The organism is Solimonas soli DSM 21787 (assembly GCF_000474945.1).
GTDB classification, from domain to species: domain Bacteria; phylum Pseudomonadota; class Gammaproteobacteria; order Nevskiales; family Nevskiaceae; genus Solimonas; species Solimonas soli.
The window spans coordinates 57,672-152,233 of record NZ_AXDW01000015.1 but is presented as its reverse complement, the minus strand read 5'-3'; the positions used below and the strand labels follow the sequence as shown (position 1 = coordinate 152,233).

The 94,562-nt window shown below is 68.0% G+C and carries 93 protein-coding genes (1 of these 93 only partly in view); 51 read left to right on the top strand and 42 right to left on the bottom strand.

The annotated features are described in order from the left end of the window. The first annotated feature begins 405 nt into the window (after positions 1 to 405). The 5 genes from K344_RS23985 to K344_RS24425 all read left to right on the top strand — a co-directional run bounded on the left by K344_RS23985 (position 406) and on the right by K344_RS24425 (position 3,622). The gene (locus K344_RS23985) at positions 406 to 867 is read left to right on the top strand and encodes a hypothetical protein (protein ID WP_157622847.1); all 462 of its coding nucleotides are present in this window, start codon (positions 406 to 408) and stop codon (positions 865 to 867) included. Further along, positions 864 to 1,625 carry a hypothetical protein gene (locus K344_RS23980; RefSeq protein ID WP_157622846.1) on the top strand — a complete coding sequence of 254 codons (762 nt, stop codon included), beginning with the start codon at positions 864 to 866 and terminating at the stop codon, positions 1,623 to 1,625. Before K344_RS23985 ends, K344_RS23980 begins: the two co-directional genes overlap by 4 nt. A 96-nt stretch (positions 1,626 to 1,721) precedes the next feature. Then, a complete protein-coding gene (locus tag K344_RS23975; RefSeq protein ID WP_157622845.1) occupies positions 1,722 to 2,039 on the top strand; it encodes a hypothetical protein in 318 nt (105 codons plus the stop codon). A gap of 418 nt (positions 2,040 to 2,457) precedes the next feature. After that, positions 2,458 to 2,850 carry a hypothetical protein gene (locus K344_RS23970; protein ID WP_157622844.1) on the top strand — a complete coding sequence of 131 codons (393 nt, stop codon included), beginning with the start codon at positions 2,458 to 2,460 and terminating at the stop codon, positions 2,848 to 2,850. A gap of 97 nt (positions 2,851 to 2,947) precedes the next feature. Continuing rightward, a complete protein-coding gene (locus K344_RS24425) occupies positions 2,948 to 3,622 on the top strand; it encodes a hypothetical protein (RefSeq protein ID WP_211234502.1) in 675 nt (224 codons plus the stop codon). A 105-nt stretch (positions 3,623 to 3,727) separates the two neighbouring features. On the opposite strand, the gene K344_RS0108810 is transcribed toward K344_RS24425, so the two are convergent. Next, complete coding sequence (locus K344_RS0108810) at positions 3,728 to 4,204, bottom strand: Mpo1 family 2-hydroxy fatty acid dioxygenase (RefSeq protein WP_028080360.1); 477 nt, start codon at positions 4,202 to 4,204, stop codon at positions 3,728 to 3,730. A 158-nt stretch (positions 4,205 to 4,362) separates the two neighbouring features. Between K344_RS0108810 and K344_RS0108805 the strand changes: the two genes are divergently transcribed. The 3 genes from K344_RS0108805 to K344_RS0108795 are packed head-to-tail and all read left to right on the top strand — an operon-like array spanning position 4,363 to position 6,705. Then, positions 4,363 to 5,343 carry a helix-turn-helix transcriptional regulator gene (locus tag K344_RS0108805; RefSeq protein ID WP_028080359.1) on the top strand — a complete coding sequence of 327 codons (981 nt, stop codon included), beginning with the start codon at positions 4,363 to 4,365 and terminating at the stop codon, positions 5,341 to 5,343. Then, the gene (locus tag K344_RS0108800) at positions 5,340 to 6,350 is read left to right on the top strand and encodes a DUF5924 family protein (RefSeq protein ID WP_028080358.1); all 1,011 of its coding nucleotides are present in this window, start codon (positions 5,340 to 5,342) and stop codon (positions 6,348 to 6,350) included. Before K344_RS0108805 ends, K344_RS0108800 begins: the two co-directional genes overlap by 4 nt. Before the next feature lie 40 nt (positions 6,351 to 6,390). Continuing rightward, positions 6,391 to 6,705 carry a rhodanese-like domain-containing protein gene (locus tag K344_RS0108795; RefSeq protein WP_028080357.1) on the top strand — a complete coding sequence of 105 codons (315 nt, stop codon included), beginning with the start codon at positions 6,391 to 6,393 and terminating at the stop codon, positions 6,703 to 6,705. A 72-nt stretch (positions 6,706 to 6,777) separates the two neighbouring features. On the opposite strand, the gene K344_RS0108790 is transcribed toward K344_RS0108795, so the two are convergent. After that, entirely contained in the window at positions 6,778 to 7,275 is a 498-nt protein-coding gene (locus tag K344_RS0108790; RefSeq protein ID WP_028080356.1) for an Lrp/AsnC family transcriptional regulator, read from the bottom strand. Positions 7,276 to 7,403: 128 nt separating this feature from the next. Between K344_RS0108790 and K344_RS0108785 the strand changes: the two genes are divergently transcribed. The 12 genes from K344_RS0108785 (at position 7,404) to K344_RS0108730 (ending at position 18,742) form a co-directional block, all read left to right on the top strand. Further along, entirely contained in the window at positions 7,404 to 8,657 is a 1,254-nt protein-coding gene (locus K344_RS0108785) for a thiamine pyrophosphate-dependent enzyme (protein WP_051362049.1), read from the top strand. An 11-nt stretch (positions 8,658 to 8,668) separates the two neighbouring features. Next, positions 8,669 to 9,676 carry an alpha-ketoacid dehydrogenase subunit beta gene (locus tag K344_RS0108780; RefSeq protein WP_043114158.1) on the top strand — a complete coding sequence of 336 codons (1,008 nt, stop codon included), beginning with the start codon at positions 8,669 to 8,671 and terminating at the stop codon, positions 9,674 to 9,676. After that, a complete protein-coding gene (locus K344_RS0108775; protein WP_028080353.1) occupies positions 9,676 to 10,905 on the top strand; it encodes a dihydrolipoamide acetyltransferase family protein in 1,230 nt (409 codons plus the stop codon). The genes K344_RS0108780 and K344_RS0108775 overlap by 1 nt, the downstream gene beginning before the upstream one ends. 169 nt (positions 10,906 to 11,074) lie before the next feature. Further along, positions 11,075 to 12,436, top strand: coding sequence for an OprO/OprP family phosphate-selective porin (locus K344_RS20920; RefSeq protein ID WP_169729274.1), 1,362 nt, complete (start codon positions 11,075 to 11,077; stop codon positions 12,434 to 12,436). Positions 12,437 to 12,462: 26 nt separating this feature from the next. Next, positions 12,463 to 13,464, top strand: a complete 1,002-nt coding sequence (locus K344_RS0108765) for a sulfate ABC transporter substrate-binding protein (RefSeq protein WP_169729273.1) — start codon at positions 12,463 to 12,465, stop codon at positions 13,462 to 13,464. A gap of 85 nt (positions 13,465 to 13,549) precedes the next feature. Continuing rightward, on the top strand, positions 13,550 to 13,780 hold the full coding sequence (locus tag K344_RS0108760; protein WP_028080351.1) for a TOBE domain-containing protein: 231 nt from the start codon (positions 13,550 to 13,552) through the stop codon (positions 13,778 to 13,780). A 53-nt stretch (positions 13,781 to 13,833) separates the two neighbouring features. Beyond that, a complete protein-coding gene (locus K344_RS0108755) occupies positions 13,834 to 14,052 on the top strand; it encodes a TOBE domain-containing protein (RefSeq protein ID WP_028080350.1) in 219 nt (72 codons plus the stop codon). A gap of 14 nt (positions 14,053 to 14,066) precedes the next feature. Continuing rightward, positions 14,067 to 14,690, top strand: a complete 624-nt coding sequence (locus K344_RS0108750; RefSeq protein ID WP_028080349.1) for a class II glutamine amidotransferase — start codon at positions 14,067 to 14,069, stop codon at positions 14,688 to 14,690. A gap of 19 nt (positions 14,691 to 14,709) precedes the next feature. Next, a complete protein-coding gene (locus K344_RS0108745; RefSeq protein ID WP_245586162.1) occupies positions 14,710 to 15,720 on the top strand; it encodes a sulfate ABC transporter substrate-binding protein in 1,011 nt (336 codons plus the stop codon). Between the two features lie 10 nt (positions 15,721 to 15,730). After that, positions 15,731 to 16,597: a sulfate ABC transporter permease subunit CysT gene (cysT, locus tag K344_RS0108740; RefSeq protein ID WP_043114118.1), complete on the top strand. Its 867-nt coding sequence runs from the start codon at positions 15,731 to 15,733 to the stop codon at positions 16,595 to 16,597. A 169-nt stretch (positions 16,598 to 16,766) separates the two neighbouring features. After that, positions 16,767 to 17,612, top strand: a complete 846-nt coding sequence (gene cysW, locus K344_RS0108735) for a sulfate ABC transporter permease subunit CysW (protein ID WP_043114156.1) — start codon at positions 16,767 to 16,769, stop codon at positions 17,610 to 17,612. Beyond that, positions 17,612 to 18,742: a sulfate/molybdate ABC transporter ATP-binding protein gene (locus tag K344_RS0108730; protein WP_028080345.1), complete on the top strand. Its 1,131-nt coding sequence runs from the start codon at positions 17,612 to 17,614 to the stop codon at positions 18,740 to 18,742. The genes cysW and K344_RS0108730 overlap by 1 nt, the downstream gene beginning before the upstream one ends. A 4-nt stretch (positions 18,743 to 18,746) precedes the next feature. Here K344_RS0108730 and K344_RS0108725 read toward each other — a convergent pair whose 3' ends face one another. The 3 genes from K344_RS0108725 to prfB form a co-directional block, all read right to left on the bottom strand. Then, positions 18,747 to 19,994, bottom strand: coding sequence for a Bcr/CflA family multidrug efflux MFS transporter (locus tag K344_RS0108725; protein WP_051362047.1), 1,248 nt, complete (start codon positions 19,992 to 19,994; stop codon positions 18,747 to 18,749). A gap of 93 nt (positions 19,995 to 20,087) precedes the next feature. Next, positions 20,088 to 21,671, bottom strand: coding sequence for a lysine--tRNA ligase (gene lysS, locus K344_RS0108720; RefSeq protein ID WP_211234500.1), 1,584 nt, complete (start codon positions 21,669 to 21,671; stop codon positions 20,088 to 20,090). Then, positions 21,671 to 22,766, bottom strand: a protein-coding gene (gene prfB, locus K344_RS0108715) for a peptide chain release factor 2 (protein ID WP_157622843.1) whose coding sequence is annotated in 2 segments (ribosomal slippage) — positions 21,671 to 22,693 and positions 22,695 to 22,766 — 1,095 coding nt in all. Because the reading frame shifts where the segments join, the coding sequence is not laid out codon by codon here. The genes lysS and prfB overlap by 1 nt, the downstream gene beginning before the upstream one ends. Positions 22,767 to 22,919: 153 nt before the next feature. On the opposite strand from prfB, the gene K344_RS22970 reads away from it, so the two are divergent. Next, on the top strand, positions 22,920 to 24,218 hold the full coding sequence (locus K344_RS22970; RefSeq protein ID WP_157622842.1) for an OmpA family protein: 1,299 nt from the start codon (positions 22,920 to 22,922) through the stop codon (positions 24,216 to 24,218). Between the two features lie 233 nt (positions 24,219 to 24,451). Continuing rightward, on the top strand, positions 24,452 to 25,483 hold the full coding sequence (locus K344_RS0108695) for an AraC family transcriptional regulator (protein WP_028080341.1): 1,032 nt from the start codon (positions 24,452 to 24,454) through the stop codon (positions 25,481 to 25,483). A 9-nt stretch (positions 25,484 to 25,492) separates the two neighbouring features. On the opposite strand, the gene thpR is transcribed toward K344_RS0108695, so the two are convergent. The 3 genes from thpR to K344_RS0108680 all read right to left on the bottom strand — a co-directional run bounded on the left by thpR (position 25,493) and on the right by K344_RS0108680 (position 27,756). Continuing rightward, complete coding sequence (gene thpR, locus K344_RS0108690; protein WP_028080340.1) at positions 25,493 to 26,080, bottom strand: RNA 2',3'-cyclic phosphodiesterase; 588 nt, start codon at positions 26,078 to 26,080, stop codon at positions 25,493 to 25,495. 88 nt (positions 26,081 to 26,168) lie between these two features. After that, on the bottom strand, positions 26,169 to 26,654 hold the full coding sequence (locus K344_RS0108685) for a CinA family protein (RefSeq protein ID WP_028080339.1): 486 nt from the start codon (positions 26,652 to 26,654) through the stop codon (positions 26,169 to 26,171). A gap of 46 nt (positions 26,655 to 26,700) precedes the next feature. After that, positions 26,701 to 27,756, bottom strand: a complete 1,056-nt coding sequence (locus K344_RS0108680; protein ID WP_028080338.1) for a Glu/Leu/Phe/Val dehydrogenase dimerization domain-containing protein — start codon at positions 27,754 to 27,756, stop codon at positions 26,701 to 26,703. 180 nt (positions 27,757 to 27,936) lie between these two features. On the opposite strand from K344_RS0108680, the gene K344_RS0108675 reads away from it, so the two are divergent. Together K344_RS0108675 and K344_RS0108670 are read left to right on the top strand one after the other, a co-directional pair. Then, positions 27,937 to 29,127, top strand: a complete 1,191-nt coding sequence (locus K344_RS0108675) for an acetyl-CoA C-acyltransferase (RefSeq protein ID WP_028080337.1) — start codon at positions 27,937 to 27,939, stop codon at positions 29,125 to 29,127. Between the two features lie 63 nt (positions 29,128 to 29,190). After that, on the top strand, positions 29,191 to 29,439 hold the full coding sequence (locus tag K344_RS0108670) for a hypothetical protein (protein WP_157622841.1): 249 nt from the start codon (positions 29,191 to 29,193) through the stop codon (positions 29,437 to 29,439). Positions 29,440 to 29,678: 239 nt separating this feature from the next. Here K344_RS0108670 and K344_RS0108665 read toward each other — a convergent pair whose 3' ends face one another. From K344_RS0108665 to K344_RS0108655, 3 genes are all read right to left on the bottom strand, one after another. Continuing rightward, positions 29,679 to 31,085, bottom strand: a complete 1,407-nt coding sequence (locus K344_RS0108665) for a glycerophosphodiester phosphodiesterase family protein (RefSeq protein WP_028080335.1) — start codon at positions 31,083 to 31,085, stop codon at positions 29,679 to 29,681. Between the two features lie 124 nt (positions 31,086 to 31,209). After that, positions 31,210 to 32,568: a chromate efflux transporter gene (chrA, locus tag K344_RS0108660; protein WP_028080334.1), complete on the bottom strand. Its 1,359-nt coding sequence runs from the start codon at positions 32,566 to 32,568 to the stop codon at positions 31,210 to 31,212. Positions 32,569 to 32,686: 118 nt separating this feature from the next. Continuing rightward, positions 32,687 to 34,729, bottom strand: coding sequence for a S46 family peptidase (locus K344_RS0108655; RefSeq protein WP_028080333.1), 2,043 nt, complete (start codon positions 34,727 to 34,729; stop codon positions 32,687 to 32,689). A gap of 72 nt (positions 34,730 to 34,801) precedes the next feature. Here K344_RS0108655 and K344_RS0108650 point away from each other — a divergent pair, with 72 nt between their 5' ends. The 5 genes from K344_RS0108650 (at position 34,802) to K344_RS0108630 (ending at position 37,242) form a co-directional block, all read left to right on the top strand. Further along, positions 34,802 to 35,425: a hypothetical protein gene (locus tag K344_RS0108650; protein ID WP_028080332.1), complete on the top strand. Its 624-nt coding sequence runs from the start codon at positions 34,802 to 34,804 to the stop codon at positions 35,423 to 35,425. An 85-nt stretch (positions 35,426 to 35,510) separates the two neighbouring features. Further along, the gene (locus K344_RS0108645) at positions 35,511 to 35,978 is read left to right on the top strand and encodes a DUF4442 domain-containing protein (RefSeq protein ID WP_028080331.1); all 468 of its coding nucleotides are present in this window, start codon (positions 35,511 to 35,513) and stop codon (positions 35,976 to 35,978) included. Then, on the top strand, positions 35,975 to 36,304 hold the full coding sequence (locus tag K344_RS0108640; protein WP_028080330.1) for a YnfA family protein: 330 nt from the start codon (positions 35,975 to 35,977) through the stop codon (positions 36,302 to 36,304). Before K344_RS0108645 ends, K344_RS0108640 begins: the two co-directional genes overlap by 4 nt. A 98-nt stretch (positions 36,305 to 36,402) precedes the next feature. Further along, positions 36,403 to 36,750, top strand: coding sequence for a DUF4256 domain-containing protein (locus tag K344_RS22965; RefSeq protein ID WP_051362045.1), 348 nt, complete (start codon positions 36,403 to 36,405; stop codon positions 36,748 to 36,750). A 48-nt stretch (positions 36,751 to 36,798) separates the two neighbouring features. Next, positions 36,799 to 37,242, top strand: coding sequence for a thioesterase family protein (locus K344_RS0108630; RefSeq protein WP_028080329.1), 444 nt, complete (start codon positions 36,799 to 36,801; stop codon positions 37,240 to 37,242). Between the two features lie 21 nt (positions 37,243 to 37,263). Here the strand turns inward: K344_RS0108630 and K344_RS0108625 are convergent, their stop codons facing one another. The 3 genes from K344_RS0108625 to K344_RS0108615 all read right to left on the bottom strand — a co-directional run bounded on the left by K344_RS0108625 (position 37,264) and on the right by K344_RS0108615 (position 39,997). Further along, positions 37,264 to 37,578, bottom strand: a complete 315-nt coding sequence (locus K344_RS0108625; RefSeq protein ID WP_157622840.1) for a hypothetical protein — start codon at positions 37,576 to 37,578, stop codon at positions 37,264 to 37,266. 46 nt (positions 37,579 to 37,624) lie between these two features. Beyond that, on the bottom strand, positions 37,625 to 38,650 hold the full coding sequence (locus tag K344_RS20905; protein WP_051362044.1) for an alpha/beta fold hydrolase: 1,026 nt from the start codon (positions 38,648 to 38,650) through the stop codon (positions 37,625 to 37,627). A gap of 99 nt (positions 38,651 to 38,749) precedes the next feature. Then, on the bottom strand, positions 38,750 to 39,997 hold the full coding sequence (locus tag K344_RS0108615; protein ID WP_028080327.1) for a TCR/Tet family MFS transporter: 1,248 nt from the start codon (positions 39,995 to 39,997) through the stop codon (positions 38,750 to 38,752). A gap of 144 nt (positions 39,998 to 40,141) precedes the next feature. Here K344_RS0108615 and K344_RS0108610 point away from each other — a divergent pair, with 144 nt between their 5' ends. The 3 genes from K344_RS0108610 to K344_RS20900 all read left to right on the top strand — a co-directional run bounded on the left by K344_RS0108610 (position 40,142) and on the right by K344_RS20900 (position 43,842). Next, positions 40,142 to 40,711, top strand: a complete 570-nt coding sequence (locus K344_RS0108610) for a thioesterase family protein (protein WP_028080326.1) — start codon at positions 40,142 to 40,144, stop codon at positions 40,709 to 40,711. 71 nt (positions 40,712 to 40,782) lie between these two features. Next, positions 40,783 to 42,828: an NADPH-dependent 2,4-dienoyl-CoA reductase gene (locus K344_RS0108605; RefSeq protein WP_028080325.1), complete on the top strand. Its 2,046-nt coding sequence runs from the start codon at positions 40,783 to 40,785 to the stop codon at positions 42,826 to 42,828. Positions 42,829 to 43,008: 180 nt separating this feature from the next. Next, positions 43,009 to 43,842, top strand: a complete 834-nt coding sequence (locus K344_RS20900; RefSeq protein ID WP_043114117.1) for a class I SAM-dependent methyltransferase — start codon at positions 43,009 to 43,011, stop codon at positions 43,840 to 43,842. Here K344_RS20900 and K344_RS20895 read toward each other — a convergent pair. From K344_RS20895 to K344_RS0108590, 3 genes are read right to left on the bottom strand one after another with little or no spacing between them, the layout of a single operon-like run. Continuing rightward, positions 43,839 to 44,501 (bottom strand): LysR substrate-binding domain-containing protein, encoded by a 663-nt coding sequence (locus K344_RS20895; RefSeq protein WP_051362043.1) that lies wholly within the window; start codon positions 44,499 to 44,501, stop codon positions 43,839 to 43,841. The two genes, K344_RS20900 and K344_RS20895, sit on opposite strands and share 4 nt — an antisense overlap. Before the next feature lie 21 nt (positions 44,502 to 44,522). Further along, complete coding sequence (locus K344_RS24810) at positions 44,523 to 44,648, bottom strand: hypothetical protein (protein ID WP_281169447.1); 126 nt, start codon at positions 44,646 to 44,648, stop codon at positions 44,523 to 44,525. A gap of 38 nt (positions 44,649 to 44,686) precedes the next feature. Further along, complete coding sequence (locus K344_RS0108590) at positions 44,687 to 45,310, bottom strand: outer membrane protein (protein ID WP_028080324.1); 624 nt, start codon at positions 45,308 to 45,310, stop codon at positions 44,687 to 44,689. A gap of 147 nt (positions 45,311 to 45,457) precedes the next feature. Between K344_RS0108590 and K344_RS0108585 the strand changes: the two genes are divergently transcribed. Then, positions 45,458 to 45,709, top strand: a complete 252-nt coding sequence (locus K344_RS0108585; protein ID WP_028080323.1) for a helix-turn-helix domain-containing protein — start codon at positions 45,458 to 45,460, stop codon at positions 45,707 to 45,709. 84 nt (positions 45,710 to 45,793) lie between these two features. On the opposite strand, the gene K344_RS0108580 is transcribed toward K344_RS0108585, so the two are convergent. Next, positions 45,794 to 47,611, bottom strand: coding sequence for an acyl-CoA dehydrogenase C-terminal domain-containing protein (locus tag K344_RS0108580; protein ID WP_028080322.1), 1,818 nt, complete (start codon positions 47,609 to 47,611; stop codon positions 45,794 to 45,796). A 194-nt stretch (positions 47,612 to 47,805) separates the two neighbouring features. Here K344_RS0108580 and K344_RS0108575 point away from each other — a divergent pair, with 194 nt between their 5' ends. The 3 genes from K344_RS0108575 to K344_RS0108565 are packed head-to-tail and all read left to right on the top strand — an operon-like array spanning position 47,806 to position 49,656. Further along, positions 47,806 to 48,192, top strand: coding sequence for a DUF488 domain-containing protein (locus K344_RS0108575; RefSeq protein ID WP_028080321.1), 387 nt, complete (start codon positions 47,806 to 47,808; stop codon positions 48,190 to 48,192). Between the two features lie 13 nt (positions 48,193 to 48,205). Then, positions 48,206 to 49,051 (top strand): D-hexose-6-phosphate mutarotase, encoded by an 846-nt coding sequence (locus tag K344_RS0108570; protein ID WP_028080320.1) that lies wholly within the window; start codon positions 48,206 to 48,208, stop codon positions 49,049 to 49,051. Further along, positions 49,048 to 49,656, top strand: a complete 609-nt coding sequence (locus K344_RS0108565) for a 2-hydroxychromene-2-carboxylate isomerase (protein ID WP_028080319.1) — start codon at positions 49,048 to 49,050, stop codon at positions 49,654 to 49,656. Before K344_RS0108570 ends, K344_RS0108565 begins: the two co-directional genes overlap by 4 nt. Positions 49,657 to 49,661: 5 nt before the next feature. On the opposite strand, the gene K344_RS0108560 is transcribed toward K344_RS0108565, so the two are convergent. The 3 genes from K344_RS0108560 to K344_RS0108550 all read right to left on the bottom strand — a co-directional run bounded on the left by K344_RS0108560 (position 49,662) and on the right by K344_RS0108550 (position 53,847). Beyond that, entirely contained in the window at positions 49,662 to 50,468 is an 807-nt protein-coding gene (locus tag K344_RS0108560) for a sterol desaturase family protein (protein WP_028080318.1), read from the bottom strand. Positions 50,469 to 50,567: 99 nt separating this feature from the next. Then, positions 50,568 to 52,094, bottom strand: a complete 1,527-nt coding sequence (locus K344_RS0108555; protein ID WP_028080317.1) for a zinc-binding metallopeptidase family protein — start codon at positions 52,092 to 52,094, stop codon at positions 50,568 to 50,570. A 97-nt stretch (positions 52,095 to 52,191) separates the two neighbouring features. Further along, positions 52,192 to 53,847: a 3-(methylthio)propionyl-CoA ligase gene (locus tag K344_RS0108550; RefSeq protein ID WP_245586160.1), complete on the bottom strand. Its 1,656-nt coding sequence runs from the start codon at positions 53,845 to 53,847 to the stop codon at positions 52,192 to 52,194. A 127-nt stretch (positions 53,848 to 53,974) separates the two neighbouring features. Between K344_RS0108550 and K344_RS20890 the strand changes: the two genes are divergently transcribed. Both K344_RS20890 and K344_RS0108540 read left to right on the top strand, forming a co-directional pair. Continuing rightward, positions 53,975 to 54,448 (top strand): acyl-CoA thioesterase, encoded by a 474-nt coding sequence (locus K344_RS20890; protein WP_051362042.1) that lies wholly within the window; start codon positions 53,975 to 53,977, stop codon positions 54,446 to 54,448. Then, positions 54,445 to 55,581, top strand: a complete 1,137-nt coding sequence (locus K344_RS0108540; protein ID WP_028080315.1) for a zinc-dependent alcohol dehydrogenase family protein — start codon at positions 54,445 to 54,447, stop codon at positions 55,579 to 55,581. Before K344_RS20890 ends, K344_RS0108540 begins: the two co-directional genes overlap by 4 nt. 7 nt (positions 55,582 to 55,588) lie before the next feature. Here the strand turns inward: K344_RS0108540 and K344_RS24310 are convergent, their stop codons facing one another. Genes K344_RS24310 through K344_RS0108525 form a run of 3 tightly spaced genes read right to left on the bottom strand, consistent with a single transcriptional unit; the run spans position 55,589 to position 57,790 of the window. After that, complete coding sequence (locus tag K344_RS24310; protein ID WP_043114114.1) at positions 55,589 to 55,882, bottom strand: hypothetical protein; 294 nt, start codon at positions 55,880 to 55,882, stop codon at positions 55,589 to 55,591. Further along, the gene (locus tag K344_RS20880) at positions 55,879 to 57,477 is read right to left on the bottom strand and encodes a PepSY-associated TM helix domain-containing protein (protein ID WP_051362041.1); all 1,599 of its coding nucleotides are present in this window, start codon (positions 57,475 to 57,477) and stop codon (positions 55,879 to 55,881) included. Before K344_RS20880 ends, K344_RS24310 begins: the two co-directional genes overlap by 4 nt. Before the next feature lie 4 nt (positions 57,478 to 57,481). Next, a complete protein-coding gene (locus tag K344_RS0108525) occupies positions 57,482 to 57,790 on the bottom strand; it encodes a hypothetical protein (RefSeq protein ID WP_211234498.1) in 309 nt (102 codons plus the stop codon). Between the two features lie 497 nt (positions 57,791 to 58,287). Here K344_RS0108525 and K344_RS0108520 point away from each other — a divergent pair, with 497 nt between their 5' ends. Further along, a complete protein-coding gene (locus tag K344_RS0108520; RefSeq protein WP_028080313.1) occupies positions 58,288 to 58,794 on the top strand; it encodes a nuclear transport factor 2 family protein in 507 nt (168 codons plus the stop codon). Positions 58,795 to 58,800: 6 nt separating this feature from the next. Here K344_RS0108520 and K344_RS0108515 read toward each other — a convergent pair whose 3' ends face one another. Beyond that, positions 58,801 to 62,133 carry a transglutaminase family protein gene (locus tag K344_RS0108515; RefSeq protein ID WP_028080312.1) on the bottom strand — a complete coding sequence of 1,111 codons (3,333 nt, stop codon included), beginning with the start codon at positions 62,131 to 62,133 and terminating at the stop codon, positions 58,801 to 58,803. A 106-nt stretch (positions 62,134 to 62,239) separates the two neighbouring features. On the opposite strand from K344_RS0108515, the gene K344_RS0108510 reads away from it, so the two are divergent. Continuing rightward, positions 62,240 to 63,103: an alpha/beta fold hydrolase gene (locus K344_RS0108510; protein ID WP_028080311.1), complete on the top strand. Its 864-nt coding sequence runs from the start codon at positions 62,240 to 62,242 to the stop codon at positions 63,101 to 63,103. A 12-nt stretch (positions 63,104 to 63,115) separates the two neighbouring features. Here the strand turns inward: K344_RS0108510 and K344_RS0108505 are convergent, their stop codons facing one another. Continuing rightward, the gene (locus tag K344_RS0108505) at positions 63,116 to 63,739 is read right to left on the bottom strand and encodes a phosphoadenosine phosphosulfate reductase family protein (RefSeq protein ID WP_028080310.1); all 624 of its coding nucleotides are present in this window, start codon (positions 63,737 to 63,739) and stop codon (positions 63,116 to 63,118) included. A gap of 121 nt (positions 63,740 to 63,860) precedes the next feature. On the opposite strand from K344_RS0108505, the gene K344_RS20875 reads away from it, so the two are divergent. The 6 genes from K344_RS20875 (at position 63,861) to K344_RS0108475 (ending at position 71,984) form a co-directional block, all read left to right on the top strand. After that, entirely contained in the window at positions 63,861 to 64,772 is a 912-nt protein-coding gene (locus K344_RS20875) for an alpha/beta fold hydrolase (protein ID WP_051362040.1), read from the top strand. Positions 64,773 to 64,927: 155 nt separating this feature from the next. Next, positions 64,928 to 67,504 carry a DUF1302 domain-containing protein gene (locus tag K344_RS0108495; protein WP_028080309.1) on the top strand — a complete coding sequence of 859 codons (2,577 nt, stop codon included), beginning with the start codon at positions 64,928 to 64,930 and terminating at the stop codon, positions 67,502 to 67,504. A gap of 667 nt (positions 67,505 to 68,171) precedes the next feature. Further along, complete coding sequence (locus K344_RS20870; protein WP_051362039.1) at positions 68,172 to 69,176, top strand: OmpA family protein; 1,005 nt, start codon at positions 68,172 to 68,174, stop codon at positions 69,174 to 69,176. A gap of 15 nt (positions 69,177 to 69,191) precedes the next feature. Beyond that, a complete protein-coding gene (locus K344_RS0108485; protein WP_028080308.1) occupies positions 69,192 to 70,016 on the top strand; it encodes a hypothetical protein in 825 nt (274 codons plus the stop codon). A 118-nt stretch (positions 70,017 to 70,134) separates the two neighbouring features. After that, positions 70,135 to 70,989: a UDP-2,3-diacylglucosamine diphosphatase gene (locus K344_RS20865; RefSeq protein ID WP_043114112.1), complete on the top strand. Its 855-nt coding sequence runs from the start codon at positions 70,135 to 70,137 to the stop codon at positions 70,987 to 70,989. Between the two features lie 188 nt (positions 70,990 to 71,177). Further along, positions 71,178 to 71,984 (top strand): UDP-2,3-diacylglucosamine diphosphatase, encoded by an 807-nt coding sequence (locus K344_RS0108475; protein ID WP_028080307.1) that lies wholly within the window; start codon positions 71,178 to 71,180, stop codon positions 71,982 to 71,984. Between the two features lie 102 nt (positions 71,985 to 72,086). Here the strand turns inward: K344_RS0108475 and pmbA are convergent, their stop codons facing one another. The 3 genes from pmbA to K344_RS0108460 are packed head-to-tail and all read right to left on the bottom strand — an operon-like array spanning position 72,087 to position 75,137. Further along, positions 72,087 to 73,466: a metalloprotease PmbA gene (gene pmbA / locus K344_RS0108470; RefSeq protein WP_211234505.1), complete on the bottom strand. Its 1,380-nt coding sequence runs from the start codon at positions 73,464 to 73,466 to the stop codon at positions 72,087 to 72,089. Between the two features lie 2 nt (positions 73,467 to 73,468). Next, on the bottom strand, positions 73,469 to 74,191 hold the full coding sequence (gene murU, locus K344_RS0108465; RefSeq protein WP_028080305.1) for an N-acetylmuramate alpha-1-phosphate uridylyltransferase MurU: 723 nt from the start codon (positions 74,189 to 74,191) through the stop codon (positions 73,469 to 73,471). Between the two features lie 4 nt (positions 74,192 to 74,195). Next, a complete protein-coding gene (locus K344_RS0108460; protein ID WP_245586164.1) occupies positions 74,196 to 75,137 on the bottom strand; it encodes an aminoglycoside phosphotransferase family protein in 942 nt (313 codons plus the stop codon). Between the two features lie 202 nt (positions 75,138 to 75,339). On the opposite strand from K344_RS0108460, the gene K344_RS0108455 reads away from it, so the two are divergent. The 5 genes from K344_RS0108455 to K344_RS0108435 all read left to right on the top strand — a co-directional run bounded on the left by K344_RS0108455 (position 75,340) and on the right by K344_RS0108435 (position 81,448). Then, complete coding sequence (locus K344_RS0108455; protein WP_245586158.1) at positions 75,340 to 77,562, top strand: LPS-assembly protein LptD; 2,223 nt, start codon at positions 75,340 to 75,342, stop codon at positions 77,560 to 77,562. Positions 77,563 to 77,662: 100 nt separating this feature from the next. Beyond that, positions 77,663 to 79,012 carry a peptidylprolyl isomerase gene (locus tag K344_RS0108450; RefSeq protein WP_028080302.1) on the top strand — a complete coding sequence of 450 codons (1,350 nt, stop codon included), beginning with the start codon at positions 77,663 to 77,665 and terminating at the stop codon, positions 79,010 to 79,012. Between the two features lie 36 nt (positions 79,013 to 79,048). Continuing rightward, the gene (gene pdxA / locus K344_RS0108445) at positions 79,049 to 80,080 is read left to right on the top strand and encodes a 4-hydroxythreonine-4-phosphate dehydrogenase PdxA (RefSeq protein WP_028080301.1); all 1,032 of its coding nucleotides are present in this window, start codon (positions 79,049 to 79,051) and stop codon (positions 80,078 to 80,080) included. Between the two features lie 73 nt (positions 80,081 to 80,153). Then, the gene (gene rsmA, locus K344_RS0108440) at positions 80,154 to 80,945 is read left to right on the top strand and encodes a 16S rRNA (adenine(1518)-N(6)/adenine(1519)-N(6))-dimethyltransferase RsmA (protein ID WP_245586157.1); all 792 of its coding nucleotides are present in this window, start codon (positions 80,154 to 80,156) and stop codon (positions 80,943 to 80,945) included. Between the two features lie 74 nt (positions 80,946 to 81,019). Continuing rightward, on the top strand, positions 81,020 to 81,448 hold the full coding sequence (locus K344_RS0108435) for a universal stress protein (protein WP_028080299.1): 429 nt from the start codon (positions 81,020 to 81,022) through the stop codon (positions 81,446 to 81,448). Positions 81,449 to 81,475: 27 nt separating this feature from the next. Here the strand turns inward: K344_RS0108435 and K344_RS0108430 are convergent, their stop codons facing one another. The 13 genes from K344_RS0108430 to K344_RS20845 form a co-directional block, all read right to left on the bottom strand. Further along, on the bottom strand, positions 81,476 to 84,520 hold the full coding sequence (locus tag K344_RS0108430; protein ID WP_028080298.1) for a sensor domain-containing protein: 3,045 nt from the start codon (positions 84,518 to 84,520) through the stop codon (positions 81,476 to 81,478). A 71-nt stretch (positions 84,521 to 84,591) separates the two neighbouring features. Continuing rightward, on the bottom strand, positions 84,592 to 84,879 hold the full coding sequence (locus K344_RS0108425; RefSeq protein ID WP_028080297.1) for a DUF3613 domain-containing protein: 288 nt from the start codon (positions 84,877 to 84,879) through the stop codon (positions 84,592 to 84,594). Continuing rightward, positions 84,876 to 85,577 (bottom strand): tetratricopeptide repeat protein, encoded by a 702-nt coding sequence (locus K344_RS20860; protein ID WP_157622839.1) that lies wholly within the window; start codon positions 85,575 to 85,577, stop codon positions 84,876 to 84,878. The genes K344_RS0108425 and K344_RS20860 overlap by 4 nt, the downstream gene beginning before the upstream one ends. Continuing rightward, positions 85,564 to 86,502: a type II secretion system F family protein gene (locus K344_RS0108415; RefSeq protein WP_028080296.1), complete on the bottom strand. Its 939-nt coding sequence runs from the start codon at positions 86,500 to 86,502 to the stop codon at positions 85,564 to 85,566. Before K344_RS0108415 ends, K344_RS20860 begins: the two co-directional genes overlap by 14 nt. Continuing rightward, a complete protein-coding gene (locus tag K344_RS0108410) occupies positions 86,503 to 87,429 on the bottom strand; it encodes a type II secretion system F family protein (RefSeq protein ID WP_028080295.1) in 927 nt (308 codons plus the stop codon). Continuing rightward, positions 87,429 to 88,652 carry a TadA family conjugal transfer-associated ATPase gene (locus K344_RS0108405; protein WP_028080294.1) on the bottom strand — a complete coding sequence of 408 codons (1,224 nt, stop codon included), beginning with the start codon at positions 88,650 to 88,652 and terminating at the stop codon, positions 87,429 to 87,431. The genes K344_RS0108410 and K344_RS0108405 overlap by 1 nt, the downstream gene beginning before the upstream one ends. Positions 88,653 to 88,682: 30 nt before the next feature. Next, positions 88,683 to 89,870 carry a CpaE/TadZ family protein gene (locus K344_RS0108400; protein ID WP_028080293.1) on the bottom strand — a complete coding sequence of 396 codons (1,188 nt, stop codon included), beginning with the start codon at positions 89,868 to 89,870 and terminating at the stop codon, positions 88,683 to 88,685. A 63-nt stretch (positions 89,871 to 89,933) separates the two neighbouring features. After that, on the bottom strand, positions 89,934 to 91,328 hold the full coding sequence (locus K344_RS0108395) for a type II and III secretion system protein family protein (RefSeq protein WP_245586156.1): 1,395 nt from the start codon (positions 91,326 to 91,328) through the stop codon (positions 89,934 to 89,936). Between the two features lie 13 nt (positions 91,329 to 91,341). Continuing rightward, positions 91,342 to 92,295, bottom strand: coding sequence for a Flp pilus assembly protein CpaB (cpaB, locus tag K344_RS22960; RefSeq protein WP_028080291.1), 954 nt, complete (start codon positions 92,293 to 92,295; stop codon positions 91,342 to 91,344). A 220-nt stretch (positions 92,296 to 92,515) separates the two neighbouring features. After that, complete coding sequence (locus K344_RS20850) at positions 92,516 to 92,956, bottom strand: prepilin peptidase (RefSeq protein ID WP_084197173.1); 441 nt, start codon at positions 92,954 to 92,956, stop codon at positions 92,516 to 92,518. Between the two features lie 48 nt (positions 92,957 to 93,004). Continuing rightward, the gene (locus K344_RS23480; protein WP_084197171.1) at positions 93,005 to 93,175 is read right to left on the bottom strand and encodes a Flp family type IVb pilin; all 171 of its coding nucleotides are present in this window, start codon (positions 93,173 to 93,175) and stop codon (positions 93,005 to 93,007) included. 104 nt (positions 93,176 to 93,279) lie between these two features. Continuing rightward, positions 93,280 to 93,444: a Flp family type IVb pilin gene (locus K344_RS23475; protein ID WP_084197169.1), complete on the bottom strand. Its 165-nt coding sequence runs from the start codon at positions 93,442 to 93,444 to the stop codon at positions 93,280 to 93,282. 323 nt (positions 93,445 to 93,767) lie between these two features. Beyond that, positions 93,768 to 94,562 carry the final stretch of a hypothetical protein gene (locus K344_RS20845; protein ID WP_051362036.1) on the bottom strand. It continues 939 nt past the right edge of the window, so 795 of the gene's 1,734 nt are visible here — the last part of the coding sequence; its start codon lies beyond the right edge, outside the window — the gene reads right to left on this strand; its stop codon occupies positions 93,768 to 93,770.

The window sequence follows — 94,562 nt, the reverse complement described above, 5'->3', positions numbered from 1 at the left end:
GGCGTTATAGCCGTGAAAGGCCCAAGGCATAGCGTGGTCAACCTCGGAAACATCGTGCTTCTTTCAGGCTTGCAGCGAGCCGGGTTGCAGTTCGGCTTTGAGAGCGGCCTGAGTTCGTCGCTGGGTTCGTCGAGTTCAGCTGCGTCTCGGGCGGTGCTGTTCCACTCGGCCAGCTGGTTTGGTCCTGCGAGTTCGTTCCTGCTGTCGTGGTCGCGCCGCGTAGCAGCGCTTGGGTTGGGCCATAACTGTCGCTTCAAGCCGACGTCCACGCCTTCCGCCTTTTGCTCTTCCGGAAAGCTCGCTCGGCGGCGTGGCCGCGGCTTAAGCTGGCGTTAGACGCCCGACTTGACTGGTGGCTAGCTCCAGCTATCCTATACACTAGCTACAGCTAGATAGGAGTGGCAGATGTCCGGCACCAAAATCGAAGTGAACCTTGGCCCTGTTTCCTTCAGTGGGGAGGGCGACCAGACTTGGCTGGCAGAACAACTCGAAAAGGTTTTGTCGGCGGCTCCCGCCGTTCTGGGCGCGCAGGCTCCCGTCACGCCTCCTACGCCTGCGGCCGCACCGGGCGCTGGTGCCGCCGCGGATGCCACTTTCACTACTAGCCTCTCTAGCTATATCAAGGAGAAAGGGGGCGAAAGCAATCAGGTTGATCGATTCCTCATCACCGCTGACTGGCTTCGCCGACGCGGCGTCAACAAACTCACGACTGCGGCAGTGAGCAAGGCTCTCACCGACAACCACCAGAAGCGGCTTGCGAATCCCGCGGACTGTCTCAACAAGAACGTCAGCAAGGGACTTTGCGAGAAGGCTGACGGCGGGTTCTACATCTCACCTGAGGGCTTAAAGAAGCTCGGCCACGCATGATTCCGGCTGGCTCGCTTTTCGGCTCGCTTCCGGCGGGGCTCCGAGATCCTCTTCTGGAAGAGTACAGGAGCATCCTGCAGAATTTTCTGGAGCGTCGCTGGAATCCCGCCGAGCTTAGTGGGGGACGCTTCTGCGAGATCGTGTATTCCATCTTGCATGGTCATGCGTCCAACGCATACCCGCCGTCCCCGTTTAAACCACCAAACTTTCTGGCCGCTTGCCGTGCACTGGAATCGAACGGCCATGTCCCCAGAAGCTTTCAAATCCTAATACCGCGTCTTCTTCCGGGTTTATACGAGATAAGGAACAACCGAGGCGTGGGGCATGTAGGCGGTGACGTAGATTCCAATCCCATGGATGCGGCCGCGGTAGTTAATCTGGCGACGTGGATTCTTTCGGAGCTCATTCGCGTCTTCCACAACGTGCCCATCGGTGCGGCACAGGCCACGGTAAACGCGCTCGCAGAACTACGTATCCCTCTCGTATGGGATGACGGAAACGTAAAGAGGATTCTTCACGTTGGTCTTCCCTTAAAGGATCAGGTGCTGATTCTCGCCGCAACCAGCGCAGTCGGCGTACAGGTAAGTGATCTGCTTAGTTGGACTGAATACGAGAACAGAGGATATTTCCTGCGGCTACTGCGGAAGATGCACAAGGAACGTCTGATCGAACTTTCTTCGGATGAGAAGTCCGTGCGCGTGCTGCCCCCAGGAGCAAAGGCACTTGCAAAGATCATCACAGAGCGCGAGGGCGTCTAACAAGAGGTTGCAGCCGACGGCCTCGCCTCCGGGCCTTCGGCCCTCCGGCTCGGCCGCGGCTGAACCTCAGCGTTGGGGAGCAAAAGCGAGGACTGTATGAGAGGAAGACGTTTTCAGCTCGTCAAGCATTTCGTCAGCTTGATGCTCGCAGCCGGCCTCCTATTCTTCATGGCAGCAGCTCTTACAGAGCCGTTCAAAAAGATTGTGCTCGTAATGAATGACGGCCATGTAGGCAAAACACCAAAAGACTGGGCGCTTTTTGTCCTGCTGTCGGCTTGGGTTGGAAGTATGTGGGCGGGCCTTTGGTTATGGTTCAAGGGCAGCGAGAAGAAGTTTCTTGAAGTTTGGTTTGCCAAAGCTCCCCAACAGGCGGTTCAACCCGACGTACTGGCCTCCGGCCGGTCCGCGGGTTAACCGCGGCGTTGGGCCGCATGAAAGCGCAGGCTAAACCTTGGCTTATTCGGTCGCTATTTGTTCTCGTTGCGCTGGGCTCCGTCATCCAGTCGGTTGCATCATTGCAATCACGTTCTTGGTCCGGGCTTGCGTGGGCGCTGGCCACCATATGCGGGGCACTCGTGTTCATCGGCCATCCTCAGCTTCTGTTTCGGCCCTTCCCGTTTCCAGCCGCTGAGGTCAGAGCACTGCCACCATGGTCAAAACTCATAGGTGCGGTGGGTTTCATGTTGCTTGCAACATCCCTCATTCTTCGGGCGGCCACATGAGCGGAGTGCGGCCCAACAATAGCTTCCAGCCGACGTATTTTCCTCCGCTTCGCTACGGAAAATCCGCGGCTGAAGCTAGGCGTTGGGGCTCATACTAAGGAGGTCTTTCAGTGCTCCATCCAAATCAGTTCCAAATCAATGAAGCTTGGATCGTGTTCAAGTTAAACGATGCTCCGCTACAAACGGAGGCCGATGGCGACTTCAACGTCGTTGCGCTCATGGATGCCGCAAGCTGCTACATCTTGGGCTCAGAGTTTGTTCCAGTTCGCTCCAAGGAACTTTCAAAAACTTCGGCGAGGCGCCTTCTACAGGCGGGCCTGTCTCAGGCGCCCAATCCTCCAAAGAAACTTCTTATCCCAATTAAGCAGCCCGCCGGCCTTCTGAGCGAGGAGGCGGCGCGCCTTGGGCTAGGCGTACAGCGTGTAGAGGAGGACCATCTTTCGGTATTCACTGGCGAGGCGCGCGCGGGCTTCAAGGAACGTTTCGGCGGTCGTGTCCAGTAAGCCCCAACCATCGCTTCCAACCGACGTACCTGCCTTCGCTTCGCTGCGGCAGCTACGCGGCTGATGCTCGGCGTTGGGCGGCCTTGAAGGAGTAGCCGTGGCATCGAGCGGCATCATGTTGGATCTGGTTGATTTGAGTACGCGAAGCATCGACGTCTCGCTGAGCATTCCGAGCGCTTGCGCAGACGAACTGGCAGCGCGGTTCGATGTGCCGAGACCGCAGCGCGAATTCATACCGCTGGAGAGCGAGGAGTTGGCGTGGCTACGAGCGGCGATGGGCATCGACATTGAGAAGCCCGACATCGCGGGCGTACTCCGCGGGGCGAGCTGGCTGGACGATCTCCCATATGAGCTTCATACCGGACGCGAACTAAGATTAATGCTGAAAGGGAAAAAGCCACTTGCCGTCTTCTTCGGACAGGACGTCGAGAGCGATCCATGGATCTTTCCCGAAGACGTTTTCACGCCGTGGGTAGAGCGCGGCCGTCTTGTCCAACGGGTGCAGGTTCTGGCAGGCGTGAGACGGTTGCTTTACGCGCTACCAGCGGAAGGATGGCGGATCGACGCCTATCTCAAGATGTGGGATGACGGCGAGAAATGTGGGTGGAACGATGAATTTGAACGCCGGGAAGGCGAGCTACTCGGCTACGAGCAGTGGCAGATCGAATATTGGTTGAAGGCGCGGAAGGTGAGGTTCCATGCCGCCGAACAACACGCTGCAACCGACGTCCACGCCCCCGGGCCTTTGGCCCTCCGGCGTGGCCGCGGGTGAGCGCGAGCGTTAAGCTGTGCCTGGCCGGTCGTTCTGCCTTCGCTTCGCTCCCGCAAACGGCTTTGGTGTGACCCGACCGACGCCGCTTTGGCTTGCGACCGGACTTCAGTGCGCTGTCGCGCCCCGCCCTGTCGGGATCGACCAGCGCCGGTAGGCGGCGTCGAGCAGCCAGAGCGGGCCGATGAGCAGGAACTGCAGGTCCTTGAAGAAGGAAGGACGGGCTTTCTCGACGTGGTGGCCGTAGAACTGGCCGATCCAGGCGCCGACGAAGATCGCGACGGCGAGCCACAGCAGGCCAAGCCCCGGGAACGCGGCTTCGCAGGCCAGCACCAGCCAGTACGCCAGCGCGAAGACCGCCGTCATGCCGAGCGCAAGGCGCCAGGAGAGGCGGAAGTAGTAGAGCAGCACGAGTCCGCCGATCACGGTCGTCGCATTGAGGTTGCCATGGCCGACGGGAATCACCTTCAGGGCACAGGCGATCGAGAAGGCGATCAGCGGCACGCAGATCCAGTGGATCAGCTTGTTCGTGGGATTTCGATGACTGGCACTGTATTCGTCCAGCCATTGTTCGAGGGTTCTCATGGGGCAGCCTCCGTGCGGCACTCCGCGCTCATGCTGCTAGTATGTGGACAGCCATCGCGCAGCCCGATAGTAAATATGTAGGGGCTCGGGGGGCCCACCGCCGGGCCGCCCATCGTCGAAAGCGCCCGTCGCCAAAGGAGCCGACTGGTAGAACCGGCATGTTGACGTCTTCCCCCGCCGAAGCGATCGATCCGGTCGATCGCCTGATCGCACGCCTGTACCGCTCCGGCCTGCAGATTCCCGCCGGCCAGTTCCGCGAATGGGCGCTCGCCCAGCTGGCGCGTGTCGTGCCCTGCGACGGCGCGCTGTGGGGCACCGGCACGGCCTCGCAGCTGCGTTTCCATTCGGTGACCGTGCACGGCCTGCCGCCGGAATTCCCGCAGCAGCTGGTGACGACGACCGCGATCAATCCGATCATCCCGGCGCTGCTGCAGAACCTCGACACGCCGGTCGACATGCAGCAGGTGTTCCCGGACGCCGAATTCTTTTCGTCCGAGCTGTATCGCAGCACCTTCGCGCCGTATGGCATCCACCGCATCCTGTCGACCGGCCATCTCGATCGGCGCAGCGGCCTCTACTCGCTGCTGACCTTGTACCGCAAGGATCGCGCCGCGCCGTTCAGCGAGCAGGACAAGCTGCGTCAGAAGCGCGCGATCTATCATCTGTTCAACGCCGCCTCGCATTCCTTCTTCCTGCATCTGGCGCGCACCTATGCCGACCGGCCGGCCGACTCGGCGGGCGCGGTGGTCGATGCCACCGGCACGTTCCACGAGGCGCAGCCGCGCTTCCTCGATCTGCTCGACGACCGCCTGCCGAAGCGCGAGGCGCAGCGCCTGCCGTTCCCGATGCCGGCGCCCGGCGAAACGGTCGCGCATCTGGATCTGATGGTGCGCTGCGAACGGCTCAGCGATCTGTTCCTCATCATCATCTGGCCCGCCGGTCCGCTCGACCGCCTGACCGCACGCGAGCGCGAGATCGTGCACTGCGTGGCGCAAGGGCTGTCGTTCAAGCAGGCGGCGAAGAAGATCGGCGTGGCGCCGTCGACGGTCGCCAATCATCTGTACCGCGTGTATCGCAAGCTCGGCGTCTACAGCCGCACGGAACTGGCCAACCTCGTCCATCCGCAAGCCGGGCCATGATCGGGACGGCTTTCAGCCAGGCGCGTTTGCTCGCGCTGTGGGGGCGTTACAAGCATCTCGTCGCGCTCGGCAGCTTCCTGCTCGGCGTCGCCAGCCTCGTGCTGGTGCAGCGGCAGGAGAAAGTCGCGCAGACCCTGGTCGTGCTGCTGCCGCTGACCTGGCTGATCGCCGTGCTCGAACCGTACTGGCTGCGCCTCGCCGAGCGCAGCCGCTGGCTGCGCCATTCGCCGCTGCTGGTGCGCTATCTGCTGCAGGGCCTGCATCAGGAGTCGTTCTTCTTCACGCTGCCGTTCTTCCTGGCGGCGACGACGTGGCGCAGCGCGCAGGTGCTGTTCGTCGCGCTGGTCAGCGTGTTCGCACTGGTGTCGATGATCGATCCCTTGTACTTCGACCGCGTCGTGGCGCGGCGCAGCCTGCTGTGGAGCTTCCATGCCGCGGCGGCGTTCACGACCGTGCTCGCCGCGGCGCCGATGCTCTGGCAGATCACCACGGCCACCAGCCTGTGGCTGGCGATCGGCGCCGGTGCCGCGGTGTCAGTGCCGGCTTTCGCCGCCGCCCTGCCCGGCTCGCGCTGGTTGCGCTGGCCCGGCGCGCTGCTCGCCGCCGCCCTGCTCGCCGGCGCGCTGAGCCTGCTGCGTTTCGCGATTCCACCGGCGACGCTGCGCGTCCACGACGCGCACGCCGCCCGGAGCGTCGATACGGAGGCGCGTCGCTCCGGGCCGAGCGTCGAAACCATCAGCGCCGCCGATCTCGCCGCCAACGGTCTGTATGCCTGGACGCCGATCCACGCGCCGCGCGGCCTCTCCGAGCAGGTCGTCCACGAATGGCGGCACGACGGCCGCGTCGTCGAACGCATACCGATCACGATCAGCGGCAGCCGCGAGGCCGGCTACCGCACCTGGACGCACAAGACCGCTTTCGGCGAAGACCCGCGCGGCCACTGGCAGGTGCGCATGCTGACGCAGAGCGATCAGCTGATCGGCATCGTGCGCTTCACCGTCGAATAGCGGCTACCGCGCACCCGCCCCACCGCCTACACTGCCGCGCATGAAGACCATTTCCGTTGCCGAACTGAAGACCCTGCTCGACGCGAAGGCCGTGACGCTCGTCGACGTGCGCGGCGCCGACGAACTGGCGCTGGCGAGCATCGCCGGCGCCGTGCATATCCCCATGCACGAGCTGCCGCAGCGCGTCGGCGAACTGGACCGCCAGGCGCCGATCGCGGCGCTGTGCCATCACGGCGTGCGCTCGGAACTGGCGGCGCGCTTTCTCGAGAAGAATGGCTTCGGCGACGTCGCCAGCGTCGCCGGCGGCATCGACGCCTGGTCGATCGAAATCGATCCGGCGGTGCCGCGCTATTGAAAGCTGTCTGCCCCTTGCGCGTCGCGACGCGACGGAAGAGGGAATCATGCGGCCGGGCACCCGCGCCCTGAATCAGGCGCGCGGCTTGCTCGCGCGGATCGGCAGGCGCGTGGTGTTGATGCTCTGGCTCATCGAGATCGAGGAGCTGATTTCCTGCACGCCCTCGATCTGCGACAGCTTGTTCCAGACGAAGTACTCGTAGTCCTGCACGCTCGGCACGACGATCTTCAGCAGGAAGTCGACGTCGCCCATCAGCGTGTGGCATTCGATCACCGCCGGCAGCTTGCGCACGGCATCGAGGAAGGTCGGCAGCGCGTCGCGGTTGTGGCGCGTCATCTTCACGTGCGCGAACACCATGATGCCGAGTCCGACCTTGTGGTGATCGACGATCGCCACGCGCTCGCGGATCACGCCGCCCTCGATCAGGCGCTGCATGCGCCGCCACACCACCGTCTTCGACGAGGCCACGCGCTCGGCGATCTCGGCGACCGGCAGGGTGACGTCGTCCTGCAGCAGGTCGAGGATCCGGATATCGAGGGTGTCGAGCGTTTCGGGATGTTGTTCCGCCATTCTTCCAGGGCCTCCGGAATTATGTTCCGCAATTTACGCCGGAAGTGGCAATAAAAGAACTAAATTCCGCGCCGCCGCTTTTAGACTCTCCGGAAAGGCGATATTTCAGCCATCGAGGAGGGCTGACCATGCGTTCTGCGACCCCGCTGCGTCTGCACGTGCCGGAGCCGAAGCACCGGCCCGGCGATCCTGCCGACTTCGAAGGCATGACGATTCCGCCCGCCGGCGCCCTGCCGCGTCCGGACAGCGACACGCCGGAGAGCGAGCTGCGCGCCTTTCCCTACGGCATGATCCGCGTGCTCGACGACAGCGGCAGCGCGGTCGGCGCCTGGGCGCCGGACATCCCGACCCCGGTGCTCATCAAGGGCCTGCGCGCGATGGCGCTGACACGCGCCTTCGACGACCGCATGCAGCGCGCGCAGCGCCAGGGCAAGACCAGCTTCTACATCAAGTCCACCGGCGAGGAGGCGGTCGCCGTCGCGCAGGCGCTGGCGCTCGATCCGGGCGACATGCTGTTCCCCAGCTACCGCCAGCAGGGCCTGCTGATCGCGCGTGACTGGCCGATCGTCGACATGATGTGCCAGCTGTTCAGCAATGCCGCGGACCGCCTCAAGGGCCGCCAGCTGCCGGTGATGTACTCGGTGCGCGAGGTCAATTTCTTCTCGATCTCCGGCAATCTCGGCACGCAGTTCCCGCAGGCCGTCGGCTGGGCGATGGCCTCGGCGATCAAGGGCGACACGCGCATCGCCGCCAGCTGGATCGGCGACGGCACCACGGCCGAGGCCGACTTCCACCACGCGCTGACGTTTGCCGCGGTCTACCGCGCGCCGGTGCTGCTCAATGTCGTCAACAACCAGTGGGCGATCTCCAGCTTCCAGGGCATCGCCGGCGGCGAGTGCGCGACCTTCGCGGCGCGCGCGATCGGCTACGGCATTCCCGGCCTGCGCGTCGACGGCAACGACTTCCTCGCCGTCTACGCCGCCACGCAGTGGGCCGCCGAGCGTGCGCGCAGCAATCACGGCGCGACGCTGATCGAGCTGTACACCTACCGCGCCGCCGCGCATTCGACGAGCGACGATCCTTCCGCCTACCGGCCCGGCGACGAGGCCGCGCACTGGCCGCTCGGCGATCCGATCGCACGGCTCAAGCAGCATCTCATCGCCACCGGCGCCTGGTCCGAGGAGCGCCACAAGGCCATGCTCGAACAGGTCGACAACGAGGTGAAGGTCGCGTTGCGCGCCGCCGAGCGGATCGGCACGCTGGGCAGCAGCAAGCCGGATCCGGGCACGATGTTCGACGACGTGTTCAAGGAACTGCCGATCCACCTGCGCCGGCAGCGCGAGCAGCTGCTCGCCGAAAAACTTGACGGAAAGGGAGCCTGATCATGGCGACGATGAACATGATCCAGGCCATCAACTCGGCGATGGACGTGACGATGCAGCGCGACGACAACGTCGTGGTGTTCGGCGAGGACGTCGGCTACTTCGGCGGCGTGTTCCGCGCCACCGCCGGCCTGCAGAAGAAGTACGGCCGGACGCGCGTGTTCGACACGCCGATCGCCGAGGGCGGCATCCTCGGCACGGCGATCGGCATGGGCGCCTACGGTCTGCGCCCGGTCGTCGAAGTGCAGTTCGCCGACTACATCTATCCGGCCTTCGACCAGCTCGTCTCCGAGGCGGCGCGCCTGCGCCATCGCTCGGCCGGCCAGTACTGGGCGCCGCTGACGGTGCGCTCGCCCTGCGGCGGCGGCATCTTCGGCGGGCAGACGCACAGCCAGAGCCCGGAAGGCATCTTCACGCACGTCTGCGGCCTGAAGACGGTGATGCCGAGCAATCCCTACGATGCCAAGGGCCTGCTGATCGCGGCGATCGAGGACGACGATCCGGTGATCTTCTTCGAGCCCAAGCGCCTCTACAACGGGCCGTTCGACGGCCATCACGATCGCCCGCTGAAATCCTGGGCCGGCCACGCGCTGGCCGAGGTGCCGGAGGGCCATTACCGCATCGAGCTCGGCAAGGCCTCGATCGTGCGGCCCGGCAACGAGGTGACGGTGCTGTGCTACGGCACGATGGTGCACGTGTGCCTGGCCGCCGCCGAGGAATCCGGCGTCGATGCCGAGGTCATCGACCTGCGCTCGCTGCTGCCGGTCGACCTGGAAACAATCGAAGCCTCGGTCAAGCGCACCGGCCGCTGCGTGATCGTCCACGAGGCGACGCGCACCGGCGGCTACGGCGCCGAATTGTCGGCGATGGTGCAGGAGCAGTGCTTCTGGCATCTCGAGGCGCCGATCGAGCGCGTCACCGGCTGGGACACGCCCTACCCGCACGCGCTCGAATGGGATTATTTCCCCGGCCCGGCCCGCGTCGCCGCGGCGCTGAAGCGCACGATGGAGACCGCGTGATGGCCAAGACCTTCGTCTTCAAGCTGCCGGACATCGGCGAAGGCATCGCCGAATCGGAGATTGCGCAGCTGCACGTCGCGGTCGGCGACGTCATCGCCGAGGACCAGCAGCTGATCGACATGCTGACCGACAAGGCTGCCGTCGAACTGTCGTCGCCGGTCGCCGGTCGCGTGGTGCAGATCCATGGCGCACCGGGCGACAAGATTCCGGTCGGCGGCGCGCTGGTGACCCTGGAAGTGAGCGATGAAGCGGCGGACGACGACGCGCCGGTCGCGGCCGCGACACATGGCGCGGCGGTCTTCAACCCCGTCGCCGCCAAGGCCGCGTCAGCCGACGACAGCGCGCCGCCGCACGCCTCGGAACCGCGAGCCCGGGAGGGGCTGCCGGTCGCCGCTTCGCCGGCCACGCGCAAGCGCGCCCGCGAACTCGGCGTCGACATCGCCCAGGTCACGGCGAGCGGGCCGTCGGGCCGCGTCACGCGCGAAGACGTCGAACGCCACGCCGCGCCGCCGCGCGCCACGGCGGTCGACGACGACGCCGTCGAGTCGATCAAGATCATCGGCCTGCGCCGCAAGATCGCCGAGGCGATGCAGCGCGCCAAGCAACGCATTCCGCATTTCGCGTACGTCGAGGAAGTCGACGTCACCGAGCTCGAAGCGTTGCGCCAGCATCTCAACGAGACGCACAAGGACCGCGGCAAGCTGACGCTGCTGCCGCTGCTGATCCAGGCCCTGGTCAGGGCGGTGCCGGCCTTCCCGCAGGTCAACGCGACCTATGACGACGAAGCCGGCGTCGTCTCGCGGCATCGCGCGCTGCACGTCGGCATCGCCACGCAGACGCCGAACGGCCTGGTCGTGCCGGTGCTGCGCCATGCGCAGCGCCTCGATCTCTGGGCCCGCGCCGCCGAAATCCGCCGGCTGGCCGACGCGGCGCGCAGCGGCAAGGCCAAGCGCGAGGAGCTGTCCGGCTCGACGATCACCGTCACCAGCCTCGGCGCGCTCGGTGGCATCGTCACCACGCCGGTCATCAATGCGCCGGAAGTGGCGATCATCGGCGTCAACAAGCTCGTCGAGCGGCCCGTCGTGCGCCACGGCCAGATCGTGGTGCGCACGATGATGAATCTGTCCTCGTCCTTCGATCACCGCATGGTCGACGGCTACGATGCCGCGCAGTTCATCCAGCGCGTCAAAGCCCTGCTCGAGCATCCGGCGACTCTCTTCATCGACTGAGCGTCCGCGCGCCCCCGTCCCTCGGCCGCCGCCTGCCATCGGCGGCCTTTTTTTACACTCTTATATCGCTTACAGGAATATAAGAAGCCTTATTTATTCTTTTACGTCGAGGTTGTCGCTCGGCACCATGCGCGCACTTTCCAACACCGTGACGAGGGAGTCGCGTTTCATGTCGAAGCATCTCAAGAGGGGGTTCCAGGGTCTCGCACTGCTGCCGCTCGTCGCGGTTGCCGGTACGGCATACGCCCAGGAAGCGGCACCGTCGGTCGAAGACCTCGACCAGCGCATCAAGGTCCTCGAGCGCCAGCTCGAGATCCAGAAGGAAGAAAGCGACGCCAAGGCCAAGGACAGCGCGACCGTTTCGGCCAACGAAAAGGGTTTCAGCATCAAGTCGGCCAAGGGCGACTACGAATTCAAGTTCCGCGGCCTGCTGCAGGCCGACGGCCGCTGGTTCGTCGACGACAAGGCGCCGCGTACCGGCGACGGTTTCCTGATGCGCCGCGTCGAGCCGACCTTCGAACTGACGCTCGGCAAGGCACTGTTCTTCCGCATCCAGCCGAACTTCGGAAAGGACTCGCCGGAAGTCTCCGACGTGTACGGCGAATGGCGCATCGATCCGGCGTTCTACGCTCGTGCCGGTAAGTTCAAGGCGCCGGTCGTGCTCGAAAACCTGCAGGCCAGCTCGGCAACCGTGTTCAACGAACGCGGCTTCCCGACCGAACTCGGCCCGAACCGTGACATTGGTCTGCAGTTCGGTGGCGCGTTCCTGTCGAGCACCACCACCTATGCGCTGGGTGTGTTCAATGGCGCGCCTGACGGCCGCGACGGCACGCAACAGTCAGGCAGCACCAACAGCTCAGGCGACAATCGCAAGGAAGTGGCGGCGCGTCTGTTCACCGAACCGTTCAAGAACAGCCCGGGATTGTTCCAGGGACTTGGCCTCGGTGTCGGTGGCTCGTATGGCGAGAAGCTGGGCAACGGTGATTCCAGCCAGGTGAAGTACCGCACGCCGGGGCAGAACACCTTCTTCAATTACCAGACGGCGGTTACCTACGACGGCGCCGAAACGCGCATCAGCCCGCAGGCGTACTACTACCGCAACAGCTTCGGTCTGCTCGCCGAGTACATCGTCGCCAAGCAGGAAGTCGCGAATGCTGCCGCCCATGAAAAGCTCGACAACAAAGCATGGCAGGCGGTTGCGAACTATCTATTGACTGGTGAGGATGCGAGTTACACCGGCCTGACCAAGCCGAAGAATTCGATCACACAGGGTGGCGTAGGCGCTTGGGAACTGGTTGCGCGCTACGGCGTACTCGACGTCGACAACGATGCCTTCACGAACAAGACCTACGCTGACATCACCAAGTCGGCGAGCAAGGCGACGACCTGGGCGGCTGGCGCCAACTGGTATCCCATCAACAATCTGAAGATCGCGCTGACCTATTCGCAGACCAGCTTCGACGGTGGCGCCACGACCGGCGACCGCGAAGACGAAAAGCTGCTGTTCACCCGCTTCCAAGTCGCGTTCTGAACCCGGACGAACGCCAGGAGATCATCATGATCAAGAAATCATTGTTCCTCACGATTGCGGCTGCGCTGACGCTGCCGCTCTCGGCCCACGCCGCTTCATACGATCTGCTCAACGTTTCCTACGATCCGACGCGCGAGCTCTACAAGGCCGTCAACACCGCCTTCGCCGCCGACTACAAGGCCAAGACCGGCGACACGGTGACGATCCAGCAGTCGCATGGCGGCTCGGGCAAGCAGGCCCGCGCCGTCATCGACGGCCTCGACGCCGACGTAGTGACGCTGGCGCTGGCTGCCGACATCGATGCGATCGCCAAGAACGCCAAGTCGCTGCCGGACAACTGGCAGTCGCGTCTGCCGAACAACTCGGCGCCGTACACCTCGACCATCGTGTTCCTGGTGCGCAAGGGCAACCCGAAGAAGATCAAGGACTGGGATGACCTCGTGAAGCCGGGCATCAGCGTCGTCACGCCGAATCCGAAGACCTCGGGCGGCGCGCGCTGGAACTACCTCGCGGCGTATGCGTATGCGCTGAAGAAGAACAACGGCGACGACGCCAAGGCGCGCGAGTACATCAAGGCGCTGTTCAAGAACGCGCCGGTGCTCGACACCGGCGCTCGCGGCGCGACCACGACCTTCGTGCAGCGCGGCATCGGCGACGTGTTGCTGGCCTGGGAGAACGAGGCCTTCCTGTCGCTCGAGGAATTCGGCGCCGACAAGTTCGAGATCGTCGCGCCGTCGATCTCGATCCTCGCCGAGCCGCCGGTCGCGGTCGTCGACAAGAACGTCGACAAGAAAGGCACGCGCAAGGTGGCCGAGGCGTATCTGAAGTATCTCTACACCGACGAGGCGCAGGAGATCATCGCCAGGAACCACTACCGGCCGATCAATCCGGCCATCGCCGCGAAGTACGCCAACGTCTTCCCGAAGATTCCGCTCGTCACGATCGCCGACTTCGGCGGCTGGACCAAGGCGCAGCAGACGCACTTCGCCGACGGCGGCGTGTTCGACCAGATTTACCTGAAGAACTGAGCGCTCCCGGTGGCGGGCGGGGACTGCTGAAGCTTTTCAGCCGCCCCGCCGCCCCTTTTTTCACTCCCTAACCGGAACTTCCCCCATGTCCGTCACCGCGATCAACACCCGCAACCAGTTCAAGGGCAGCGTCGTCGCGATCAATCGCGGCCCGGTGGTCTCGGAAGTCGAGATCGAAACGCCGGCCGGCGTGATCAGCGCCGTGGTCACCACGAGCTCGATCGACCGCCTGAGCCTGCGCATCGGCGACAGCGCGCTGGCGCTGTTCAAGGCCACCGAAGTGCTGATCGCGAAGATCGGCGATCAGGCCGCCTGAAGCCGCTGCCGCCCGCTCTTTCCGCAAAAGGTCCCAGAAACGGAGGCATCGCCGTGAGCGTCACCGCCATCAATACCCGCAATCAGTTCAAGGGCAGCATCGTCGCGATCCATCGCAGCCCGGTGATGTCGGAGATCGAGGTCGAGACGCCCGCCGGCATCATCAGCGCCGTCGTCACGACGAGTTCGGTCGACCGCCTGCCGCTGCGCATCGGCAGCGACGTGCTGGCGATCTTCAAGGCGACCGAAGTGCTGGTCGCCAAGCTGAGCTAACGGAGGACGCCGCGATGTGCCTGATCATCCACAAGCCGGCCGGTGCCGAGATTCCCGCCGACCTGCTCGCCGCCGCCGCCGTGCACAACGCCGAGGGCTGGGGCCTGATGGGTTTCGACGAGGGCGGCCGCACCGTGATCGAGAAGCGCGCCATCGTCAACGTCGACGAACTGCTCGACGTCGAGCGCGTGCACCGCGGCGCCGAATACGTGCTGCACCTGCGCCGCCAGACCAAGGGCGGCAGCGGGCTCGACAACGTGCATCCGTTCAAGATCGTCGACGGCGTGTGGCTGATGCACAACGGCACGCTGCGGCTGGAAACGCGCGTGCCCGGCAAATCGGACACCTGGCATTTCGTCAGCGACGTGCTGCGCCCGCTCGCGCAGCGCCATCCCGGCCTGCTCAGCGACTACGCCTTCATCCAGATCCTCGAACACGGCCTCAAGCCGGAAAACAAGCTGGCGCTGCTCGATCAGCGCCTGCGCCGCATCGTGCTCGTCAACCGCGCGCACGGCGTCGAGATCGACGGCCTGTGGATCAGCAACACGCGCTGGCTCGACCGCAAGCTGTTTCCGCTCGCACAACCGCTGCAGCCGCAGGAGCAGCAATACGGCGCGCACGAACTGCGCTTCGTGTGATGCGCCACCACGACACCACATGACCGCCATGAATGCCCGCCGCTTGACGTTCATCCTCGCCGCCCTGCTCGGCGCCGCCGCGCCGCTGGCGCGGGCCGACACGCCGCTGCTGAACGTCTCCTACGACGTCGCGCGCAACTTCTACCGCGACTTCAATCCGGCCTTCGTCGCCGACTGGAAGACCAGGACCGGCGCGAGCGTCGACATCGACCAGTCGCACGGCGGCTCAAGCAAGCAGGCGCGCTCGGTGATCGACGGTCTCGAAGCCGACGTGGTGACGATGAACAACCCGCTCGACATCGACGCCATCGCCAGGGCCGGCATCCTCGGCAAGGACTGGGCGGCGAAGTATCCGCATGGCGCCAGCCCTTCGTGGTCGCCGATCCTGTTCCTGGTGCGCAAGGGCAATCCGAAACACATCCGCGACTGGAACGATCTGGTGAAGCCCGGCGTGCAGATCGTCATTCCCAATCCGAAGACGTCCGGCAACGGCCGCTACAGCTATCTCGCGGCCTGGCAGTACGCGCTGCAACAGCCCGGCGGCAGCGAGCAGAGCGCGCGCGCGTTCGTGACCCGGCTGTTCGGCAACGTGCCGGTGCTCGACACCGGCGGCCGCGGCGCGACCACCACCTTCGCGCAGCGCGGCATCGGCGATGCCCTGCTGACCTTCGAGAACGAGATCCGCCTGATCCAGAAGGAACTCGGTCCGGACAAGTTCGAGGTCGTGGTGCCGTCGGTCACGGTGCGTGCCGACAACCCGGTCGCCGTGGTCGACAAGTACGCAGCGAAGAAGGGCCACGAGAAACTGGCGAAGGCCTATCTCGCTTGGCACTTCAGCGAGGCCGGCCAGGAAATCATCGCCAGGAACGATCTGCGTCCGCTCGACGAGGCCGTGCTCAAGAAGTACGCCGAGCGGTTCCCGGCGGTGAACGCGTTCAGCGTCGACGCGGCCTTCGGCGGCTGGCCGCAGGCGCAGGCCACGCACTTCGCCGACGGCGGCGTGTTCGACCAGATCTACGCGAAACGCTGAGAGGCCTTCCATGAGCAGTCTCGTCCTTTCACCGCGCAGCAAGACCCACACTGTGCGCACCACGGCGATCCCCGGCTTCGGCCTGACGCTCGGCTACACGATCGTCTACCTGAGCCTGCTGGTGCTGATTCCCCTGGCCGGCGTGTTCTTCAAGGCCGCCGGCCTCGGTTTCGAAGGCTTCTGGCACGTCGTCAGCTCGCCGCGCGTGCTCGCCGCGCTGAAGCTCAGCTTCGGCGCGGCGCTGATCGGCGCCAGCATCAATGCCGTGTTCGGCACCCTGGTCGCCTGGGTCTTCGTGCGCTACGAATTCCCCGGCAAGCGCTTCTTCGACGCGATCATCGACCTGCCCTTCGCGCTGCCGACGGCGGTCGCCGGCATCGCCCTGACGGCGCTCTACGCCGGCAACGGCTGGATCGGCCAATACCTGGAGCCGCTCGGCATCAAGATCGCCTACACGCCGCTCGGCGTGATCGTCGCCTGCACCTTCATCGGCCTGCCCTTCGTCGTGCGCACGGTGCAGCCGGTGCTGCAGGATGCCGAGAAGGAGCTGGAGGAGGCCGCCGCCTCGCTCGGCGCCGACCGCTGGCAGACGATCACGCGGGTGATCCTGCCGACCGTATTGCCGGCCGTGCTGACCGGCTTCGCGCTCGCCTTCGCGCGCGCGGTCGGCGAGTACGGCTCGATCATCTTCATCGCCGGCAATCTGCCGATGGTGTCGGAAATCGCGCCGCTGCTCATCATCATCAAGCTCGAGGAATTCGACTACGCCGGCGCCACCGCGGTCGCCAGCGCGATGCTGATCCTGTCGTTCATCCTGCTGCTGCTGGTCAACGGCCTGCAGGTCTGGGCGCGCAAGCGCCATGGCGGCAGCCGGTGAGCGCCCGCACCGGGCGCGGCGCGCCTCGCGGGCCGGCCGCGCGCCGCGCATTGCCGTCGCGCCATGAACGGCGCCCCGACCCTTCGGACTCGACAACATGAGCACCGTCTTCGACACCACCCTGCAGGACCCGCCGGGCCTGCCGCCGGAGTTCGGTCAGGGCCCGCTGATGCGGCGCAACGCGGCGGTGACCGAGGTGCCGTGGGTGCGCTGGACGCTGATCCTCGCGGCCCTGCTGTTCCTGCTCGGTTTCCTGTTCCTGCCGCTGATCGCCGTCTTCGTCGAGGCGCTGCGCAATGGCTTCGCCGCGTACTTCGCGGCGATCACCGAGCCGGACGCGTGGTCGGCGATCCGGCTGACGCTGCTGACGGCGGCGATCGCCGTGCCGCTCAATCTCGTGTTCGGCGTATCGGCGGCCTGGGCGATCACCAAGTTCGATTTCCGCGGCAAGTCCTTCCTGATCACCCTGATCGATCTGCCGTTCTCGGTGTCGCCGGTGGTCGCCGGCCTGATCTACATCCTCATCTTCGGCGCCCACGGCTGGGCCGGGCCCTGGCTGATGGATCACGGCATCAAGGTTGCGTTCGCGGCGCCCGGCATCGTGCTGGCGACGATCTTCGTCACCTTCCCCTTCATCGCCCGCGAGCTGATCCCGCTGATGCAGGAGCAGGGCACCGAGTACGAGCAGGCGGCGCTGTCGCTCGGCGCCTCCGGCTGGCAGACCTTCTGGCGCGTGACGCTGCCGAACATCCGCTGGGGCCTGCTGTACGGCGTGCTGCTCTGCAACGCGCGCGCGATGGGCGAGTTCGGCGCGGTCAGCGTCATCTCCGGCCACATCCGCGGCCAGACCAACACGATGCCGCTGCACGTCGAGATCCTCTACAACGAGTACCAGTTCTCGGCCGCCTTCGCCGTCGCCTCGCTGCTCGCGCTGCTGGCCCTGCTGACGCTGGGCCTGAAGGCATGGCTCGAATGGCGGCACGGGGAAGAGCTGTCGGCTTCGAGGAAACACTGATGGACATCAAGGTTCGCGGCATCCAGAAAAACTTCGGCAGCTTTCCGGCGCTCGGCGGTGTCGATCTCGACATCGAGTCCGGCGAGCTGATCGCCCTGCTCGGCCCCTCCGGTTCCGGCAAGACGACGCTGTTGCGCGTGATCGCCGGCCTGGAGTTCCCCGACCGCGGCCAGATCCTGTTCGGCGAGGAGGACATGGCCGACCAGCCGATCCGCGAGCGCCGCGTCGGCTTCGTGTTCCAGCACTACGCGCTGTTCAAGCACATGACGGTGCTCGACAACGTCGCCTTCGGCCTGCGCGTGCGCTCCCGCGGCGAACGCCCGCCGGAAGCGATCATCCGCGAGCGGGCGCGCGAGCTGATCGAGCTGGTGCAGCTGGCGGGGCTCGAGAAGCGTTACCCGACGCAGCTGTCCGGTGGCCAGCGACAACGTGTCGCGCTGGCCCGCGCGCTGGCGATCGAGCCGCGCGTGCTGCTGCTCGACGAGCCGTTCGGCGCGCTCGACGCCAAGGTGCGCAAGGACCTGCGCCGCTGGCTGCGCCAGCTGCACGACAAGACCGGCGTGACCACGATCTTCGTCACGCACGACCAGGAAGAGGCGCTCGAACTCGCCGACCGCGTCGTGGTGATGAACAAGGGCCGCATCGAACAGGTCGGCAGCACCGACGAGGTCTACGAGAAGCCGGCGACGCCGTTCGTGTTCGACTTCCTCGGCAATACCAACGTGCTGCCCGGCGAGGTGCGTGGTCGCGAGGTCTACGTCGACGGCCAGACCAGCGCGATCGTCACCGATTCGATTCACGCCGCCGGCCCGGTCGACGTCTACGTGCGGCCGAGCGATCTGCGCGTGACCGATGCGCACGCCGCCGGCTTCGACGCGGTGATCCGCAGCATGCAGCGCACCGGCCCGATCGTGCGCTGCGAGGCGACGGCCGTGCACTCCGGGCAGGCGATCGAGATCGAGGTGCCGCATCTGCATCACGACACGCAGGCGCTGCGCGCCGGCCAGCAGGTGCGCCTGCGCCTCAATCAGTTCAGCGTCTTCCCGCGCCAGACGCGCAAGGGCGGCGGAGCGCTGCCGGACGTCGTGGCGAACGCGCCCGCCGAATATCGCGAGCGCGGGCGCAGCTGAGCTTTCAGGCCGTCGCCGCCGGCGGCGGCGCCAGCCAGCGCAGCAGCAGCAGCGCGCTGATGCCGCAGATGGCGATGATCGCCGCCATCGGCACCGCGGTGCCGTTGTAGAGATGGCCGGCGGCGAAGCTGGACACCGAGGCGATCGCGAACTGCAGGGTGCCGAGCAGGGCCGCGGCGCTGCCGGCACGATCACCGAACGGCGCCATCGCCGCCGCCGTCGAGTTGGGAAACGAGAAGCCCATCGCCGACATGCAGACGAACAGGCCGGCGAGCACGCTCCACATGCCGCCGACGCCGCTCAGCGTCGCCGCGACCATCAGCACGCCGGCCGCCACATACACGCGCAGCGCGCGGCGCAGCAGGCGTTGCACCGGCACGCGGTTCAGCGCCAGCGAATTGATCTGCGAGGCGCCGATCAGGCCGCAGGCGTTGACGCCGAAGATCCACGCGTAGTGCTCGGGCGCGATGCCGTAGTGGTCGATGAACACGAACGACGAGCTGGAGATGTACGCGAACAGGCCGGCCTGCGCCGTCGCGCCGGCCAGCGCATAGCCCATGAAGCGGCGATGGCTGATCAGCTTGGCGTAGGTGCGCGCCGCCCCGGCTAAGCTGAGCGGCTTGCGCTCGCCGCGCAGGGTTTCGGGCACGCCGAGCCCGACGACCGCCGCGCACAGCAGGCCGTAGACGACCAGCAGCGCGAAGATCGATTGCCAGCCGAACCAGCGGAACAGATAGCCGCCGGCCATCGGCGCGAGAATCGGCGCGACGCTCATGATCAGCAACAGCAGCGAGAGCACGCGCGCCATGGCCTGCGCCGGGAAGCAGTCGCGCACGATGGCGCGCGTGATGACCATGCCGGCGCAGCCGCCGAGCGCCTGCAGGAAGCGCAGCGCGACCAGATGTTCCATCTCGCGCGCGAACAGGCAGCCGAACGCGGCGATCACGTAGAGGATCAGGCCGAACAGCATCGGCTTGCGGCGGCCGAGCGAATCGGAGACCGGCCCGTAGAACAGCTGGCCGATCGACAGGCCGACGAAATAGCTCGCCAGCGTCTGCTGCGTGGTCGCCGCGTCGGAATGGAAATGCGCTTCGAGCGCCGGCAGGCTCGGCAGGTACATGTCGATCGACATCGGCCCGAGCGCGGTGGTCATCGCCAGGATCGGGATCAGCTTGCGCCGCGTCAGTCCCGGCGGCAGCGTGTCGTGCTCGGCGAGATGTCTGGCGGCTTCAGCGGTGGACAACGTGGACATGCGCTGCAGCTCCGTGCTGATGAATCCTCCCTCTCCACGCATGCGGAGAGGGTTGCGGCGAAGGACGTCCGGATTCGAGCGACGCGACCGGCCTCAAGCCTCCGGACGCATCTGCGGGAAAAGCAGCACGTCGCGAATGCTCGGCGAATCGGTGAGGAACATCACCAGGCGATCGATGCCGATGCCGACGCCGGCGGTCGGCGGCAGGCCGTATTCGAGCGCGCGGATGTAGTCGGCGTCGTAGACCATGGCCTCGTCGTCGCCGGCGTCCTTGGCCGCGACCTGCGCCTTGAAGCGCGCGGCCTGATCGTCGGCGTCGTTGAGCTCGGAGAAGCCGTTGGCGACTTCGCGGCCGCCGATGAAGAACTCGAAGCGGTCGGTGACGTCCGGGTTGTGATCGTTGCGGCGCGCCAGCGGCGAGACTTCGGTCGGATACTCGGTGATGAAGGTCGGGTCGAACAGGTTCGGCTCGACGGTCTTCTCGAAGATTTCAGTCAGCAGCTTGCCCGGCCCCATGCCCTTGGTCTTGACGCCCCAGGCGCCGAGCACCTGCTGCATGTAGACCTCGTTCATGTTGCGCAGCTCGCCGGCATTGAGCGGCTCGCAGCCGCTCAGCGTCTCGACCGCGCCCGGCGCCAGCGTCGCGTATTCGATCACGGCGTCGAGCATCGAGATGCGCCTGAACGGCTGTTCCAGATCGTATTCGCGATCCTGATAGCGCAGCTTGCCGCCGCCGTTCACCGTCAGCGTCAGATCGCGGATCAGCGTCTCGACCAGATCCATCGCGTCCCGGTAGTCGGCGTAGGCCTGGTAGAACTCCAGCATGGTGAACTCGGGATTGTGCCGCGTGCTCAAGCCCTCGTTGCGGAAGTTGCGGTTGATCTCGTAGACCTTCTCGAAACCGCCGACCACCAGGCGCTTGAGGAACAGCTCCGGCGCGATGCGCAGGTACAGATCGCGGTCGAGCGCGTTGTGATGCGTGATGAACGGCCGCGCCGTCGCGCCGCCGGGAATCGGCTGCAGCATCGGCGTCTCGACTTCGATGAAGCCGAGCGCGTCGAGGAAGTTGCGGATGAAGCGCACCGTCTGGCCGCGCTTCTCGAAGGTGCGCTTGACTTCCGGATTGACGATCAGATCGACGTAGCGCTGGCGGTAGCGGATTTCGGTATCGGTGAGGCCCGCCCACTTCTCCGGCAGCGGGCGGATGCCCTTGACCAGCAGTTCCACCGATTGCGCCTTGACCGACAGCTCGCCGGTCTTGGTCTTGAACACGGTGCCGCGCACGCCGACGATGTCGCCGACGTCGTAGTGCTTGAAGGCGTCGTAGGCCTCGGCGCCGATCGCGTTCTGCTGCACGAAGATCTGGATGCGGCCCGACATGTCCTGCAGCTGGCCGAAGCTGGCTTTGCCCATCACGCGCTTGGCGATCAGGCGGCCGGCGACGGCGAAGACCTGCGTCGCGCCTTCCAGCTCGGCGGCTTCGCGCTCGCCGTACATGCCATGCAGGAAGTCCGCCAGCGCATCGCGGCGGAAGGTGTTCGGATACGCGTTGCCAGCGGCGCGCAGCTTGTCGAGCTTTTCGCGACGCGCGGCGATCACGTAGTTTTCGTCCGCCTGGCCGAGGCCGGGCCTGGAAGCCTCGTCCTGCTGCGGCGCGCCCTTCTGTTCTTCGCTCATTAGAGTCCCTGCTTGAGGCTCGCCTCGATGAACGGATCGAGATGACCGTCCAGCACTTTCTGCGTGTCGGCGATTTCGACGCCGGTGCGCAGGTCCTTGATGCGTGACTGGTCGAGCACGTAAGAGCGGATCTGGCTGCCCCATTCGATGTCGCTCTTGGAGTCCTCGAGCGCCTGCTTCTGCGCATTGCGCTTCTGCATTTCCTGCTCGTAGAGGCGCGCCTTGAGCATCTTCATCGCGCGGTCGCGGTTGGCGTGCTGCGAACGTTCGGTCTGGCAGGCGACGACGATGCCGCTCGGCACGTGCTTGATGCGGATCGCCGACTCGGTCTTGTTGACGTGCTGGCCGCCGGCGCCGGACGAGCGATAGGTCGCCACTTCCAGGTCGGCCGGATTGATCTCGATGTCGATGTCGTCATCGACTTCCGGCGACACGAACACGCCGGAGAACGAGGTATGGCGGCGGTTGCCGGAGTCGAACGGCGACTTGCGCACCAGGCGGTGCACGCCGGTTTCGGTGCGCAGCCAGCCGTAGGCGTAAGGACCGGCGATGTACAGCGTCGCCGACTTGATGCCCGCGACTTCGCCGTCCGAGCGTTCCATCAGTTCGACCTTGAAGCCCTTGGCCTCGGCCCAGCGGATGTACATGCGCGCCAGCATTTCGGCCCAGTCCTGCGCTTCGGTGCCGCCGGAGCCGGCCTGCACGTCGAGATAGGCATTGGCGTTGTCGAGCTCGCCGCTGAACATGCGGCGGAACTCCATGTCGTCGGCCATCTTGACGAAGCGCTGGATGTCACGCTCGACCTCGTCGACCGTCGCCTGGTCATTCTCGGCTTCGGCGAGTTCGAGCAGATCGAGCGCGTCCTTGAGGCCGGTGGCCGCCGCCTCGAGCGGCTGGATCACGTCCTCGAGCTTGGCGCGCTCGCGGCCCAGGTTCTGGGCGTACTCGGGTTTGTTCCAGACCTCGCTGGTCTCGAGCTCGGCGTTGACTTCGACCAGGCGGTCCTTCTTGACGTCGTAGTCAAAGATAGCCCCGCAGGGCGTCGAAACGCGCCTGCAGAGCCGTCACCTCATTGCGTAGCTGATGCGCTTCCATTGCGGATGCGGTCTTCATTCAGGGGAAAAGGGCGGCGATTATACGTTGCCGGAGCGCCAGTCGCGTGGTCCGCTCATGCCGCTTCTCCGCCCCGATCGCGCTGCTATATTCGCCGCGGGCGGTTCTCCACAGAACAATTTTAGGGGAGAGGCAATGAAAGGATTGAGGGCGTTGGGCCTGGTCTGCGCGCTGGGTGTCGCCGGCCATGCGTGGGCGCAGGACGAGGACGGCGGCAATCAGCTGCAGGCCGCCGACGTGCAGCACGGCATGAGCGGCACGCCGTGGTACATCGCGCCGATGTTTTCGTACACCGACTCCGACAGCGATCGCGGCACCGACGGCGGTCTCGGCGGCATTCTCGCCATCGGCAAGAAGCTCACCTGGGGCCTGGCGCTCGAAGCCACCGGCTTCTACACCAAGGCGGACGCCAAGAACGGCGGCGGCAGCGCCGAGTTGAACGGTTACGGCGCCAGCGCCCTGTTCTTCCCCTCGAAGACGCTGCCCAACCTGTACGGCATCGTCTCGCTGATGGTCGGCCACACCAGCGACCTGCCGGGACCGCGCGCCAACTACGACTCCACGGTCTACGACGTCGGCCTCGGTTATCTGCAGCCGATCACGCCGCACATCCTGCTGCGTGCCGAAGCGCGCTATCGCACCGACGACAAGGGCAGCTTGCCGACCGGCGAGAAGGGCAAGAATTCGAACTTCGCCGAGGGCGTCTACAACATCGGCCTGCTGTTCCCCTTCGGCGGCACCAAGGAAGCGCCGGCCGCCGAGGAGCCGCCGGTCGAAGTCGCCTCCACGGCGTCGAGCGACGACGACAACGACGGCGTCGGCAACGACGTCGACCAGTGCCCGGGCACCGCGGCCGGCGCAGTCGTCGACGACAAGGGCTGCGAGAGCGCCGCGGCCGCCGCCGCGCCGGGTGACGGCGATGGCGATGGCGTGGCCGACGACGTCGACGAATGCCCGCGCACGCCGGCCGGCGCCAAGGTGCTCGCCAATGGCTGCGCGCTGGTCGGCGACTGCCGCACGCCGAAAGCCGGCGAGCAGGTCGACGAGAACGGGTGCGCGCCGGGCCAGCGCTTCGTGCTCAAGGGCGTGACGTTCGCGACCAATTCCGACGCGCTGAGCGACGAGGCGCAGGGCGCGCTGAACAACGTGGCGGAAGTCCTGCAGGCCTATCCGGACGTCAAGGTCGAGGTCGGCGGCCACACCGACAACGTCGGCTCGGCCGCCGCCAACAAGAGCCTGTCGCAGCGCCGCGCGCGCAGCGTCGTGCAATTCCTCGCCGGCCACGGCGTCGACGCCGGACGCATGCAGGCCGTCGGCCACGGTGCGACGCAGCCGATCGAGAGCAACGGCACCGAGGAAGGCCGCCAGGCCAACCGCCGCGTCGAACTGAAGATCTCGGACAGCGGCGCGGCCGAGCTGAAAGTCGTCGAGTAAGCTTCGCCTGCGCTGAAAAGGGTCGGCATCGCCGGCCCTTTTTGTTGGCACGCGCCGCGGCGTCCGTCCTGCCGCCGCGGCGCCGGACATTGCTGGGGCGGCAGTCGCGGCACATCCCCTGCCGGTCGGCGGCTTGCCGCTGCCGCCGGCCCCGCGCCGCGGCACGCGTGACCTCGCGCTGTCATTTCGGCAAACTATTGGCCTTTCCGACAACATCGTCAGGGTCCAAGGGCATGCGCGATTCGGGGTATTTCCTGGAGATTGTTCATGCCGGCATGGTCAAGGCCGGCCTCAACGTCAACGCCATCTATGAGCGTCTCGGCTACAACGCCGAAGACCTGCCGCTGCGCGAGATGCGCACGCCGCACCAGCTGCAGGCCTATTTCTGGGAGACCGTCGAGGCTGTCACCGGCGATGCCGAGATCGGCCTGCACCTGTGCAAGCACATGCCGGTGTTCCACGGCGAGGTGCTGGAATACCTGATCTTCAGCAGCGCGACGCTCGGCGAGGGACTCGACCGCGCCCTCAAGTACCTGCGCCTGCTGTCCGACGCGCTCAACGTGCGCATCGTCAAGGATGCGCAAGGCGCGCGCGCGCTGGTCAAGGGCACGGCGGCCGACGCGCCGCAGCTGCGCCACACCGAAATCTGCGTCGTCTACGAGCTCATCAACTTCCTCAAGAGCGTCACCGAGCAGAAGTTCGCGCCGCAGCGCGTCGCCCTGCACTGCAGCCAGCGCGCCAGCCAGGCGGACTACGACGACACCTTCGGCTGCCCCGTCAGCTTCGGCGCGCCGGAAAGCGAGATCTGGTTCGACCCGGCGATCCTCGAATACCGCTCGCCGCGCTGGGACCCGGACCTGCTGAAGCTGCACGAGGACCTCGCCGAGCGGCGCCTGTCGAAGCTGCGCCGCCATGACCTCATCGAGAAGATCCAGAAGCTGTTCGCGCAGCGCCTCGAACTCGACCAGCTGACGCTCGAGGACGTCGCCGAGGAACTCGGCGTGCCGACGCGGCGCCTGCGCTTCGAGCTGTCGCGCGCCGGCACCAGCTTCTCGGAGCTGCTGTCGGACTTCCGCTTCGCGCTGGCCAAGCGCCTGCTGGCGAGCACCGACGAGCCGATCGAGAACATCGTCTATCTCACCGGCTTTTCGGAACCGAGTACCTTCTACCGCGCCTTCAAGCGCTGGTCGAGCATGACGCCGGTGCAGTACCGCGAGCAGAAGCGCGCGCACCGCCGCCTCGCGCGCGCCTCGGCGACGCGCTGAGGCCGGGCCTCAGAACAGCGTCAGCTGCGGCGGCGCGGCGGGCGCCGGCGGTTCCCCGGCGGCGCCGAGCAGCGGCCAGCGGCCGAGCAGCTCGTAGCTGACCGGCTTGAGGTCGAGCCGGCTGCGGATCAGGGCGAACTCGGCGATCTCCCAGCGGATCGGCTCGATCGGCGTCGGCGGCAGGGCGATCTTGGCGTTGCGCGCGATGGTCAGGTGCGGTACGAAGCGCATGCGCTCCAGCGACACGTTGGCCTGCACCATGGCGTCGCGCAGGCGGCCGTGGAAATCGCCCAGCGCCGGCGGCGTCGTGCGGGCGCCGAGCCACCAGGGAATCTCGCGGTTGCGGAAGGAACCGGCCTGATCGAGCGTCAGCGTGAACGGCGCGGCGCGCACCAGTGCCGCCGCGCGCAGCGCCGCGTCCTCCTGCGGCTTCGGCACGCGGTCGCCGAGGAACAGCAAGGTGACGTGATAGCGCTCCGGCGCGCTCAGATAGCCGCCGGACGGCAGGCGGATGTTGAGCTGCTTCGCGGCGGCGTGACAGGCATTGCGTACCGCTTCGCCGGGCCAGAGCGCGAAGAAGAGACGGTTCGGTTCCATGCGGCGCGGATCGTGGGAGCGGTCGTGAAGGCCGCCGCAGTTTAGCCGCCCCGCGCGCTCCGCTGCGCGCACCGCGGTCCGGCCGCGCTCACTGCGCCTCGCGGATGCGGTACAGCAATCCTTCGAGCACGGCCTGCGTGCTCTGCCGGCGCACGCTGTCGCGGCCGCCTTCGAAGAAGAAGCGGTGCGCCTCGGGCGGGCAGCCGCGCCGGATCCACGACACCCACACGGTACCGACCGGCTTGTCGGCGCTGCCGCCGCCCGGACCGGCGATGCCGGTGACGGCGACGCCCCAGTCGACCGGCGCGGCGCGCAGCAGGCCGCGCGCCATCGCCAGCGCGCATTCGCCGCTGACCGCGCCGTGTTGCGCCAGCACCTCGTCGGGCACCGCCAGCAGCTCCATCTTCGCGGCATTGGAGTAGGTGACGAGGCCGCGCTCGAACCAGCCGGACGAGCCGGCGAGATCGGTCAGCTGCTGGGCGATCATGCCGCCCGTGCAGGACTCGGCGGTGGCCAGCCATTCGCCGCGCTCGAGCAGCACGGCGGCGATGCGTTCGACGAGACGGTCGCTCATGGTCGCGCGATCTTATGCAAACGCCGCGCGCGTGGCGACCGTCCGCTCAGCGCTTGCGGAAGATTTCCTCGGCCATGCGGTCGGCGATGCGGTGCGTCGGCTGCGCCTCGCGCTGCGCGCGCTCGAAGATCTCGGCCAGCGTCGTGCCGATCTTCTGCAGATGCGCTTCGACGATGGCCCAGTCGTAGCCGGGGCCTTCGTAGTAGATGTCGATGATGCCGCCGGCGTTGATGCAGTAGTCCGGCGCGTAGAGGATGCCGCGCTCGCGCAGCGCCTCGCCGTGGCGATCGGCGATCGCCAGCTGATTGTTGGCGGCGCCGGCGACGACCGGCGCCTTCAGCACCGGGATCGTCGTGTCGTTGAGCACGGCGCCGAGCGCGCAGGGCGCGAACACGTCGACCTCGAGCGCGTGGATCGCCTCCATCGGCACCGCCGTCGCGCCAAACTCGCGCACGCAGCGCTCGACGGCCGGCGCGTGCAGGTCGGTCACCCACAGCTCGGCGCCGGCCTCGTGCAGATGCCGGGCCAGCCGATGACCGACGTTGCCGACGCCCTGGATGGCGACCTTGAGGCCCCTGAGATCGTCGCGCTGCAGGCGATGGCGGACCGCGGCCTTGAGGCCGATGAAAGTGCCGTAGGCGGTCGCCGGCGACGGATCGCCGGTGCGGCCTTCGGCGATCGCCTTCTCGTCGGCGAGCCCGCCGACGTGCACGGTCTCCTGCGCCATCAGGCGCATGTCGGCGACGCTGGTGCCGGAATCCTCGGCGACCACGTAGGCGCCGTTGAGGCGGTTCACGGCGCGGCCCATCGCGCGCATCAGCTCCGGCGTCTTGTCGCGGCGCGGATCGCCGATGATCACGCTCTTGCCGCCGCCCTGCGGCAGGCCGGCGAGCGCGGCCTTGTAGGTCATGCCGCGCGACAGGCGCAGGACATCGGTCAGCGCCTCGGCCTCGCTGCGGTACGGCCACATGCGGCAGCCGCCGAGCCCCTTGCCGAGATGGGTGTTGTGCACGGCGATGAGCGCGCGCAGGCCGCTCGCGGCATCGTGGCACCAGCTGACGGTTTCGTGGTGATCGAACTCGGGATGCGAGAACACGGCCATGGCGGCACCCAGTGCAGGCTTCAAACGGACGGCGATTGTAGCCACAGCCCCCGGCCCGGCCACCCGGATGTTTCCTCAGCCGCGCCCGGCCGGAGCGCGCGCGGCGACCGCGCAGCGAATCCGCCGGCACAGTAAAATAGTGAACTTCCATTCACTTCAACGCACGCCCAGGAGCTCGCCATGTCGCAGTCATCCGATCCCATCGTCATCACCGGCATCGCCCGCACGCCGATGGGCGGACTGCAGGGCATGTTCGCCGGCCTCTCGGCGCCGGAGCTGGGCACGGTCGCCGTCAAGGCCGCGGTCGGGCGTTCGGGCATCGCGCCGGCCGATGTGCAGGAAGTCATCATGGGCTGCGTGCTGCCGGCCGGTCTCGGCCAGGCGCCGGCGCGCCAGGTGTCGCGCGGCGCCGGCCTGCCCGACGACGTGGTCTGCTCGACCGTCAACAAGGTCTGCGGCTCGGGCATGAAGACCATCATGTTCGCGCATGATGCGATCGCCGCCGGCAGTGCCGACATCGTCGTCGCCGGCGGCATGGAGAGCATGACCAATGCCCCGTATCTGCTCGCCAGGGCGCGCAGCGGCTATCGCTTCGGCCACGGCGAAGTGCTCGACCACATGGCGCTCGACGGCCTCGAGGACGCCTACGAGAAGCGCACGCCGATGGGCGCCTTCGCCGAGCGCGCCGTCGCCCGCTACGGCTTCAGCCGCCAGGACCAGGACCAGTACGCCATCGAATCGCTGGTGCGCGCCAAGCGCGCCAACGAGGACGGCAGCTTCGACTTCGAGATCGTGCCGGTCGAAGTCGCCGGCAAGAAGGGCGTCGAGAAGATCACGCGCGACGAGCAGCCGTTCAAGGCCGCGCCGGAAAAGATCCCGACGCTGAAGCCGGCCTTCAAGAAGGACGGCACCGTCACCGCCGCCAATGCCAGTTCGATCTCCGACGGCGCCGCCGCGGTCGTGCTGATGCGCCAGTCGGAAGCGGCCAGGCGCGGCCTCAAGCCGGTGGCGAAGATCGTCGCGCACGCCGGTGCGGCGCGCCTGCCGGAGGAGTTCACCATGGCGCCGGTGCCGGCGATCCAGAAGGTGCTGGCCAAGGCCGGCTGGAAGATCGAGGACGTCGACCTCTTCGAGATCAACGAAGCCTTCGCGGTGGTGGCGATGATCGCCATGAAGGAATTGAACATTCCGCACGCCAAGGTCAATGTCAACGGCGGCGCCTGCGCGCTCGGCCATCCGATCGGCGCCTCCGGCACGCGCATCGTCACTACGCTGATCGGCGCGCTCAGGCAGCGCGGCCTCAAGCGCGGCGTCGCCTCGCTGTGCATCGGCGGCGGCGAAGCGACGGCGCTGGCGATCGAGATGCTCTGATCGCCGGTGCGGCGACGCGATGCGATGATGTCGGCGCGGCATCCGGAAGTGGGGCTTCCGATCATGAAGCCCACTCAGGGGAACACGAATATCCGCATGCTTGCCGCATGCGGATTTCTTTTTGGCACCGCTGCTTCTCTGGCCGCCTGCGCCGGCAGCGGCGACGGCGGAGACGCAGACGACGCAGCGGTCGACCCGGCCGCGCCGTGCGTATCGAGCGACTGCGGCGAGAAGACCGTGCTGCTGACGATCCCGGAGGCCGAGAACATCCGCTTCAGCGATGACGGCCGTACCTCAGCACGACGGCGCTGACGAGCCTCGGCGAGATTCGTGCGATTCCGATCAACGCCGACGGCAGCGCCGGCACGATGCAGACTTAGGGCATATCAGGAAAAGACTTCCTCTCTGCGCGTCGGATGGAAGAGGTGCTTGGCGACCGGGAATTGAGGTCGAGTCGCTCCGCGCCTTGCGCGGCCTCGGGCGAGGGCCGTTCGAGCGAGTGCGCCCCTCGCCCGTCGTCACCCCATCGTCCTGCGACCGGCGCGGGACCCTCAGTCCCTCAGTTCCTGCACATACGCTTCGCGCGCGGCGACGCCGGTCGTCGCGAAATCGGTGAACACGCCGTCGATGCCGGCTTTGAAAAACTGCAGGAACTCGGCCTGCGGATCGCCGCCATAGACCCCGGGCAGATAGCGCGTCTCGTCGCGGAAAGTGTAGCTGTGCACGAACAGGCCGGCGGCGTGCGCGTCGGCGATCAGGGGCTTCGGTTCGACGACGTTGACGTCGGCGAGCGTGCCGGTGAACGGCGAGCCGTCAGCGTTCGTCGCCGGGAATGGCGAGATCTTCCAGGCCACCACCTGCGGCTTCCACGGACCGATGCCGTCGGCGTAGGTCTTGATCTCGGCGAGACCTTCCGGCGTCAGCATCACGTCGAAGTAGCGGTGATCGCCGGCGAGCGTCCAGCTGTACGGGCGGCCATCGACGAAGGTGTATTCATCGTTCGTCGCGTAGCCGAGATCGCCGGTCTTGTAGTCGACCGTGTTGCCGTCGATCAGCTGCACGAGCCGGGTCTTCAGGCCGAGCGAGCGCAGGTACTTGAGGCTCGCCGGATCGAAGCTCTGCACGATGATCGGCGCGTCGTAGCGGTTCATGCCGTTGTCGACGATGATCTTGAAGATGGCATCCTCGAACGGATGCGCGCTCTCGCCGTCGCCGCAACCGTTGGCGAGCGCCTGCGCATTGTTCCAGACCGGGTTCTTGGCTTCCGGGTAGACGGTGATCGTGCGCTTCTGCTTCGTCGACTGATCCCTGGCGATGTCGATGATCTGCTGGAAGGTCAGGATCGGATACTTGCCGTTGTCGACCGTCGGCCGTTCGCCGCGATCGTCGTAGGTCGTGCCGTTGATTTTCCAGTCATGCAGTTCGGCGACCGTGAAGTCGGTGATCGACCAGTCGCCGGTATGGTCCTCACCGTCGACGATCAGCGACTTGAGCACCGACTGCGGATCTTCCGGATCGGTAAGATCGCTCAGGTATTGCGACGGGCCGCCATAGGTCGCGGCGTCGTAGCCGACATCGACGAGCCGACCCGGCACCGTGCGTCTGCGTGCGGCAACGGTTTCGTTGCTCGCGGCGACCTGTGCAATGTTGGTGTTGTCCGACAGCCAGGGATTGTGCCGCGCGACGAGCACGCAGTCCTTCGAAAGATGCAGATCTTCTTCGAGCGAATCGGCGCCGGCCTCGGCGGCCTTCGTGTAGGCGATCTCGGTTTCTTCCGGGTAGAGGCCCGGCAAGCCGCGGTGGCCAATGATCAATGGCGCCTTGCCATCAAGCGTCGCATAGCCGACCGGCGTGTCGTCGTTGTCGTCATTGCAGGCCGACAGACCTGCGCCGCCCGCGAGCACGACCATGAGCAGCCACGAACGGCGCAGCGCAGTGCCGCCAACCTTGCGGTTCATATCCTCGTCCCTGATTCGAGAGTCCCCGCAATCTAGGTGTCGAGCTTGACCGGAATGTGACGCGCGCCGGTCAGCGATGACGTTCGGATGCCATCGCCGAACATCGTGCTGAAGTTTCGCGCGCTTATGCCCGGCCGACGAGATGCAGTGCGATACCCAGCGCCGCGCACAGCGCAAGCGTCAGCGGCACGTTCACGCGAAAACGCAGCAACGCGAGCATCGCACCGGCGCCGAGCACCAACGCCGAGAGATCGAGCGACGCCAGCTCGGGAACCGGCAGCCTGAGGCCGTGCGCCGTCCGGTTGTCGACGCGCGCGAACAGCACGTGCAGGGCGAACCAGATCGACAGATTGAGAATGACGCCGACCACGGCGGCGGTGATCGCGGTCAGCGCCGCGCCGGCCCAGACGTTGCCGCGCAGGCGTTCGACGTAGGGCGCGCCGAGGAAGATCCACAGAAAGCACGGCACGAATGTCACCCAGGTCGACAGCGTGCTGCCAAACAGGCCCGCGAGCAGCGGCGGCAGCGTGCCGGGTTCGCGATACGCGGCGAGGAAGCCGACGTAGCTCAGCACCAGGATCAGCGGGCCCGGCGTGGTCTCGGCGAGCGCGAGGCCCTGCACCATCTCGTGCGGCAGCAGCCAGCCGTAGCGCTCCACCGCCTGCTGCGCCATGTAGGCGAGCACGGCGTAGGCGCCGCCGAAGGTGACGACCGCCATCTTGCTGAAGAACACCGCTTCCTGCGTGAAGACGTGGCGCGCGCCGAGCACGAGGAACAGCAGCAGCACCGGCAAGCCCCACAGCAGCACGCCGGACAGCAGCACGCGCAAGGTCCATGAACGCGATGGCTGCGCGTGCGCGGGTATCGATTCGTCGTCGTCGAGCTCGCGCCTGTCTCGCGTGTCGAACACCTGCGGCGCGACACGCGCACCGATGACGCCGATCAGCGCGGCGGCGGCGATGATCAGCGGAAACGGCACGGCGAAGGCGAAGATCGCCACGAACGCCGCCGCGGCGAGCGCATACAGCGCGCGATGCTTGAGCGCCTTGCGGCCGACGCGCAGCACCGCCTCGACGACGATCGCCAGCGTCGCCGCCTGCAGGCCGAACAGCAGGCCCTTCATCCAGTCGAGATCGCCGAACGTGACGTAGGCAATCGCGATCAGCGTCATCAGCACCAGGCCCGGCAGAATGAACAGCAGGCCGGCCACGAGTCCGCCCCGCGTGCCGTGCAGCAGCCAGCCGACGTAGGTCGCCAGCTGCTGCGCCTCCGGCCCCGGCAGCAACATGCAGTAGTTCAAGGCATGCAGGAAGCGCGTCTCGGAAATCCAGCGCTTCTCCTCGACGAGGAGGCGGTGCATCAGCGCGATCTGTCCGGCCGGACCGCCGAAGTTGATGAAGCCGATCTTCAGCCAGACCCGGCAGGCCTCGCGAAACGGCACCGCCGGCCCCGGCACGCCCAGCCGATCATCCGCCGTCTCCATCCGCGCTCCCTGGCCACCGTCGATGCACCGTCGCGCATCATACGGACGCGGCGCGCGATCCGGCATGTCGCCGACCGTCACGGCGCGCCGCGCGCCCAAGCCGGCCGGCCGGCGCTGTCTAGCGCCCCTGCATTTCCTTCAGCAAGCCACCGGCCGCGTAGATCTTGTCGAGCGCCTCGGCGATCGCCGCCGGGTGCACGGCCACGCAGCGGTTGAGCTGGTCGTCGAACCAGAAGGCGCCGCCGTGCGAGTGCGCGTTGCCGTCGAAGGCGAGACCGACGATCTGCGCCTTGCGATTGATCACCGGGCTGCCGGAATTGCCGCCGATGATGTCGTTGGTGGTCACGAAGTTGAACGGCGTCTTCAGATCGAGCTTCGGCTTCGCGGCGTTCCAGGACTTCGGCAGCTCGAAGGGATCGCTGCCGGTCTGCCGCGCGAACGCACCGGCCAGATCGGTGAACGGCGGCACCGGCACGCCGTTCTCGTCCCAGCCCTTCACCTCGCCGTAGGAGAGGCGCAGCGTGAATGTCGCGTCCGGATAGACGCCGGTGCCGAACTTGGCGAAGCGCAGCCTGGCAATCTCCTCGGCGGCGCGCGCTTCCGGCGCGTCGACCTCGGCCTCGATCGTCTTGCGCACGGCGCGTGACGGCGCATCGACCTCGCGCGCCAGCTTGATGAACGGATCGTCCGATGCCGCGATCGCCGCGGCGCCGCCGTCCCAGAGCTGCTGGCGCACGGCGAGGTCGGCGAGCCTGCTGCCGTCGACCAGTTCGTTCGCGCGTTCCTCGGGAGACTTCCTGCCGAGCACGAGCTTGACCAGCGCATCGTCCGGGCCGACCGCCTCGCGCAGCTTGGTCAGCGACCAGGTCAGCTTGGCCTTCTCGTAGTCCGGATAGATCGGCGCCTTCGACATCAGCTTCTGCTTGAGCGTCGGCAGCGCGGCGTCCTGGTATTCCGGCAGACGATCGCCGTTGGCCTTCTGCATTTCCTCGGCGTGGCGGACCAGGGTACGGGCAATGCGGAACTGCTCGGAGTAGAACGCCTGGCTGCGCTCCAGCATCGCATAGCGCGCGTACTGGTTGCGGCGCACGACCTCGGCGCGGGCGATCGCGTCCCAGGGCGCGCTCGAACCGGCCGCGGCGCGCAGGGCATCCTCCTCGCTCTGCTTGCGCGCGAACACGGCCGGATCATGCAGCGCCTCGATCTCGCCCTTGTAGACCTTGAGGCTGTTTTCCGTATAGGTCAGGTCGGTCTGCGACTGGCGCGCCGCCTCGGCGCTGATGCGGCCGTACTGCGCGATCATCGCGCGCCGCTCGGACAGATACAGCGCGGCATTGATCAGGCGATAGTCGCGCAGCGAGGCCAGCTGCGCGATGGTGAGCTGGCGCTCGGTCGAACCCGGGTGGCCGGTGACTAGGGTCAGCTCGCCGACCGCCGCGCCGGCCGTGTTCAGCGGGAAGTAGTCCTTGATCTTCGCCGGCTTGCCGTCCTCGTAGGCGCGCAGCATGCCCATGTCGAGGTTGTAGCGCGGGAAATTGAAGTTGTCGGGATCGCCGCCGAAGAACGCGGCCTGGTACTCGGGCGAGAACACCAGGCGCACATCCTGGAAGCGGTGATAGCGGTAGAGATCGTACTGGCCGCCGTTGTACAGCTCGACGACGTCGCAGCGCGTGCGCGCGGTATCCCGGCCGGTGCATTCCGATTCGATCGCCGCGGTCTCGGCCTGCCGGGCATCGACGAAGGCCTGTCCGCTCTTGCCGGCCGTCGCCTTGGCGATGCGCGCGCTGACGTTGCTGATCTGTTCGAGGCGGTTCAGCTCGACCGACGGACAGGCGACCTCTTCCTCGCGCTTGCGGGCGACGAAGCCATCGTTGACCCAGTCCTTGTCGCGGCTCAGGTCCTGCACGCAGCCGAGCACGCAGTGCGCGTTGGTCAGCACGAGTCCGTCCTTCGACACGAACGAGCCCGAGCAGCCGCCGGCGAGACGCACGGACGCCTTCATCACGTGATCGACCCACTTCGCATCCGGCTCGAAGCCGTACTGCTCCTTCAGCTGCGCACGCGGCAGATTGTCGAGCGTCCACATGCCTTCGGCGGCGGAGGCGGAAACGGTGCAAAGGCTCAGCGCGATGGCCAGCCAGGCACGCGGCTTGTTGATCATGTCGATTCCTCGATCGGGCATTGGCGCAGGGTAAACTGCAGCGCGATGAAAGGAACAGGGCGAATACCCCCATTGCGCCTCGCCTGGCTGAGTGCCGGAGTCGCCTTCCTCGCCGTGCACCTGGCCTACGCGCTGTCGGTATGCGCCGGCTTCGTGCCGGCCTGCGTTCCCTACGTCGACGGCTGCACCTCGATCAGCCGCGCGGCGCGCCACGGCACGGCGAACCTCGTGTTCAAGACGCTGATGGCCGTCGACATCGTGCTGCTCGCTTTCTACTGGCGCGGCCTCGCCGCGGCGCTGCGCCGGGTTCGCCCCGATGCGCCGAAGCGCGTGCGCGCGGTGCTGATGCTCGGCCTGCTCGCCGCGGTCTTCCTCGCCCTGTATGCGGGCTTTCTCGGCGCCGATGGCCGCTTCTACCAGTGGCTGCGCCGCTACGGCATCACCGTCTACTTCGCCGGCACCGTGCTGGCGGAGATGATCGCCGCGACCCTGCTCGAAGGTCTGCCCGGCCTGCGCCGTGCGCCGCGTGCGGCGCTCGTGCTGCTCTGCGCGGCATTGCTCGGCCTCGGCCTTGCCAGCATTCCGCTGCGCGCGGTCGACGACGACGGCAGCCTGATCAATGTCGTCGAATGGTGGTACGCGCTGCTGATGATCGGCGGCTATGTCGCCGTCGCCGCCGCGCTGCCGCGTCGCTGAGACGCCGCGTCGGCACGGCCAATGGCGTATGGCCGGCCGCCTCGCGCATGATCGCGGCTTCCCATTCAGGAGCTTCACCGTGAACGTGAATGCGCGCCAGTTCCGCTGGCTGATGAACGTCTATCCGCCCTATCTCTTCACCGGCATCCGCGTCGATCGCGTGAGCGCGGATTTCGCCGAGGTCGACGTCAGCATGCCGCTGCGCTGGTACAACAAGAATGCCGTCGGCACGCAGTTCGGCGGCAGTCTCTACGCGATGGCCGACCCTTTCCTGATGCTGATGACGCTGCGGCTCATGGGCGAGGACCACGTGGTCTGGGACCAGTCCGCGCAGATCGACTTCGTCTCGCCGGGACGCGGCACCGTCTACGCCAAGTTCCGCATGCCGCCGGCCGAGATCGAGCGCCTGCGCCGCGAAGCCGCGGGCGGCCACGCGGTGCGGCCGCAGTACCGCGTCGACCTCACCGACAATGACGGCAAGATCGTCGCCGCCGTGAAGAAGACACTGTACGTGCGGCGCAAGAAAGACCGTCCGGCGCGCGCCGGCGCATGAGCCCGACCCGCACGGCACTGCTGTTCGTCGCCACCGCGCTCGCCGAGATCGTCGGCTGCTATCTGCCGTATCTGGTGCTGCGCGAGCGGCGCGCGGCCTGGCTGCTGGCGCCGGCCGCCGCCAGCCTCGCGCTGTTCGCCTGGCTGCTGACCCTGCATCCGACCGCCGCCGGTCGCGTCTACGCCGCATACGGCGGCGTCTACATCGCGGTCGCCCTGCTCTGGCTGTGGCGCGTCGACGGCGTGCGGCCGACGGCGACCGATCTGGCGGGCGCGGCGCTGTGCGTCGCCGGTGCCGCGCTGATCGTGCTCGGCGCGCGGCGCTGATGCGCGGGCCACGAACGGCGCCTGCGATAAGCGCCGGCGGACATCACCGGCGCGGCGACCACGAGGAGAGCCCGCATGAACGCGACGCAGCGCGATGCTTGCTCGACACCCTGAAGCGCCGTTTCGAGACGCACATGAAACGGCATGAAGGCGTCGCATGGAGCCTGGTGCGGGCGCGGCTCGAACGTTCGCCGGCGCGCCTGGCCTCGCTCGCCGAGATGGAGAGCACGAGCGGAGAGCCCGATGTGGTCGGATTCGATCGCCGGACGGGCGAACGCCTCTTCGTCGATTGCGCCGCGGAGAGTCCGCCGGGACGCCGTACCTGTGCCAAGCCCGCGAGGCCCTGGAATCGCGAGCTGCCGGTCACCGCGATCGCCGTGTTCACGCTGTTGTACGTGCTGATGCCGCGCTATACGCGGCTCGTGCGCCGCTGGCTGTTCCGCTGAGACGGCGGACACTACAATCCGCCGCTCCGCTGCCGACCCCATCGAGCCATGGCGCGCCTCCAGCTGCAGTTCCCCGAAGACGCCTTCGTCTACCGCACGACGCTGACCGTGCGCATCACCGACATCAACGCCGCCAATCACCTCAGCAACGACGCGATGATCTCGATGATCTCCGAGGCGCGCGCGCATTTTCTCTTTAACCATGGCATCACCGAGCCGACGGACGCGCAGTGCGGCATCATCGTCACCGATCTGGCGACGATGTACCGCGCCGAGGCGCATGCGCGCGATCAGCTCCTGTTCGAAATCGGTGTGATGGACTTCAACCGCTATGGCGGCGACATCGTGTTCCGCATCTCGCGGCCGGCCGACGGCAGCTTGATCGCCACGGCGAAGTCCGGCTTCGTGTTCTTCAACTACCGGAGCAAGAAGGTGCAGCCGATGCCGGACGACTTCCGCGCGCGGTTCCCGAAGGTGAATACGCTGTCCTGAGCCGGCGTGGCGGGCCGGCCGTCAGGTGCGCCGCCGCGCCGCACCGGGGCCGCGCAGCAGCGCCGCACCGAGCAGCAGCAGCGCGCCGAACAGGCCGAACGCACCGCCGCCGTGGTGCGCCTGCGGCGCGGCGCAGCCGGCGCGGATGTCCTCGCACTGCGCGCGCCGGCCGTCGCGCGTCGCGACCTCCTCGGTCGGCGCTTCGAGCACCCTGGCGAAGTTCTGCGCTTCGCGCGCCGTCCATGCCGCCGAGGGATAGTCCGGTCCTTCGGGAATCGCCGTCGCGATGAGCGGCCACAGCAGGGCCGGCAGCGCGATCATCCGCCACGCACGCATCGTTCTCCTCCCCGCACCCTGCCGGCGCCCGTCGGGCGGCCGTGAATCAGCGCCGCGCACCAGGCGTCTTTTTCGACGCCCTGGCGGTCGCGGCTTGGCGCGGCGGCGCCTGCTTCACGGCTTTCTTCGCGACCTTGTTCGCGATTTTCTTCGCCGCCTTCTTCGCGGCCTTCTTCGGCACCGCCCGCGCCGGTCTGCCGGAAGGCGCCCGGCTCGCGGCCTGGCGCGCCGCCGCAGGCGCTGGTGCGGCGAGCGCCGCCGGCACCGACTTCAGGAAGCTCTCGATCTCCGGCCACAGGCGCCGCGGCCGCGTGCGCAGTTCGAGGATAGACTTCGCCATCAGCAGCTTCGCGTTCGGCAGCTGCGCGGCGAGCGAACGCGCGTCGCGGTGCTCGTGCAGCTTGTCGCCGCTGTGGCCGACGACCAGCGCCGGCAGGGTCAGCCGGCGCCGCTCGTCGAGGGTCGGCACCATCGGCCCGACCAGCACGCCGTGCAGGATGGCGGCGATCACCTTCGGCTCGTTGGAGATCGCGTTCATCGCGCTCGCCAGCCAGTCGATCGGCGGCCGCGGCAGGAGGCCGATGAACCGCGCGATGCGCCCCTGCAGCAGCGGGTTGTAGCGCGAGGCGACCAGCAGCGGCGAGAGGATCAGGGCCGCCCACGGCGCCGACCACTCCATCACCGGCATTTCGAGGAACAGCGCCGTGCAGCGCTGCGGCGCCTTCACCGCCACGGTGAGCGCGGTGATGCAGCCCAGCGACACGCCGCCGATCAGCGCCCGCGGCCAGCCCAGATGATCGAGCAGCGCCAGCACCTGATCGGCGTAGAAATCGACGCGATGCTCCTTCGGATCGTGGCTGCGCTCGCTCTTGCCGTGACCGAGCAGATCGAGCAGCGCGACCTCGTAGCCGAGGGCGGCGAAGCGGCGCGCGAGGCCGCGGTTCAGCAGCGAATCGAGCAGGATGCCGTGCACCAGCACGCAGGGCTTGCCGCCGGCCGCGCCATGCAGCGTGTAGGCCAGCGTATGCCCCTGATACTGGAACTGGCCGGAACGCACGGTCGGCTGTGACATCGCAACTCCGCTCGGTGATCGTCGCGCGAGCTTAGCGGCTGCGGCGGCGGCCGCCTTGGCCGCAGGCAGCACATGCCTGGCACGCTGGCGAATGACGCTTCACGGCGACGCCGCTGCGGACGCGGTCGCGCGGCGCGTCGCCGCCAGCGTGACCAGCATCGCCGCCGCCGTCAGCAGCCCGGCGGCGAGCATCGCGGCGCCGGGCAGGTACGGTGCGCCCGGCGCGATGAAGGTCGCGAAGGCCAGCGCGAAGAAGCCGGGCGCGATCATGCCGGCGATGCCCATCAGGCTCGCGTTGGCGCCCTGCAGCTGGCCCTGTTCGTTCTTGCCGACGCGCGCCGTCATCAGCGCCTGCAGGCCGGGATTGACCAGGCCGGACAGCGCGAACACCGGAATCGCAGCGAGGAACCAGGCCCCGCTCGGCGCCAGGCCATAGCCGGCGTAACCCAGCGTTCCGGCCGCGAGCCCGATCAGCAGCGTCGCGCGCTCGCCGAAGCGCGCCACCATGCGCCGCACGAGAAAGGTCTGCACGAGGATGCTGCAGACGCCGGTCGCCGCCATCATCAGACCGAGCGCGCGCGCATCCCAGCCGTAGCGGTAGCTGGAATAGAGAATCGCCGTGCTCGGCAGCACGTAGTGCGCGAACTGGTACAGGAAGTAGACGATCGCGAAGCTGGACAGTTCGGGATGCGAGCGCAGCAGCTTCAGCGAGCCGACCGGATTGGCGCGTGCCCAGGCGAAGCGCGGCGTGCGCCGCTCGCGCGGCAGCGATTCCGGCAGCACGAAGAAGCCGTACAGCGCGTTCAGCACGGCGAGCGCGCCGGCGATCATGAATGGCAGGCGCGGATCGCCGTGGCCGAGCACACCGCCGAGCGCCGGGCCGAACACGAAGCCGATGCCGAAGCCGGCGCCGAGCAGGCCGTAGGCGCCGGCGCGCTTGTCGGGCGGCGTGACGTCGGCGATGTAGGCGCTGGCCATCGAGAAGCTCGACGCGGTGATGCCGCTGATGACGCGGCCGACGAACAGCCAGCCCAGCGTCGGCGCCACGCTCATGAAGAGGAAATCGACGCCGAGCCCGAAGCAGGACAGCAGGATCAGCGGCCGCCGCCCGAAGCGATCGGACGCCGCGCCGAGCAGCGGCGAGAACACGAACTGCATCAGGGCCCAGGCCATGCCGAAGGTACCGTAGACGCGCGCCGCGCGGGCGGTATCGCCGGCCAGGAACTGCTCGACCAGCTTCGGCAGCACCGGAATGATGATGCCGAAGGCCAGCATGTCAAGCACGACGGTGACGAAGATGAAAATCAGCGCGCCGCGACGGGCGGCGGGCGGTGTGGTAGTCGCCATATGGTGGTTCCCCGGACGGCGGCAGTTTGCCCTGCCCGCGGCCGCCTTGTCGCGCGCTCGCAGCGGCCATTGTCGCGACCGCCAATGGCGCGGCGGCGCCGCTGCGCTAGCGTGCGGCGGAATTCTTCCGGGGTGGGCCTTCCCATGACGATGCTCTGGCGCAGCCTGTGGATCTGGCTGAGCTTCCGCTGGCGCGGCCGGCTGGGCGTGCTCGATACCGGCCGCCTGCGCCTGCGCGTCTGGCCCGGCGACATCGACATGAACCTGCACATGAACAATGGCCGCTATTTCTCGGTGGCCGATCTCGGCCGCCTCGATCTCGGCCTGCGCAACCAGGTCTGGCTCAAGGCGCTGAAGCGCGGCTGGCGGCCGGTCGCCGGCGATTCCGACGCGCGCTACTCGCGCTCGCTGCAGCCGTTCGAGACCTACGAGCTGCAGTCGCGCACGCTCGGCTGGGACCAGAAGTGGACCTACTGCGAACACCGCTTCGTGCGCGACGGCCGCGTCTGCGCGCTGGTGCTGGTGCGCTACGTGTTCGTCAGCAAGCAGGGCCCGGTGCCGCCGGCGAAGGTCATGGAGGTCTGCGGCGGCGGCGCGCAGACCGGCACGCTGCCCGACTGGGCGCTGCGCTGGAGCGAGAACCAGGACCGCATCAGCGCCGCGCTGAAGGCCGAGGCCGGTGCCGCGCCGCGCGACAGCCATCTTCGCCTGTGAGCGAACCGCCGCGTCCCGCCACGCGACCGGCGCCCCCCGTTTTCCTTTGCCAGCCTTAGAGGAGATTTTCCTTGGCCAGCCCGTATCCGCATCTGCTAGCGCCGCTCGACCTCGGTTTCACCACGCTGAAGAACCGCGTGCTGATGGGCTCGATGCACACCGGTCTCGAAGACCGCAAAAAGAACTTTCCGCGCCTCGCCGCGTACTTCGCCGAACGCGCGCGCGGTGACGTCGGCCTGATCGTCACCGGCGGCTTCGCGCCGAACATCGAGGGCTGGCTGCTGCCGTTCGCCTCGAAGCTGTCGACGCACGCCGCGGCGCGCGCGCATCGCGAGATCACCGACGCCGTGCATGCCGAGGGCGGCAAGATCGCCCTGCAGATCCTGCACGCCGGTCGCTACGGCTATTCGCCGCTGTCGGTGTCGGCGTCGAGGATCAAGTCGCCGATCACGCCGTTCGCGCCGCGAGAACTGTCGGGCGCCGGCGTCGAACGGCAGATCCGCGCCTTCGTGCGCGCCGGCGTGCTGGCGCGCGAAGGCGGTTACGACGGCGTCGAGGTGATGGGTTCGGAAGGCTATTTCATCAACCAGTTCCTCGCCGCGCACACCAACCAGCGCAATGATCAATGGGGCGGCTCGGCGCAGAACCGCATGCGACTGGCGATCGAGATCGTCTCGCGCATGCGCGAAGCGGTCGGCACGGACTTCATCATCGTCTACCGCCTGTCGATGCTCGATCTGGTGCCGGACGGCCAGAGCTGGGACGAGATCGTCGAACTCGCCAAGGCCATCGAGAAGGCCGGCGCGACCATCATCAACACCGGCATCGGCTGGCACGAGGCGCGCGTGCCGACGATCGCCACCTCGGTGCCGCGCGGCGCATTCGCGTGGGTCACGCAGAAGATGCGCGGCGAAGTGCGGATTCCGCTGTGCACGACCAACCGCATCAATGATCCGGCCGTCGCCGAAAAAATTCTCGCCAGCGGCGCGGCCGACATGGTGTCGATGGCGCGCCCGCTGCTCGCCGATCCGGAGTTCGTGAAGAAGGCCGCGCAGAACCGCGCCGACGAGATCAACACCTGCATCGCCTGCAACCAGGCCTGCCTCGATCACGCCTTCCAGATGAAGACGGCGAGCTGCCTCGTCAATCCGCGCGCCTGCCACGAGACCGAGCTGAACTACACGCCGACCACTGCCAAGAAGCGCATCGCCGTCGTCGGTGCCGGCCCGGCCGGTCTCGCCGCGGCGACGGTCGCCGCCGAGCGCGGCCATCATGTCGATCTGTTCGATTCGGCAAGCGAGATCGGCGGCCAGTTCAACATGGCCAAGCGCATTCCCGGCAAGGAGGAATTCCACGAGACGCTGCGCTACTTCCGCCGCAGGCTCGAAACGACCGGCGTCAACGTCAAGCTCGGCACGCGCGTGTCGGCGAGCGATCTGCTCGCCGGGAAATACGATGACATCGTGCTCGCCACCGGCATCGCGCCGCGCGACCCGAAGATTCCCGGTCAGGCCGAACAGGAAAAGACCGGCAAGGTGCTCAGCTACATCGACGTGCTGCTGCACGGCAAGCCGGTCGGTGCGCGCGTCGCCGTGATCGGCGCCGGCGGCATCGGCTTCGACGTGTCGGAATATCTGGTCAACGACGGCCACTCGACGACGCTGGATCTCGCCGAGTGGATGCGCGAATGGGGCGTCGCCGATCCCGCCGTCGCGCGCGGCGGCCTGGCGAAACCCGAGATCACGCCGCCGGCGCGGCAGGTCACGCTGCTGCAGCGCAAGGCAGAACCGCTCGGCAAGCGCCTCGGCAAAACCACCGGCTGGATCCACCGCGCGTCGCTGAAGATGAAGCGGGTCGAGATGATCGGCGGCGTCAACTATGAAGCGATCGACGAACGCGGCCTCTTGATCAGCTACGGCGAGAAGCGCGAGAAGGCGACCTTGCTCGAAGTCGACACCATCGTGCTGTGCGCCGGCCAGGAACCGCTGCGCGAGCTACAGGAGCCGCTGCAGGCCGGCGGCGCCAGGGTGCACCTGATCGGGGGCGCCGACGTCGCCGCCGAACTCGATGCGAAGCGCGCGATCGACCAGGGCTCGCGGCTGGCGGCGACGCTGTAGCAAGCGCCGATGATCCATGGCGCGAGGGCCGCGCAATGACGCGGCCCCTCGCCATTTGCCCGGCTGGCGGCGCCATGCTGACAGAAGCTTCATGTGCCTTTACGGCATTCCCCTCTCGCCAGGCCGCGATGTGGCGGCTACTGTCGACGTTCTTCCAGGGAATCCGTTCCGGAGTTCGACATGGCGCCTGCCTTCCGTTGGTCCACATCCTTCGCCGGCGGTCTCGCCGCGATGCTGCTCGCGGCATCGGCCGCCGCATCCGGCGTCGACCACGCGGCGCTGAAGAAGGCCGTCGACAGCCCGGCGCGTGCGCCCGAACAGCGGGCGCGTGACGTCTATCGCCATCCGCTGCAGACGCTGACGTTCTTCGGCATCGCGCCGGACATGAACGTCGTCGAGATCTGGCCCGGCACGACCGGCTACACCGACATCCTCGCGGCGTACCTGCACGATCGCGGCCGCTACACGGCGGCGCTGCCGGCGTCGGAGAAAGGGGTCGCGGCGTACCAGGCCAAGCTCGAAGCGGCGCCGGAACGCCTCGACAGGGTCGCGCTGTCGACGTTCGCGCCGCCGGCGCGGACCGACATCGCGCCACCCGGCAGCGCCGACGCGGTGCTGACGTTCCGCAACGTGCACAACTGGGTCGCCGGCGGCTACGAGCAGCAGGCCTTCGACGCGTTCTTCAAGGCGCTGAAGCCGGGCGGCGTTCTCGGCGTCGTCGAGCATCGCGCCAGGCCCGGCAGCACGCTCCAGCAGATGAAGGACAGCGGCTACGCCAACGAGGACTACGTGATTGCGCTGGCGCGCAACGCCGGCTTCGAGCTCGTCGCACGCTCGAACGTCAACGACAATCCGAAGGACACGAAGGACTATCCGCAAGGCGTGTGGACGCTGCCGCCGACCTTGAAGCTCGGCGAACAGGATCGCGCCCGGTATCTCGCGATCGGCGAGTCGGACCGCATGACGCTGAAGTTCGCGAAGCCGCGCGGCACGAAGGTCGCGAGCCGGAACTAGCTGCGCTTCGCCGCCGCGACGGCGCCCTGCCCGCGCAGATGCGCGAGCGGGCGCTGCGCGTACACCGGCAGCTCGTCGGCGCGGCGCACGCACAGCAGCAGGCGCCGCGCCGCCCAGTCTTCGGCGAGCTTCAGACGCACGATGCCGCTGCCGCGTGCGCAGCGCTTCGCGGCGGCCAGCGAAACGATGCCGACGCCGACGCCCTGCCCGACCATCGCGCAGACCGCGTCGAAGCTGCGCAGGCGCGCGCGGTAACGCAGGTTCGCGCCGGCCGCACGCGCCTGCTCGGCCAGATGCGCGTGCAGCGCGCTGCCGTCGACCAGACCGATGAAATCGCGATCGAGCACGTCGGCAAAGCGCAGCGTGCGCCGCGCCGCCAGCGCGTCGCCGCGCGGCGCGACGAGCACCAGCGGATCGTCGCGAAACGCGAAGGTTTCGAGCCCGTTCATCGCCATCGCGTCGGAAGCGATGCCGATGTCGCAAAGCCCGTCGCGCACGGCGTCGACGATGGCACCGCCGTCACCGGCGTGTTCGTGATGCCGGCGATTCCGTTCCTGCAGGCGCTCGACCTGCCGCGCCAGACGCTGCTGCAGGCGATGGGCCTGTCGTTCACGACCTCGACACTGGCCTTGTTCGTCGCGCTGCTGGCGGCACGCCATGCACCGGCCGCCGATCTTGGGCTATCGATCTTTCTCGTGCTGCCGGCGCTGCTCGGCATGGCCGCCGGTCAGGCGCTGCAGCAGCGGCTGCCGCAGCGCGGGTTCAGCCTCTGCTTCTTCGGCGCCCTGGCACTGCTCGGCGCCCATCTGCTGCACACCTCGGCGGAATACATACCAACCGCAGGCTATCGGACGGGGACCACCCTGACTGGCTGCACCGAAACGGACGGGGCCGGATCCTGCGGACCACCGCCAAAGAAATAGCGCAACTCGACGAGGAAGGCCTGCGCCTCGAAACGGCTGCCGGCCCGGGAAGACTGCCCTGCCGCGGAGAAGCGAGGCTCCTGGAAGGTTTCGAAATGCCGATAGTTCAGGCCGACCGTAAGATGCTCGTTCACGGCACCACCTAAACCGAGCCCGACTTGCCATGCCGCCAGCGAGTCGGAAGCGCGTTCATTGCGGGCGTCCACGTCGAGCCAGGCATTGCCGGCCCCGCCTCCGACGTAGAAGTAGTAACCCTCGTTCCAGATATCCCACCAGAGGTTGCCCATCACGCTCTCGGCCGTAGCGTCGTCGACCTCGCGGTGATGACGGTACGCGAGTTCCAGTTCCGGCCGCAGCCCCGAGACAAAGGCATAACCAACCGTCGCAGCCGGCACCGGCCGCCATCTGGCATCGTCGTATCCCTTCACGCGCCCCACGCCTGCCGACAGGCCGCCATAGAACCCCGCTGGATCGGCTGCCGCAGGCGTGCTCACGAGTACCGCGCCGAGCAACAGGCAGGCGCGCGCGCGTCCGGCCTTTTCCATTCCCCGCTCATCATGTCCCCGGTCTTTGCAGATATCCCGTCAGAAGCGACGCAGGCATCGTATTGAGCACGCCCGCCATTGACCAGTATATTGTGAAGATCTTCATGCACCTGACCCCTACCGTTCGTCGATCGAACGGAGAGTGGCGTGCAGCCGGAGCAGGCATTCGGGGAGGTGTTGCGCGAGCTGAGGTTGCAGCGCGGCCTCTCTCAGGAGCAGCTCGCGCTGGAAGCCGGGCTGCAGCGGAACTATGTCTCCCTGCTCGAGCGCGGCCACAATTCCGCGAGCATCAAGACCCTGTTCAAGCTGAGCACGGTCCTTGGCGTCAGCGTGTCGGCGATGATCAGGAGCGTCGAGCAAAAGACCGCCGCGTCGTCGCGACGATCCCAGGGCATCTGACAAAACGTGCCAAGCGGGATGCCATCGAATAGGAAGAAGGCGCCGTGAGGCGCCTTCTTCGTTTCCTCGACCTTCAGCGACGCGTCATTCGAACGCGAAGTGCTCGACCGGCAGCTTGATGAGCGACTTGCTCGGCTTGACCATCGAGCTGGCGTGGCCCTTGGCGCGCGGCAGCAGGTGATCGAAGTAGAAGCGCGCGGTCGCCAGCTTGGCCTTGTAGAACTCCGGCTTCTCGCTGCCGCCTTTGGCGAGCTTGTCGCTGGCGACGGCGGCCTGCAGGGCCCAGAAGTAGGCCATCGTCACGTAGCCCGAGTACATCAGGAAGTGGTAGCTGGCGGCGCTGACGCTGTCGCGATCCTTGCGCGCGGTGAGCATGATGCGCGTGGTCAGCACGTTCCACTCGGCGGCGTAGGTCGCCAGCGAGGTCGCGTAGCGGCGCAGCTTGGCGTTGCGCAGATGCTCGACGGCGAATCGCGCGATCAGGCCGGTGAATTCCCGCACCGCGCCGCCGCGCGTCATGATCAGCACCTTGCGGCCGAGCAGGTCGAGCGCCTGGATGCCGGTCGTGCCTTCGTAGAGCATGGCGATGCGCGCATCGCGCACGATCTGTTCCATGCCGTGTTCCTTGATGTAGCCGTGGCCGCCGAACACCTGCACGCCCTGATTGGCGGCTTCGAAACCGAGTTCGGTGAGGAAGCCCTTGAGGATCGGCGTGAGGAAGCCGAGCTTGTCGTCCCAGTGCTTGACCTTCTTGGCATCGCCTTCGATGACGCCACTGGTCATGTGGTCGGCGTACTGCGCGGCGAAGTAGATCATCGCGCGGCCGCCCTCGGCGATCGCCTTCTGCGTGAGCAGCATGCGGCGCACGTCGGCGTGGTGGATGATCGCATCGGCGACCTTGTCCGGCTCCTTCTTGCCGCCGAGCGCGCGCATCGAGCGGCGCTCCTTGGCGTAGCGCAGCGCGCCCTGGAACGACAGCTCGGCGTGGCAGACGCCCTGGATCGCGGTGCCGATGCGCGCGGTGTTCATGAAGGTGAACATCGCTTCGAGGCCCTTGTTCGGCTCGGCGATCATCCAGCCGGTCGATTCCTCGAAGTTGATGACGCAGGTGGCCGAAGCCTTGATGCCCATCTTGTGCTCGATGGCGCTGCACACGACCTTGTTGAACGCGCCGACCGAGCCGTCCGCCGCCGGCAGATGCTTGGGGATGATGAACAGCGAGATGCCCTTGGTGCCGGGCGGCGCGTCCGGCAGGCGCGCGAGGACGATGTGCACGATGTTGTCGGCGAGATCGTGCTCGCCGGCCGAGATGAAGATCTTGGTGCCGGTGATCTTGTAGGTCCCGTCGGCCTGCGGCTCGGCGCGGGTCTTGACCTGGCCGAGGTCGGTGCCGCACTGCGGCTCGGTCAGGCACATGGTGCCGGTCCAGGTCCCTTCGGTGAGCTTCGGCATGTAAATGGCCTTCAGCTCGTCGGACGCGTGCTGCAGGATGGTGTTCATGGCGCCGAGCGACAGGCCCGGATACATGTTGAACGACCAGTTGGCGGTGCCCATCATCTCGGTCTTGAACAGGCCCATCGACATCGGCATGCCCTGGCCGCCGTATTCGGTCGGGTGCGAGAGGCCCTGCCAGCCGCCGGCGACGTACTGCGCATAGGCTTCCTTGAAGCCCTTGGGCGTGGTGACCTTGCCGTTCTCGAAGTGGCAGCCTTCCTCGTCGCCGGACCGATTCAGCGGCGAGAGCACCTCTTCGCAGAACTTGGCGCCTTCCTCGAGGATGGCGGCGACGGTTTCGGGATCGGCATCCTTGCCGTTCGACAGCGCGGCGTAGTGCGCCGGATAGTCGAAGACTTCGTTGATCAGGAAGCGCATGTCGCGCAGCGGGGCTTTGTAGGCAGGCATTGGGGAACCCTGACGAATAGGAGTGGCGCGGATTGTGGCGGTGCAACATGGCAGCGCCATTGGCCTGAGCGACCGCCGCCACAGGCAATGTTGCCTCTGATTTATCCCCCGATCCGGCGCCGCGCGACAGCTGGCGCCACGGGGCCGAAGCAAGGCATGCTCGCGTTTCCACCCATGCCGGATCTGCGACAGCGATGAGCGTTCATATCGTCCGCCTCGGCACGCCGCGCGGCCCGCGCGAAGGGCCGCGCATCGGCACCGTGCGCCGGCCGCCGCGCGGTGTCGCCAAGGCCGATTTCGCCAGGCGGGACTGGTACGACGTCTGGCTGCCGGAACTGGCGCCGAGCGCCGAGCTGGTCAAGCAGGCGCAGGCCGCGCACGACGCGCGCGACTGGAGGCGGTTCGCGACGGCATACCGGCGCGAGATGGCGGCGCCGGCCGCCGCGCACACGCTCGATCTGCTCGCCGTGCTGTCGCAGCAGACCGACGTCGCCGTCGGCTGCTATTGCGAAAACGAACAGCGCTGCCACCGCAGCGTGCTGCGCGCGCTGCTCGCCGAGCGCGGCGCCGACATCGCCTGAACCCGGATAACCGATGAGCCCCCTCGCCTTTCCCACCGAAACGCTGCGCGCCAGCGACGGCGCCTGCGTCGAGATCTGTACACATGGCGCGCACGTCTGCGCCTGGCAGCCGGCACGCGGCGGCGAGCGCCTCTATCTCAGCCGCCGCTCGCGGATCGACGGCGGCGCGGCGATCCGCGGCGGCGTGCCGGTGATCTTCCCGCAGTTCGCCGCCGAGGGCCCGCTGCCCAAGCACGGCTTCGCGCGCTCGCGTCCCTGGATCGGCGCCGGCCACGGCTTGCGCGACGACGGCCGCGCCTATGCCGCCTACACGCTGCGCGACGACGCGGCGACGCGCGCGATCTGGCCGCATGACTTCCAGGCCGAGCTGAACATCGAAGTCGGCGGCGACGCGCTGGACATCGAGCTGTCCGTGGTCAATCTCGGCGCCGAGGTCTGCCACTTCAGCGCCGCACTGCATACCTATCTGCGCGTATCCGATATCGCCGCCGCGCGCGTCGTCGGCCTGCAGGGCGTGCGCTACCGCGATTCCGCCGCCGGCGAGCCGCCGGGCACACCGGCGCGGCATCTCGAGACGGCCGAGGCTCTGCCGATCGAAGGCGAAGTCGACCGCATCTATTGCCACGCGCCGCCGCAGATCGAGCTGCGCGACGGCGATACGCGCCTCGTCGTGCAGAGCCGCAACTTTCCCGATCTCGTCGTCTGGAATCCGGGCGAGGCCAAGGCGGCGGCGCTCGCCGATCTCGACCCGGGCGGCTGGCGGCAGATGCTCTGCCTGGAGGCGGCGACGATCGCCACGCCCGTGCGTCTCGCACCGGGCGCGCGCTGGCGCGCCGCGCAGCGCCTGGTGGCCGCATGAACACGAAGGGACCGATCGTCGAGTTCTGGTTCGAGTTCGCCAGCACCTATTCGTATCCGGCGGCGATGCGCATCGAAACGGCCGCCGACGCCGCCGGCGCGGAGCTCTTGTGGAAGCCGTTCCTGCTCGGCCCGATCTTCCAGGCGCAGGGCTACGCGAGCTCGCCGTTCCTCGTGCACGAACAGAAGGGCCGCTACATGTGGCGCGACGTCGAACGCCTCTGCGCCAAGCACCACATCGCCTGGCGCAGGCCTTCGTCGTTCCCGCGCACCAGCGTGACGGCGGCGCGCATCGCCTGCAGCCACGCCGAGGCGCCCTGGCTGCCGTCCTTCGTGCGCGGCGTCTACCGCGCCAATTTCGCCGATGACCGCAACATCGGCGATGACGCGGTGATCCGCGACTGCCTCGCCGACGTCGGCGTCGACGCCGATGCCGCGATCGCGCACGCGCTCAGTGCCGCCGAGAAGCCGAAGCTGCGCGACAATTCACTCGCCGCGCAGCAGCGCGGCATCTTCGGCGCGCCGAGCTTCGTGGTCGGCAAGGAATTGTTCTGGGGCAACGACCGCCTCGACGACGCGCTGGCCTGGGCCCTGCGACCGCGCTGAAGCGCTCACGGCGCGCGCCACGGCTGCACCAGCATCGCGCGCAGGCGCTGCGCCTCGGCGTCGCGGAAATGATCGAGGCCGATCGGCATCGCCGCGTGTGGCTGCCGCGGCTGCGCGCGATGGCTGCGGAAGCAGCGGTCCCAGCACGAGAAGATGGTGCCGAAGTTGCAGTTGCCCTCGTCGAAGGCGGTCGAGTGATGCACGCGGTGCAGATCCGGCGTGACGAACAGCGGACGCAGTGCGCGATCGAGGCGGGCCGGCAGATGCAGGTTGGCGTGCACGAACAGCGCGTAGACGCCGGCGATGCTCTCGTAGACGAGCACGGCGAGCGGCGACGCGCCGAGCAGCACGATCGCCGCCCACTTCCACAGCAGCGCCGCGAGCAGTTCGAACGGATGGAAGCGCAGGGCGGTGGTCGCGTCGAACTCGACGTCGCTGTGATGCACGCGATGCAGACGCCACAGCCAGTCGGGTCCGTGCATCAGGCGATGGTTCCAGTACATCGCCAGATCGAGCGCGACCACGCTCAGCGCGATCTCGGCGCCGCGCGGCGGTCGCCACGCGCTCAGCAGGCCGAGCCCGTGCGCCTGCGCCCAGGCCGCAACGCCGAGCGACGCCACCGGCAGCAATGCGAGAAGCAGGGCGGAAAACATCAGCAGCGCGATGTTGGCGGCCCAGCGTTGCCGGCGCCGCGCGGCGCGGCGCGGCCACGGCGCCTCGCCGGCCAGGAGGATGCCGAGGGCCAGCGCCGTTGCCGCGAGCCGCAGCCATTGCGGATCGGCAAGCCGGTGCTGAAAGAAGGTCGGAGCCATCGCGCTCTTGTTTAGAGCGCGCGGCGTGAATCACCGATGAATTTCGCCGCCGCGGGCCGCGCATGAAAAATCTTTCATCCGCGGCCCGTGCTCACGACTTCAATCCGCGCATTCCCAGAACGGCGCGTCGCCGCCCGCGCCGAGCGCGGCGGCCAGCGCGTTGGCGCGGGCGAGCGCCATGGCATCGGTCTGCAGCAGGCCGGCGACGGAGTCGCGGAAGGCTTCGGCCATCGGCCCGAGCGCGGCGCGCACGATCTGCGTTGCATCGTCGGCGGCGGTGTGGAAATAGGCATTGGTGCCGTTCATGCCGACGGTCGGAATGCCCTTGGCGTATGGCGCGCGGTTTTCGCCGGGAATGAACAGCGACGGCGGAAAGCTGAAGTACGGCTGCAGCGCCGGAGCGGAGAATGCCGGATCGCTGACGCCGCGCAGCACCGTGTTCTCGGAGACGGCCAGCGTGCGCGCCTGCGACAGGCCGCCGGTCGCCTTCGGCTCGCCGTCGAGGCCGTTGGCATAGCCGGCGTAGACCAGGCCCGAGCCGAGGTGCACATAGGCCATGATCGATTCCGGCGCGAGGCAGGAGAGATAGCGGTCGACGCCGGCCGCGTAGAGCTCGTGGCCGCCGGTCGCCACGAAGTCGATCGTGTACGGCAGCGGGCCGTTCTTGCGGGCCTGCTCGGCGAAGTAGCGCGCGAGATAGATCAGGATGCCGACGCCCGGCGCGCGCTCGCCGCTCGCCGTCAGCCAGGCGTTGATCGGCGTGCCGACGACGATGATGTGCGAGGGATCGGCGCCGGGCAGGCGGGCGATGACGTTGTCGCTGCTCTGGTCGGCGATCGACGCCTCGATCGTCACGTGCGCGTCGTGCCCGGCCAGCGCCGCGATGCGCGCGCCGTCCTGCTTGCCGACGATGAGTGTCGGCAGCGCGCGCCGGCCGGTGCCGACGTCGAAGTTCTGCGCGGCGATCTCGTTGGCCGGCGCATCGGTGGCGACGATCGCGGCGAGCGCGCCCTTGTCCTCGATCTGCTGCAGCAGACCGTCGGCCTTGCCGGATTCGGCGTTCAGCGCCAGCGAGATTTCCAGATACGCGACCTTGCCGCTGAGGTCACCGGCCAGCAGCTGCGCGAGCGTGCCGCCCTTGCCGAGATCAACGATGGGCCCCGCCACGCCGGCCGCCGGCGTCGTGCCGCGGTAGTACCAGGGAAAGGCGGCGATCGGCGTCGCGCCGTCGTCGGCATCGACGGTGAGATCGTAGGCGCGCGGCGCGAAGCCGGGAATCGAGAAGCGCTGCGTGCGCACGCCGGTCAGACCGTCGATCGCGGCGAGGCGCGAGCGCATCCACTCGGCGACGGCGTGCCCGAGCGCCGAGCCGGAACGCGGTCCGCGCAGGCATTTCCACGGCTCGGCGGCCGGATTGCGGGTCAGGCATTCGTCGAAGGCGGACGAATGCGCGATGACGTCCATGTAGCCCTGCGCCGCCTGCCAGCTTTCGGCGTCGGCGCTGCCGACCGGCCCGCTCGCCGGCGCGCCGCCGGCGCCGTCGCCGCTGCTGCCGCCACAAGCCGTCAGCAGCATGGTCAACGAAAAAAGCGCCGCCCGCGCGGCGTTGCGATCCAGGTGCGTCATCAGCGGATGTCCTCGGAGTCGCCCTTGCGGCCGGCGCACGCTAGCACGCGGGCAATGCACGGACGATGGTAGGGATGACCCAGCGCGTCGACAGGCCCTAGCCGGACTCGCCGTCCGGCAGGCGGTGTTCGCGGAACTGCTCGCGCAGCTGCAGCTTGGAGATCTTGCCGGTCGCGGTCAGCGGCAGCTGCTCGACGAACACGACGTCGTCCGGCGTCCACCATTTGGCGATCTTGCCCTGGTACCAGCCGAGCAGTTCCTCGCGCGTCGGCCGCTCGCCCGCCTTCGGCACGACGATCAGCAAGGGCCGCTCGTCCCATTTCCGGTGCGCCACGCCGATCACCGCCGCCTGCGCCACGGCCGGGTGCGCGCAGGCCAGATTCTCCAGCTCGATCGAGCCGATCCACTCGCCGCCGGACTTGATCACGTCCTTGGCGCGATCGGTGATGCACAGATAGCCGTCGGCGTCGATGCTGCCGACGTCGCCGGTCGGAAACCAGCCGTCGCGCAGGGTCGGCGCGTCGGTGTTGAAGTACTGGCCGACGACCCAGGGGCCGCGCACCAGCAGCTCGCCGACCGCGACGCCGTCGTTCGGCAGCGTGCGGCCTTCGCCGTCGACGATCTTCATCTCGACGCCGTACGGCGGCCGGCCCTGCTTGGCGGCGAGCGCGCGCCGCGCGGCGGCATCGAGCGCGGCGTGCTTGGCCTTCGGCTTGTTGTAGGTGCCGAGCGGCGAGATTTCCGTCATGCCCCAGGCATGATCGAGCTCGATGCCGTAGTCGCGCGCCAGCGTTTCCACCAGCGCCGGCGGCGCCGCCGAGCCGCCGATCACGCCGCGCCGCAGGGTGCGCGGCCGGCGCCCGGTTTGCCGCAGCTGCTGCAGCACGCCCTGCCAGACGGTCGGCACGCCGCCGGTGAACGTCACGCCCTCGTCCTCGAACAGCGCGCAGAGACTCGGGCCATCGAGCGCGGCGCCCGGCAGCACCAGCTTGGCGCCGACCATCGGCGCGGCATAGGGAATCGTCCAGGCGTTGACGTGGAACATCGGCACGACCGGCAGGATGCAGTCGCGCGCCGAGAAGCCGAACACGTCCGGCAGGCAGCTCGCGTAGCCGTGCAGCAGCATCGAACGATGCGAGTAGAGCACGCCCTTCGGATTGCCGGTGGTGCCGGAGGTGTAGCACAGCGCACTGGCGCAGCGCTCGTCGAACTCCGGCCACTCGTAGTCGTCGTGTTCGGCGGCGAGCAGGTCCTCGTAGCAGAGCAGGCCGGGCACGGCGATGTCCGGGCGGTGCGCGGCATCGCACAGCGCGACCCAGTGGCGGACCGTCGTGCAGCGCGGCGCGAGCTGCTCGATGAGCTTGGCGAAGCTGAGATCGAAGAACAGCAGCTGGTCTTCGGCGTCGTTGATGATCCAGGCGATCTGCTCGGGGAACAGGCGCGGATTGACGGTATGCAGCACGGCGCCGCCGCCGGAGATCGCGTAGTACAGCTCGAAGTGGCGATAGCCGTTCCAGGCCAGCGTCGCGGCGCGCTCGCCGCGCTGCAGGCCCAGCCGCTCCAGCGCCTTCGCCAGGCGGCGCGCGCGGCTCGCCGCCGCGGCGTAGCCGTAGCGATGGAGGCCGCCTTCGAGCGTGCGCGAGACGATCTCGGTATCGGCGTGATAGCGCTCGGCGTGGCGCAGCAGCGAGGACAGCAGGAGCGGCCGCTCCATCATCTGGCCGAGAATCGGCCCTTGTTTCCGAGACTGCATCGCCACGTTCTCCCGCCGCTGGTCTTCGCCCGATTGTCGGCAGGCCAACCATGCCGCAAATCGTCCGCAGGGGCGAGAGGCCCGCTAAACTGTCGGCGTTCCGCCCGTGCCGGTCGAGGAGAAACGTTTGAGCACCCCGACGCCCCGCAACAATCCGGACGGCAGCGCGCCGCGCGCCGCCTACCCGCATTTCGAGCGCATCACCACGCGCTGGAAGGACAATGACGTCTACGGCCACGTCAATAACGTCGAGTACTACAGCTACTTCGACACCGTCATCAACCACTATCTGATCACCGCCGGCGGCCTCGACATCCATCGCGGCAAGCTGATGGGCCTGTGCGCCGAATCGAGCTGCCGCTACTACGATTCGCTGGTCTTTCCGGACGCGATCGACGCCGGCCTGCGCGTCGCCCACCTCGGCGCCTCCAGCGTGCGCTACGAGATCGGCCTGTTCCGCGAAGGACGCAAGACGCCGGCCGCCGAAGGCTGGTTCGTGCACGTCTTCGTCGATCGCGTGACGCGCCGCCCCTCGCCGCCCGGCGGCCAGCTGCGCGAAGCGCTCGAACGCCTGGTCACCGCCTACGGCGCGCACGCGTGAAGGTCCGCGCGGCGGTGCTGCGCGAGATGGGACGGCCGGCGCCGTATGCCGTCTCGCGCCCGCTGGCGATCGAAACCATCGAGCTCGATGCACCCGGCCCCGGCGAACTGCTGGTGCGCGTGCGCGCCGCCGGGCTGTGCCACTCCGATCTGTCCGTCATCGACGGCTCGCGGCCGCGCCTGATGCCGATGGTGCTCGGCCACGAGGCGGCCGGCGAAGTCATCGGTCTCGGCGCCGACGTCGATGATTTCGCGACCGGCGACCAGGTCGTGTTCTCCTTCGTGCCGGTCTGCGGCCACTGCGCGTACTGCGCCGAAGGCCGCGCCGCGCTGTGCGAGCCGGGCGCGCGCGCCAATACCGCCGGCACGCTGCTGTCCGGCGCACGGCGCTGGCACGAGGGCGACGCCGCCTTGCATCACCATCTCGGCGTCTCCGCCTTCGCCGATGCGACGGTGGTCTCGGCGCGTTCGGCGGTGCGCATCGCCGGCGGCGACGCGCCGCGCCTCGACTGGTCGATCGCCGCGCTGTTCGGCTGTGCGGTGATGACCGGCGTCGGCGCCGTCGTCAACACCGCGCGCGTCGCGCCGGGCGACAGCGTCGCCATCTTCGGCCTCGGCGGCGTCGGCCTCGCCGCGCTGCTCGGCGCCGTCGCCGCCGGCGCGCAGCCGATCGTCGCCGTCGACGTGCTGCCGGCCAAGCTCGAAGTCGCGGCGCGCCTCGGCGCCACGCACACCGTGCTCGCCACGGCTGCCGATGCCGTGGCGCAGATTCGCGCGCTCACGCACGGCGGCGCGCAGTACGCGATCGAGACCGCCGGCTCCGAGCTCGCGCTCGCCGCCGCCTACGCGGCGACGCGGCGCGGTGGCACGACGATCACCGCCGGTCTGCCGCATCCGCAGAAGGAGTTCCGCGTGCCGGCGGTCAGCCTCGTCGCCGAGGAGCGCACCGTCAAAGGTTCGTACATGGGCTCGGCGCTGCCGGCGCGCGATCTGCCGCGCTTCGTTGCCCTGCACCGCGCCGGCCGCCTGCCGGTCGAGCGCCTGCTGACGCATCGTCTGACGCTCGATGAGCTCAACGCCGGCTTCGACCGCCTGGCGCGCGGCGAAGCGGTGCGGCAGGTCGTCGAGTTCTAGGACGCGTTCAGACGGCGTCGTGCGCGCGCCGCGCACGGCCGCCGACGGCCAGCATCTGCGTCAGCAGCCAGCCCAGCGCGACGGCGGCGCCGAGCCAGATGACGAAGCCGGCGGCCTGGCCGGCGCACGCGAGCAGCGCGCCGGGCGCCAGTGCGAGCGCCGCCAGCGCGCGACGCTGCGCGGGCGTGTGCGGCGCGAGCGACGACGAAACGGCGGCGCGCAGACGCTTCGGATCGCGCCGGCCGAGCAGCAACAGCGCCACGGCGCTGACGACGATCGCCAGCAGGATCGCGATGCTCATGCCGTCTCCGGCAGATCGGCGTCGGGCAGCGCCGCGCTCTGCGGCCGCGCAAAACCACGCCGGACCAGGACAAGGCAGACGAGCCCCGCGAACAGCAGCGCCAGATCGACTGCCGGCACGACGGCGATGCCGGCACGCAGCGCCGCCGGCCAGCCGAGCCCGCCGGCGGCGAGGCGCACCAGCGGCATGGCCAGCATCGCGGCCGCGCCGGCGAACAGCGCGGCGCGCCGGATCGCGTCATGGCGGCGCAAGAGCAGCACGACGATCAGCGCCAGCGCCGCCGTGCCGAGGAAAGCCACGGCCTGTGCGGAAATCGCGTCGGCACCGCTGGCCAGGGCGATGAAATAACCGTAAGGACAGGCGAGCAAGGCCAGCGGCAAGCCGTAGCCGACCCAGTGCACCACCGCGCCCATGCGCCGCCACGCACGCTGCTCGGCGCGGCGCTGCGTCCACAGCAGCATGCCGGTCAGGGTGACGTAGGCGCCGGCGAAGCCGAGCGCGAACCACACCGTCTTCGACAACGGCCCGGCGAAATTGCCGAAGTGCAGCGGCCCGATCAAGGCATACACCTGCCCGCCGAACGAAGGCGCGAGGCCGAGCAGCGGCTTGTCCTGCAGGAAGGCACCGTTCGCACCCGAGTAGAGATAAGTGATCGGCGTCAGCTCGCCCTGCCGGGGTTCCATGAACAGCGTGATCACGCCGTCGGCACGTCCGTAGTGCTCGAAGCTGATGAAGTAAGGCTCCTCGCCGGCGCGCCCGCGAACGTCGCGCAGCACCGCGTCGAGATCGGCCGGCGTGGCCGCGCGCGCGTCCTCCGGCACGGCCTTGCCGATGAGTGTCTCGAACATTTTCGCCTGGTCGCCGCCGAAGGCGACCATGGCCATCGCCGGCAGGGCGAAGGCGCTCGCGAAGCTGAAGAAGCTGCCGGTGAAGGCGAGGATGAAGGCGAACGGCAGGTTCCAGGCGCCGGCGACGACGTGCACGTCGCGCGCGGTCAGCAGCTGGTCGCGGCGCCGGCGCAGCGTGAACAGCTCTTTGATCAGGTGGCGATGGACCAGAAAGCCGGTGACGGCGGCAATCATCATCACTAGGCCGAGCACGCCGGTCAGGAACAGACCATAGGGATTCGGCAGGTGCAGGCGCACGTGCAGATCGACGAGAAAATCGGCGAGCGCGCTCGACCGCCGTTCGCCGCCGATGTCATCGAGCACGCCTTCGCGGCGCGCCACCGTCCGCATCGTGTTGCCGTCGACTTCATACTCGACACCGCGCTCGATCGGCCTGCCCCTGGCATCGGTCTCGTGCACGTGGAACAGCAGGTTGAGGCGGCCGCCGCCGGCCGGCCAGATCGACAGGTCGTGCAGGAAGTACGCATCGGTCTCCGAGGCGAGGCGGCGCATCGCCGCATCGAGGCCGAGCGGGAATTCGGCCTCGGTGCGCGTCGGCAGCGCGCTCGACCAGTCCTTGATCTCGTCCTCGAAGACGGCGGCGACCCCGGTGCAGATCACGGCGTAGAGCAGCAGGCCCAGAAGCACACCGGACCAGCCGTGAATGGCCAGCAGTTTCTTCGTCTCGTTTTGCGGCAGCCTGACCATTGCGTCAGGCCCACAGGCGCGCGGCGACCAGCGCCGCGTTCACGCCGCCGAGCACGCCGACGACCGCATAGGCGCGCGTCAGCCGCCTGGCCAGCAATGCGTAAAGAAAGAGCGCCGTCCAGATCAGTGGGAAAAGCACGATCGGCAGGACGAGATTGTCGATCTGCGCGCGACCCGACGGCAGCCACACCGTGCTGCCGAGCATGATCAAGGCGGCGGTCACGAAGGACAGCGGACCGGCGAGCATGCCGCGCCACCACGCAAGGCACCGCGACGATGGCAAGGCTTCGGTCTGCGACATGGCGAGCGACATGCTTGCGGCACTCTCTGGCGGACGACGTCGCCGAAGTTTATTGAGATCGATTCTCGATTTCAATGCCTGCGTCGAACGCCCCGGCTACCGTTTAGTACGTTTTCTCCGCCCGATCGCCGCCCTCGCCCTTCCAGGCCGGACGTCGGCAAGACCGGGACTCCGCCGCCGCCAATGCACACGCCGGACGTAAGGGCCGAATTCGGGATAAAAAAAAGCCACCGGTGACGGTGGCTTTAAAGAGACCCCTGAGCGGGATCTGGAGGAGACTGGTACCGCCGGGAGCTTCGTTTCGAGGCATCGACCGTTGGTGTGGGTGTATTAAAGCGCGGTTGCTGCGCCGCAACAATTGATTTTTATTGGGCTCACCCGTTAGAAAATCTAAATCGTCGGCCGGCCCGGGATCGCTCACGGTCGTCCATTCGGACTTGGCACGGCTGGACCACGCGCCGCTATGGTCATGGTCAACCCCGGCATCGATCACAATCAGGAGAATCCGGATGAGCACCGACATCGCCGAACTGACGCGGCGCGTGCAGCGCCTCGAAGCCATTCGCGAGATCGAGCAGTTGAAGTATCGCTATTGGCGTGCCTGCGACCGCAAGGATCCGGTTGCGTTCCGCGAATGCTTCGTCAGGCACGGGGCCGATCTCGATTACGGCGTGCTCGGCAAGTTCAGTGATCGCGAGCCGCTGGTCGAAGTGTTCGAGCGCATCGGCTGTGCGACGACCGAGAAGAAGGCCTGGCTCGTGCACGACATCCATCACGGCCTGCAGCCGGTGATCGAAGTGCTCGACGAGCACACGGCGACCGGCGAGTGGACCCTGTGGTTCGTGCAGATCAACAACCAGGACAAGACCATCACGCAGCTGTCGATGGAATATCGCGACACCTATGTGATCGAGGACGGCCGCTGGAAAGTGGCGAAATCCTACGTCACGCCGATGACGACGCTGAGCCTGCCCTTTCCGGACAGCGGCTTCACGTCTTCCCTTCCCCTGCGCTGACGCGGTTCAGGGCCGGCGCAGGTCGAGCGTCGCCGGAAAGTCCGGATTCGGGCTGGCGCTGCCGAGCACGTAGCGGCCCGGCGTGTGGCCGATCGCCTCGAAGCGCGCAATGCGCCGCGCCTCGGCTTCGAAAGCGTTGACCGGATAGGTGTCGTAGTTGCGACCCGCCGGATGCGCGACGTGATACGTGCAGCCGGCGAGCGCACGGCCCGTCCAGGTGTCGTAGAGGTCGAACACCAGCGGCGTGTGCACGCCGATCGCAGGATGCAGGCAGGCGTATGGCTGCCAGGCGCGGTAGCGCACGCCGGCCACGCTCTCGCCGCGGACACCACCGGAAGCCAAGGTTTCCCGCATCGGCAGTGGACGGCCGTTGCAGGCGACGACGTGTCGGCCCGGCACCAGGTTCTTCGCCTTGATCTGCAGACGTTCGACCGAGGAATCGACGTAGCGCGTCGTGCCGCCGGCGCCGGGCTCCTCGCCGAGCACCGGCCAGGGCTCGAGCGCGTGGCGCAGCTCGATCTCGATGTCCTCGTAGCGGAATGCGCCATGGCGCGGGAAGCGGAACTCGAAGTGCGGCGCGAACCAGTCGTGCTCGAAGGCGAGGCCGGCGCGGTTGAGATCGGCGATGACCTCGCCGAGATCGCGCCAGTTGTCGTAGGGCAGCATCCAGCGGTCGTGCAGCTGCGTGCCCCAGCGGATCAGCGGCCGCGTGTACGGCTCGCGCCAGAACCAGGCGATCAGCGCGCGGACCAGCAGCTGCTGCACGAGACTCATGCGCGCATGCGGCGGCATCTCGAAGCCGCGCAACTCGACGAGACCGAGTCGACCCGTCGGGCCGTCCGGCGAGTACAGCTTGTCGATGCAGAACTCGGCGCGATGCGTGTTGCCGGTCAGATCGACGAGCAGGTTGCGCAGGGTGCGATCGACGATCCAGTGCGGCACGTTCCAGCCCTTGGCCGGCAGCTGCGCGAGCGCGATCTCCAGCTCGTAGAGCTGCGTGTCGCGCGCCTCGTCGACGCGCGGATGCTGCGAGGTCGGGCCGATGAACAGACCGGAGAACAGATACGAGAGCGAGGGGTGGTTCTGCCAGTAGCGGATCATGCTGCCGAGCACGTCCGGCCGGCGCAGGAACGGCGAATCCTGGGTGCGCGCGCCGCCGACGACCACATGATTGCCGCCGCCGGTGCCGACGGCGCGGCCGTCGATCAGGAACTTCTCGGTCGACAGCCGCGCCTGGAAGGCGGTGTCGTAGAGGGTGATCGTGTTGTCGCGCAATTCCTGCCAGGAGCGGGCCGGCTGCACATTGACCTCGATGACGCCGGGGTCGGGCGTGATCTTGAGAATCTCGAGACGCGGATCGTGCGGCGGCGCGTAGCCTTCGATGCGCACCGGCAGCGCGGTCTCGGCGGCGACGTCCTCGATCGCCGCGACCAGATCGAGGAAATCCTCGGTGCGTCCGACCGGCGGCAGGAAGACATTGATCCAACCTTCGCGCGGCTCGACGGTGATGGCCGTGCGCACATTGGTGCCGTTCAGGAAAGCGCTGCTCGAACGCTGCGCCGGCGGCTGCTCGGGCCGCCATTTCTGGCCCGCGACGCGGCGCTGCGGCTCCTCGCGCCCCCGCAGCTGCAGAAACGGCTGGCGGCGCGGATCCGCGCCCGGCAGCGTCTCCGCCAAGGCGTAAGGATCGACCGGATAGCTCACCGGCACGGCGGCGCCCGGCACCGCCGGCAGCGATTCGAGCGGCAGACGCAGGCCGATCGGCGAATCGCCGGGCAGCAGGAACAGCTTGCCGGTGCGCAGCAGCCAGCGCTCGCTCATCCAGCGCGCGGCGGCCTGCCAGCGCTGCACCGGCAGCGCATAGCCGCGCGGCGTGCCGAGGCCGCGCTCGAAGACCTGCGTCAGACGCGCGCGCTCTTCCGGATCCTTGAGACGGCTGTCGGTCGGATCGACATTGATCGGCAGCTTGCGCTCGCGAACCATGTAGTGCAGCGCGTCCTCGTAGGCCTCGATGACGTTGCGCGGATCGACCTCCAGCCGCTCGGCGAGCGCGAGCATGAACTGGTTGGCCTGCAGCAGCGTCGGCGGCCGCGCCTGGTCGGGCTTCACCACCGGCGCGCGCCACAGTGGCGCGCCGTCGCGGCGCCAGTACAGGCTGTAGACCCAGCGCGGCAATGATTCACCGGGATACCACTTGCCCTGGCCATACGTGAGCAGGCCCTGCGGCGCGTAGTGCTCGCGCAGGCGCAGCGCCAGATCGAGCGCGCGGTTGGCCTTGGTCGGACCGACCGCCGAGGTGTTCCATTCCTCGCCCTGCGGATCATCGACCGCGACGAAGGTCGGCTCGCCGCCCATGGTGAGGCGCACGTCGTCGACGCGCAGCTGATGGTCGACGCGCTCGCCGAGCGCGTCGATCGCCTGCCATTGCTCGTCGCTGTACGGCTTGGTGACGCGCGGCGTCTCGAAGATGCGCGTGACCTGCATGTCGTGGCCGAAGCTGACTTCGCACTCGTCGACGAGGCCGGTGATCGGTGCCGCCGAGGACGGTTCCGGCGTCGCCGACAGCGGAATGTGCCCCTCGCCGGCGAACAGGCCGGAGGTCGGGTCGAGGCCGAGCCAGCCGGCGCCGGGAATGTACACCTCGGCCCAGGCGTGCAGATCGGTGAAGTCCTCGGCGGCTCCCGCCGGGCCTTCCAGCGGCTTGACGTCCGGCTTGAGCTGGATGAGATAGCCGGACACGAAACGCGCCGCGAGTCCCAGCTGGCGCAGCAGCTGCACGAGCAGCCACGACGAGTCGCGGCAGGAGCCGGAACGCTTCTCAAGCGTTTCCTCCGGCGCCTGCACGCCGGGTTCCATGCGGATCAGATAGCCGATGTGCTGCTGCAGCTGGCGATTGAGTTCGACGATGAAGTCGATCGTCGACTTCGCTTCGCGCGGTACCGCGGCGAGGTATTGCGCGAGCAGCGGTCCGGCGGCCTGCGGCTGCAGGTAAGGCGCCAGCTCCGCCTTGAGGCCCGGCTCGTAGTCGAAGGGAAACGACTGCGCATAGCCCTCGACGAAGAAGTCGAACGGGTTGATGACGGAGAGATTGGCGACCAGATCGACGGTGACGCTGAATTCCGTCACCTTCTCCGGAAACACGACGCGCGCCTGCCAGTTGCCGAACGGGTCCTGCTGCCAGTTGAGGAAGTGCGGATCGGGCGACACCTTCAGCGAGTAGCCGAGAATCTCGGTGCGCGCGTGCGGCGCCGGGCGCAGGCGGATCAGCTGCGGCGACAGCGAGACCCGGCGGTCGTAGCGGTAAACCGTCTGGTGATGCAGGGCGGCGTGGATCGACATGCGGCTGAGGTCCCGGTTTCGGCGATATCTGCTGGCAAAAGCGATGCCATCGGACCTCGCATCGCGCGACTTTATACTGTCGTGCCATTCTCCATGTGAAGCCCCCGTGCCGACCAGCCGTTCCGACTTCGTCCGCATCCGCGGCCTGCGCTATCACGTGCGCCGCTGGGGCGCCCCGGACAAGCCACTGCTGATCCTCGGCCATGGCCTGCTCGACGCCTCGGCGACCTTCGAGAATCTGGTGCAGCCTCTGCTCGACGCGTGCCAGGTGGTCGCGCCCGACTGGCGCGGGCTCGGCTACACGGAGTGGCCGGCCGACGGCTACTGGTTCGCCGATTACGTCGCCGACCTCGACGCGCTCGTCGATCACTACGCCGGCACCGACGCGCCGATCCGCCTGGTCGGGCACAGCATGGGCGCGCAGATCGTCAGCCTCTATGCCGGCCTGAAGCCGTCGCGCGTCGAAAAGCTCGTGGTCATCGACGGCCTCGCCTCACCCGACGCCGCGCCGGAGCAGGCGCCGGAGCGCTATCGCCGCTGGCTCAGGCAACTGCGCATGCCGATGCGCGCCAAGACCTACGCTTCGTTCGCGGCGCTCGCCGAGCGCGTGCGCGTCCAGCATCCGCAGCTGAGCGAGGCGCGCGCGCTTTTCGTCGCGCGCGGCTGGGGCTGCGAGGACGGCCGTGGCCGCGTGCGCCTGCTCGCCGATCCGCGTCACCGCCTCAGCATGCCGGCGCTGTACCGCGCCGCCGAATCGAAGGAAATCTGGAAGCAGATCACGGCGCCGACGCTGTTCGTCGACGGCGGCGCCTCGCCGTTCATGGCCATGCTCTCGCCCGAGGAGCGCGCCGCGCGCCGCGCCTGCTTCGCGCGGCGCGAGGAAACCGTCATCGACGGCGCCGGCCACATGCTGCACTTCGACCGGCCGCAGCAGACCGGCGAACGGCTCGCCGCCTTCCTGCGCGACTGAGGCCGACGCGCCTCAGTGGGCGAGGTGCAGGCCGCACTCCTGGGCCGGATCGGGCTTGGTCGGATCGACGTAGTCCCAGTTGTTCGGCAGGCCGTGCTGCTGCAGGTAGTGGTGCAGATCGCGCGAGGTCCAGTCGAGCAGCGGCGCGACCTTGAGGATGCCGTCGGCATTGCGCTCGACCGGCCGCATCTCGGCGCGCTTGGCGGTGTCGGTGGCGCGCACGCCGTTGAACCAGACCTTCGGCTTGAAATCGGCGAGCGCGCGCTCGAAGGGTTCCAGCTTCACCTCGCGCACGAAGGCGTCGAAGCGCGGATCGTCGCGGCCGGGCGGCGCGCCTTCCAGGGCCTCGCGCTGGGCGCGCGTGCGGCGCGGCACGTACACATGCAGGTTGAGGCCGAGCTGCGCGCGCAGGGCCTCGGCATGCCGGTAGGTGTCGGCGGTGTTGTAGCCGCTGTCCATCCAGATCACCGGCATATCCGGCCGGACCTGCGTCAGCAGATGCAGCATGACGGCCGCAAACGGGCGGAAATTGCTGGTGACGATCGCCGGCTCGCCGTCGCGCAGGGTCTCGCGGATCAGCGCCAGGGCTTCACCGGGGCGCTGCGGATTGAGGGCAAAAGAATCGGACGACGCCATCTCGACACTCCGGCAGGCGGCCGTCATGGCCACGTGCCCCTACATGGGGGCGGTCCGCGCATTTTCCCGCATCGCGGCGAAGCCGTCTAAAAGACGCCATCTTTGCTAGGCTCCGCCGATCGTGTCCGCATCCAGCCGATTCACACCCAGCGATTTCCTCCAGCTCGCCGCCTGGCAGTCCGCTGCCGGCGACGGGCCGGTGCTGCGCGGCCGCCGCCATGACGGCCCGCCGCTGACCCTGCATTTCCTGCATGGCAACGGCTTCTGCGGCGGCGTCTACTGGCCGCTGCTCCGCCATTTCGTCGCCGACTACGGCCTGTTCTGCCACGATCTCGAAGGGCACGGCGCCAGCGACGCGGCCTCGCGTTTTTCCGGTACGCCGCGGATCGCCGCGCGCATCCCGCAGATCATCGCCGACCAGGGCCTGCAGGCGGGTCAGCTGATCGGCATCGGCCACAGCTACGGCGCCGCGCAAACCGTGCAGGTCGCGGCCGCGCATCCCGAGCTGTTCCGCGCGCTGGTGCTGCTCGATCCCATCCTGCTGCCGAACCGCTTCTATCTGGCGACGCGCATCGCCGCCGCGTTGCGGCGCAATCCGCTGTCGCGCGCCGCGCGCCGTCGTCGCGACCGCTGGGTTTCGCGGCAGGCGGCCTGGGACCGCCTGCACGATCGCGGCATCTATCAGGACTGGACCGACGAAGCCTTCGGCTGCTTCATCGACCATGCGACCCGCGACGAACCGATGCCGGGCGGCGGCGTCGAACGCGTGCTCTGCTGTCCGAAGTGGCTCGAGGCCGAGATCTTCGATCATCCCGTCTACCCCTGGCCCGCCCTGCGTCGCCTGCGCTGCCCGGTGCTGTTCGTGCACGGCGACGCCAGCTATCCCTTCATGCCGATGGCCGCGCACAAGGCCCGTCGCCTGCTGCCCTCGCTGCAGCTCGAGATCGTGCACGGCGGCCACTGCTTCATGCAGGAAGATCCGGCCACGACCGCCGCGCTCGCGCTCGCCTTCCTGCGCCGCCACGGCCTCTGACGGCGGTTTAGCTCCGCGACACAGGGCACTGTCGCTGAAGGCCATTTTTTTTGTACGAGCGCCGTGCTAGGTTCGGCCCACTCGTCACGGTGCCGGTCCACCGCGCCGTGATAACAATTAAATCTTGGCAAGTCTTGGCTCTTGGGGAGAAGACGATGGACGCATGGAAGACGACCGTCCGGGGCGCCGCGGTCCTGCTGGCCTGTGCCAGCGCACCGGCCTTCGCGATCGGTTTCGATCTGTTCGATGGGGACGTAACCGGTACGCTGAACACCACGGCCAGCTTCGGCGCGGCGATGCGCATGGAATCGCAGGCCAAGGATCTGATCGGCAAGGCCGACAACGATCCCAACGGCTGCGGCCGGCAGTTCCAGACCTGCCAGGGTCTGTTCCGCGATCAGTTCTACCCCGCCGAGCAGCTGGGCCGCATGCGCGGCACCTACCAGATGCGCACCGACGACGGCGACCTCAACTACAACAAGCACGACATCACGCAGGCCGTCGCCAAGGTCACCCAGGACCTGTCGTTGAACTGGCGCGACTACGGCTTCTTCGCGAAGTGGCTGTACTTCTACGACTTCGTCAACAACGACTTCACCGAAACGCATCCGAACATGATCACGCCGGGGAATGTCGACCAGGTCGGCATCACCGGCGATCCGATCGCCAACCGCTATTTCGCGCACGTCTACGGCCCCGGCGCCAGGGTGCGCAGCAAGCGCAACGACGGCGAGACGCTGCGCGACATCGGCACCGACTTCCAGCTGCTCGACATCAACGTCTACGGCAAGGCGGCGATCCCGTTCTGGGACGATCACGAGTTCAGTTTCAAGATCGGCCGCCAGACCGTGAACTGGGGCGAGTCGACGCTGCTGGCCATCAACAGCATCAATCAGGCCAATCCGGTCAATGCCAACAACCTGTATCGCGTCGGCATGCAGGTCGAGGAAGTGTTCACGCCGGTCGGCATGGCCTTCGCCAGCTTCGAGCCGTTCACCAACGCGACCATCGAGGCCTTCTACCAGTTCGAGTGGCAGCCGCTCGACGCGCCGCCGCCGGGCAGCTACTTCGCGACCAATGACCTCGGCACGCGCAATGCCGGCCGCACGGTGAACTTCAGCTTCGGTTCCGCCACGGACGATCCGTATCGCGCCTTCGACGGCGACACCGCCAATTCACGCAAAGGCTATCTCGACAATCCGCTGACGCTGATCACGCCGACCACCGGCACGCTCCTGCGCGAGCGCGACTGGGACGCCAGCGACCAGGGCCAGTTCGGCCTCGCCTTCAAGTACTACGCCGAGAACCTCGGCAGCGGCACCGAGTTCGGCTTCTACTTCATGAACTACCACTCGAAGCTGCCGTACATCAGCTTCTTCGCCGCGCCGACCTCGTGCAGCCACGCGCCGGGGGTCACCAACACAGTGACCTTCTTCCAGGCCTGCGGCAACATCCCGGCGGTTGCCGACGCCCGCGCCCGCCAGCAGCTCACCGCCGACGCGCTGACGCTGATCGCCAACCGGCCCGGCGTGCTGGGTGATCTCGGCGCGCTCAGCAATCCGGAAGCCGGCCTCGAAACGCTGAAGGGCCTTCTGCTCGGTGGCGACGCGAACGGGCAGCTGTCTGACTCCGCCGAACTCGATCAGCCGCGCATCGTCTTCGAATATCCGGAGAACATCCATCTGTTCGGCGCCAGCTTCAACACGACGCTCGGCGACTACTCGCTGCAAGGCGAAGTCGCCTATCGTCCAAATCTGCCTCTGCAGGTTTCGATCGCCGACCTCGGCTTCGCGGCGCTGGCACCGACGCTCGCCAGTTGCGGCAATGCGGGCCAGGCGCGTTGCCAGGGCAGCACGGCCGGCTATGGCTGGGCGGAAGACGGCACGCGCACGTTCTACGGCAGCAGCGACGTCGATCCCGCGAATCCCGACACCATCAACCTGCTGGTCGGTCACCTGCCGGGTTCGGCACGCTCCTACCCCAGCTTCATCATCCCGTACCGCGGCGGCGTGGTCGGCGAAAACCCGGGCACCCCTTGCGTGCGCGACGACAATGGGCTGTGCGTGACCGATGCCAACGGACATTACGTTCCGTCGCAGCCGCTCAACCGCAAGAACCCGGGATACATTCGCGGCTACGAGGAGTTCGACGTCTTCCAGTTCAACCTGGGCTTCACGCGCGTGCTGGGTGCGACCGACAACTTCATCGGTGCCGACCAGATCCAGATGGTCGGCGAGTTCGGCGCGACCTGGATCCCGGGCCTGCCGAGCCTGGATCGCCTGCAGATCGACGCGCCCGGCGTGCCGCTGCACGCTTCGGCCGGCGCCGACGGCAGCGGCGCCAACGGCTCGCGCCAGGCCTGCTCGACGAACGATAACTGTTACTCGGGTCCCGACGGCCTGCGCTTCAATCCGCATCAGGCCAATCTCGACAACTTCGTCGACAAGTTCTCCTGGGGCTATCGCCTGATCAGCATCATCAAGTACGAGAGCGTGCTCCCGGCGATCAGCGTGCAGCCCTTCCTCGTGTGGTCGCACGACGTCACCGGCACCTCGCCCGGTCCGGCCGAGAACTTCGTCGCCGGCCGCAAGTCGATGGCGGCGAACTTCGAGACGCGCTACAAGGATTTCCTGTCCCTGACGCTGGGTTACACCTGGTACTTCGGCGGCGGCGAAACCAATCTGCTGCGTGACCGCGACTTCGCCCAGGCCTTCTTCCGCGTGCAGTTCTAGTCAAGCGCGCTGACGCGGTCGTACAAGAGCCGCCGGCCACGTCCGGCGGCTTTTCTTTGTGCACCAATTTATTGCGCGACGCTCCAGTCTCCAATTTCCGCAGCGCGGTGTCAGCATCTTCCTACATCAACAAGGCCCGATTTTCATTAGATTCGCCGCCATCGGGCGTAGATAGGCAAAAGCGCAATGTTTTTTGCCCAAATACGACACACGCGCAGTCATGCCCGGGGCGGTACGCAGGGCACTGCCGCAATCCGAACCGGGGCGAGTCATCGATCCGGGGAGTCAGGAACGCTGTAGGTGAGGTCATGCGCCGGACCGGGTTCACCGCGAACAATGAAGTTGTGCCGGCTATCGGGGATTGCCCCCCCTTTGGAACATTGGAGTTCTCATGAAGACTGCATTTGGCTTTTTGGGGGCGGCTGCGCTGATGGCCGCCGCGACATCGTATGCACAGGATCCGGCAAGCACGGAGCCGGCAGACACCGCCGCGCCGGCTGAGGCGACAGCGCCGCCCGACAGCGCAGCGCCGGCTGAGGCGGCAGCGCCGGCCGAAACCGCGGCCCCTGTGGATACGGCGGCGCCGACCGACAGCGCAGCGCCTGCGGAGAGCAGCGAAGCAGCTGCCACGACCAGTGAATCGACCTCGTCCTCGTCGTCGAGCACCATGCAAAGCACCGAACTGGTGTCGTCCAGCTACCTCGGCATCATGGGTCTGTACACCGATCCGGACAAGGATCGCAACGAATTCGGCGCCGACATCGACCGCGGCGTCGGCATCGACCTGCTCTATGGCTGGCAGAGCGACAAGCGCTGGGGCTACGAAGTGCACGGCTGGTACCAGACCTTCGAGACCGGCGATGCGCTGCGCACCGACTACTACAATTACGGTCTCGGCGTCGATCTGTTCTACGCCTTCGGCGACCGCAAGCACTTCACGCCGTTCATTCTCGTCGGCGGCGGTGGCACGTACAACGACATCTATCCGAACGGCGCGCAGGACGACGGCTTCAGCGGCTTCGTGAACGGCGGTGTCGGCTTCGTCACCGGCCCGTTCACCAAGGTCGGCAACCTGCGCCTGCGCGGCGACGTGCGCTACGTCTACGACTTCTTCGCCGACAAGTACGGCGACATCCGCTACGCCCTCGGCATCGAGATTCCGCTGTTCAAGGAGAAGGCGGTCGAAGTGGCGGCGGCGACCGAGACGACCAAGGTGGTCGAAGTGCCGACCGGCCTGACCGACAGTGACGGCGACGGCATCGTCGACGACAAGGACAAGTGCCCGGACACGCCGGCCGGCTCGCGCGTCGACGGCGACGGCTGCCCGTTCGACAAGGTCATCAATCTCAAGGGTGTGACCTTCGAGTTCAACAAGACTCGCCTGCGGCCTGACGCGCAGACCATCCTCGACTGGGCCACCGGCGTGCTGAAGAAGTATCCGGACATGCAGGTCGAGATCGCCGGTCACACCGACAGCATTGGCAGCGACAGCTACAACCAGAAGCTCTCGGAAGGCCGCGCGCAGTCGGTGAAGGAATACTTCATCGCGCACGGCGTGCCCGAATCGCAGCTGACCGCCAAGGGCTACGGCGAATCGCAGCCGATCGCCGACAACAAGACCGACGAAGGTCGCGAGCGCAATCGCCGCGTCGAGCTTCGCATCCTGAACTAATCACGGAATACCAGCATGAACTCGCAAATTCTCGACAAGACGTTGATCGCGGTCGTGGCCGCGACGCTCCTCGGCCTGGCCGGCTGCCAGGCCGATGGCAATGGCACGGAAAGCGGCAGCATCATCAGCGACGGCGGCAACACCACGCCACCGCTCAGCAATGACGGCTCGACGCCGACCAACGTGCAGGAAGACACCGACGGCGACGGCACCGCCGACACGCCGGTCGAAACGGGCAAGAACTTCGTCTGCACGACGGGCGCCCGCGCCTTCGGTGACGTCACCACGGAGGTCGTCGCCAACGGCCTCGTCGGCGGCCCGCTGAGCAGCCTGCTCGAAATGCTGGGCGGCGGCCCGGTCACCACGCTGACCAACAGCGTGACGGAACCGGATAACGTCGTCGACGGCCGGCTGAGCACGTTCGCGACCTTCACGCTGCCGGTCGATCTGCTCGGCGTGGGCCCGCTGCACCTGATCGACTCCGTCGGCGAGGCGGTGCTGTTCCCGTCCGCGGTCCCGGCGGGCAACTACGCCGTCTTCGGCGTGACCTTCCCCGCGGCGGTGCTCAATCTCGGCCTGACGCGCACGGTCACCGTCGACACGTACCTGGGCGACACGCGGCAGGAAACGGTGTCGGCGAACGAGGTCCAGCTGCAGCTCCTGGGCCTCAACCTGGCCGGCGACGAGGCGGGCTACATCGGCCTCAAGGCACACAAGAAGTTCGACTCGGCCGTCGTCAGCATCGGCGCCTCGCTGGTCGCCGCCGATGTCGGCAACGCGATGCGCGTGCACGAGATGTGCACGGGCGGCAAGTTTGTCACACCGCCGGCCAGCAACTGATCGAGGTCCCGTTGTTCGTGGGCGCAGCCGCGAGGCTGCGCCTTTTTTGTGTCCGTCACCAAAGCTTCATGGCCATGTCACCGGCCGATCATCGCCGGCTGCAAGAGTAGGAAGCGCCATGAAAGACGCAGCCAAGCCCAAGACCCGCTCCCGCAAGCCGGCCGACGACGGCAAGAACCGCTACCGGACGATCTGGATCTCCGATGTGCATCTCGGCACGCCGGGCTGCAAGGCGGAACATCTCGCCGACTTCCTCAAGCACAACAGCTGCGAGACGCTGTACATGGTCGGCGATATCATCGACGGCTGGAAGCTGCGTTCGAGCTGGTACTGGCCGCAGGAGCACACCAACGTCCTGCGCAAGGTGCTGACCAAGGCCAAGCGCGGTACCAAGGTCTATTACGTCACCGGCAATCACGACGAGTTCCTGCGCAAGTTCGTCGGCTACGAGCTGGAGATCGGCAACATCCGCCTCGTCAACGAACACGTGCACACGACCGCCGACGGCCGCAAGCTGCTGGTCATGCACGGCGACCTGTTCGACGTCATCACGCGCTACCACAAGTGGATCGCGCTGGCCGGCGACACGCTGTACGAAGGCACGATGCGCTTCAACTACTGGTTCAACCGCGCACGCTCGGCGCTCGGCATGCGCTACTGGTCACTGTCGGCCTTCGCCAAGCAGCACGTGAAGACCGCCGTCAACATCGTCTCGACCTTCGAGGAATCGCTGGCCCACGAATGCCGCCGCCGTGAACTCGACGGCGTGGTCTGCGGCCACATCCACCACGCGGAAGCGCGCGACATCGACGGCGTCAGCTACTACAACTGCGGCGACTGGGTCGAAAGCTGCACGGCGCTCGCCGAGGACTTCAACGGCCGCATCCACGTCCTGCGCTGGATCGAGCTCGATCACCTCAACCAGGCCGGCGGCAAGGTCACGCCGCTGCCGCGCGCCCGCACCGCAGCCTGAAGCCCTCGTCGCGAGGCCGCCGCGCGCGTCGCGGCGGCCTTTTTCGTGGGCGGCGCACGCTCGTGCCGTGACCGAGTTCACATCGCCGGGCGCAGGATTGTCTCCATCGCCACTGCGCCCTGGCCGCGTGGCAAGAAACTTGCTGAAATACGACAGACGCGGCTTCCCCCACCGCGCCCGGAGGCACCATGCGCTATCGCACACTGTGGATTTCCGACGTCCACCTCGGACGTCCCGGCTGCCAGGCCGAACTGCTCGCCGATTTCCTGCGCCGCCATGACTGCGAGCGGCTGTATCTGGTCGGCGACATCATCGACGGCTGGAAGCTGCATCAAAGCTGGTACTGGCCGCAGGCACACGCCAACGTCGTGCGCGAGATCCTGAGCAAGGCCGAGGCCGGCACGGCGGTGCACTACATCACCGGCAACCACGACGAATTCCTGCGCCGCTACGTCGACCACGCGATGCACTTCGGCAACATCAGCATCGCCAACGAAGCCATTCATCACACGGCTGACGGCCGCCGCCTGCTGGTGCTGCACGGCGACGCCTTCGACATGATCACGCGCTACTTCCGGCGCATCGCCATCGCCGGCGACGCCGCCTATCAGACGCTGCTGCGCGCCAACGTCGTCATCAACCGCGTGCGCGCGCGCTTCGACAAGCCGCACTGGTCGCTGTCGGCCTATGCCAAGCACCAGGTCAAGCGCGCGGTGAACTTCGTTTCGGCCTTCGAGGACGCCGTGGCGCGCGACTGCCGCCGCCGCCAGCTCGACGGCGTGATTTGCGGCCACATCCATCACGCCGAGATCCGCCGCATCCACGGCGTGCAGTACTACAACTGCGGCGACTGGGTCGAAAGCTGCACGGCGCTGGCCGAGGACATGAACGGCCGCATCGAGATCCTGCGCTGGGCGGAGCTGCACGAAGGCGCCGAGAATTCGGCCAAGGTCACACCGCTCAAGCCGCCGCAGCGCGCGGCGCAGAAGCCATGAAGCAAACCACGGATTTCACGGATCCCACGGATTGAAAAGCAAAGCTCCGTCTTCTTCTGTGCAAACTGTGAAATCCATGGTTGGAGCTCTTCATGTTTTCGCTCAGTGCCCGGCGATCGTCATGCCGTCGATCAGCACCGAGCCGGTGCGGATGCCGGCCTGCGGATCGACGTCGCGGCCGACGGCGACGACGTGCTTGAACATCTCGGCGAGATTGCCGGCGACGGTCAGCTCGTCGACCGGATAGGCGATCGCGCCGTTCTCGACCCAGAAACCCGCCGCGCCGCGCGAGTAATCGCCATTGACCAGATTGGCGCCATGGCCGAGCAGCTCGGTGACGAGCAGGCCTTCGCCCATCTCGCGCAGCAGGCCGGCGACATCGAGCGCGCCCGGCTCGGCGATCAGGTTGAACACGCCGCCGGCGTTGCCGGTGCTCTGCAGGCCGAGCTTGCGCGCCGAGTAGCTCGACAGCAGCCAGCCTTCGAGACGGCCCTTCGCGACCAGCGTGCGCTCGCGCGTGGCGACGCCTTCGTGATCGTAGCTGGCGCTCGCCATGCCGCGCGGCAGCAGCGGCGCCTGGCGCAGGGTCACCTGCGGTGAGAACACGTCCTGGCCGAGTTTGTCGAGCAGGAAGCTGGCCTTGCGATACAGGGAGCCGCCGGAAATGGCGCCGGTGAAGTGGCTCCAGAAGCCGCGCGCCAGCTCCGGCGGCAGCAGCACCGGGGCGCGGCGGGTCGCCAGCTTGCGCGCGCCGAGACGCGCGGCGGCGCGCTGGCCGGCGCGGGCGCCGATCGCTTCCGCTGTCATCAGCTCGGCCGGCACGCGCGCATTGCTGTACCAGTAGTCGCGCTGCATGTCGTCGCCGGCGCTGGCCACCACCGCGCAGCTGACGCTGTGCTGCGTACCGCGGCGCACGCCGAAGAAGCCGTGCGTGTTGGCGTACGCCGACACGCCGCGATGGCTCGACACGCCGGCGCCCTCGCTGCCCGTGATGCGCGCATCGCTGGCGAAGGCGGCCGCCTCGCAGGCGCGCGCCAGATCGACGGCGGCTTCGGCATCGATCGCCCAGGGATGGTCGAGATCGAGATCGGGAAACTCGCGCGCCATCAGTTCGGCATCGGCAAGACCGTTGCAGGGATCGGCGCCGGTCGCGTCGGCGATCGCCAGCGCCGCGGCCACGGCCTGGGCGATGCCGGCGTCGCTCCAGTCGCCGGTCGTCGCGTGGCCCTTGCGCTGGCCGCCGTCGCCGGCGAGGTAGACGGTGAGCGCCAGCTCGCGGTCCTGCTGGAATTCGAGGCTCTCGACCTCGTTCTGGCGGACGCTGACCGTGAGGCCGCGACTCGCCGAGACATTGGCCTCGGCAGCCACGGCGCCGCCGGCGCGGGCGCGGGCGAGCGCCAGTTCGAGGCGCGATTGCAGGATCTCGGCGCCCGGCAGCGCGTCGGCGGAGGAGGACAGCGGGGCGGGATTGGGAGCGGTCATCGTCATGAAGATGGGGTATGGGCGCGCGGGCCCGCTTGCAAGGCTGCCGACAGCTGCGCGTCGAGCGCGCGCAGGCGCTCCGGCGTGCCGACGTCGCACCACAGGCCGTCGTGGCGCTCGCCGCTGACGCGACCCTCGGCCGCCGCGGCGCGCAGCAGCGGCGCCAGCGGGAAGGCGCCGCCGGCCGGCGCGCCGTCGAGCAGGCGCGGATCGACGAGCGACAGGCCGCTGAAGGTCAGGCGCGCCTCGCCCGCCGGCTCGACGATGCGGCCGTCGGCCAGCGTGAAATCGCCGCGCGGATGATGGTCGGGGTTGGGCACCAGCACCAGATGCGCGCGACGCGTCGCGGGCCAGTGCCGCGCGCACGCCACGAGGCGCGCCGGATCGTGGTCGCTGTAGACGTCGCCGTTGACCAGCAGGAACGGCGCCGTGCCGAGCCGCGGCAGCGCGCGGCGCAGGGCGCCGCCGGTTTCCAGCGCCGGCCAGCCCTCGTGCGAATACTCGATGCGCACGCCATGAGCGCGGCCATCGCCGAGCCGCTCGCGGATCTGTGCGCCGAGCCAGCCGAGATTGATGACGATCTCGTCGACGCCGGCCGCGCGCAGGCGCTGCAGATGGTGCTCGATCAGCGGCCTGCCACCGACCTCGAGCAGGGGCTTCGGCGTATGGTCGGTCAGCGGCCGCATGCGGTCGCCGCGGCCGGCGGCGAGGATGAAGGCCTTCACCTGCTCAGGCCACCATGCCGAGCTGGTCGAACAGCTGCAGCAGCGGCGTCAGCTCGCGGTAGCGCTGTGCGACTTCGCGCACGTAGCCGATGAAGCGCGGCACGTCGGCGAGATAGTGCGGCTTGCCGTCGCGATAGTTGATGCGTGCGAAGATGCCGATGACCTTGAGGTGACGCTGCACGCCCATCCAGTCGAACTGGCGTGCGAATTCACCATCGTCGGCGAGCGGCAGGCCGGCCTTGCGCGCGCGCTGCACGTACAGCGCGCGCCAGCGCTCGACCTGGTCCGCCGGCCAGCTGAGGAAGGCGTCCTTGAACAGCGAGACGACGTCGTAGGCCAGCGGCCCTTCGACGGCGTCCTGGAAATCGACAATGCCGGGGTTGGGCGTCGACACCATCAGGTTGCGCGGCATGTAGTCGCGATGCACGTAGACGCGCGGCTGCGCCAGCGCCGAAGCGACGAGCAGGCGCTCGATGCCGGCGAGGCGCTCGGCCTGCGTCGCGCTCAGGCTCGTCTGCAGATGGCGCGCCACGTACCAGTCCGGGAACAGCGCGAGTTCGCGCTGCAGGAGCGCCGCGTCGTATGGCGGCAGCACGCCGGGGCGGCTCGCCAGCTGCCAGCGGATCAGGGCGTCGATCGCGTCGCTCATCAACGCTTCGGCGTCGGCGCCGCCGGCCTGGATGCGGTGCAGATAGGTCTGCCGGCCGAGGTCGGCGAGCAGCAGGAAGCCCCGCGCGAGATCCTGCGCGAGCACGCGCGGACCGTGCAGGCCGGCCTCGTCGAGCAGTTGCGCGACGCGGATGAACGGCCGGCAATCCTCGCGCTCGGGCGGCGCGTCCATCACGACCCAGCTGCGCTGGCCGGCCTCGACGCGGAAGTAGCGGCGGAAACTGGCGTCGGCGGAGGCCGGCGCGAAGCGCGCTTCGTCGAGCGCGAGTTGCTGCAGCGCCCAGTCGCGCGCAGCGGCGGCGCGGGCATCGGGTTCGGTGGTCGGATTCAAGAACGGTCAAAAGATGATCAGCGGGCGCACGCAGCTTAACCGAACGGCGCCCGCGCATCGACGACGCGGGCCGCCGGCATCGGCGTCGCTGTCCTGATCGTCCCTGCCCGCCGATATACTGCGCGTTCCACACCCATAACGACCCGCCTTGCTCCGTCTTCGCCGCCAGCTCTCCGCCGTGCTCGGCATCAGCCTCCTGGCCGTCGGTGCCGCCCGGGCGCAGAGCCTGCTGCCGACCCGGTCCAACTACACCAGCGAGCGCCACGAGGAGGCGGTGTCGACCTGCGCGCAGATCACCGACACGCTGCCGCCGCTCGACATCGCCAACGACGACAAGATTCGCCTCACCGCCGACAAGGTGGACCTGCAGCAGGACGGCCTGTCGAAGATGCTCGGCTCGGTGAAGGTGCGGCAGGCCGACAAGGAAATCAGCGCCGACCAGCTCGACTACGACGATGTCGAGAAGCGCATCATCATCAACAACGAGTCGCTGTATCGCAGCAAGGATTTCGTCATCGATTCGCAGCGCGCGCAGTTCGATCTCGACGATCAGACCGGCCTGTTCAGCGACAACTCGTTCACCCTGATGACGCGCGTGGCGCGCGGCCAGGCCAAGGAGCTGCAGGTCAACGGCGACAAGACCGCGGCGCTGCGCCAGGCCAGCTACACCAGCTGCGCACCCGGCGACGACAGCTGGTATCTCGAGGCGAGCCAGATCAAGCTCGACTACGACGCCGGCCTTGGCACCGCGACCAATGCGCGGCTGCGCTTCCTCGGCGTGCCGATCTTCTATTCGCCCTGGCTGCAGTTTCCGATCGACGATCGCCGCCGCAGCGGCCTGCTGTATCCGGTCATCGCCGACACCGACAAGACCGGCCTGGACTATCGTCAGCCGCTCTACCTCAACCTCGCCGGGAACTACGACGCGACGTTCACGCCGCGCTACATGTCGAAGCGCGGCCTGCAGCTGGGCCTGGCCGGCCGCTACCTGTTCGAGCAGTCCGAAGGCGATCTCGGCTACCAGTACCTCGACAACGATCAGGTCACCGGCGAGAAGCGCGATTACGTCTATCTCAATCACCAGGGCCTGCTCAGCGATCGCCTCGCGCTCGACATCAACTACGCCAACGTCAGTGATCCGGCCTACTTCGAAGACCTCGGCGGCAATCACATCGACCTGTCGTCGATCTCCTTCCTCGACCGCAGCGCGCGCCTGACCTATCAGTCGCCCGGTTCGTATTCGATCCAGGGGCTGGTGCAGGACTACCAGAAGATCGACAGCAACATCACCTCGATCGAGCAGCCCTACCGCCGGCTGCCGCAGATCCTCGCCAACGCGCAGACGCGCAACGGCTTCCTCTACACGCGCGCCGGCATCAGCGGCGAGTACAGCAATTTCGCGCGCGCCGATTCGGTCGAAGGCCAGCGCTTCGACATCGATCCGTATCTGCGGCTGGAGCGCGACACGATCTCGTGGTTCAGCAAGGCGCAGCTCGACTATCGCTACACCGGCTACGAGCTGACCAACACCGCGACCGGCCAGTCGAACTCGCCGGATCGCGCGCTGCCCATGTTCAGCGCGGAATACGGCCTGCGCTTCGAGCGCCTGCTCGCCGACGGCACGCCGCAGCTGCTCGAACCGCGCCTCTTCTATCTCTATGTGCCGTACCGCAACCAGGACGATCTGCCGGTGTTCGACGCCGGCGAGCCGGACTTCGACTTCACCCAGCTGTTCGCGCGCAACCGCTTCTCCGGCCTCGATCGCATCTCCGACGCCAACGAACTGACCCTGGCGCTGACCGGCCGCCAGATCGATCCCGAGAGCGGCGCGGTCAAGGCCTCGATGGCGATCGGCCAGCTGTACCGCTTCGAGACCCCGCGCGTGACGCTGCCGGACGAGGAAGCGCCCCGGCAGGGCGCCACCGACTTCATCGGCGAATTCGAATACAACCTGTCGCAGGACTGGGGCGCACGGCTGATGACGCAGTGGTCGCCGGCCGAATCGGAATTCACCCGCACCGGCTTCGCGCTGCGCTACCGCGACGATCATCACCGCCTGCTCGAAGCCTCGTATCGCTACCGCCGCGATCTGCTCGAACAGACCGACCTGATCCTGATGACGCCGGTCTACAAGGCGATCAGCGCCGCCGCACGCTGGCGCTACTCGATCCGCGACAGCGAAACGCTCGACACCTACGTCGGCCTGCGCTACGACACCTGCTGCTGGGCGATCGACCTCGCCGCCCGCCGCTACATCTCCGACTCGCGGGGCACCTTCAATACCGGCATCTACGCCCAGCTCGAACTCAAGGGCCTCGGCCAGATCGGCTCCGGTTTCCCGAACCTTCGGGTCGATGATGATGTCTACTGAGGCGCCCGGGTCGTCGCCGGGACGCGGCTGGGTGATAATCGCCTTTTCGCACGCCCCCGGGCGCCTTTTCCGTTCTCCCTTCACGTCCACCGGTCCCGTCATGCCGTTGCGTTCCTCCCTGCGTACCGTCCTGCGTCTGCTGCCGTCCTTCTTCCTCGCGCTGGGCGCCGGCCTGGGGCTGGCCCGGGTGGCGATCGCCGCGCCGGAGGCGCTCGACCGCATCGTCGTCGTCGTCAACGACGGCGTGATCCTGGAAAGCGAGATCGACCGGGCGATGGAAAATGCCCGCACGCAGATCGCCAAGCGCGGCATCGCCGCGCCGCCCGAGGAGATCCTGCGCGCCCAGGTGCTCGAGCAGCTGATCCTCACGCGCGTGCAGACGCAGCGCGCCCAGCAGGCCGGCGTGCGCATCGACGACCGTGAACTCAACGAAGTGCTCGGCAACATCGCCAAGCAGAACGGCATGAGCCTGTCGGCCTTCGCCGACGCGGTGCGCAGCGAGGGCATGGACTACCTGACCCTGCGCGAACAGATCCGCGACGAGGTGACGATCCAGCGCCTGCGCAACAAGGAAGTCGACAGCCGCGTGCAGGTCACCGACCAGGACGTCGACGCCTTTCTCGCCACCGAAGGCGCCGCCGCCGACAAGGAATACCGCCTCTCGCACATCCTGATCGCCGTCCCCGACGGCGCCAGCCAGCAGGTGCGCGACCAGGCGCGCGCCAAGGCCGCAGACCTGCTCAAGCGCATCCGCGCCGGCGAGGACTTCGCGCAGCTGGCCATCGCCAACTCCAACGGCCAGCAGGCCCTGCAGGGCGGCGATCTCGACTGGCGCAAGGCCGGCGATCTGCCGGGCGTGTTCGCCAGCATCGCCGGCAAGCTGAAGAAGGGCGAGACCAGCGACATCTTCGAGACCGGCAGCGGCTACCACCTGATCAAGCTCAGCGACGTGCGCGGCGCCGATACCGAGCGCAAGACCGTCACCGAAACGCACGCGCGGCACATCCTGATCCAGACCAACGCGATCCGCGACGACGAGCAGTCGCGCGCCCTGGCGCATGATCTCTACACGCGCCTCAAGGGCGGCGAGGACTTCGCCAAGCTGGCCAAGGAGTTCTCCGACGATCCGGGTTCCAGGAACAGCGGCGGCGATCTCGGCTTCCAGCCGCCGGGCGTGTTCGTGCCGGAATTCCAGACGCGGCTCGACGCCCTGCAGCCGAAAGAGATTTCCGAACCGTTCCGCACCCAGTTCGGCTGGCACATCGCGCAGCTGCTCGAACGCCGCGAGCGCGACGTGACCGAGGACCAGAAGCGCGCCCGCGCACGTACCACCATCGGCACGCGCAAGGCCGCCGAGGAATACGACGTCTGGCTGCGCCGCCTGCGCAACGAGGCGTACATCGAATACCGCCTGCCCTCGGATGCCGACGCCGCCAAGCAGCTGCAGTAAGCCGGCCGCGCCGTCGTCGCTTTCCGGGCTGCGGCGATGAGCCACCTGCCGCGCATCGTCCTCACGCCCGGCGAACCGGCCGGCATCGGCCCCGACCTCGCCTGCGTCATTGCCCAGCAGGCCTGGCCGGCCGAGATCGTCGCCGTCGCCGATCCGCAGCTGCTGCGTGCGCGCGCCGCGCAGCTGGGCCTGCCGCTCGCGCTGCACAGCGCCGATCTCGGCAAGGCGCCGCAGGCGCAGCCGGCCGGCGCGCTCGCGGTACTGCCGGTGCCGCTGGCGGCGCCGGCGGCGCCCGGCCGGCTCGATCCGCGCAATGCCGCCTATGTGCTGGAGACGCTGCGCTGCGCCGCCGACGCCTGCCTCGCCGGACAGGCCGGCGCGCTGGTCACCGGGCCGGTGCAGAAGAGCGTGATCGCCGACAGCGGCGTGCCGTTCAGCGGCCACACCGAATTCCTCGCCGAATACTGCGCGGCGCCATTGCCGGTCATGATGCTCGCGACCGGCGCCGCGCCGCCGCTGCGCGTCGCCCTGCTGACCACGCATCTGCCGCTGCGCGCGGTCGCCGATGCGATCACGCACGAGCGCGTGCTGGCGACGCTGCGCATCCTCGACCACGACCTGCGCGCCCGCTTTGGCATCGCCGCGCCGCGCATCCTGGTCTGCGGCCTCAATCCGCACGCCGGCGAGTCGGGGCATCTCGGCCGCGAGGAGATCGAGATCATCGCGCCGGCGCTCGACGCGGCGCGGCGCGCAGGCATCGACGCGCGCGGCCCGCTGCCGGCGGATACCCTGTTCACGCCGACGCATCTGGCCGACGCCGATGCGGTGCTGGCCATGTACCACGACCAGGGCCTGCCGGTGCTCAAGCACGCCGGCTTCTTTGATGCCGTCAACATCACGCTCGGCCTGCCGATCCTGCGCACCTCGGTCGATCACGGAACCGCGCTCGATCTCGCCGGCAGCGGCCGCGCCGACGCCGGCAGCCTGCGCGCGGCCTTGCGGCTCGCCATCGAGCTGGCTTCCACGAGCGCTGGCGAGCGCGGAGGCGCCGTCCATGGCGGGGCCTAAATTTCCCCCGCAGGGCCCGGCCCGGCCATCCAGGGCCGGGCGCGCTTCGCGGCAAATGGCCGTTCATGGTCATTTGCCTGAGCCGAAGCGCCGCTTCGGCCAGAATTTCCTGCACGACCCGCAGGTGATCGCGCGCATCCTGCGTGCGATCCATCCGCAGCCGGGCGACGCGCTGGTCGAGATCGGCCCCGGTCTCGGCGCGCTGACCGTGCCGCTGCTGGAGAAGCTCGCCGCGGACGGCGGCACGCTGCGTGTCATCGAGATCGATCGCGACGTCATCCCGCATCTGCTCGAGGCGGCCGGCCACTCGCCGGCCCTGCACATCACCCAGGCCGACGCGCTGAGCGTCGACTATCGGCAGTTGGCGACGCCGGGCCGGCGCCTGCGCCTGGTCGGCAACCTGCCCTACAACATCTCGACACCGATCCTCTTCCACCTGCTCGAGCAGGCCGACGCCATCGCCGACATGCACTTCATGCTGCAGAAGGAAGTCGTCGAGCGCATGTGCGCGGGCCCGGGCGAGGACGACTACGGCCGGCTGTCGGTCGCGCTCGCCGCGCGCTGCGAAGTCGCGCATCTGTTCAACGTCGGGCCGGGCGCCTTCCGGCCGCCGCCGAAAGTCGACTCGGCGATCGTGCGCCTCAAGCCGCGCACGCCCGACTATGCGATCGACGACATGGCGATGTTCGATCGCGTCGTCATGCTGGCCTTCGCGCAGCGCCGCAAGACGCTGTCCAATGCGCTGAAGAGCCTCGCCGATGCGCAGACGATCCGCGCCGCCGGCCTCGATCCGGGCCTGCGTGCCGAGCGCCTGCACGCGCGCGACTTCGCCGCGCTCGCCAATCTGCTGCACGGCGGGCGCTGACGCGGCCTGCGGTTGACGGCCGGCCGGCGCGCGCGATACTGGCGGCACTTCCGTCCCTTCCGCAGGAGCCGCACATGAGTCCCTATCATCATGTCCTCGCCGCGGTGGCGCTCGACCCGTCCGGCCGCACGGTGCTCGCGCGCGCGCAGACGCTGGCGCGCCTGTTCGAGGCGAAGCTGTCGGTCCTGCATGTCGTCGAGTACATTCCGATCGAGAGCGGCGAGCTGCTGATGACGGCGCCGATCGATCTGACCCAGCAGCTCGAACAGCAGGCGCGCAAGCAGCTCGAAGCGCTGTGCGCCGAGTTCGGCATCGCGGCGCAGGATCTGCACACCGCGACCGGCCCGGTGAGCCCGCAGATCCAGCAGATCGCCGAGGCCATGCAGATCGACCTGATCGTGCTCGGCCACCATCCGCGCCAGGGCCTCGCCGCCTGGTTCAGCCACACCGAGGAGAGCGTCGTCACGCGCGCCAAGTGCGACGTGCTGGCGCTGCACGTCTGAGACCGCGCCGCCGGACCGGCGATCCTTCTAGAGCGGCTGCACGTCGCGGCCGGCGATCCAGCTGATCGCCTGCTCGGCGTCGAGCGGGCCGGGATCGCCGTCGCCGAACCAGCGGCAGCCGGCGCTCCGCCAGAGCGCGCGCTGCGAGGCCGCGATCTGCGTTGCCACCAGCGGCAGCCGGCGCTGCTGCGCGGCGTCGACCGCGGCGCCGATCTGCGCGGCGTCGCTGAACGCGGCCGAGGCGAGCAGAAGATGGATCGGCGGCTGCGCGGCATCCGGCAGGGGCAGATTGAAATCGCGCAGCGCCAGGCGCACGCCCGTCTCCAGCAACTGCTGCGCGCGCGGATGCAGCTCGGCGGCGTCGAGCAGGCCGTCCGGGTTCAAGGCCAGGATCAGCCGGTCCGGCGGCACCTCGTAACGCTGCATCAGCTCGGCGACGTGGCGCGCAAACTCGCCGCCGCGCAGCTGCCAGCCCGACACGTCGATGATGAACGGCAGCGCCGGCAGGCCGCGGCGCTGCGCGCTCAGATGGTGTTCGCAGGCGTGCGTGATCTGCCACAGCTCGAGATCGCCGATCAGGCCGGCGCGCGCGGCGGCGCGCAGCAGCTCGTCGTGCTCGATGCGGCCGAAGCGCGGATGCTGCCAGTACAGGCTCGCGAGGATGGCCTTGACCGCGCCGCCGTCGACATCGAGCACCGGCGTCATCAGCAGATGCAGCTGGTTGAGCGCGACGGCGGCGTGGATTTCGCGTTCGAGATCGAGCCGGCGCCGGCGGTCATCGTCGATCTCGGTCGTGAACAGGCGATAGCAGCCGCGCCCGGCCTGCTTGGCCTCGTACATCGCCGTATCGGCGTGGCGCAGCAGGCCGTCGGCATCGGATTCGTCGAGCGGATACAGCGTCACGCCGATGCTCAGCCGCGTGACGATGCGGTGGCCCGGGATGTCGAGCGGATGCGCGAAGCGATCGAGCAGCTTCTGCGCGAGCTGCGCGGCGTCCTCGGCCGAGCGCAGGCCCGGCGCGATGATGACGAACTCGTCGCCGGCCAGCCGCGCCACGGTATCCGACTCGCGCAGGGCGGCGCGCAGACGGTCGGCGGTCGCCTTCAGGACCAGGTCGCCGACCTCGTGGCCGTGACGGTCGTTGATGTCCTTGAAGCGGTCGAGATCGAGGAACAGCACGCCGAGCAGGCGCGCGCCGCGCTGCCGGGCGGCGAGCCAGGCCTGCCGCAAACGGTCCTGCAGCATGACGCGGTTCGGCAGGCCGGTCAGGGCGTCGTAATGCGCCAGCTGCTGCAGGCGCTGCTCGACCTCGACGCGGTCGCTGATGTCGACGGCGATCGCCATGAACACCGGCGGCTCCTCGTCGCGCGAGAAGTTGAGGCGCACTTCGACCGGATAGCTGCTGCCGTCGGCGCGCCGGTGCCGGCAGCGGTAGACGACGTGCTCCTGCTCGCCGCCGCGCAGCTGCAGCAGATAGTGCCGGAACACGCCCTCCTCGAGTTCCTCGCTGATGTCGAGCGGCGTCATGCGCAGCAGTGCTTCGGCGCGATAGCCGAGGTTGCGCCGCGCGCCGCGGTTGACTTCGAGCAGCGCCAGGGTCTGCGCGTCGAAGATGTAGACCTCCTCGACCGCCGCATCGAGCAGTCGTCCGAGGCGGCTCGCCAGGTTCTCGCCGCGCAGGCGCTCGCTGATGTCGCGCACGATCACCACGAGGCCGGCCGACTGGTCGACCTGCAGCGGCTGCACCCAGAGTTCGACCGGGAAGGTGGTCGCGTCCTTGCGCCAGCCGACCACCTTCGGCAGCGTCGCCGTGTGCCGTGCGCCGGCACCGGCGATGTAGTCGGCGAGGCGGACGCTCGGCGTGTTGAGGAAGGGCACCGGCATCAGCTTGGTCACCGTGAAACCCTGCAGCTCGTCGCGCGCGTAGGCGAACATCTGCTCGGCGCGCGCATTGGCGAAGCGCACGACGCCGGACGGATCGGTCATCAGCACGCCTTCCTCGAGATGGTCGACGACGGCCTGCGACAGACGCGCCTCGCGACGCAGATGATCGAGTTCGGCGGTCTGCCGCGTCGCGTCGCGGCAGATCATCGCCACGCCGCCGATGCCGTTGTCGCGGCTGCGGATCAGGCAGGCCATCAGCTCGACCGGACGCCGCGTACCGTCGCGCGAACGCAGCCAGGCGTGTTGCGCCGGCACATCGCCGTTCTGCTGCAGCGCCAGTTCCAGCGCGCTCTGCAGCGGCGCATCGCGCGCGTCGACGAGGTGGAACACCGAGTAGACCATGCGGCCGCGGCCGGCCGCGTTGCTCCAGCCGGTCAGGCGCTCGGCGGTCGTGTTGAGGTAGCGGATGCGGCCGTCGCGGTCGGCGGTGACGAGGCCGTAGTTCATCGAATCCATCACGGTGCCGGCGCGTTCGCGGAACAGCTCGGCCGCCGTCACCGCGTCGACCATCGCGCGCGGCGCGTTGGCCGCCTGCGGGTCGGCCCGCAGCATCCAGTCCGGACTGCGCGCCTGGCGCCGCAGCAGCCACCACCAGACCGGCAGCAGCAGGGCGGCGAGCAGGAGCAGCGCATAGCCGGTCGCGCGCAGGCGCGCCAGCGCCTCGTCGTGGATCGCCGCGGCGGCACCGGCGTCGAGATCGAACTCGGCGCTGCCGAGCATGCGGCCGTCGGCGTCGCGAATGAGCACCGCGCCGCGCGCGGCACTGAGGCGATACAGCGCGTCTTCGACGAGCCGCCCGAGCGGCCCGCTCAGCTGCAGGTCGTCGTAGCGGCCGCTGCGCGCGAGCAGCAGGCCGTCGGCGTCGCGAACCGCCAGCCGCCGCAGGCCGAGCTGCCGCGCCGCCGGAGCGCCGGCGGCGACCAGCGCGCGCACGCTCTGCCGCAGGCGCGGTGCGGGCGTGGCATGCGCCAGGTCGACGGCGAGCAGACGGGGAATCTCGGCGTCGGCGATCGCCATTGCCGCGCGCGCCTGCAGGCGCGCCGCGTAGGCGGCGCTGGAGCCGCCGAGCAGGATCAGCAGCAGCGCGAACAGCAGCAGCAGCGCGATCGCCGCCTGACGCCGCGGCATTGCGTTCCGCGCGTCACGCCCGCGCATGGCTCAACGCGGCGCGCGCACCGCGGGACGAGGACGCGCGCGGCTCAACGGCTGCCGCCGCCACCGCTACCGCCGCCCTGCACGAAGCTGTCGCGCTGGAAATGCTCGGGGATCGGGAACTTGAAACTGTCGACATAGCGCTGATACACCCGCTCGGCGACCTCGCCCGGCACCGGACGCACGTCGGCGGCCTGCGCCGCCGGATCGGTCTGCAGCGCGAGCCAGGCCTGGGTGTCGGCGCCGAGGCGCGGCAGCGGCGCGGCCTGCGTCTCGCCGGCGTAGGCCGGCGCGGCCGCCAGCAGCATGGCACCGATCAGCATGGACTTCTTCATTTCTTCACTCCTGTGCCCGCCGTGCGGGCCTGCATGGCCTGCGCATCGCTGCGCAGGCGCGCCACCGTCTCGGCCGGAACGCCGGCCTCGTTGATCACTCGCTGCACGCCGGCCTCGTCGCGCATCACCATCAGCAGCAGCAGCAGATTGTTGCGCGGCCGGTCGCTGGCGGGATCGAGTTCTACCGCCGTCGACAGTTCCGGCAGGGCTTCGCGGTAGCGTCGCGCCTGCAGCAGCGCATAGCCGAGATCGTTGCGGATCTTCGCGTCGGTCGGACTGCGGCGCGCCGCTTCGCGCAGATAGTCGACCGAGGTCGTCAGATTGTGCGAGGCATAGAGCAGGCCAAGACCGTGGTAGGCCTTGCCCGCCAGCTTGCCGGCGAGAAGACCGCGATACAGGTTCTCGGCCGCGGCGTCCTGCCCCAGTTCGCGGCGCGCCTCGGCTTCGAGATAGCGCAGATCGTCGCTGTTGCCGGTCGCGCGCTGCTGCTGCTGGATGTGCGCCAGCGCGGCGTAATACTGCTGCTGGTCGAGCATCTTGCGGATCAGGTCGAGATGCATCGACTTGTCGGTCGATTCGTCCGCCGCCTGCGGCTCGTTGTCCCTGGCGCCCATGCCGGCGCAACCCGCCAGCAGGCTCGCCAGTGCGAGAACCGCGGCGCAGGGCACGACCGCCGCAGCGCTCTTAGTGCGCGACATTGCTGAGCGCCTTGATGATGCCCATGAAGGCGGGACCGGCGATGAAGATCAGCAGCGCCGGAAAGAAGAACAGCACCATGACCACCGTCATGCGGCCGGACAGCAGATTGACTCTCTCGCGGATTTCATAGCCGCGGCGCTCCTCGATCACGCTGAGCGTCTCGAGCAAGGGTTCGCGCAGTTCCCCGCCGTAGCGCTCGACCTGCCGCAGCACGCCGAGCACGGTCGTCAGATCCTCGACGGCGAGCAGGTCGCCGACGTTCTTCAGCGTTTCGCCGATGTCGGCGCCGGCCTCGATCTGGCGCAGCGCGATATCGAATTCCAGGCCCAGCTCCGGCAGCACGCCGCCGCTTTCGCGGACGATGCTCGACAGCGCCTGCCGCGTCGACAGGCCGGATTCGAACAGCAGCACCAGCAGATGGATGAACAGCGGAACCTCGTGCTGGATGGCCTTGCGCCGCCGCTCGGCGGCGGCCCGCAGCACCCAGCGCGGCGCGAGGAAGCTGAGGATCGCGGCGACGACCACGAGCAGCAGGCCGAGCAGCATCCGTCGCGGCGACTGGCTGAAAGTCCAGAAGGCGAGCACGAGGCCGAACAGAACCACCGGCAGGGCGCCCTGGAACACGTACCAGAACAGACGCGCCTGCGCGGACCGCCAGCCGGCCTGCAGCATGAGCAGGTTGCTCTCGCCCTGCGTGTCGACCATGCGCTCCAGCGCCTTGCCGCCGCGCACCATGCTCGCGACGATCGGCGTCGTGCCGGAGGCGGCGAAATCGTGCGCCGGCTTGCCGCCCTGCGGATCGATGCGCCGCCGCAGCACGCCCTCTTCGCGCGTGCGCAGCAGCAGCCAGACCAGGGTGGCGATGGCGAGGATGAAGACGACGATCGCCGCGGCGACGATGCCGGCAAAAGCGTTCGGGCTCATTCAGCCGTCCTCCGTCGATTTCATCATGCGCCAGATGATGACCATGCCGGCGACCTGCAGGCCGATGGTGCCCGCCAGCAGCATGCGGCCGCTCGAATCGGCCCACATCTGCGCGTAATAGGCCGGATTGCGCCAGACCATGAAGAACATGATGGCGATCGGGATGATGGCGAGCACCATCGCCGAAAAGCGCGTTTCGGCGGTCAGCGCGCGCAACTCGCGCGCGGCGTTCTCGCGCATGCGGATGCCGTCGATCAGGCTGCGCAGGACATTGCGCATCGAGCCGCCGAACTTGCGGTTGATCGACGCCGCCAGCGCCATGATCTTCAGATCGCGCAGCTGATGGATCTCGCCGGCGTCCATCAGCACCGCTTCCAGCGGTGCGCCGAGGCGCACGCGCCGGCTGATGCTGATGAACAGCGGCTTGATCGGCTCCGGCGCCTCGCGCGCCGCCGACGCCAGGGCTTCGTCCAGCGTGTTGCCGGCGGCCAGCACACGGATCGTGCTCTCGAGGAAGGGCGGCAGCTGGCCGACGATCTTCGCGCGGCGACGCACGGCCTTCTGCGTGAGCAGCAGCCAGCCGACCACCAGCGCGAGCACGATCAGCGCCAGGCCGGCGAGCGCACCGAACACCAGCAGCGCCAGCGGCACGAACAGCGCCACGCCGATCAGGATGCGCAGCACGGTCGACGGCTGCATGTCGACGCCGGTGCGCCAGACGAGGTGACAGATCCAGCGCAGCGCCGGATTGTGCACGGCCTGCGCCTCGTCCAGCGACAGCGCGGCGACGCTCTCGTCGTGGCCGCCGAGCACGCGCATGCGCAGACCCACGTCCTCCTGCTGCTCGCGCTCGCCGGCGCGCACGACCAGGAAGGCCGCGCCGGCGAGCAGCAGCACGGCCAACAGCAGCACGATCGCAAGGCTCATCAAGGGTTCCCCCGCAGATCCAGGTGTTCGCCGCGCTCGGCGTCGTAGAGAAAGACGTCGCGCATCAGCAGCTCGCTGCCGGACAGGCCGACGATTTCGGTGATCGACATGACGCGGCGCTCGCCGCTCTTCAGGCGGCTGACGTGCACCATCAGCTGGATCGCCGCGGCGATCTGGCTGCGGAACGTCACCTCGCTGCCGCGATAGCCGGCGAAGCCGGCGAGCAGTTCCAGCCGGGCGATGGCCTCGCGCGTCGAGTTGGCGTGCAGCGTCGTCATCGAACCGTCGTGGCCGGTGTTCATTGCCTGCAGCATGTCCAGCACCTCGTCACCGCGCACCTCGCCGACGACGATGCGGTCCGGTCGCATGCGCAAGGCATTGCGCACCAGGTCGCGCGCCGTCACCGCGCGCTCGCCCTCGAGGTTCGGCGGGCGCGTCTCCAGGCGCACGACGTGGCCGTGCTCGAAGCGCAGCTCGGCGGCGTCCTCGACGGTGACGATGCGTTCGTCCTGCGGAATCCACTGCGAGAGCAGATTGAGGAAGGTGGTCTTGCCGGAGCCGGTGCCGCCGACCACGATCAGGTTGGTGCGCGCGATGACGCTCTGCTTCAGGTAGTCGAGCTCCGCCGGGCTGATGGTGCCGAAGCGCAGCAGATCGTCGGCCGACAGCGGCGTCTTGCGGAACTTGCGGATCGACAGGCAGGGGCCGTCGAGCGCGATCGGCGGAATGATGGCGTTGACGCGCGAGCCGTCCGGCAGGCGCGCATCGACCATCGGCGTCGATTCATCGACGCGGCGGCCGATCGGCGCCAGGATGCGCTGGATCACGCGGATGACGTGCGCGTCGTTGAAGAAACGCACCGGCACGCTGTACAGACGGCCGGCGCGCTCGACGAAGACGCGATTCGGCCCGTTGACGACGATGTCGTTGACGCCGTCGTCGTCGATCAGGTTCTGGATCGGGCCGTAGCCCATCAGCTCGTCCTTGGCGTCGCGCGCCAGCGCCTCGGATTCGCGCTGGTTGATCGGCAGGCGCTGATCGACGACGTAGCGGCGGATCTGCTCGAGCACGAAGCGGTCGATCTGCTCGATGCTCCAGCGGTCGATGTCGAGATCGCGCTCGTCGATCTGCTGGATCAGATGCCGGTGGAAGCTGTTCTTCAGCTGCAGGTATTGATCGGACTGCCGGAAACGCGCGATCTGGGCGTCGGCGGTCGTGCTCACGTTCGTGCGGTCCGATTGGCCCACTGCGGCTTATCCGAAGAGACGGGAAAGCCCGCCTTTCGGAACCTCCATGCGCGCCTGCGCACCGAGCAGCGCCGAAGCGAGCGCGCGCACGTCGGCGCAGAACGGCTCCTTCGGCGCGATCGCGAACATCGCTTCGCCGGCGTTCATCGCCTGGATGCGGCCATGGCCGACGCTCGCCGACAGGCGGCCGTACAGCGGCAGGTCGAGAATCTCGGCGAGATTCTCCGGCTCCAGGCCCTGGCGCTTGTGATAGTGGTCGACGAGCAGCGCGGTGCGGTCGAGCGGGCAGTCCTCGAGACGCAGCGCGCGCAGCAGGTACTTGCTGTGCCGCGACTTGATGATCGACTGGTCGGACAGCAGCAGCGAGCGGTCGGCCTGGCCGAGCACGCCGGCCACGCAATCGATCGGCCAGTGCGCGTCGAAGGCGACCACCATGCAGCCGAACAGCGTGCGCAGCACCTGCAGCAGCTTGAGGAAGTCGTCGAACACGAACTGCGGACGGCCGATCAGATCTTCCGGCAGGCTCAGCAGATAGATGCCGCTGGCATGCCGCGAGAAGGCGGTGTCGACCAGCGTCTGGTCGCAGCGATAGACGTCGTTGATCGCGTCGAGCACGCTGTACGACTGCGCGATGTTGAGGAAGATCGCGCTCGAGCCGGGCGGCGTCGCCACGTCGATCAGCAGCGTCGGCTCCGCCTTCGGCAGCTGCTCGGCGCAGGCCAGCGCCAGATGCGCCGCGACGAAGCCCACCGAGTCGACCGGCTGGCTGGCGAACACGCTGAACAGGCGGCCCTGCTTCTGCTGGCCGCGCGGCGCCGCCTGGCTGCGCCGCAGGAGCTTGGACAGCAGCGCGGCGACGTCGGCCTCGTCACGCCGCAGCACGAAGAAATCGCGCGCGCCGGCGCGCATCGCCGCCAGCACCACGTCCGGATTGCTGTCGGCACCGAGACCGGCGACGGCGATGTCCGGCGCGCGCTCGACCAGGCGCTCCATCATCGACAGGCGCGCGTCGAGATTGCCGCGCTCGAACTGGAAGAAGGCCGCGTCGACACGTCCCATCACCTGCACGCGCTCGACCAGGTCCTCGGCATCGAGCGGCCGGATCAGCGAGAACTCGGCACTGCTGCCGGCGGCGTTCTCGAGCCAGCTCAGATAGACGGGATCGTCAGCAATGACGACGGCCTGCGTTTTCATGTTCTCTTCCGTGAGCAATCCTGGGTCGGCGATTGTAGCGGCAGGCATTTCATGCGCGTGCGATCAGCGGCTGAAGCCGGAATCGAACTTGCCGCGCTCGAGGAAGACATTCCACGCCGGATTCGGCGTCTTGCCGTTGTACTGGTCGCCCGGCAGCTTCGGCAGCGCCACGCCCTTGGCCACCGGCCGCACCAGATGCGGCGTGACCACCATGATCAGCTCCTTGTCGGTGCGATCGAGCGTCGTCGACTTGAAGAACGCGCCGAGCACCGGCACGTCGCCGAGCCACGGCACCTTGTTGACGCTGTCGGTGAGGCTGGTGCTGACCAGGCCGGAGATCACGAAGGTTTCACCGTCGCCGAGTTCGATCGAGGTGTCGGTGCGGCGCACCGTCAGCGCCGGCACGGCGACGCCGCCGATCTGGATGCCGGCCGAGAAATCGAGATCGCTGACCTCGGGCGCCACCTTCAGCGCGATGCGGTCGCGCGCCAGCACGGTCGGCGTCAGCGCCAGGCGCACGCCGAATTCCTTGTACTCGACGGTGATCGCCGCCGCGCCGGCGGCCGAGCCGCCGCCCTGGCTGACCGGCACCGGGAACTCGCCGCCGGCGAGATAGGTCGCGGTCTGGCCGCTGGTCGCCAGCAGGCTCGGTTCGGCGAGCGTGTGCGAGAGTCCCTTGCCTTCCAGCATGCTGAGCAGCGCCGTGATGTTGCTGCTGGCATCCGACACCACGATGCTGAAGGCGTCCGACAGCGCGCTGCTCAGCGTACCTTCGAGGCCGGCGCTGGTCGGGCTGAAGTCCACGCCGCTCAGCGTGCCGGGCGCCGACACGCCGCCGGAGGTCTGCGAGGCCTTCGGATTGCTGAGCACCCAGCTGAAGCCGTAGCGCTGCAGGGTCTTGCGCGACACTTCGGCGATCTTCACTTCCGTCAGCACCTGCGATTCCAGCTCGATGCTGCTGCGGTCGGCGATCTGGCCGTCCTTCTGCGCGGCGGCGCCGAGCTGCGCACGGCGATGCGCCAGCAGGTTCGGCAGCTTGCCCTCGACGCCGCGGCCCGGATCGACCACGGCGTTGCCGAGCTCCGGATCGGGCACGTTCGCCTTCAGCGGATCGACCGGCAGCTGCACGCGCACGATGTACTGGCGCGGCTCCGGCTTGCCCTTGACCCAGACCATCAGGCTGGTGATGCCGAGCGACTTGCCGTTGAGCAGCAGATCGCGGCGGTTGACGACGCTGACGTCGGCGGTCGCCGGATTGCCGACCGCGACGCGCGTGACTTCGGCATTGGCGCGCAACAGCTTGTGCGTGCCCTGCTCGACGATCAGCAGGGGCTGGCTTTGCCCGCCCTGGCCGGCGCTCTGCGCCTGCGCGGCACCGGCGCCGCACAGCACGACCAACGTCGCCACCAGTACCGCGAGCAGTCCACCGGCGCGCACGGTTTGCATGTTCTTGTTCATCTGCGGTCGTCCTTTACTTCGCCGTTACGGAGACGCGTTCATTGCCACGGATCACCTCGATGCGCGTCACCGGCGCACCGTCGCCGCCGACCCGCCCTCGCGCATTCTTGATGTGGCCCAGCTCTTCGGTCGTGATGATGCGGTCGGGCCCGCAGGCCGTCGGCGATTCCGGCGGCTTAGCGCCGGGCTTCGGCTCGCAGCTCGGCACGTCGGGACCGGCGAGCGGCGCGGCCGCGACGCCGGCGTCGTCGCCGCCCGCCGGCGTCGTCTCGCCCGGCCTGCCTTCCTTGCCATGCAGGGCCAGGCGCAGTTCGCCGACGCTGGAGCCGAGCATCAGCTTGGTGGTGTCCTTCTCCGAGATCGCCAGCACCGCGGTGCGCGGCGGCTGCTGGTTGCGGTTCTTGTCGTCGACGCCCTGCGGCCGGTCGACGAGCTGGTCGAGATAGGCCAGCACGCGCACGTCCTTGAGCAGCACGCGCGACTGCGACTTCGGCACGTCGTTGCCGTCGTGCAGATAGATGAGCACGTCGACCACGTCGCCGGGCCGCAGGAAGCCGCCGACCGCGAGCACGTCGCTGGTGGTGATGGCGACGGCCTGGAAGCCGGCCGGAATCGCGCTGGTCAGCAGATTGCCCTCGCGGAAGTAGCGCCGCGTGACCGGCGCGCCGGCATCGACGTCGATCAGCGGCGCCTTGCCGACGACTTCGTCGATGGACGTGAACGGATCGCCCGGCCTGACCGAGACCGGCACCAGCGCGACGTCATCGCGCGCGATCGGCTGGTAGGCCGCCAGCGGCTTGACGGCGACCACGGCCAGCGACTGCTGCGCTTCCTGCTGCTTGACCTGCTGCTGCGCGGCTTCGGATTTCTGCGCGTATTCGCGGCTCATCCGGTAACCGACCGCCGCCAGGATGATGGCCGCCAGCACCGAAACCGCAGCGAAGATCTTCAACGCGGTACTGCTCATATGGGTTCCCCTTTGTTGCCGCCATCCGGTGACTTTCCGCCGTCCCGCCCGCGGCCGTGGTCGCCACCCGTACACCCCACGGCGCGCACCTCATGAGGACCCGCGCTCATGCGGCCTGCCCGCTCCGCTTCCTCGTGCGCAGTCTATCGACTCCACAAGACAGAATCGGCACCGGTATCGGCGGATTCGCACCGGACATCGGCGCCGCCCGCCGCACCGCTCACAAACTCAACATCGGCCCGCAAAACACCTCGACGACAAATGCCGCCGCCAGCATCGGCGCGGCCGGAAACTTGGCGCTGCCGCGCGCGCCGCGCAGCAGCATCACGCCGGCGACGCAACCCATCAGGATCGCGGCGCCGAGCAGCATCTCGAAGCTGCGCGCGGTACCGAGCAGCAGGCCGAGCACGGCAGCGAACTTGACGTCGCCTGCGCCGAGACCCCTGCGCAGATAACCCGGCAAGGCCAGCGCAAAAGCGATCGCCATGCCCAGCAGACTGTCCTGCCAGCGCTGCCCCAACAAGCCTTGGCCCTGGAAAACCAGGGCCAAGCTTGCGGGAACGAGGGTCAGGACCAAGGCCGCATTCGGGACTTTTCGGCGCCACCAGTCGAATCCGGCGATCGCTGCGGCCCAGACGCTCAGGAGCAGTGCGACGATCACCGGCGGTTCGCCATGGCTGCGGCGCCCGCATCCCGGTTCCGGCGCGGACTAGCCGCCACCGATCGAGTTCGCGGCGTGGTTGAAAACGCCTCTCACGTTGGTGCCGAGAATCGTCACGACACCGACGATGATGACCGCGATCAGCGCCACGATCAGACCGTACTCGACGGCGCTGGCGCCTTCCTCATCGCGCATGAATTCCGCGATTCTGTTCAACATGGCATCACTCCTGGAAAACAAGCTGTTCGGCACCGGGCGAGCGGCCCGGCCGGTTTCGGGAGCGCGCGACGAGCCGACCCGTCGCGCCGTCTCCCGCTTTTCGCTTACTTAATCGAATTGCTGGCGTGCGTGAAAATGCCCTTCACGTTCGTGCCGAGAAGCGTCACGACACCGACGATGATCACGGCGATCAGCGCCACGATCAGACCGTACTCGACCGCACTCGCGCCCTCTTCGTCGCGCAGAAACTCGGTAACCTTGTTCAACATGGCATCACTCCTGAAAGTAGTTCCCACATCCCGGACCGGATTGGCTCCGATCAACCCGATCCCTCAAGGACCGCGGAATTACTATCCGTTATCGCTGACGCCGAGGCAAAGCAGCCGGACGCCCTGATCGCTACCGCTCATCGGTGAGGCTTTTGGAGAAAAGCTTCGAAAAGCGAAGAAGTAGGATTTTTCCTACTTTTATTTCGAAATAGCGCGAGGAACGTAGAGCGCCGACGGCCTGGCGCTGCAGTTTGCGGCGCCCGGAGCGCCGCGCGGTGCCCGTGTTTTGATTGCCGCCACGACGGCCGCCGGGACGCGGCGGCTCAATCCGCTCTGCGGTCCGGCGCGCCATCGGCGATCGCCCGATATCGCGCATACGCCGCGCGCAGGCGCGCGGACGGTCCCGGCCAGGCGAGCGCCGCCGCGAAGGCTTCCGCCACGCGGTCCGGCGGCAGAGCGCAGCGCGCCTCGCCGGCGCAGGCGACGAGCAGTTCGAGGCTGCCGATGTCCTCGCCGCGCAAGGGCTTCGCCCGGAGGCGCGCCAGCAGCCCGGTCCACCAGCGCTCTTCGATCGGCAGGCCGAGGCGCGCGTGCATGGTGATGAGGTAGCTGTCCGGCAGGCTGGAGCCGCCGGGCAAGGCGGCGGCACGCTCGAAGGCCGCGCGCGCGCGCGCCGTGTCCGCGGCATCCGGCGCCAGCCGCGACAGCGCCAGGTAGCTTTCGCCGAGCGTGAGCTGCGCGCGCGGCGAAGCGGGCGCGCGCGCCGCGAGCATCTCGGTCACGCGCACCTGATCGCCCCAGCCATAGGCGGTGATCGCCGTCAGCGCCAGCCACCACGCGCCGAGCACGCCCAGCAGCAGGCGCGGGCGCGGCGCGGCGCACAGCGGCAGCACGGCAAGCAGCAGACCGAAACTGGCGAAATAGTTGCGATGCTCGAAGATCAGCTCCAGCGGCAGAATCGTCGCCGTGAGCGTGTGCGCGCCGAGGAACAGCGCGATGCCGAGTGACAGCAGCGGCCGGCGCCGGCGCTGCGCAAGCGCCACGGCGATCAACGCAACGATGAACGCGATGCCGAGCGCCGTCGTCCAGGGGTCGAGCAGTCCGCGCGAAATCCTGAA

Excerpts from the sequence above, each read along its gene's own strand:
- K344_RS23985 (WP_157622847.1), top strand. The coding sequence starts at position 406 with ATGTCCGGCACCAAAATCGAAGTGAACCTTGGCCCTGTTTCCTTCAGT.
- K344_RS23980 (WP_157622846.1), top strand. The coding sequence starts at position 864 with ATGATTCCGGCTGGCTCGCTTTTCGGCTCGCTTCCGGCGGGGCTCCGA.
- K344_RS23975 (WP_157622845.1), top strand. The coding sequence starts at position 1,722 with ATGAGAGGAAGACGTTTTCAGCTCGTCAAGCATTTCGTCAGCTTGATG.
- K344_RS0108810 (WP_028080360.1), bottom strand. The coding sequence starts at position 4,204 with ATGAGAACCCTCGAACAATGGCTGGACGAATACAGTGCCAGTCATCGA.
- K344_RS0108805 (WP_028080359.1), top strand. The coding sequence starts at position 4,363 with ATGTTGACGTCTTCCCCCGCCGAAGCGATCGATCCGGTCGATCGCCTG.
- K344_RS0108800 (WP_028080358.1), top strand. The coding sequence starts at position 5,340 with ATGATCGGGACGGCTTTCAGCCAGGCGCGTTTGCTCGCGCTGTGGGGG.
- K344_RS0108795 (WP_028080357.1), top strand. The coding sequence starts at position 6,391 with ATGAAGACCATTTCCGTTGCCGAACTGAAGACCCTGCTCGACGCGAAG.
- K344_RS0108790 (WP_028080356.1), bottom strand. The coding sequence starts at position 7,275 with ATGGCGGAACAACATCCCGAAACGCTCGACACCCTCGATATCCGGATC.
- K344_RS0108785 (WP_051362049.1), top strand. The coding sequence starts at position 7,404 with ATGCGTTCTGCGACCCCGCTGCGTCTGCACGTGCCGGAGCCGAAGCAC.
- K344_RS0108780 (WP_043114158.1), top strand. The coding sequence starts at position 8,669 with ATGAACATGATCCAGGCCATCAACTCGGCGATGGACGTGACGATGCAG.
- K344_RS0108775 (WP_028080353.1), top strand. The coding sequence starts at position 9,676 with ATGGCCAAGACCTTCGTCTTCAAGCTGCCGGACATCGGCGAAGGCATC.
- K344_RS20920 (WP_169729274.1), top strand. The coding sequence starts at position 11,075 with ATGTCGAAGCATCTCAAGAGGGGGTTCCAGGGTCTCGCACTGCTGCCG.
- K344_RS0108765 (WP_169729273.1), top strand. The coding sequence starts at position 12,463 with ATGATCAAGAAATCATTGTTCCTCACGATTGCGGCTGCGCTGACGCTG.
- K344_RS0108760 (WP_028080351.1), top strand. The coding sequence starts at position 13,550 with ATGTCCGTCACCGCGATCAACACCCGCAACCAGTTCAAGGGCAGCGTC.
- K344_RS0108750 (WP_028080349.1), top strand. The coding sequence starts at position 14,067 with ATGTGCCTGATCATCCACAAGCCGGCCGGTGCCGAGATTCCCGCCGAC.
- K344_RS0108745 (WP_245586162.1), top strand. The coding sequence starts at position 14,710 with ATGACCGCCATGAATGCCCGCCGCTTGACGTTCATCCTCGCCGCCCTG.
- cysT (WP_043114118.1), top strand. The coding sequence starts at position 15,731 with ATGAGCAGTCTCGTCCTTTCACCGCGCAGCAAGACCCACACTGTGCGC.
- cysW (WP_043114156.1), top strand. The coding sequence starts at position 16,767 with ATGCGGCGCAACGCGGCGGTGACCGAGGTGCCGTGGGTGCGCTGGACG.
- K344_RS0108730 (WP_028080345.1), top strand. The coding sequence starts at position 17,612 with ATGGACATCAAGGTTCGCGGCATCCAGAAAAACTTCGGCAGCTTTCCG.
- K344_RS0108725 (WP_051362047.1), bottom strand. The coding sequence starts at position 19,994 with ATGTCCACGTTGTCCACCGCTGAAGCCGCCAGACATCTCGCCGAGCAC.
- lysS (WP_211234500.1), bottom strand. The coding sequence starts at position 21,671 with ATGAGCGAAGAACAGAAGGGCGCGCCGCAGCAGGACGAGGCTTCCAGG.
- K344_RS22970 (WP_157622842.1), top strand. The coding sequence starts at position 22,920 with ATGAAAGGATTGAGGGCGTTGGGCCTGGTCTGCGCGCTGGGTGTCGCC.
- K344_RS0108695 (WP_028080341.1), top strand. The coding sequence starts at position 24,452 with ATGCGCGATTCGGGGTATTTCCTGGAGATTGTTCATGCCGGCATGGTC.
- thpR (WP_028080340.1), bottom strand. The coding sequence starts at position 26,080 with ATGGAACCGAACCGTCTCTTCTTCGCGCTCTGGCCCGGCGAAGCGGTA.
- K344_RS0108685 (WP_028080339.1), bottom strand. The coding sequence starts at position 26,654 with ATGAGCGACCGTCTCGTCGAACGCATCGCCGCCGTGCTGCTCGAGCGC.
- K344_RS0108680 (WP_028080338.1), bottom strand. The coding sequence starts at position 27,756 with ATGGCCGTGTTCTCGCATCCCGAGTTCGATCACCACGAAACCGTCAGC.
- K344_RS0108675 (WP_028080337.1), top strand. The coding sequence starts at position 27,937 with ATGTCGCAGTCATCCGATCCCATCGTCATCACCGGCATCGCCCGCACG.
- K344_RS0108670 (WP_157622841.1), top strand. The coding sequence starts at position 29,191 with ATGAAGCCCACTCAGGGGAACACGAATATCCGCATGCTTGCCGCATGC.
- K344_RS0108665 (WP_028080335.1), bottom strand. The coding sequence starts at position 31,085 with ATGAACCGCAAGGTTGGCGGCACTGCGCTGCGCCGTTCGTGGCTGCTC.
- chrA (WP_028080334.1), bottom strand. The coding sequence starts at position 32,568 with ATGGAGACGGCGGATGATCGGCTGGGCGTGCCGGGGCCGGCGGTGCCG.
- K344_RS0108655 (WP_028080333.1), bottom strand. The coding sequence starts at position 34,729 with ATGATCAACAAGCCGCGTGCCTGGCTGGCCATCGCGCTGAGCCTTTGC.
- K344_RS0108640 (WP_028080330.1), top strand. The coding sequence starts at position 35,975 with ATGAGCCCGACCCGCACGGCACTGCTGTTCGTCGCCACCGCGCTCGCC.
- K344_RS0108630 (WP_028080329.1), top strand. The coding sequence starts at position 36,799 with ATGGCGCGCCTCCAGCTGCAGTTCCCCGAAGACGCCTTCGTCTACCGC.
- K344_RS0108625 (WP_157622840.1), bottom strand. The coding sequence starts at position 37,578 with ATGCGTGCGTGGCGGATGATCGCGCTGCCGGCCCTGCTGTGGCCGCTC.
- K344_RS20905 (WP_051362044.1), bottom strand. The coding sequence starts at position 38,650 with ATGTCACAGCCGACCGTGCGTTCCGGCCAGTTCCAGTATCAGGGGCAT.
- K344_RS0108615 (WP_028080327.1), bottom strand. The coding sequence starts at position 39,997 with ATGGCGACTACCACACCGCCCGCCGCCCGTCGCGGCGCGCTGATTTTC.
- K344_RS0108610 (WP_028080326.1), top strand. The coding sequence starts at position 40,142 with ATGACGATGCTCTGGCGCAGCCTGTGGATCTGGCTGAGCTTCCGCTGG.
- K344_RS20900 (WP_043114117.1), top strand. The coding sequence starts at position 43,009 with ATGGCGCCTGCCTTCCGTTGGTCCACATCCTTCGCCGGCGGTCTCGCC.
- K344_RS20895 (WP_051362043.1), bottom strand. The coding sequence starts at position 44,501 with ATGGCGTGCCGCCAGCAGCGCGACGAACAAGGCCAGTGTCGAGGTCGT.
- K344_RS24810 (WP_281169447.1), bottom strand. The coding sequence starts at position 44,648 with ATGGGCGCCGAGCAGTGCCAGGGCGCCGAAGAAGCAGAGGCTGAACCC.
- K344_RS0108590 (WP_028080324.1), bottom strand. The coding sequence starts at position 45,310 with ATGGAAAAGGCCGGACGCGCGCGCGCCTGCCTGTTGCTCGGCGCGGTA.
- K344_RS0108580 (WP_028080322.1), bottom strand. The coding sequence starts at position 47,611 with ATGCCTGCCTACAAAGCCCCGCTGCGCGACATGCGCTTCCTGATCAAC.
- K344_RS0108575 (WP_028080321.1), top strand. The coding sequence starts at position 47,806 with ATGAGCGTTCATATCGTCCGCCTCGGCACGCCGCGCGGCCCGCGCGAA.
- K344_RS0108570 (WP_028080320.1), top strand. The coding sequence starts at position 48,206 with ATGAGCCCCCTCGCCTTTCCCACCGAAACGCTGCGCGCCAGCGACGGC.
- K344_RS0108565 (WP_028080319.1), top strand. The coding sequence starts at position 49,048 with ATGAACACGAAGGGACCGATCGTCGAGTTCTGGTTCGAGTTCGCCAGC.
- K344_RS0108560 (WP_028080318.1), bottom strand. The coding sequence starts at position 50,468 with ATGGCTCCGACCTTCTTTCAGCACCGGCTTGCCGATCCGCAATGGCTG.
- K344_RS0108555 (WP_028080317.1), bottom strand. The coding sequence starts at position 52,094 with ATGACGCACCTGGATCGCAACGCCGCGCGGGCGGCGCTTTTTTCGTTG.
- K344_RS0108550 (WP_245586160.1), bottom strand. The coding sequence starts at position 53,847 with ATGCAGTCTCGGAAACAAGGGCCGATTCTCGGCCAGATGATGGAGCGG.
- K344_RS24310 (WP_043114114.1), bottom strand. The coding sequence starts at position 55,882 with ATGAGCATCGCGATCCTGCTGGCGATCGTCGTCAGCGCCGTGGCGCTG.
- K344_RS20880 (WP_051362041.1), bottom strand. The coding sequence starts at position 57,477 with ATGGTCAGGCTGCCGCAAAACGAGACGAAGAAACTGCTGGCCATTCAC.
- K344_RS0108525 (WP_211234498.1), bottom strand. The coding sequence starts at position 57,790 with ATGTCGCTCGCCATGTCGCAGACCGAAGCCTTGCCATCGTCGCGGTGC.
- K344_RS0108520 (WP_028080313.1), top strand. The coding sequence starts at position 58,288 with ATGAGCACCGACATCGCCGAACTGACGCGGCGCGTGCAGCGCCTCGAA.
- K344_RS0108515 (WP_028080312.1), bottom strand. The coding sequence starts at position 62,133 with ATGTCGATCCACGCCGCCCTGCATCACCAGACGGTTTACCGCTACGAC.
- K344_RS0108505 (WP_028080310.1), bottom strand. The coding sequence starts at position 63,739 with ATGGCGTCGTCCGATTCTTTTGCCCTCAATCCGCAGCGCCCCGGTGAA.
- K344_RS0108495 (WP_028080309.1), top strand. The coding sequence starts at position 64,928 with ATGGACGCATGGAAGACGACCGTCCGGGGCGCCGCGGTCCTGCTGGCC.
- K344_RS20870 (WP_051362039.1), top strand. The coding sequence starts at position 68,172 with ATGCAAAGCACCGAACTGGTGTCGTCCAGCTACCTCGGCATCATGGGT.
- K344_RS0108485 (WP_028080308.1), top strand. The coding sequence starts at position 69,192 with ATGAACTCGCAAATTCTCGACAAGACGTTGATCGCGGTCGTGGCCGCG.
- K344_RS20865 (WP_043114112.1), top strand. The coding sequence starts at position 70,135 with ATGAAAGACGCAGCCAAGCCCAAGACCCGCTCCCGCAAGCCGGCCGAC.
- K344_RS0108475 (WP_028080307.1), top strand. The coding sequence starts at position 71,178 with ATGCGCTATCGCACACTGTGGATTTCCGACGTCCACCTCGGACGTCCC.
- pmbA (WP_211234505.1), bottom strand. The coding sequence starts at position 73,466 with ATGACCGCTCCCAATCCCGCCCCGCTGTCCTCCTCCGCCGACGCGCTG.
- K344_RS0108450 (WP_028080302.1), top strand. The coding sequence starts at position 77,663 with ATGCCGTTGCGTTCCTCCCTGCGTACCGTCCTGCGTCTGCTGCCGTCC.
- pdxA (WP_028080301.1), top strand. The coding sequence starts at position 79,049 with ATGAGCCACCTGCCGCGCATCGTCCTCACGCCCGGCGAACCGGCCGGC.
- K344_RS0108435 (WP_028080299.1), top strand. The coding sequence starts at position 81,020 with ATGAGTCCCTATCATCATGTCCTCGCCGCGGTGGCGCTCGACCCGTCC.
- K344_RS0108430 (WP_028080298.1), bottom strand. The coding sequence starts at position 84,520 with ATGCCGCGGCGTCAGGCGGCGATCGCGCTGCTGCTGCTGTTCGCGCTG.
- K344_RS0108425 (WP_028080297.1), bottom strand. The coding sequence starts at position 84,879 with ATGAAGAAGTCCATGCTGATCGGTGCCATGCTGCTGGCGGCCGCGCCG.
- K344_RS20860 (WP_157622839.1), bottom strand. The coding sequence starts at position 85,577 with ATGTCGCGCACTAAGAGCGCTGCGGCGGTCGTGCCCTGCGCCGCGGTT.
- K344_RS0108415 (WP_028080296.1), bottom strand. The coding sequence starts at position 86,502 with ATGAGCCCGAACGCTTTTGCCGGCATCGTCGCCGCGGCGATCGTCGTC.
- K344_RS0108410 (WP_028080295.1), bottom strand. The coding sequence starts at position 87,429 with ATGAGCCTTGCGATCGTGCTGCTGTTGGCCGTGCTGCTGCTCGCCGGC.
- K344_RS0108400 (WP_028080293.1), bottom strand. The coding sequence starts at position 89,870 with ATGAAAACGCAGGCCGTCGTCATTGCTGACGATCCCGTCTATCTGAGC.
- K344_RS0108395 (WP_245586156.1), bottom strand. The coding sequence starts at position 91,328 with ATGAACAAGAACATGCAAACCGTGCGCGCCGGTGGACTGCTCGCGGTA.
- cpaB (WP_028080291.1), bottom strand. The coding sequence starts at position 92,295 with ATGAGCAGTACCGCGTTGAAGATCTTCGCTGCGGTTTCGGTGCTGGCG.
- K344_RS23480 (WP_084197171.1), bottom strand. The coding sequence starts at position 93,175 with ATGTTGAACAGAATCGCGGAATTCATGCGCGATGAGGAAGGCGCCAGC.
- K344_RS23475 (WP_084197169.1), bottom strand. The coding sequence starts at position 93,444 with ATGTTGAACAAGGTTACCGAGTTTCTGCGCGACGAAGAGGGCGCGAGT.